At 71.9% G+C, this 91,113-nt stretch carries 87 protein-coding genes and 7 pseudogenes (1 of these 94 cut by a window edge); 47 read left to right on the top strand and 47 right to left on the bottom strand.

The window, feature by feature from the left end:
* Positions 1–313: 313 nt before the first annotated feature.
* On the bottom strand, positions 314–1,834 hold the full coding sequence (locus ACIO9K_RS08165; protein ID WP_363622226.1) for a hypothetical protein: 1,521 nt from the start codon (positions 1,832–1,834) through the stop codon (positions 314–316).
* A gap of 440 nt (positions 1,835–2,274) precedes the next feature.
* Between ACIO9K_RS08165 and ACIO9K_RS08160 the strand changes: the two genes are divergently transcribed.
* Both ACIO9K_RS08160 and ACIO9K_RS08155 read left to right on the top strand, forming a co-directional pair.
* Positions 2,275–2,526 carry a hypothetical protein gene (locus ACIO9K_RS08160; RefSeq protein WP_400327881.1) on the top strand — a complete coding sequence of 84 codons (252 nt, stop codon included), beginning with the start codon at positions 2,275–2,277 and terminating at the stop codon, positions 2,524–2,526.
* Between the two features lie 12 nt (positions 2,527–2,538).
* The gene (locus ACIO9K_RS08155; protein WP_363622222.1) at positions 2,539–2,898 is read left to right on the top strand and encodes a hypothetical protein; all 360 of its coding nucleotides are present in this window, start codon (positions 2,539–2,541) and stop codon (positions 2,896–2,898) included.
* Between the two features lie 170 nt (positions 2,899–3,068).
* Here ACIO9K_RS08155 and ACIO9K_RS08150 read toward each other — a convergent pair whose 3' ends face one another.
* From ACIO9K_RS08150 to ACIO9K_RS08135, 4 genes are all read right to left on the bottom strand, one after another.
* Positions 3,069–4,307, bottom strand: coding sequence for a serine hydrolase domain-containing protein (locus tag ACIO9K_RS08150; RefSeq protein WP_363622217.1), 1,239 nt, complete (start codon positions 4,305–4,307; stop codon positions 3,069–3,071).
* 148 nt (positions 4,308–4,455) lie between these two features.
* Entirely contained in the window at positions 4,456–4,845 is a 390-nt protein-coding gene (locus tag ACIO9K_RS08145) for a DUF1048 domain-containing protein (RefSeq protein ID WP_400327879.1), read from the bottom strand.
* A 2-nt stretch (positions 4,846–4,847) separates the two neighbouring features.
* Complete coding sequence (locus ACIO9K_RS08140) at positions 4,848–5,180, bottom strand: PadR family transcriptional regulator (RefSeq protein ID WP_363622214.1); 333 nt, start codon at positions 5,178–5,180, stop codon at positions 4,848–4,850.
* Between the two features lie 263 nt (positions 5,181–5,443).
* Positions 5,444–7,045 carry an FAD-dependent oxidoreductase gene (locus ACIO9K_RS08135; protein WP_400327877.1) on the bottom strand — a complete coding sequence of 534 codons (1,602 nt, stop codon included), beginning with the start codon at positions 7,043–7,045 and terminating at the stop codon, positions 5,444–5,446.
* Positions 7,046–7,104: 59 nt separating this feature from the next.
* Between ACIO9K_RS08135 and ACIO9K_RS08130 the strand changes: the two genes are divergently transcribed.
* Positions 7,105–7,761, top strand: a complete 657-nt coding sequence (locus tag ACIO9K_RS08130) for a TetR/AcrR family transcriptional regulator (protein ID WP_400327875.1) — start codon at positions 7,105–7,107, stop codon at positions 7,759–7,761.
* 291 nt (positions 7,762–8,052) lie between these two features.
* Here ACIO9K_RS08130 and ACIO9K_RS08125 read toward each other — a convergent pair whose 3' ends face one another.
* The 6 genes from ACIO9K_RS08125 to ACIO9K_RS08100 all read right to left on the bottom strand — a co-directional run bounded on the left by ACIO9K_RS08125 (position 8,053) and on the right by ACIO9K_RS08100 (position 14,210).
* Positions 8,053–8,400, bottom strand: a complete 348-nt coding sequence (locus ACIO9K_RS08125) for a hypothetical protein (RefSeq protein ID WP_363581001.1) — start codon at positions 8,398–8,400, stop codon at positions 8,053–8,055.
* Between the two features lie 322 nt (positions 8,401–8,722).
* Positions 8,723–9,745, bottom strand: coding sequence for an ABC transporter ATP-binding protein (locus ACIO9K_RS08120; RefSeq protein WP_400327873.1), 1,023 nt, complete (start codon positions 9,743–9,745; stop codon positions 8,723–8,725).
* The gene (locus ACIO9K_RS08115) at positions 9,742–10,830 is read right to left on the bottom strand and encodes an ABC transporter ATP-binding protein (protein ID WP_400327871.1); all 1,089 of its coding nucleotides are present in this window, start codon (positions 10,828–10,830) and stop codon (positions 9,742–9,744) included. Before ACIO9K_RS08115 ends, ACIO9K_RS08120 begins: the two co-directional genes overlap by 4 nt.
* Complete coding sequence (locus ACIO9K_RS08110) at positions 10,827–11,705, bottom strand: ABC transporter permease (protein WP_363581007.1); 879 nt, start codon at positions 11,703–11,705, stop codon at positions 10,827–10,829. The genes ACIO9K_RS08115 and ACIO9K_RS08110 overlap by 4 nt, the downstream gene beginning before the upstream one ends.
* Positions 11,692–12,660 carry an ABC transporter permease gene (locus ACIO9K_RS08105; RefSeq protein WP_363622204.1) on the bottom strand — a complete coding sequence of 323 codons (969 nt, stop codon included), beginning with the start codon at positions 12,658–12,660 and terminating at the stop codon, positions 11,692–11,694. Before ACIO9K_RS08105 ends, ACIO9K_RS08110 begins: the two co-directional genes overlap by 14 nt.
* The gene (locus ACIO9K_RS08100; protein WP_400327866.1) at positions 12,657–14,210 is read right to left on the bottom strand and encodes an ABC transporter substrate-binding protein; all 1,554 of its coding nucleotides are present in this window, start codon (positions 14,208–14,210) and stop codon (positions 12,657–12,659) included. Before ACIO9K_RS08100 ends, ACIO9K_RS08105 begins: the two co-directional genes overlap by 4 nt.
* 234 nt (positions 14,211–14,444) lie before the next feature.
* Here ACIO9K_RS08100 and ACIO9K_RS08095 point away from each other — a divergent pair, with 234 nt between their 5' ends.
* The 7 genes and pseudogenes from ACIO9K_RS08095 (at position 14,445) to ACIO9K_RS08065 (ending at position 25,133) form a co-directional block, all read left to right on the top strand.
* Positions 14,445–15,047: a TetR family transcriptional regulator gene (locus tag ACIO9K_RS08095; protein ID WP_363622200.1), complete on the top strand. Its 603-nt coding sequence runs from the start codon at positions 14,445–14,447 to the stop codon at positions 15,045–15,047.
* A gap of 180 nt (positions 15,048–15,227) precedes the next feature.
* Positions 15,228–16,043 (top strand): tyrosine-protein phosphatase, encoded by an 816-nt coding sequence (locus ACIO9K_RS08090; RefSeq protein WP_400327864.1) that lies wholly within the window; start codon positions 15,228–15,230, stop codon positions 16,041–16,043.
* Positions 16,037–17,830 carry a glycoside hydrolase family 3 protein gene (locus tag ACIO9K_RS08085; protein ID WP_400327863.1) on the top strand — a complete coding sequence of 598 codons (1,794 nt, stop codon included), beginning with the start codon at positions 16,037–16,039 and terminating at the stop codon, positions 17,828–17,830. Before ACIO9K_RS08090 ends, ACIO9K_RS08085 begins: the two co-directional genes overlap by 7 nt.
* 201 nt (positions 17,831–18,031) lie before the next feature.
* On the top strand, positions 18,032–19,237 hold the full coding sequence (locus tag ACIO9K_RS08080) for a cytochrome P450 (protein ID WP_363581019.1): 1,206 nt from the start codon (positions 18,032–18,034) through the stop codon (positions 19,235–19,237).
* 295 nt (positions 19,238–19,532) lie between these two features.
* Positions 19,533–20,597, top strand: a pseudogene (locus ACIO9K_RS08075) (type III polyketide synthase); the annotation flags it as partial.
* 466 nt (positions 20,598–21,063) lie between these two features.
* Positions 21,064–22,533 (top strand): multicopper oxidase family protein, encoded by a 1,470-nt coding sequence (locus ACIO9K_RS08070; protein ID WP_400327861.1) that lies wholly within the window; start codon positions 21,064–21,066, stop codon positions 22,531–22,533.
* Positions 22,534–22,718: 185 nt separating this feature from the next.
* Positions 22,719–25,133 carry a LuxR C-terminal-related transcriptional regulator gene (locus tag ACIO9K_RS08065; RefSeq protein ID WP_400327859.1) on the top strand — a complete coding sequence of 805 codons (2,415 nt, stop codon included), beginning with the start codon at positions 22,719–22,721 and terminating at the stop codon, positions 25,131–25,133.
* Here ACIO9K_RS08065 and ACIO9K_RS08060 read toward each other — a convergent pair.
* A complete protein-coding gene (locus tag ACIO9K_RS08060; RefSeq protein WP_350876060.1) occupies positions 25,123–25,290 on the bottom strand; it encodes a hypothetical protein in 168 nt (55 codons plus the stop codon). The genes ACIO9K_RS08065 and ACIO9K_RS08060 overlap by 11 nt on opposite strands.
* Positions 25,291–25,335: 45 nt before the next feature.
* Entirely contained in the window at positions 25,336–25,512 is a 177-nt protein-coding gene (locus ACIO9K_RS08055; protein ID WP_350876063.1) for a hypothetical protein, read from the bottom strand.
* A gap of 219 nt (positions 25,513–25,731) precedes the next feature.
* On the opposite strand from ACIO9K_RS08055, the gene lxmK reads away from it, so the two are divergent.
* The 6 genes from lxmK (at position 25,732) to ACIO9K_RS08025 (ending at position 32,986) form a co-directional block, all read left to right on the top strand.
* On the top strand, positions 25,732–26,928 hold the full coding sequence (gene lxmK, locus ACIO9K_RS08050; RefSeq protein ID WP_400327856.1) for a class V lanthionine synthetase subunit LxmK: 1,197 nt from the start codon (positions 25,732–25,734) through the stop codon (positions 26,926–26,928).
* Positions 26,925–27,962, top strand: a complete 1,038-nt coding sequence (locus ACIO9K_RS08045) for a T3SS effector HopA1 family protein (protein WP_400327854.1) — start codon at positions 26,925–26,927, stop codon at positions 27,960–27,962. The genes lxmK and ACIO9K_RS08045 overlap by 4 nt, the downstream gene beginning before the upstream one ends.
* Before the next feature lie 5 nt (positions 27,963–27,967).
* Positions 27,968–28,981, top strand: a complete 1,014-nt coding sequence (locus tag ACIO9K_RS08040) for an LLM class flavin-dependent oxidoreductase (RefSeq protein WP_400327852.1) — start codon at positions 27,968–27,970, stop codon at positions 28,979–28,981.
* Positions 28,982–29,305: 324 nt separating this feature from the next.
* Complete coding sequence (locus ACIO9K_RS08035) at positions 29,306–30,001, top strand: alpha/beta hydrolase (protein ID WP_400327850.1); 696 nt, start codon at positions 29,306–29,308, stop codon at positions 29,999–30,001.
* A 205-nt stretch (positions 30,002–30,206) separates the two neighbouring features.
* Positions 30,207–31,601, top strand: coding sequence for an alpha/beta fold hydrolase (locus ACIO9K_RS08030; protein WP_400327848.1), 1,395 nt, complete (start codon positions 30,207–30,209; stop codon positions 31,599–31,601).
* Between the two features lie 194 nt (positions 31,602–31,795).
* Entirely contained in the window at positions 31,796–32,986 is a 1,191-nt protein-coding gene (locus ACIO9K_RS08025) for an alpha/beta hydrolase family protein (protein WP_400327846.1), read from the top strand.
* Here the strand turns inward: ACIO9K_RS08025 and ACIO9K_RS08020 are convergent.
* The 3 genes and pseudogenes from ACIO9K_RS08020 to ACIO9K_RS08010 all read right to left on the bottom strand — a co-directional run.
* Positions 32,874–33,467: pseudogene (locus ACIO9K_RS08020) on the bottom strand (hypothetical protein); the annotation flags it as partial. The gene ACIO9K_RS08025 and the pseudogene ACIO9K_RS08020 overlap by 113 nt on opposite strands.
* Positions 33,468–33,713: 246 nt before the next feature.
* Positions 33,714–34,541 carry a lipase family protein gene (locus tag ACIO9K_RS08015; RefSeq protein ID WP_400327844.1) on the bottom strand — a complete coding sequence of 276 codons (828 nt, stop codon included), beginning with the start codon at positions 34,539–34,541 and terminating at the stop codon, positions 33,714–33,716.
* 194 nt (positions 34,542–34,735) lie between these two features.
* Entirely contained in the window at positions 34,736–35,614 is an 879-nt protein-coding gene (locus ACIO9K_RS08010; RefSeq protein ID WP_363622177.1) for an oxidoreductase, read from the bottom strand.
* Between the two features lie 378 nt (positions 35,615–35,992).
* On the opposite strand from ACIO9K_RS08010, the gene ACIO9K_RS08005 reads away from it, so the two are divergent.
* Positions 35,993–36,748, top strand: a complete 756-nt coding sequence (locus tag ACIO9K_RS08005; RefSeq protein ID WP_363581045.1) for an SDR family oxidoreductase — start codon at positions 35,993–35,995, stop codon at positions 36,746–36,748.
* A 190-nt stretch (positions 36,749–36,938) separates the two neighbouring features.
* Here the strand turns inward: ACIO9K_RS08005 and ACIO9K_RS08000 are convergent, their stop codons facing one another.
* From ACIO9K_RS08000 to ACIO9K_RS07990, 3 genes are all read right to left on the bottom strand, one after another.
* Positions 36,939–37,793 carry a PIG-L family deacetylase gene (locus ACIO9K_RS08000; protein WP_400327841.1) on the bottom strand — a complete coding sequence of 285 codons (855 nt, stop codon included), beginning with the start codon at positions 37,791–37,793 and terminating at the stop codon, positions 36,939–36,941.
* Positions 37,794–37,970: 177 nt separating this feature from the next.
* Positions 37,971–38,831, bottom strand: a complete 861-nt coding sequence (locus ACIO9K_RS07995; protein WP_400327839.1) for a hypothetical protein — start codon at positions 38,829–38,831, stop codon at positions 37,971–37,973.
* A gap of 261 nt (positions 38,832–39,092) precedes the next feature.
* On the bottom strand, positions 39,093–40,169 hold the full coding sequence (locus ACIO9K_RS07990; protein ID WP_400327837.1) for an Lrp/AsnC family transcriptional regulator: 1,077 nt from the start codon (positions 40,167–40,169) through the stop codon (positions 39,093–39,095).
* A 150-nt stretch (positions 40,170–40,319) separates the two neighbouring features.
* Here ACIO9K_RS07990 and ACIO9K_RS07985 point away from each other — a divergent pair, with 150 nt between their 5' ends.
* Together ACIO9K_RS07985 and ACIO9K_RS07980 are read left to right on the top strand one after the other, a co-directional pair.
* Positions 40,320–41,504: a M20 family metallopeptidase gene (locus tag ACIO9K_RS07985; protein ID WP_400327835.1), complete on the top strand. Its 1,185-nt coding sequence runs from the start codon at positions 40,320–40,322 to the stop codon at positions 41,502–41,504.
* 56 nt (positions 41,505–41,560) lie between these two features.
* On the top strand, positions 41,561–41,887 hold the full coding sequence (locus ACIO9K_RS07980) for a nuclear transport factor 2 family protein (RefSeq protein ID WP_363622167.1): 327 nt from the start codon (positions 41,561–41,563) through the stop codon (positions 41,885–41,887).
* A gap of 73 nt (positions 41,888–41,960) precedes the next feature.
* Here ACIO9K_RS07980 and ACIO9K_RS07975 read toward each other — a convergent pair whose 3' ends face one another.
* Both ACIO9K_RS07975 and ACIO9K_RS07970 read right to left on the bottom strand, forming a co-directional pair.
* On the bottom strand, positions 41,961–42,632 hold the full coding sequence (locus ACIO9K_RS07975) for a hypothetical protein (protein WP_400327833.1): 672 nt from the start codon (positions 42,630–42,632) through the stop codon (positions 41,961–41,963).
* A 481-nt stretch (positions 42,633–43,113) separates the two neighbouring features.
* Positions 43,114–43,880, bottom strand: a pseudogene (locus tag ACIO9K_RS07970) (IS6 family transposase).
* Positions 43,881–44,110: 230 nt separating this feature from the next.
* Here ACIO9K_RS07970 and ACIO9K_RS07965 point away from each other — a divergent pair.
* The 3 genes and pseudogenes from ACIO9K_RS07965 to ACIO9K_RS07955 form a co-directional block, all read left to right on the top strand.
* Entirely contained in the window at positions 44,111–45,235 is a 1,125-nt protein-coding gene (locus tag ACIO9K_RS07965; protein WP_400327831.1) for a WD40/YVTN/BNR-like repeat-containing protein, read from the top strand.
* A 162-nt stretch (positions 45,236–45,397) separates the two neighbouring features.
* Positions 45,398–45,934, top strand: coding sequence for a recombinase family protein (locus ACIO9K_RS07960; RefSeq protein WP_400328059.1), 537 nt, complete (start codon positions 45,398–45,400; stop codon positions 45,932–45,934).
* Between the two features lies 1 nt (position 45,935).
* Positions 45,936–46,669: pseudogene (locus ACIO9K_RS07955) on the top strand (IS6 family transposase); the annotation flags it as partial.
* Here ACIO9K_RS07955 and ACIO9K_RS07950 read toward each other — a convergent pair.
* From ACIO9K_RS07950 to ACIO9K_RS07935, 4 genes and pseudogenes are all read right to left on the bottom strand, one after another.
* Positions 46,580–47,173 carry a transposase gene (locus ACIO9K_RS07950; RefSeq protein WP_400328057.1) on the bottom strand — a complete coding sequence of 198 codons (594 nt, stop codon included), beginning with the start codon at positions 47,171–47,173 and terminating at the stop codon, positions 46,580–46,582. The pseudogene ACIO9K_RS07955 and the gene ACIO9K_RS07950 overlap by 90 nt on opposite strands.
* Positions 47,174–47,428: 255 nt before the next feature.
* Positions 47,429–47,611: pseudogene (locus ACIO9K_RS07945) on the bottom strand (ISL3 family transposase); the annotation flags it as partial.
* 165 nt (positions 47,612–47,776) lie between these two features.
* Entirely contained in the window at positions 47,777–48,415 is a 639-nt protein-coding gene (locus ACIO9K_RS07940) for a DUF6461 domain-containing protein (RefSeq protein ID WP_400327829.1), read from the bottom strand.
* 112 nt (positions 48,416–48,527) lie between these two features.
* Complete coding sequence (locus ACIO9K_RS07935; protein ID WP_363622119.1) at positions 48,528–49,442, bottom strand: hypothetical protein; 915 nt, start codon at positions 49,440–49,442, stop codon at positions 48,528–48,530.
* On the opposite strand from ACIO9K_RS07935, the gene ACIO9K_RS07930 reads away from it, so the two are divergent.
* From ACIO9K_RS07930 to ACIO9K_RS07900, 7 genes and pseudogenes are all read left to right on the top strand, one after another.
* On the top strand, positions 49,441–49,641 hold the full coding sequence (locus ACIO9K_RS07930; protein WP_363622118.1) for a hypothetical protein: 201 nt from the start codon (positions 49,441–49,443) through the stop codon (positions 49,639–49,641). The two genes, ACIO9K_RS07935 and ACIO9K_RS07930, sit on opposite strands and share 2 nt — an antisense overlap.
* Positions 49,642–49,835: 194 nt before the next feature.
* Positions 49,836–50,069 carry a hypothetical protein gene (locus ACIO9K_RS07925; RefSeq protein WP_400327826.1) on the top strand — a complete coding sequence of 78 codons (234 nt, stop codon included), beginning with the start codon at positions 49,836–49,838 and terminating at the stop codon, positions 50,067–50,069.
* A gap of 49 nt (positions 50,070–50,118) precedes the next feature.
* Positions 50,119–50,805: a type III effector protein gene (locus tag ACIO9K_RS07920; RefSeq protein ID WP_363622114.1), complete on the top strand. Its 687-nt coding sequence runs from the start codon at positions 50,119–50,121 to the stop codon at positions 50,803–50,805.
* 189 nt (positions 50,806–50,994) lie between these two features.
* The gene (locus ACIO9K_RS07915; RefSeq protein WP_400327824.1) at positions 50,995–51,447 is read left to right on the top strand and encodes a hypothetical protein; all 453 of its coding nucleotides are present in this window, start codon (positions 50,995–50,997) and stop codon (positions 51,445–51,447) included.
* 79 nt (positions 51,448–51,526) lie between these two features.
* The gene (gene htpG, locus ACIO9K_RS07910) at positions 51,527–53,467 is read left to right on the top strand and encodes a molecular chaperone HtpG (RefSeq protein ID WP_400327822.1); all 1,941 of its coding nucleotides are present in this window, start codon (positions 51,527–51,529) and stop codon (positions 53,465–53,467) included.
* 289 nt (positions 53,468–53,756) lie between these two features.
* Positions 53,757–54,014, top strand: a complete 258-nt coding sequence (locus ACIO9K_RS07905) for a hypothetical protein (RefSeq protein ID WP_400327820.1) — start codon at positions 53,757–53,759, stop codon at positions 54,012–54,014.
* Positions 54,011–54,382 (top strand): annotated as a pseudogene (locus ACIO9K_RS07900) (carbonic anhydrase); the annotation flags it as partial. The gene ACIO9K_RS07905 and the pseudogene ACIO9K_RS07900, both read left to right, overlap by 4 nt.
* A 66-nt stretch (positions 54,383–54,448) precedes the next feature.
* On the opposite strand, the gene ACIO9K_RS07895 reads toward ACIO9K_RS07900, so the two are convergent.
* Together ACIO9K_RS07895 and ACIO9K_RS07890 are read right to left on the bottom strand one after the other, a co-directional pair.
* Positions 54,449–55,093, bottom strand: a complete 645-nt coding sequence (locus ACIO9K_RS07895; RefSeq protein WP_400327818.1) for an L-threonylcarbamoyladenylate synthase — start codon at positions 55,091–55,093, stop codon at positions 54,449–54,451.
* Between the two features lie 1,093 nt (positions 55,094–56,186).
* Positions 56,187–56,411: a hypothetical protein gene (locus tag ACIO9K_RS07890; RefSeq protein ID WP_400327816.1), complete on the bottom strand. Its 225-nt coding sequence runs from the start codon at positions 56,409–56,411 to the stop codon at positions 56,187–56,189.
* 110 nt (positions 56,412–56,521) lie between these two features.
* Here ACIO9K_RS07890 and ACIO9K_RS07885 point away from each other — a divergent pair, with 110 nt between their 5' ends.
* Both ACIO9K_RS07885 and ACIO9K_RS07880 read left to right on the top strand, forming a co-directional pair.
* Positions 56,522–56,956 (top strand): Hsp20/alpha crystallin family protein, encoded by a 435-nt coding sequence (locus tag ACIO9K_RS07885; protein ID WP_363622105.1) that lies wholly within the window; start codon positions 56,522–56,524, stop codon positions 56,954–56,956.
* A 481-nt stretch (positions 56,957–57,437) separates the two neighbouring features.
* Positions 57,438–57,842 (top strand): DUF2267 domain-containing protein, encoded by a 405-nt coding sequence (locus ACIO9K_RS07880; protein WP_363622103.1) that lies wholly within the window; start codon positions 57,438–57,440, stop codon positions 57,840–57,842.
* Between the two features lie 216 nt (positions 57,843–58,058).
* Here the strand turns inward: ACIO9K_RS07880 and ACIO9K_RS07875 are convergent, their stop codons facing one another.
* Positions 58,059–58,430: a hypothetical protein gene (locus ACIO9K_RS07875; RefSeq protein ID WP_400327814.1), complete on the bottom strand. Its 372-nt coding sequence runs from the start codon at positions 58,428–58,430 to the stop codon at positions 58,059–58,061.
* Between the two features lie 130 nt (positions 58,431–58,560).
* Positions 58,561–58,902 (bottom strand): hypothetical protein, encoded by a 342-nt coding sequence (locus ACIO9K_RS07870; protein WP_400327812.1) that lies wholly within the window; start codon positions 58,900–58,902, stop codon positions 58,561–58,563.
* A 684-nt stretch (positions 58,903–59,586) separates the two neighbouring features.
* On the opposite strand from ACIO9K_RS07870, the gene ACIO9K_RS07865 reads away from it, so the two are divergent.
* Complete coding sequence (locus tag ACIO9K_RS07865; protein ID WP_031068443.1) at positions 59,587–59,790, top strand: cold-shock protein; 204 nt, start codon at positions 59,587–59,589, stop codon at positions 59,788–59,790.
* Between the two features lie 837 nt (positions 59,791–60,627).
* On the top strand, positions 60,628–61,428 hold the full coding sequence (locus tag ACIO9K_RS07860; RefSeq protein WP_363622101.1) for a hypothetical protein: 801 nt from the start codon (positions 60,628–60,630) through the stop codon (positions 61,426–61,428).
* A gap of 628 nt (positions 61,429–62,056) precedes the next feature.
* Here ACIO9K_RS07860 and ACIO9K_RS07855 read toward each other — a convergent pair.
* From ACIO9K_RS07855 to ACIO9K_RS07845, 3 genes are all read right to left on the bottom strand, one after another.
* The gene (locus ACIO9K_RS07855; RefSeq protein ID WP_363622099.1) at positions 62,057–62,419 is read right to left on the bottom strand and encodes a hypothetical protein; all 363 of its coding nucleotides are present in this window, start codon (positions 62,417–62,419) and stop codon (positions 62,057–62,059) included.
* A gap of 92 nt (positions 62,420–62,511) precedes the next feature.
* The gene (locus ACIO9K_RS07850) at positions 62,512–62,916 is read right to left on the bottom strand and encodes a hypothetical protein (RefSeq protein WP_400327809.1); all 405 of its coding nucleotides are present in this window, start codon (positions 62,914–62,916) and stop codon (positions 62,512–62,514) included.
* 218 nt (positions 62,917–63,134) lie between these two features.
* Entirely contained in the window at positions 63,135–63,362 is a 228-nt protein-coding gene (locus tag ACIO9K_RS07845; protein WP_400328055.1) for a hypothetical protein, read from the bottom strand.
* A 508-nt stretch (positions 63,363–63,870) separates the two neighbouring features.
* On the opposite strand from ACIO9K_RS07845, the gene ACIO9K_RS07840 reads away from it, so the two are divergent.
* From ACIO9K_RS07840 to ACIO9K_RS07815, 6 genes and pseudogenes are all read left to right on the top strand, one after another.
* Positions 63,871–64,074 (top strand): cold-shock protein, encoded by a 204-nt coding sequence (locus tag ACIO9K_RS07840; protein WP_099897249.1) that lies wholly within the window; start codon positions 63,871–63,873, stop codon positions 64,072–64,074.
* Positions 64,075–64,443: 369 nt separating this feature from the next.
* Positions 64,444–66,009 carry a DEAD/DEAH box helicase gene (locus tag ACIO9K_RS07835; RefSeq protein WP_400327807.1) on the top strand — a complete coding sequence of 522 codons (1,566 nt, stop codon included), beginning with the start codon at positions 64,444–64,446 and terminating at the stop codon, positions 66,007–66,009.
* A 130-nt stretch (positions 66,010–66,139) separates the two neighbouring features.
* Positions 66,140–66,517: a CBS domain-containing protein gene (locus ACIO9K_RS07830; protein ID WP_400327805.1), complete on the top strand. Its 378-nt coding sequence runs from the start codon at positions 66,140–66,142 to the stop codon at positions 66,515–66,517.
* Between the two features lie 369 nt (positions 66,518–66,886).
* Positions 66,887–67,827, top strand: a pseudogene (locus ACIO9K_RS07825) (transposase).
* Between the two features lie 143 nt (positions 67,828–67,970).
* Positions 67,971–68,504 (top strand): DUF5994 family protein, encoded by a 534-nt coding sequence (locus ACIO9K_RS07820; protein ID WP_363622091.1) that lies wholly within the window; start codon positions 67,971–67,973, stop codon positions 68,502–68,504.
* Positions 68,505–68,606: 102 nt separating this feature from the next.
* Entirely contained in the window at positions 68,607–68,900 is a 294-nt protein-coding gene (locus ACIO9K_RS07815; protein ID WP_400327803.1) for a hypothetical protein, read from the top strand.
* Positions 68,901–68,939: 39 nt separating this feature from the next.
* On the opposite strand, the gene ACIO9K_RS07810 is transcribed toward ACIO9K_RS07815, so the two are convergent.
* Complete coding sequence (locus ACIO9K_RS07810) at positions 68,940–69,284, bottom strand: hypothetical protein (protein ID WP_400327801.1); 345 nt, start codon at positions 69,282–69,284, stop codon at positions 68,940–68,942.
* Between the two features lie 181 nt (positions 69,285–69,465).
* Complete coding sequence (locus tag ACIO9K_RS07805; protein WP_400327799.1) at positions 69,466–70,374, bottom strand: LysR family transcriptional regulator; 909 nt, start codon at positions 70,372–70,374, stop codon at positions 69,466–69,468.
* A 70-nt stretch (positions 70,375–70,444) separates the two neighbouring features.
* Between ACIO9K_RS07805 and ACIO9K_RS07800 the strand changes: the two genes are divergently transcribed.
* A complete protein-coding gene (locus ACIO9K_RS07800) occupies positions 70,445–71,383 on the top strand; it encodes an NAD-dependent epimerase/dehydratase family protein (protein ID WP_400327797.1) in 939 nt (312 codons plus the stop codon).
* 14 nt (positions 71,384–71,397) lie between these two features.
* Positions 71,398–72,282 (top strand): aldo/keto reductase, encoded by an 885-nt coding sequence (locus tag ACIO9K_RS07795; protein WP_400327795.1) that lies wholly within the window; start codon positions 71,398–71,400, stop codon positions 72,280–72,282.
* 178 nt (positions 72,283–72,460) lie between these two features.
* On the opposite strand, the gene ACIO9K_RS07790 is transcribed toward ACIO9K_RS07795, so the two are convergent.
* The 3 genes from ACIO9K_RS07790 to ACIO9K_RS07780 form a co-directional block, all read right to left on the bottom strand.
* Complete coding sequence (locus tag ACIO9K_RS07790; RefSeq protein ID WP_400327793.1) at positions 72,461–72,886, bottom strand: hypothetical protein; 426 nt, start codon at positions 72,884–72,886, stop codon at positions 72,461–72,463.
* 51 nt (positions 72,887–72,937) lie between these two features.
* Complete coding sequence (locus ACIO9K_RS07785; RefSeq protein ID WP_400327791.1) at positions 72,938–73,555, bottom strand: IS1634 family transposase; 618 nt, start codon at positions 73,553–73,555, stop codon at positions 72,938–72,940.
* A 508-nt stretch (positions 73,556–74,063) separates the two neighbouring features.
* Positions 74,064–74,411: a helix-turn-helix domain-containing protein gene (locus ACIO9K_RS07780; RefSeq protein WP_363622076.1), complete on the bottom strand. Its 348-nt coding sequence runs from the start codon at positions 74,409–74,411 to the stop codon at positions 74,064–74,066.
* A gap of 970 nt (positions 74,412–75,381) precedes the next feature.
* On the opposite strand from ACIO9K_RS07780, the gene ACIO9K_RS07775 reads away from it, so the two are divergent.
* Positions 75,382–75,543, top strand: coding sequence for a hypothetical protein (locus ACIO9K_RS07775; protein WP_400327789.1), 162 nt, complete (start codon positions 75,382–75,384; stop codon positions 75,541–75,543).
* Positions 75,544–75,846: 303 nt separating this feature from the next.
* Here the strand turns inward: ACIO9K_RS07775 and ACIO9K_RS07770 are convergent, their stop codons facing one another.
* From ACIO9K_RS07770 to ACIO9K_RS07760, 3 genes are all read right to left on the bottom strand, one after another.
* Positions 75,847–76,179: an ATP-binding protein gene (locus tag ACIO9K_RS07770; RefSeq protein ID WP_400327787.1), complete on the bottom strand. Its 333-nt coding sequence runs from the start codon at positions 76,177–76,179 to the stop codon at positions 75,847–75,849.
* A 950-nt stretch (positions 76,180–77,129) separates the two neighbouring features.
* Positions 77,130–78,530: a HAMP domain-containing sensor histidine kinase gene (locus ACIO9K_RS07765; RefSeq protein WP_363622068.1), complete on the bottom strand. Its 1,401-nt coding sequence runs from the start codon at positions 78,528–78,530 to the stop codon at positions 77,130–77,132.
* On the bottom strand, positions 78,527–79,213 hold the full coding sequence (locus tag ACIO9K_RS07760) for a response regulator transcription factor (protein ID WP_063352055.1): 687 nt from the start codon (positions 79,211–79,213) through the stop codon (positions 78,527–78,529). The genes ACIO9K_RS07765 and ACIO9K_RS07760 overlap by 4 nt, the downstream gene beginning before the upstream one ends.
* A 181-nt stretch (positions 79,214–79,394) precedes the next feature.
* Between ACIO9K_RS07760 and ACIO9K_RS07755 the strand changes: the two genes are divergently transcribed.
* From ACIO9K_RS07755 to ACIO9K_RS07745, 3 genes are all read left to right on the top strand, one after another.
* Positions 79,395–80,612 (top strand): UDP-N-acetylglucosamine--N-acetylmuramyl-(pentapeptide) pyrophosphoryl-undecaprenol N-acetylglucosamine transferase, encoded by a 1,218-nt coding sequence (locus ACIO9K_RS07755; protein ID WP_400327785.1) that lies wholly within the window; start codon positions 79,395–79,397, stop codon positions 80,610–80,612.
* Between the two features lie 59 nt (positions 80,613–80,671).
* Positions 80,672–81,700 (top strand): SDR family NAD(P)-dependent oxidoreductase, encoded by a 1,029-nt coding sequence (locus ACIO9K_RS07750; RefSeq protein ID WP_363622064.1) that lies wholly within the window; start codon positions 80,672–80,674, stop codon positions 81,698–81,700.
* Between the two features lie 247 nt (positions 81,701–81,947).
* Positions 81,948–82,718 (top strand): hypothetical protein, encoded by a 771-nt coding sequence (locus ACIO9K_RS07745; RefSeq protein WP_363622062.1) that lies wholly within the window; start codon positions 81,948–81,950, stop codon positions 82,716–82,718.
* A gap of 251 nt (positions 82,719–82,969) precedes the next feature.
* Here the strand turns inward: ACIO9K_RS07745 and ACIO9K_RS07740 are convergent, their stop codons facing one another.
* From ACIO9K_RS07740 to ACIO9K_RS07730, 3 genes are all read right to left on the bottom strand, one after another.
* The gene (locus ACIO9K_RS07740; RefSeq protein WP_400327782.1) at positions 82,970–83,524 is read right to left on the bottom strand and encodes a hypothetical protein; all 555 of its coding nucleotides are present in this window, start codon (positions 83,522–83,524) and stop codon (positions 82,970–82,972) included.
* A 66-nt stretch (positions 83,525–83,590) separates the two neighbouring features.
* Positions 83,591–83,971, bottom strand: coding sequence for a VOC family protein (locus ACIO9K_RS07735; RefSeq protein ID WP_363581071.1), 381 nt, complete (start codon positions 83,969–83,971; stop codon positions 83,591–83,593).
* Positions 83,972–84,162: 191 nt separating this feature from the next.
* Positions 84,163–85,296 (bottom strand): DUF4185 domain-containing protein, encoded by a 1,134-nt coding sequence (locus ACIO9K_RS07730; RefSeq protein WP_400327780.1) that lies wholly within the window; start codon positions 85,294–85,296, stop codon positions 84,163–84,165.
* A 394-nt stretch (positions 85,297–85,690) separates the two neighbouring features.
* Here ACIO9K_RS07730 and ACIO9K_RS07725 point away from each other — a divergent pair, with 394 nt between their 5' ends.
* Positions 85,691–86,323 carry a peptidase inhibitor family I36 protein gene (locus tag ACIO9K_RS07725; RefSeq protein ID WP_363622059.1) on the top strand — a complete coding sequence of 211 codons (633 nt, stop codon included), beginning with the start codon at positions 85,691–85,693 and terminating at the stop codon, positions 86,321–86,323.
* 46 nt (positions 86,324–86,369) lie between these two features.
* Here ACIO9K_RS07725 and ACIO9K_RS07720 read toward each other — a convergent pair whose 3' ends face one another.
* From ACIO9K_RS07720 to ACIO9K_RS07705, 4 genes are all read right to left on the bottom strand, one after another.
* Positions 86,370–87,032, bottom strand: coding sequence for a PIG-L deacetylase family protein (locus tag ACIO9K_RS07720; RefSeq protein ID WP_400328053.1), 663 nt, complete (start codon positions 87,030–87,032; stop codon positions 86,370–86,372).
* A gap of 246 nt (positions 87,033–87,278) precedes the next feature.
* Positions 87,279–87,461 (bottom strand): hypothetical protein, encoded by a 183-nt coding sequence (locus ACIO9K_RS07715; RefSeq protein ID WP_363581077.1) that lies wholly within the window; start codon positions 87,459–87,461, stop codon positions 87,279–87,281.
* A 157-nt stretch (positions 87,462–87,618) separates the two neighbouring features.
* On the bottom strand, positions 87,619–88,917 hold the full coding sequence (locus ACIO9K_RS07710; protein ID WP_400327777.1) for a glycosyltransferase 87 family protein: 1,299 nt from the start codon (positions 88,915–88,917) through the stop codon (positions 87,619–87,621).
* 430 nt (positions 88,918–89,347) lie between these two features.
* Positions 89,348–90,661 (bottom strand): UDP-glucose dehydrogenase family protein, encoded by a 1,314-nt coding sequence (locus tag ACIO9K_RS07705; RefSeq protein ID WP_400327775.1) that lies wholly within the window; start codon positions 90,659–90,661, stop codon positions 89,348–89,350.
* 334 nt (positions 90,662–90,995) lie between these two features.
* Between ACIO9K_RS07705 and ACIO9K_RS07700 the strand changes: the two genes are divergently transcribed.
* Positions 90,996–91,113: the beginning of a sporulation protein gene (locus ACIO9K_RS07700; RefSeq protein ID WP_400327773.1), read on the top strand. Its footprint extends 1,274 nt past the window's final position; only the first 118 of its 1,392 coding nucleotides appear in the window; it begins with the start codon at positions 90,996–90,998; the stop codon falls past the right edge of the window.

Genomic DNA, 91,113 nt, shown 5'->3' with positions numbered 1-91,113 from the left:
TGGGGGTAACCCCCCCCCCCCCACGCCGAACCGCGGCCCCGGCGGCCGCGGGGGGGATTGTTCCCCCGGGGCATTTTTAACCTGCGCCGGGGGGGGGGGGGGGGCCCCCCCGCCCCCCCCCCCCGCCCCCAGTGGTAGAGGACTGCGTCGGCGGCCCGAATCCACCGCGCGTTGGCGCAGAGCGCCGGGTGCGAATGGCGGCCCGCACGGGCGTGACCGGCAGGTCGGGCTGCGGGTAGCTGTGCCGGATCCGCCTCGCGGGCGGATGCACTGCCGCGAGGCGGATCCGGTCCGGGTGCTGCTTCTGTGGGGGTCAGGGGTTCTCGACCTCGACGGCGTAGAGGCCGCGGAGGCGGCCGTCGCCGGCGTCGGACTGGGAGGGGTAGAGGATCTGGACGTCGACGGGCAGCGGGGTGCCGGGGTCGATGGTGTGGGAGCCGTCGTTGGGGGACCCAAGGACGACCGTTCCCTCCAGGCCGTCCTTGATGACCCGGTACCACTGGGTCTGCTGGGGGTTGACGCGGGTGCGCGCGGGGACGTCGAAGGCGATCTCCCAGGCTGTCACGCGGTGTTCGTTGGCGGCCAGGGTGAGGTTGTAGCTGACGAGCCAACCCTTGGCGTCCTCGGGCCAGGTCTGGTCCCACTGCCCGGCGATCTTCTGGTCGACGGTGATCAGCGGCAGTTCGGCGGTGGTGGTGACCTGGCCGGACTGCTGGGCCGCGGTATTGGCGCGGGTGGCGGAGGTGATCCGGCTCGTGGTGGTGAAGTCGCCTTCGTAGTGAGGGTCGACGGTGCCCCTCAAGGTGATCACCGCCTTGCTGCCCTTGGGCAGGTTGAGCGGCTGGTGGAGTTCGCCGTCGGTAGCGGTTCCCGGGCCGCACACCGCGCCGTTCTCCCCGCGGCATGTCACCTCCACGTCGAGCAACTGGACGGGGACGTCGCCGCGCACGACGGCGTCGGGGGCGTCGTTGGGCCCGTGGTTCTGGACGCCGATGGTGTAGGAGATCCGATGGCCGGCCTTGGCGGTCAGCGGGCCGCTCATCTCCAGCGGCATGGCGACGGGCAGGGCGACGGTGAGGTTGCGGAGGCGGTGGGCGGCGGTGGCCCCGCCGGTGCCGGCGCCGAACCCGAGCTTGAACGTCGCGGGCATCTGCACCTGGCCCGGGCCGGCGGCCAGGTCGAGATTGTCGATCAGCACCGAGCCGTTGGGGTCCGAGGTGCTGGAGCGCCGCACCGTCAGGCGCCCGCCGATGACGGTCACCTGCAGATGGGCCCCCACCCCCCAGCCGCCCCGGAACCCACCCGGCACCTCGACACCGGCCAGCCAGGCGAAGCCCGTGAGCAGGTCCCCGGAGCCGCGCACACCCACGGTGTCGGGGCTGCGGCCGGGACCGCCGGGGCCGCATGAGGGGGCGGCGAAGTTCCCGAAGTTGTCGAAGCCGACGCCCACATAGCCGGCAGTGACGCCGGGAAGGTTGACCGAGCCGTCCTTGATGTAGGAGTAGCCCAGCGCCCCGCCGCGGGCCCCGGGCTGCGTGGTACGGCTCCCGTCGATCAGGTAGAGGCTGAACCCGTCCCCGAGACCCTGGGCCCCGCCGCCCTCACAGGAGTAGTCGAAGTCGATGCTCACCCCGAGCGAGGAGGAGAACGGCTGGTCCAGGAACGCCGTACCCGCCTTCGAGGGGGTGTTCGGCGTCAGCTCCAGGGCGCCCTCGTTCAGCCGCGCGCTACCCAGCAACTGCCAGTGCTCATTCTCCGGGGCTGTGCCGGTGAACGACTCGGTGATGGGGAACTGCACCTGCTGCTGCGCGGTGTCGGGCGTCTGACCCGTCATGGAAGCTCCTCTTCGCTGGACCGGCACCTTCTCGCGGCCCGCAGTGGACGCGAACCGCAGGGACCGTGACGGCCCCGGCGCTGACCATGCCCCGATCCCCGACATCGTACGCCTGGAAACCTACACAAAGTGACGATAGATCACCTGTGAGTGTCGCCGCGGATGTGCGGGGGCCGGGGAGAGGTGGGAGCGCCGCGTCTGCGGTGCGGCCGTGTGGGCAGTGGGGTGCGGTGGTGTCCGCCGTTGGTGTGCCGGAGGCCGCTGGGCACGGTGCGACCGGCCTGGCGGCGCTCGGGGTGGGCGGGGCGGTAGTGGTCACGTGCGGGTGATGGTGAAGGGGATGTGCTTGCGGAGGTCCTGGACGAAGACCTTGCCGGTGACCTCGGTGACCTGGCTGCCGGTCGCGCAGATCACGCGACTCCACCGACTACCCGCTCGGCGTGCTCCACACGACCGCCGCCTACGCCGCCGCCGACACCGACGAACTCGCGCAGACCATCCACCGCATCCGGCCCGGCCGCGCGGCCTTCACGCTGCACCGGATCGCGCTGATCGAGGTCTACTGGCAGCGCACCCCGGTCGACGGCGCGGACACCCCGGGCTGGCGAATCCGCCGGGACACCCTTGCCACCATCCCGCTCGACGAGTGGCCACCGGGTGGGTGGTGTGCGCTTGGATGCGGCGAGCGATGAGAAAATTCAGCCGTGGACACGATCGAGCGGATGACCGAACAAGAGCTGCGGATCATCGAGCAGTGCCTTGACGCGGCCGTGAACGGGCCGTTCTTCGAGGACTGGGAGTTCCACACCCTCATGGGCGTCACCCGGGACGAGATCGCCGCAGTCGCAGCATCCTGGCCGTCGCCGCCGACCGCCCCCGACGGGGAGGACGACGTCGTACACAGCGTGCTGAACAACCTGCTCGGCTACCCGCACGGCGTCGAAGCCCGCTGGCACGAGTACCTGACCCCGACTCGCGAGCAGGTCGCCCGGGTACGGGACCGCTGGCACATCGAGTGCTCCGTCGACCGGGCTCCCGAAGGCACCCCCGGCTGGTACCGGTAGCGACCCCCTGCCGGGCCCCACGCCCATGGGGATTCACAGTCCTGAGAGCCCGCGAACTGTCCCCCGAAAGTGTCTTGCAGAATGCCGGAGTTTTGAGAGGTCTTCTGCGAACGAGGACCTGGATGAGCCGGACATGCTTCGGGGGTCTCGCAGAACTCTCGCAGCTGTTGTCAGTCGTCGACCGCCTGGTAGAGGGTGGTCCAGAAGTCCTGCATGGCCCGCGCCGAGTCCGGGGTGGACATCCCGGTCTGGGTGAGCAGGATGCCGACGAGTTGGTTGTCCGGGTCGGCGTAGGTCGTGGTGCCGGCTCCGCCGTCCCATCCGAACTGGCCGATGGGCGCATAGTCGCCCCGGTAGGTGCGCACCGTCATCCCGAAGCCCCAGCCGCCGGTCTGCCCCTGACCGTGTGACAGATGGGCGATGCTGCGCGCCCAGGCCTGTAGGGCGGCGGTCTGCTCGGGCGTGAGGCGGTTGGTGGTCATCAGCTCGACGGCGGGCCGGGACAGGATCCGCTCGGTGCCGTGCATCCCGTGGTTGAGCAGCATCCGGAAGTAGGCGTGGTAGTCGTCGACGGTGGAGTCGAGTCCGCCGCCGCCTGACTGGAACGCCGGAGGCTTGCTGTGGTGTCCCCCCTCGGCCGGGTCCTCCACGGTGAACTCTCCGGTCCGCGGATCGGGGGCGTACAGGGGCGGCAGCCGGTCGATCCTGTCGGCGGGCACGTGGAAACCGGTGTCCTTCATCCCCAGCGGATCGAGGACGCGCTCGCGCAGGAACGCCTCGAACGACTGGCCGGTGACCCTGGCCGCCAGCACCCCGAGTACGTCGTCGCTCACGTTGTACAGCCACCGTTCTCCGGGCTGGTACATCAGCGGAAGCGTGCCCAGGCGGCGCATCCATTCATCCGGCTCCACCGCCGGCAGCATCCATCCGTTCTCGCCGTAGACCCTCTGCTCGAAGTACGCGCTCATCATCGGGGAGCCCGTCGCCGTCATGTCCAGCCCGAGCCCGCAGGTGGAGGTGAGCAGGTCCCGCACGGTGATCGGACGCCGCGCCGGCACGGTGTCGTCCAGCGGGCTGTCGGGCCGCTTGAGCACCCGCCGGTCGGCCAGTTCCGGCAGCCACTGATCTATCGGTTCGTCAAGTCGCAGTCGGCACTCGTCCAGCAGGACCATGGTCGCGGCGACCGCGACCGGCTTGGTCGTCGAGGCCATCCGGAAGATGGTGTCCCGGCGCATCGGCGGGCCGCCGTCATGGCGCATCGTCCCGATCGCCTCGACATGGGTCTCCTCGCCCCGGCCGACCAGGGCGACGAGTCCGGGGATCTTCTTGGACTCGACATGCGCTTCCAGTACCTCGCGTAGTCGGCGCAGCCCTGCTCCGGACAAGCCGTTGTCGCCGTTTCCCCTCATGATTCTCCTTGCACGCATCGGTCGGTCTCGACGGTGCCGCGGGCATGCGGCGCGAGGCGGCCGGCGGGGTATGGCCCCGGGGCCGCGTGGTGCAGAAAGGCGATGAAAGTGCTGCTCGGCCCCTGGGGGCCGATGTGCTGAGGCACGCTCAGGCCGTCTGGTCCTCTGTTCCGGTCTCGTTGCCGGCGGCGCGCTCGACGTCGTCGCTCAGCTGCTTCCGAGCCCGGGCGGGGACGTAGCCGCCCTCGGTGTAGTTCCGGGCGAACGCCTCGGCGAACTCCACCGGGTCCTGCCCGGCGACCTCGCGGATCGGAGTTCCGTCCGCCGCGGCCTGCTCGAACAGGTCGGCGAGGTCTTCGAACATCGACGCACTGCTGTCCTCGTCGGCCGGCACGAAGTACATCAGGTAGCGCTCGATCGCCTTGACCGCCGTGCGGTGGTCCTCGGGAAGCTCCTTGACGCGCGCCTTGTAGGCCCTCCAGCGCTTCTTGGGCCCGATCACCTTCAAGATGAAGCCGGTCGTTTCGACATCGGACATGGTTACTTGCCCTCCCCTTCGCGGAGCTGTTCCAGTCGTTCCGTGAGGAAGTTCCACGTCCTCCAGAACTCTTCGAGGTACTCCCGTCCTTGGGCGTTGAGGGAGTGCACCTTGCGTGGCGGCCCCTTCTCGGAGGGGACCTTCTCCACGTCGACGAGACCGCGCTTCTCCATCCTGAGGAGCAGCGCGTAGACGGTCCCTTCGGCGATGTCGGAGAATCCCTGCCCCCGCAGTCGTGCCGTGATCTCGTAGCCGTAGGCGGGCCGGCCGGACAGGGACGCGAGGATGATGCCCTCCAGCGTGCCCTTGAGCATCTCCGTCTCCAGCTTGGTCATGGCATACCTCCTCCCTGCGCTAGTCAGCGCTATTGAGTACTGGTACACGGTAACGCTGACTAGTGGTACTTAGCAAGAAGGAGTAGTGGAGGTGCGGGCCGACGGCGCGATGCCGGGCGGGATCGGCTACCTGCGGATCGACGCCTTCCAGGACTGCGTCACCGACGGCAGCCACCAGCAGCAGGCCGCCGAACTCGACCGGGCGATCGACACCCTGACCCGGCGCTCGCCCTGGCAGCCGCCGTCCTGCGCCGGCCCTGAGCTCAGTCCTGAGCTGCGCCGAGCCACCTGTCGAGCGCCTCGCCGAGCCCGTCCGGGGCCTCACCGCTGTCACCCGCCCAGGCGACGAAGCCGTCCGGGCGGACCAGCAGGGCGGCCGGCGTGGGCTGTTCGGGGCAGGGGGAAGTCACGATCCGCAGCCGGTCGCGGTGGCCGTCGGCGCGGGCGCGCAGCTCGGGGTCGTCGGTGAGGTCCAGCAGCAGCGCGCGGCCGTCGTGCAGGTGGTCGGCCAGTTTGCTGCCGTCGGCGAGTGCGAGGTCCGGTGCGCTGCGGCCCACCAGCGGGTGCTGGCCGGGCAGGTCGTAGCGCTGCCACACGCCGGAGAGCTGCTTGACGAAGTAGGTCGTCCCGGCCGCGGTGTCGGCCAGCTGGGCGACGACGTTGCGCAGCGCGCCGCTGCCCGGCTCGGGCCGCATCAGCGCGACCTGCGCCCTCGTCCAGTCCAGGACCCAGGCGCCGATCGGGTGCCGCTCGGCGGTGTAGCTGTCCAGCAGGCCCTCCGGTGCCCAGCCCTGTACGGTGGCGGCGAGCTTCCAGCCGAGGTTGATCGCGTCGCCGATGCCGAGGTTGAGCCCCTGGCCGCCGAACGGGGAGTGCACGTGCGCCGCGTCGCCGGCCAGCAGCACCCGGCCCGCGCGGTAGGTGCTCGCCTGGCGGGCGTTGTCCGTGAAGCGGGTCGCGCTGTGCACCTTGGTGATCGTCACGTCCACGCCGCTGACGTTGCGCAGGCTGGCCTGCAACTCCTCGGTGGTGACCGGCGACTGGCGGTCCGCGGGCGGACCGTCGAACTCCACGGTGAGGATCCGGCCCGGCACCGGCCCGTGCACGTACGTCCCGACCGAGGTCCGGTTCCAGCCGGCGCCCAGGGCCTCGGAGCCGGTCATCTCCACTATCGCCTGGTGGCCGGTGATCTCCGGGGCCGTGCCGGGGAAGTCGAACCCGGCGAGCCGGCGCACCGTGCTGCGGCCGCCGTCGCACCCGACCAGCCAGCCGGTTCGGATCGGCGCACCGCCGTCGGTGTGCACGGTCACCCCGTGCTCGTCGGTGTCGAAGCCGGTCAACTCCACGCCCCGGCGCAGCTCGACGCCCAGCTCGGCCGCGCGCTCGCCGAGCACGTGCTCCAGGGCGGCCTGCGGGACGAGGGCGGCCTTGTCGACGGGGCCGCGGTCGGCGAAGTCGGGGTCGTCGGCGGGGTCGAAGCGGTCGAAGCTCAGCATGATTCCGGCGAAGTGCCCGGCGATCCGCTGCGGCGCCCGCGTGGGCACTGCGCTGTCGGCGGGCACCTCGCCGTTGGTGGGCGGCCCGCCCGGGCGGCGCTGCCGGGTGAACTGGGCGAACTTCTCCATCGCCTGCGCGTGGATCTCTTCGAGCGCCGGGAGCAGCCCGCGCCGGTAGAAGGCCTCCACGCTGGGCGTGTTGATGGCGCCCGCCTTGACCGTCTGGTCCACCTCGGTGAGCCGTTCGATGACCAGCACCGAGGTTCCGGCGAGCCGGAGCTCGCAGGCCAGCATCAGCCCGACCGGCCCGCCGCCCGCCACCACCACGTCGTAGTCCGCGCCTGCGTCTGTGCCTGCGTCTGTGCGCATGTCCGTGTTCATGACTTCACTGTAGTCACTAAAAATCTGTGATGGGTATAATTTAGGTCATGGATGTAGCCAGGACCCCAGACGCCGACGACGAACCGCAGTCCCGGAACCTCACGATGCGTCAGCGCAAGAAGGTGCAGACCCGGCAGCGGATCTCCGGCGTGGCCACCACCCTGTTCCTGGCGCGCGGGTTCGACCAGGTCACCGTCGCCGAGGTGGCCGAGGCGGCGGAGGTCTCGACCATGACGGTCTTCAACTACTTCCCGCGCAAGGAGGACCTCTTCCTGGACCGGATCCCGGAGGCCGTCGAGCTGTTCACGAGCGCGGTGCGCGACCGCCCGGCCGCCGAGTCCCCACTCGCCGCGCTGCATCGCCTGATTCTCGAACTCGTCGACGAGGGCTACCCGTTGGCGGCTCTGCGGGATCGCTTCACGGCCTTCTGGCAGGTCGTGGTGGACTCCCCGTCGCTTCGGGCGCGGGCCCGCGAAGGCGTCGAGGAGCTGGAGGGCGCGCTGGCCGAGGTGATCGCGCAGACCTCGCCGGACCCGCAGCCCCGGCTGACCGCCGCGCTCGCCGTCGCCGCCTATCGCACCGGCTGCCTCACCTCTGCGGGCCGGATGCTGGCGGGGGAGAGTGCGGCGGCGGTCGACCCCGATCATCGCGCCCTGCTGGACGCGGCCTTCGGTGCGCTCAGGCGGGCGCTGCCGCTGTCGTAGCGCCATCGCGGTCGTAGCGCCGCCGTGGGCGCGAACGCGAACGCGAACGCGAACGGAATGCGAACGGGAACGCGGACGTGAACGCGGACGGCGGCCGGCGGGCGGCCGACAGGCCGAAGTGGCCTGCGGTCGCCCGCCGTTCAAAATCCCTGCGACTACTCGACGACGAGCGAGACCGGGATGGCCCCGGGTGGGTTTCGCAGGCGCCTTGGCCGGGCCCCCAATAGCCGCTGGCCGGGTCGCCCGTCCTTCGGCCACCTGGGATCGGTGTGGCCGCGTTCGGGTCTGCGGTCAGCTCTCGACCATGAAGGAGCGCGGGTGCGAGTTGAACCTGACCGAACGGCCGGCCGACACGCTGAACAGCGACCCGCCGGTGCAGTCCTCGCCCCAGTAGAAGCGGACCGTGCTGTCCGTCGCGTTGTTCACGCCTGACAGGGGCCCCTGTGCCTCCCTCGGTACGTCGTAGCAACCGGGGGCCGGGTCGAGGTACGGCACGCCCGGGCCGCTGCCCGACCCGCCGGGGAAGATCACGTTGTAGAACGTCAGGGTGCCCGTGGCGGCCTGGGCGGACGTGGGGACGGCCACGGCCAGCGTCCCTGCGGCGATGAGGGTACCGATCGTCGTGACGAGGCGTCGCATGATGGGACCTCCGGTACGCCGGGTCGCCAGGTGCGACCCGTGATCGCAACCAACGGTAAGGCTGCGTACGCGAATCGTCACCGGCGTGAAGGGGTGAGAACGGCGCGCGAAGGCCGTGCCCCTGCCAGGTGAAAGCCCGACGGGGGCGCCGTCCCGTCGGGCCTCCGTGGTGCCGATGACCTGCGAGTGCTCCGAATCGGGCATTGCGCTTGAACCCTTCCCGTCGCCGCCGTGGCGCCGGCCCGTCCGCGGCCGGAACGGGAAGGGCCCCTGGGGCGGGAGTGGGGCTCCCGGCCCGGGGGCCCGTGGTGCGTCCGGCTGGTCAGGACGCTGTGGCAGCGCCGATCAGTGGTCGGTGGCAGGCCACCGCGCGGCCTGGTGCCACCTCCCGCAGCTGCGGTTCCTCGGTGGCGCAGCGGGTGTCGGCCAGGGGGCAGCGGGTGCGGAAGCGGCAGCCGCTGGGCGGGGCGAGGGGGGAGGGCGGGTCGGTGGGGAGGAGGCCGGTGTCGCGCAGCGGGCGGCCGGGTTCGGGGACGGCGGCGAGCAGGGCGGCGGTGTAGGGGTGGGCCGGGGCGGCGAGGACGGCCTCGGTGGGGCCGCGTTCGCAGATGCGGCCGAGTTGGAGCACGGCCACCTCGTCGCTCACCGCGCGGACCACGCCGAGGTCGTGGGAGATGAAGAGGCCGGCCAGTCCGCGTTCCTCGGTGAGCCCGCGCAGCAGGTTGAGCACGGTGGCCTGGGCCGAGACGTCGAGGGCGGAGACCGCCTCGTCGGCGATCAGGACGCGCGGTCCGGCGGCCAGGGCCCGGGCGATGGCGACCCGTTGGGCCTGCCCGCCGGAGAGCTGGTGGGGGCGGCGGTCGCCGAACAGGGCGGGCGGCAGGCCGACGGCCGCCAGCTGCTCGGTGACGACCTGCTCGCGGTCGCGGGCCGGGTCGGGGTGGGCGTCGAGGGGTTCGGCGACCAGGTCGCGGACCCGGCGGTGCGGGTTGAGGGAGGAGAGCGGGTCCTGGAACACCAGCTGGAGGCGGGGCCGGACGGCCCGCAGGGCGCGCGGGGAGAGGGTGGCGAGGTCGGTGCCGTCGAGGGTGACGGTGCCGGTGGTGGGCGGGGGCAGCCGCAGCAGGGCCTTGGCGATGCTGCTCTTGCCGGAGCCGGACTCGCCGACCAGGGCGAGGGTGCGGCGCGGGTGGAGGGCCAGGTCGACGCCGCTGACGGCGTGCAGCGGGCCGGAGCGGGTGCGGTGGACGACGCTGAGGCCGGTGGCCTCCAGGACGGCCGTTCCGGGAGCGGCGGCGCCGGGAGCGACGGCTTCGGGGGCAGCGGCGTCGGGGGCGGTGGTCATGCCGCGGGCTCCAGTTCGTCGGGCGAGGGCGAGGGCGAGGGCGACGGCGCGTCAGGCGGCGCGGTGAGCGGGAAGTGGCAGGCGGCGGTGTGGCCGTCCGCCGCGGTGTGGGTGGGCGGCGCGGTCGTGGTGCACAGGTCCGTCGCCAGTTCGCAGCGCGGGGCGAAGGGGCAGCCGGGGGTGGGCCGGGTGAGGTCGGGCGGCGAGCCGGGGATCGCGGGCAGGGTGCGGCGCAGCGGGCCGGTGACCCGGGGTACGGAGCGCAGCAGGGCCGCGGTGTAGGGGTGCCGGGGGTGGCGGGTGACGGCCTCGGTGGGGCCGGTCTCCACGATCCGGCCGCCGTACATGACGGCGATCCGGCGGGCCCGCCCGTACAGCAGGCCGATGTCGTGGGTGATCAGCAGGGTGGCGAGGCCGCGGCTGCGCCGGTGCTGGTCGAGCAGGTCCAGGACGGTGCGCTGGACGGTGACGTCGAGGGCGGTGGTCGGTTCGTCGGCGAGCAGTAGGGCGGGTTCGCCGGCCAGGGCGGCGGCGATGCCGACGCGCTGGCGCAGGCCGCCGGAGAGCTCGTGCGGGTGGGCGCGGGCCCGCCGGGCGGGGTCGGGGACGTCGACGGCGGCGAGCAACTCGGTGGCGGTGCGCAGCCGTTCGCGCCGGGAGAGCCGGCGCCGGTTGGTGAGGGACTCGGTGACCTGGTCGGCGATCCGGACCACCGGGTTGAGCGAGGTCATCGGGTCCTGGTGGACCATGGCGATGCCGGTGCCGAGCAGTTCGGCGCGGCGGGTGCGGGAGGCGGCGAGCAGGTCCTCGCCGTTCAGCCGGATCTCGCCGGTGGCGACGGCCCTGGTGGTGCGCGACTCGACGCCGAGGACGGCGCGGGCGAGCACGGACTTGCCGGAGCCGGACTCGCCGACCACGCCGAGGCACTCGCCGGCCGCGATGGTGAGGCTGACGCCGTGCAGGACGTGCAGGGCGCGGCCGTCGGGGGTGTGCAGGACGGTGTCCAGCGAGCGGACGTCGAGCACCGGGACGTCGAGGGCGGGGACGTCCAGGTCGGGTTCGTCGAGGTCGGGGGCGGAGGTCATCCGCGCGCTCCCTTCGGGCCGGCGGGACCACCCGAACGCAGGTGCTCCCCGAGGTAGTTGAGGGCGAGGACGGTCAGGCAGAGCACGGCCGCGGGCGCCAGCGAGATCCACGGCGCGCTGCCGAGGGCCGTGCGCCCCTCGGCGATGATGCCGCCCCAGGAGGGCTCCGGCGGGCGCAGCCCGAAGCCGAGGAAGCTGAGCGAGCCCTCGGCGACGATGGCGACGGTGGTGGCGGTGAAGGCGAAGGTGAGGGCGGCCGGCGCGACGTGCGGGACGATCTCGCGGCGCAGGACGCGCAGCGGGGCGGTGCCGAGCATGCGGGCGGCCTGGACGAAGCCGCGCTCGCTGAGCGAGAGCACGACGGCGCGCACCACCCGGGTGAAGTGCGGGACGGTGAACAGCCCGATCAGCGTGCCGATCACGGTGAGGCTGGGGCCGCGCAGCGAGACCGCGATCATCACCAGGATCAGGCTGGGCACGGACATCAGCAGGTCGGTCGCGAAGCCGATCGCCTTGTCGAGCGGGCCGCGGAACCAGCCGGCGGCGAGACCGAGCGTTCCGCCGCCGAGCAGGCCGACCAGGATGGTGAGGGCGGCGACGGTGAAGGAGGCGCGGGCGCCGGCGACGGTGCGTTGCAGGACGTCCCGTCCGGCGCTGTCGGTGCCCAGCCAGTGGCCGGGGCCGGGGGCGGCGGCGGGGTGGGCGAAGTCGCCGTGCAGCGGGTCGAAGCCGGGCAGCAGGGGCAGCAGCAGGGCGGCGAGGGCGACGACGGCCAGCCAGGCCCCGGCGGCGAGCACGCCGGCGGGGGGCCGGCGGCGGGCGGTGCGCGCCGCGACCGTCTCGACGGTCACGACTGGGGTCTCAGCGGTGCTCATGGGCGATCCTCGGGTCGATCGTGCGGTACAGCAGGTCGACCGCGAAGGTGGCCGCGACCACGCCGACGGCGCTGACCACCACCACGGCCTGGACGACCGGGAAGTCCCGGCCGGAGATGGCCCCGGCGGCCAGGCTGCCGACGCCGGGCACCGCGAACAGCGACTCGACCAGCACCGAGCCGCCCAGCGAGGTGCCGATGCCGATGCCGACCAGGGTGACCAGCGGCAGGCTGGACGGTCGCAGGGCGCGGCGCAGCAGCAGCCGGGTGGTGCCCATGCCGCGGCTGCGGGCGGCGGCGATGTACGGCTGGTCGAGGGTGTCGAGCAGCTGTCCGCGCAGGGTACGGGTGAACACGGCGGCCTCGGTGAGGCCGAGGGTGAGGGCGGGCAGCACCAGATGGCGCAGGTTCTCGGCCGGGTCCTCGGTGAACGGGGTCCAGCCGGTGGCGGGCAGGATGCGCAGTTGGACGGCGGCGAGCCAGATGAGCAGCAGGCCGAGGGCGAAGCCGGGGACGGCGAGCCAGCCGAAGGTGCCGGCGGTGGCGATCCGGTCGAAGGTGCCGCCGGGCCGCCAGGCGGAGAGCAGGGCGACGGGCACGGCCAGGGCGAGTGCCACCAGCTGGGCGGCGAGGAAGAGTTCGAGGGTGACGGGGATGCGGTCGGCGAGTTCGGTGGTGACGGCGGCTCCGGTGGACAGCGAGTGGCCGAGGTCGCCGTGCAGGGCGTCGGCGATCCACTGCCAGGTGGCGGCGAACAGATTGCGGTCCAGGCCGAGCCCGGCCTCGTAGGCGGAGATCTGCTCGGGGGTGGCGGTGGGGCCGAGGGCGGCGACGGCGGGGGAGCCCGGCATCAGGTGGGGCAGGTACAGGGCGGCGACGGTGACCAGCAGCAGCACGGCCGCGGCGCGGCCGAGCCGCCCGCCGTAGCGCAGCGCGGTGCGGGTGCGGGGGGTCACCGCTTCACCCACAGGGGGGCGGGGGAGACGTTGAGGACGGTGCGCTTGGACAGGTCGGGCAGTCCGCCGACCTTGGCGCCGGCGAGGAAGCCGACGGTGTTCTCGGTGAGGAAGGCCATCGGCACCTCGCCGACGACCCGCCGGGCGGCCTGCTGGTAGGCGGCCGCACGCTTGGCGGGGTCGGTCGAGGCGCGGCCCTCGGCGATCGCCTTCGAGGTCTCCGGGTCGGACCAACTCATGAAGTTGTAGGGCGAGTTGGAAAGGTAGAGGTTGGTGAGCGCGGTGTCGGTGTCGCCGAACATGCTGGTGGGGAAGTCGATCACCTGGAACTTGCGCTGGAGCATCGCGGTGCCCAGGCCCGCGGCGTCGAGAGGCTTGATGGTCACCTTGATCCCGGCCTCACCGAGCATCTGCTGGATCACGGTGGCGCGCTGCTGGCCCTCGGGGCGGCTGTCGACGAGGTAGTCGAAGGCGAGGTCGGGGTGGCCGGACTCGGCGAGCAGGTCCCGGGCCTTGGCCGGGTCGTGGGCCGGGTACCCGGCGGCGGTGCGGTACGGGGAGCGGGAGCCGATCGGGCCGTCCGAGACGGCGCCCTGGTCGAGGGAGACGACCTTCTCCAGGGCCTCGCGGTCGATCGCGTACTGCACGGCCCGGCGGACCCGCACGTCGTCGAAGGGCGCCGACGCGGTGTTGAAGACCATGGTGGTGGTGCCGCCGGGCCCGGTGGCGCTGCGCAGCCCGTCGGCGGCGGCCTGCTTGAGCTGGCCGGGCGTCTCGGTCCAGATCAGGTCGGTGTCGCCGGAGCGCAGCGACTGGTAGCGGCTGTCGGTGTCGGTGAGCACCCGGTAGACGAGCTTGTCGGCGTGGCCCTTGGCGCCCCAGTACGCGGGGTTGCGGGTGAGGGTGACGGAGACTCCGGGCTGCACGCTCTCCACGGTGTACGGGCCGGAGCCGACGGCGGGGGAGTCGCCGGCCGGGGCCTCGGAGACGTAGCCGAGGGAGCGGGTGAATATGTTCGGGAAGGCGGCGTCGGGCGCCTTGAGGGTGAAGGTGAGGGTGGTCGGGCCGGAGACGGTGGTGGCGCCGATGGTGGCTGCGTCGATGGCGCAGGCGCACTTGCTCTCCGGCTTGGCGAGCCGGGTGACGTGGTCGGCGACGGCCTGGGCGTCCAGCGGCTTGCCGTCGCCGAACTTCACGCCCTCGTGCAGGTCGAGGGTCCAGACCGTGGCGTCCGCGTTGGGGGTGAAGGACTTGGCGAGGTAGGGCTGGACGGCGCCGTTGTCGCCGTTGACCATCAGCGGGTCGTACAGGGCGTTGGCGAGGACCATCATCGGCATCGAGGTCAGGGTGCCGTCGGCCGGGTCGAGCTTGGCGAACGGCCGGTCCAGGCCGATCTTGAGCGTGCCGCCGTCCACGGCAGGCCCGTCGTTCGCCGCGCCGGTGTTCCCGGCGCCGGCGCCGGAGACCGCGTCGTCGGAGGCGGAGCAGGCGGTGAGGGTGAGCGCGGCCGTGCAGGCCGCCGCTACCAGGAGGTGGGTGTGCCGCTTCATGGTTCCTCGGTTCGGGGGAGTGGGGGCGGCCTGGGGGAGTGCGGCCGCCGACGCCCCACACCATTCCGGAAGTGGCAGTACTGCCAAAAGGCAGTTGTGCAAATTTCAGATGACGGGACCCGGAAGAGTCGGCACTCGCCTTGAGCGAGCACGGTCGGACGTGATTCGGTACTGACAGCCGCCCCCTCGGCGGCCCCATCCACACTCAACTCACCGAGAGGAAACGGAAGAACCATGCAGGGGACGGACACCGCGGCGGAGCAGGGCATGCGCGACCGCAAGAAGGCGCGCACCCGCGACAGCATCCGCACCGCGGCGCTCGACCTCTTCGAGGAGCAGGGGTTCGAGCGCACCACCGTGGACCAGATCTGCCGCCGCGCCGACATCGCCCACCGCACGTTCTTCCGCTACTACCCGGCCAAGGAGGCTCTGCTGTTCGGCTGGGACTTTGGCCAGGCCATCCTCGACGCCTTCGCCGCCGCCCCCGCCGAACTCCCGCTCTGGGCCGCGCTCGACCACGCGCTGACCGCCACCGGCGGCCGGCTGGAAGAGCCCGTCGAGCACACCGAGCGCCGCCGCCGGCTGCGCCGGAGCCTGATCGAGGTGCAGGGTTCCGTGCACAACTACGCCGTGGTCGTGATCGACAGCTTCACCGAACGCACCGTCACCATCGCGGCCGAGAGGCTCGGCGTGGACCCGGCCACCGACCTGCGTCCGACCGCGCTCGGCGCGCAGTTCGGCGGCATGGTGCGCCACCACGTCCTGATCGCGTCCGAGACCGGCACGGTGGCCGACTGGCACAAGGCCTACCGGGACGTGCTCGACACCACCGGCTGACCCGAGCCGACACCCCTACACCCCGACACCCCTACACCCCTACACCACTGGGCGATGCCGCCGGCCGTCCGGACGGCACCGCGCGCCCTCTCGCCGCCGGCCCTGCCCTTTCTCTCCCCCCTCGCGCGGCCCGCCGCGTACCTTCACCACCTGCTTCGCACTTCCTGAAAGGCCCCCCGCATGTCCCTGGTCAACTTCCGTGACCCCGCAGCGCTCGCCGACCCCGCGAGCCGGTGGATCCGCCCCGGCACCCTGTTCCGCTCCGCCCAGCCCTTCCCCGCCGCCGACGAGGCCGTCGTCGCCCAGCTGCGCGAGCACGGCATCACCACCATCGTCGACCTCCGGGGCGAGTCCGAGAGCCGCCCCGAGGACTGGGCCGCCGCCGAGGCCGCCGGCATCGCCGTCGTCCTCGCCCGGATCGAGCCGACCAACGACGAACTGGCGCAGGCCATGCGGGCCATGACCACCGCCGAGGACCTCGGCGCCTTCTACCTGCTGATGGCCGAGTCCGCGCCGCAGGGGCTGGCCGCCGCCGCCGAGGCCACCGTCCGCCCGGGCGGCGTGCTGGTGCACTGCGCGGCCGGCAAGGACCGTACCGGGCTGCTCACCGCGCTGCTGCTGGAGCTGCTCGGGGTGCCCGCCGAGGAGATCGTCGCCGACTACGCCCGCACCAACGAGGCGATCGAGCAGATCTGGGCCGGCCTCGCCGACCGCAACCGCGCCGCCCTCAACGAGGTCGAGGCCGGCCGGCTGGTCGTCCCCGCCCCGCTGCTGGAGGCGCCCGCCGGGGCGATGAGCACCTTCCTCGACCTGGTCCGCGCCAAGCACGGCGGCGCCGAGGGCTTCCTGACCGCCTGCGGGGTCACCGCCGAGACCCTGGACGCCTTCCGCGCCAAGGCCGCCGCCCGCGCCGCCGCCAGCACCGAGGCCGGTACCGAGGCCCGTACCGCCGCCCGTACCGCCGCGTCGAACACCGCCGAGGTGACGGCATGCTGACCCTGCTGCGGCACACCGACGGCACGCCCTTCCGCGACCTCAACCACAACGGCACCATGGAGCCCTACGAGGACCCGCGGCTGCCCGTCGAGGAGCGGGTCGAGGACCTCCTCACCCGGATGACCTTGCAGGAGAAGGCCGCGCTGATGCTGCACGGCCGGATGCTCCCCGGCGACCAGGGCCCGTTCCCCTCCGGCGCCCGCCTGATCACCGAGCGCGGCCTCACCCACTTCGCCATGATGGCCGTCCCCGACCCGCGCGCGATGGCCGAGTGGAACAACCACGTCCAGGACCTCGCCGCGGCCGGCCGGCTGGGCATCCCCGTCACCCTCTCCTCCGACCCCCGGCACGGCTTCACCGCCAACCCGGCCACCGCCCACACCGGCGGCGGCTTCAGCACCGGCCCCGAGCCGATCGGCCTCGCCGCCACCGACGACCCCGACCTGGTGCGCCGCTACGCCGACCTGATCCGCCGCGAGCTGTGCGCCGTCGGCATCCGGGTCGCCATCCACCCGATGGCCGACCTCGCCACCGAGCCCCGCTGGGCCCGGATCAGCGGCACCTTCGGGGAGGACCCGGAGCGCGCCTCGCGGATGATCACCGCCTACATCGAGGGTCTCCAGGGCGGGCCGATCGGCCCGGACAGCGTCGCCTGCATGACCAAGCACTTCCCCGGCGGCGGCCCGCAGGCCGCCGGCGAGGACTCCCACTTCGCCGCCGGACGCCGACTGGTCTACCCCGGAGGCGAGTTCGAGACCCACCTGCGCCCCTTCGAGGCCGCCTTCGCCGCGGGCACCGCGCAGATCATGCCCGCCTACGCGATCCCCTCCGGCAGTGGCCTCGCCGAGGTCGGCGCCAACTTCAACCGGGACGTCATCACCGGCCTGCTGCGCGGGCGCTACGGCTTCGACGGCGTGGTCTGCACCGACTTCAACGCCATCACCGGCATGGACGTCCCCGGAGTGGTCACGCTGCCCCCGCGGCACTGGGGCGTCGAGGAGCTGTCCGTCGCCGAACAGGTCGTGCTCACCCTGGACGCGGGCGCCGACCAGCTCGGCGGCGAGACGGACCCGGAGCTGATCCTGGCCGCCGTCCGTTCCGGTGCCGTCACCGAGGCCCGGCTCGACGAGTCGGTCCGCCGCATCCTGCGCGACAAGTTCCGCCTCGGCCTCTTCGCCGACCCGTACGTCGACCCGGAGGCCGCCGCCGACCTGGTCGGCGCCCCGGAGGGCCGGGCGCTCGGCCGCGAGGTCCAGCGCCGCTCGGTGGTCCACCTGGCCGGCGAGCCGCGCACCGCCACCCGGCTGTACGTCGAGGGCATCGACCCCGCCGTCGCCGCCGGGTACGGCACCCTCGTCGAGGAGCCGGAGCGGGCCGAGCTGGCCGTGATCCGCCTCGCCACCCCGTACGAGCGGCGCGAAGGGCTGCTGGAGCAGCACTTCCACAGCGGCTCGCTGGAGTTCGAGCCGGCCGAGGTCGACCGCCTCACCGCGCTGGCCGCCACCGTGCCCACGGTGTTCGCCGCCCAGCTGGAGCGGCCCGCCGTGCTCACCCCGCTCGCCCCGCACGCGGCGCTGCTGATCGGCGAGTTCGGCGCCGCGGACGAGGTCGTGCTGGACGCCGCGCTCGGCCGGGCCCCGATGACCGCGACGCTCCCGTTCGACCTCCCTCGCTCGGACGCCGCCGTCGCCGCCTCCCGCGAGGACGTGCCCTTCGACACCCGCGCCCCGCTCTTCCGGCACGGGCATCGGGCCACCGGGGAGAACCGGGCGGCCGGGGAGGGCTGAGGCACCCGGGGCCGGGGCCTGCCACGGACCAGCGGACCGGTGGCAGGCCCCGGCGCGGGTGGAGCCGAGCCGCTGATCAGACCGGATGAATTACCGGCGCTCTCGCCCGTCCGCCGGTGTGTGCGGCCGACCGATCGGGTACCGGTGCATTCCGTCCGCCTCCCCCCATCCGGCCCGCGCGGCCCAGACCTGGAGGTCCGCATGTCCACCGACTCCAGCGCACGGAACTGCCCGTTCGACTTCGCCGAGACCCTAGAGTTCGACCCGACGCTCCGGCAGCTCATGAACGACGCACCGGTCAGCCGCATCCGCCTCCCCTACGGCGAGGGGGAGGCCTGGCTCGTCACGGGGTACGACGACGTGCGCACGGTCACCACCGACCGGCGGTTCAGCCGCCACGCCATCGTCGGCCGGGACTTCCCGCGGATGACCCCCGAGCCGATCGTCCAGGCCGAGGCGATCAACGTCATGGACCCTCCCGCCAGCGCCCGCCTGCGCAGCCTGGTGTCCAAGGGCTTCACCCCCGACCACATCGAGCGGATGAGGGACCGCACCCAGCACGTGGTGAACGGGCTGCTGGACCGCATGCGGGACCAGGGGCCCCCGGCCGACCTCATGGAGCACCTGGCCCACCCGCTCCCGCTGATCACGATCTGCGAGGTCCTGGAGATCCCCGAGGCCGACAGCGCCCGGCTGCGCGCCAACGCCCGGACGATGATGGACGTGAGCCTGGCCAACAAGCCGAACGCGGTACGGGCCAAGGCCGACCTGCGGGCGTACTTCGCCGAGCTGACCGCCGAACGGCGCAGGAACCCCGGCGACGACCTGATCAGCGTGCTGGCCACGGCCCGCGACGGCGACGAGGTCCTCGACGAGAAGGAACTCACCGTGATGGCCATGGTCCTGCTGATCACGGGCCAGGACACCACGACGTACGAGCTCGGCAACCTCTCGTACACCATCCTCAGCCGCCCCGACGTGCTCGCCGCACTGCGCGAGCGGCCCGAGACGCTCTCCCGGACGCTCCAGGAGCTGCTGCGCTTCATCCCCTTCCGCAAGGGCGTCGGCATCCCCCGGGTGGCCCTTGAGGACGTGGAGCTGAGCGGGGTGACGATCCCGGCGGGGGACATCGTGCACGTCTCCTACCTGACGGCCAACCGGGACGGCCGCCGGTTCGACCGGCCCGACGAGCTGGACCTGGAGCGGACCAGCCCCTCCCACATGACCTTCGGCTGGGGCGCGCACCACTGCCTCGGCGCGCCGCTGGCCATCACCGAACTCGAAGTCGCCCTCGGGACCCTGCTGGAGCGCTTCCCCAGGATCGCGCTGGCGAAGCCGGCCGCGGAGCTGGCGTGGAACACCACGTCCATCTGGCGCTATCCGCTGGCGCTGCCGGTCACCTGGTGACTGCCGGAAACACCGCGCACTTCGGCCCGCACACCCCGGGGTGTGCGGGCCGACGTGCGGGACGGGCCCGCCTTCCGTAAATTGGGCTAGGTGGCCTGAACCAACTCGCGGCCAGCACGACCGCCCGTACCGCGATCATCCGATCCTCGCCCGGTCGGCTCGTCGGCCGCTGAGTTGGGTCCCGCCCGGTGCGTCCCGCCGCCCGCGCCCCCCGCGCGTCCGGCTCGCAGCGGCTGCCGTCGAGTGGTGAAATCCCGCCCCGCCAGGGTCGCACCGGGAACACCGCTCGTCTGGAGGAAGTGCCGTGGCAGTTCTGTGCAAACCGGCGATAGACGTACCCGAGCACGTCATCACCAACGAGGAGACCATCGAGCTGGCGCGCAGGCTCCACCCCGACCACCCACAGCTCGAACTGGCGCTGCGTCTCATCAAGAACACCGGAGTGCGCAAGCGGCACCTGATCCAACCCATCGAGGTGGTGCTGAAGCACCCGGGGTGGGACGAACGGAGCGCCGTCTTCGCGACGGAGTCGAAGGCCCGCGTCCCGGCGGTGGTGCTCAGGGCCCTCGAACAGGCCCAAGTGGAGCCGTCCCAGATCGACTTGATCGTCTATGTGTCGTGCACCGGTTTCATGATGCCGTCGCTCACGGCGTGGCTGATCAACAGGCTGGGCTTCCGGCCGGAGACCCGGCAGCTGCCGATCGCCCAACTGGGGTGTGCGGCCGGCGGCGCGGCGGTGAACCGAGCCCATGACTTCTGTTCGGCCTACCCGGGCGCCAACGTGCTGATCGTGGCCTGCGAGTTCTGCTCGCTGTGCTACCAGCCCACGGACCTGGGCGTGGGCTCGCTGCTGTCCAACGGCCTGTTCGGCGACGGGATCGCCGCCGCCGTGGTCCGGGGCGAGGGCGGGACCGGAATGCGGCTGGAACGCAACGGCTCGTACCTCATCCCGGACACCGAGGAGTGGATCTCCTACGCGGTCCGCCCCACCGGATTCCACTTCCAGCTGGACAAGAGGGTGCCGGGGACGATGGAGCCGCTCAGCCCGGCCCTGCGCGCGGTGGCGGAGCAGCACCAGTGGGACGTGGGCACGCTGGACTTCTACATCGTCCACGCCGGCGGCCCACGGATCCTGGACGACCTCAGCCGCTTCCTGGAGGTGCCGCCCGAGGCGTTCCGCTTCAGCCGGGCCACCCTCACCCAGTACGGCAACATCGCCAGTGCGGTCGTGCTCGACGCCCTGGCCCGGATGTTCGACGAGAAGTCGGCCCTCGACGGCCACCAGGGGCTGCTGGCCGGGTTCGGCCCGGGGATCACCGCCGAGATGTCCCTGGGCACCTGGGCGTCGCCCGAATCCTGAACGGCGGCCGGGGCGGGCACCAGGTGCCCGCCCCGGCGTCCGTCGTTCCGGTAGCGGGGCCCGGGCAGGTGCGGTCGCGCTGCGGAGCGCGCGAAGCTCGCCGATACTGAGCCAACGGGCAGTGACGGAACGTCGCGTCGGCGCTACGGTCCGACACGCCCGGCCCGCGCCGTCGTGGCGCGGCGGCCACCGAGCAGGGCCGCCGGAAGCCACGACCGGCGACCACTGGCCCGGCGGCGTACCGACCGCCCGGCCCTGGACGGAAAGACCGGGAATGCTGAACCGACGAGACCTTTTGAAAGCCGCCGCGATAGGCGGCCCGGCGGTCCTCTTCCCCTGGGACCGCGCACCGGGCGGGGCCCGGGTCTCGTCCCTGGCGTTGTCGGCCGCTCCGGCCGCGCAAGCCGCGCCGCCCAGGTCGGAGGCGAAGCGGTCAGCCGCCCGGATCACCCCCTTCGAGCACGCCATGCCGGTGCCCCCCGTGCTGAGCCCGGTGTCGCGGACGGACTCCTCGGACCTGTACCGGCTGCGGATGGCCGAGACCCAGGCGGAGATCGTCAAGGGGCTGCTGACCACCGTCCGGACCTTCGGCGGCTGCTTCCCCGGTCCGACCATCCGGGCGGTCAGGGGCCGGGAGGTGGTGGTCCAGCAGACCAACGACCTGCGCGTGCACACCTCCGTCCACCTGCACGGCGGCCATGTGCACTCGCGCTACGACGGCCTGCCGATGGACCTCGTCAAGCCCGGCGAGACCCGCGAGTACCGCTACCCCAACTCGCAGGTGGCCGCCTCGCTCTGGTACCACGACCACGCGCACGAGCTGGAGGCCGAGAACGTCTACCGCGGCCTGGCAGGCGCCTACCTGCTCAGCGACCCGCACGAGAGCGGCCTGCCGCTGCCGAACGGCGAGTTCGACATCCCGCTGCTGATCCGGGACGCCCGGATCGAGACCGACGGCAGGCTGGTCTACACCGACCCGTACGCGTGCCCGCACATGCTGGTCAACGGCAAGGAGCGGCCCTACTTCCAGGTGGCCGCGCGCAAGTACCGGCTGCGGGTCTTCAACGTCTCGCCCAACCGCCATGTGTCGCTGCGCCTCGCCGACGGCCAGCCGTTCACCCAGATCGCCTCGGACGGCGGACTGCTCGCCGCGCCGGTGACGGTGCACGAGCTGACCCTGACCGGCGCGGAGCGCGCCGAGATCGTGGTCGACTTCGCCCGCTACCCGGTCGGCGGATCGGTGGTGCTGGAGAACACGGCCGCGCTGGAGAGCGAGCGGGCCGAGGTGCTGCGCTTCGACATCACCCGGACGGCCGAGGACCGGAGCCGGATTCCGGACGTCCTGGCCACCCTGCCGCCGATCCCGAAGGCGACGGTGCACCGGGAGTTCGCGCTGACGACCTTCCCGGACGCCAGGATCAACGGGCGCAAGTACGACCCGAAGCGGACCGACGTGCGGACCACCGTCGGCAGCAGCGAGATCTGGACGATCCGCAACCGCCTCACCCGCCCGCCGGCCGGGGTCTTCCACGCCCCCCACTCCTTCCACACCCACCTGGTGCAGTTCCGCGTGCTGGACCGTGACGGGGTGCCGGTCGGCCCGGCCGAGGCCGGGCTGAAGGACACCATCACGGTCCACCCGGGGGAGAGCGTCCGGATCGCCATGACCTGGGGCGAATATCCGGGCGAGTACGTCTACCACTGCCACCACATGGTGCACTCCTCGCACGGCCAGATGGGCCGGATCGACGTGCTGCCCGCAGGATCGGAAGGCTCCGGCCGGGAGTCGGACGACGCCTTTGCCGACTCGGCCCGGTCCACCGGAGCCTCGGCGGCCGGAGCCTCGGCGGCGGGAGCCGGTCGACGGCGGTGGCGACGGCGCAACCGGCACCACCACCACGCGGGCCACCACCGCCGGCACCGGGGACTGCGGTGAGTCCGGAACCGAACGGCAGGCCGGTCCGGACGAGGGGTTGAGCCTGGCCGCGCGTCGATGCTGAACCGGCGGCGTCCCAGAAGTCTGGGATACCGCCGGTCGGCGCCGCCGTCCAGGATCGTACGGACGATCCCGCCGGCGCGCCCGCGCTGTGTAGGCGGGCGGAGCCAGTTCTGGAGCCGTCCATGACCATCTTGTTCGAGTCCGGCGTCCCCCGGCAGGAATCCGCGGACCACCGGGCCTTCACGGGTGAACTGTTCGGGCGAGCACGTGAGACGGCCGAGCTGCTGCGGCTGCTCGCCGACCCCGCCGTACCCGGCGTGTTGCTGCACGGCCTTCCGGGCAGCGGCAAGACCCGGCTGGCGTTCGCGGTCGCCGAGCAGTACCGGGCGGCGGGTGGAGCGGCCGGAACCCCGGGACCAGCCGAGCTTCTGACGGCTGATCGGATCGAGCCGGACGACTACCCGACGCTGCTGGCCCGTTGTGCCCCGCGTGGGGCGAAGGTGCTCGCCACCGGTCGGCTGTCACCCGCCGGCGCCGGCGTGGCGTACCGGGTGGACCCACTGGCCGTTCCGGTGGACTGGTCGCCGACCGACCTGGACGCCTTCTGCCGCACCCCCGCGGTGCAGGCCTTCACGGCTGCCCGGCGGGCCTGGAGCCCGGGCTTCACGGTGACCTCCCGGAACCAGCAGACCGTGGGGCGGATCTGCGTGGAACTCCGGGGCCTGCCGGGTGCGTTGGTGCTCGCGGCCCGGGTGGCGGCGCTGGAGGGCGTCGGCACCGTGCTGGCCGCACTCGGCGGGGCAGGGGGAGGCCGCCTGGTGGCCGCCTATGCCGAGCCGCCCGGTCCACCGGCGGACCGGGCGCCGGGGCGGTCGCCGGACCGGTTGCCGGGACGGGAGGTAGGACGGGAGGCGGGGCGAGAGGTAAAACGCGAGGTAGGGCAACCATCAGGACGGTGCGGCCCGCTCGGCGCCGACGCGGCGCGGCTGATGTCCTGCACACCCCTGTTCGCCGGCGGGTTCGGGCCCGAGGCGCTCCGGGTGGTGTCCGGGATCGCGCCGAGCGCCTTCCCGGCGGCGCTGGAAGCCCTGCTCGATCGGCAGTCGCTGACGCTGGAGGACCGGCCGTCCGGCCGACTGGACGGTGCGGCCGAGACGCGACTGTACGTGCCGTTCGGCGACTTTCCCGAGGTCCGGCCCGCCGGCGGCCCGCTCGCCGTCCTCACGCTCCGCCATGCGCGCTACTACGCCCGGCTCGCCGCCGGGGCCGCCCGGCGGCTGGCCGCCGGCGACCAGCCGACATCCCTGCTCGCCCTGCGCGTCGAGGAGGCCAACCTCCGGCTGGCGGTCGACACGCTGACCCGGCACGGGTTCACTGTCGAAGCCCTCGACCTGATGGAGCAGTTGCTCGCCCACGCCCGACTCGTCGGCCTCGGCCCGGACTGGGCCGACCGCTCCGCCGTGCCGCTCGGCGCCACCAGCCCCACCGATCCCGCCGATCCCGCCGATCCCGCCGATCCCACTGGCATCACTGGTGGGCGAGCGCGGGTCCGGCTCGCGCTGATCCGCGCCGAGGCCCGGCTGCTCGACGGCGAACACGAGTTGGCGAGTGCCCTGCTGGACGAAGCCGAGGCGGCCTCATCCGTGCCCGAGCGATCCCGGACCACGCCCGACGAACCCTCCACGGCGGCCCGACTCCTGCGACTGCGGGGCCTGACCGGATGCGACCGGGACCCCGACCGAACCCTCGCCGCACTCACCGGGGCAGCAGCGCTCCTCCGTGCGGCCGACGACGAACCGGCGGCCCTGCGCGTCGAGTTGGAGGCCGCCCTGGCCGAGCTCCGGCTCGGCCGGACCGGACCCGGCGCCGCACTGGCGGGCCGGGTGCTGACCGCGGCCCGGCGCCGGGGGGACGTGCTGCTGGTCGGCACGGCCCTGCTGCACCTGGGCCTGCTCGCTGCCGCCGGGGGCGATCCGTCCGCGTCCCGCGCCCACTACGTCGAGGGGCTGGCCCACCTGCGCCCGCTCGGTGCGGTCGCCACGCTCGGTGCGCTGGTCGGCCTGGTCGCGAGTCCGCTGCGCCCCGCACCGGCGCGGGCGACCGACGCCGCCCGGCTGCTGGGCAGCTTTCATCCGGGGCGAGCCGGCATTCCCGGCGACCCCGCGGATCCCGACCTGGCCACCGCTCGGCTGCTGCCCGGCATCCGCCGCCGGCTCGCCGAGGACGAGTTCGCCCACGCGCTGGCAACCGGCGCGGCCACCGCGCTCCTGGACCTGCTCTGCTCCCTCTCCCTCGCCCTCCCCCTCGCCGAGCCGGACTCCGCCGAGGCGCCGCCGGGGCGGCAACTGACCAGCCGCCAACTGGAGGTATCGCTCCTGGTGGCCGACGGGCTGAGTAACCATCAGATCGCGCGCCGCTTGGGCATCTCGGAGTGGACGGTGGTCAACCACCTCCGCGAGACGATGCGGCGGTTGCAGTGCTCCTCGCGGGTCGGCGTCGCCGGCTGGGTGCACCGCTCCGGCCGCCGGCCGGGCCCCGCCCGCAGCGTGCCGCGGGGCCCGGACGACGTGACGCTCGACGAGTCCGTCAGCCGATGATGGTGATCGTGACGAGCGAGAGGACGACGAGCGAGACGGTCGGGGTGACCTCCAGCTCCGCCGGGACGCCGGCGACGCCGGTGCTGGCGAGCTCCGCGATCGCGGCGTTCGGCGTGGTGTAGGCGGCGTAGCCGCCCATCAGGTCAGCAGTACTCATGTCGAACTCCCTTGAGATGGAAGGGAAATCAGGTCTGCGAGCGGATCACAGCTGGGTGGCGATGGAGACCACCACCAGGGAGATCGCCTCGGTCCACGGGGTGACCGTGAGGACCGGGGTGAACTCCAACTCGGCCGTGATGCCGGTGCTGGCGAGCTCCTCGATCGCCGCGTTCGGGGTGGTGTAGGCGGCGTAGCCGCCCATCAGGTCAGCAGAGCTCATGGTCATCCTCTCGACTCGTCGGATTCGAGCTCGGATCGGGCCCGGATTCGGCTTCGGATTTAGGGCGAGGAGCGGGTTCCTCGACCGCCCCCAGCAGACCAGGCGTTCGATGCCGGTGCCCAGTAGCAGGAAAGTGGGGGCATCCTGCCCCTTGCCCGCCCTGGCATGACAGGATCCTGCCCGTGGTGACCGCCGGTCGGGATCCCTAGCGTGGCCGCCATGGCAGCGACAGTCTCGACCCCACCGGCCACGCCGGCAGCCGACCGGGCCGGCCCCGGCCGCACCCCGGGCCTCTTCGAGTACGCGCCCGAAGTGCCGCTGGCACTGGCCGCGTTGGGCTTCGCCCCGTTGGACCCGGACAGCCTGGTGAGCCATCTCGGCCGCAATGACTCGTGGGCGGGACGCACCACGGACGGCACCGGCGTCTTCATCAAACGGCTCGACGGCCACGCTCCCGACGGAACCGACCGCTACGACCGCTCCTGCGCCTTCGAGTCGGCCCGGACCGGGGCCGGCGCGCTCTCCTGGGAGTCGCCGGCGCTGCTCGGCGGCGATCGGAAGCGGTTGGTGCTGGTCTTCGACCTGCTGGCGGACGCCGTCACCGGGAACACCCTCGCCGACGAGCACGGCTTCGACACCGGACTCGCCCGGCGGGCCGGCCGGGCGCTCGCCGAGTTGCACGGCTTCCCGACGGCCGGCGTCCGACCCAAGCCCCGCCCCGGCACGCGCACCGGCCACCGGCTGGCCGCGCTGACCGTGGCCGAGTACACCGCGAGCAGCGGCGCCGAACTGGCGCTCTGGGGCCTGCTCCAGCAGGACCGCCGGCTGCACGGCGCCCTGCGCGCGCTGGACGCCCGCTCGGCCGCCGCCGACCACCGTCCGGTCCACGGCGACCTGCGGCTGGACCAGTTCCTGCTCTGCGACGGCACGCTCCAGCTGACCGACTGGGAGGAGTTCCAGCTCGCCGACCCGGCGATCGACCTCGGCGGCTTCGTCGGGCAGTGGCTGTACCGGGCGGCGAGCCGGATGTTCACCGGCGTCGACACCGACGAGGTCGAGACCGACCCCGAGGTCGACGCGACCGACCGTGACCCCGGCCCCGACCTCACGGACGGCGGCCGACCCGCCGACGCCCACGGCACCCTCATGCGCAGCGGAGAGCGCGAACTGGCCGCCGTCCTCCCGGTGATCGGCGCCTTCTGGCAGGGCTACCGGCAGCACGCCGACCGGCTCGATCCCGAACTCGCCGAGCGGGTGGTCGGGTACGCCGGCTGGCACCTCTTCGACCGCACCATGGCCACCGCCGGCGTCCGGCCCACCCTGAGCGCGGTTCAGCGCGGCATCGCCGGTGTGGGACGCGGGGCACTGCTCGCCCCGGACCGGTTCATCGAGGCGATCGGGCTGGTGGCGTCATGACGTACGTGTCCGAGCAGCTCGCGGCCGCACTCACCGGCATCGATCTCACCGAGTACCCGCAGGCCGTCACGGTGGACGGCCGCCGCATCAGCGCCGACTCGCCGCGCGGCCTGCGGATCGCCCTGGGCACGGCGCTCTACGAGCAGTGGCACGCCGGCCTCGACCGGTCGCGCCTCGACCGATCCAGCACCGCCACCCGACTGCCCCGCCGTGACGTGGAGTTCGAGCGGCAGCTGATCTCGGCGACACCGCACGCGGACACGCTCGCCCCCGCCCGCCTGCGCGCCGCCGTCCCGACCGGGGCCGAGGCCGCAGCCGCAGCCGGGGCCGGGGCCGGGGCTGCGCCCGGGGCCGGAACCGGGGGCGCCGCCGCGGAGTTCACGGTCGAGCTGGGCGGCGTGACGGTCCGCGTCCCGGCCGCCGCCGTCCGGAGCGACGGCCCGCGACGGGCGGACACGTCCGTGACCGTCGAGCTGCCTGCCGTCCGCCCCGCGCTGTCGCCCGGCTTCCTGCTGGTGGACGGGCCGCACGGCGGGCCGCACGAGGGCGAGTCGCTGCGGCGGCTCTACCTGCACGTCGAGGACCCCACCGCCGCGCCCGCACTCTGGGCGGCGCTGCTCCGGGAGCTGGCCGCCCGCTCGCTGCGCTACCGGGCCAAGGTGCTGTCCCGGCCCTGGTCGTACCCGCGTCGCGACGCGGTCGTGCTCTACCTCCCCCGCTCCCACGCCGACGAGTTGACGGCCTTGGCGGCGGCGCTGCGCGGCCTGCCCGGCCTCGGCACGCAGACCTCGGTCTTCGCCCGCCCCCTGGGGCCGGGCATCGCCACCGCCGACGAGCCCGGCGACACCAGGGCCGGGTGGCGCGGCCGGAGCTTCGGCCAGCACCGGGCGGCGGCGGTGGCCGAAGGAGTACTGCGACACGCGGCCGCCCCGGACGACCCGGCCGGATCAGGCGGACCGTTGCTCGCCGCCTCCGTCGCCCGATCGCTGCGCGACGCGGCCACCGACCCCACCGACCCCTCGCGGAACGGCTGAGCGGCATGCGGATCTCCGTCCTCTTCCCGCACGCCCTCCGCGACCGGGCCGACCTCACCGCGCTGACGGCGCTGGCCTCGCTGGTGGGCACCGGCGCGGCCGACCGGCTCTGGCTCGGGCAGTCCCTGGCGGTGGAGAGCCACCAGGCGCTGGCCTGGCTGGCCGGTACGGGGCAGCGGATCCCGGTCGGGCTCTCGGTCACGCTGACTGCTCTGCGACACCCCTTCGAGGCGGCCGCCCAGGCCCAGTCCCTGGCCGTGCTCACCGGACACCGGCCGGTGATCGGCTACGGCGCGGGCGAACCCTCGCTCGTCGGCGGCCTGCTGGGCGCCCCCTACGCCCGGCCGGCCGAGGCCGTGGCGGACTACGTCGGCGCCGTCCGCGCGCTGCTGGACGACCGGTCGGCCGGGCCGCCCGCACCGGCCCTCGGGTCCGCCGCGCCCGGGCTCCGACTCCCGCACGGGGAGCACCCGCCGGCGGTCGAGCTGGGCGCGGGCGTCCTGCGACCCGCCATGGCCCGTGCGGCCGGGCGGGTCGCGGACGTCGCGATCACCTGGATGACCCCGCCCCGGTACGTGGCCGAGGTCCTCGTCCCCGCCCTGACCGAAGGCGCAGCGACGACGGGCCGGATGGCGGCCCCGCCGAGACCAGCGACCCCGCCGAGAGTGGTGACCGTGGTGCACGCCGCCGTCGCCCGGCCGGGCCGCCACCCGATGGTGCTGGCCCAGCACGGCGCCGGCCGGCACCTGGGCGCGCCGCACTACGCCGACATGCTCCGCCGCGCGGGCCTGCACCTGGACACCCGCGACCCGGTGGCCGGCGCCCGCGAACTCGTCGAGTCCGGTGTCTTCCTCTACGGCACACCCGACCAGCTGGCGACCGAGCTCGCCGCCTACGGGACGGCCGGAGTCGACGAGGTGGTCCTGAACCCCGCCGGCGTGGTGCTGGCCCACAGCTGGGACGCCGCGCTCGCGGACCTCACCGAACTCCTCACCCACCTGGCAGCACGGGCCGGCTGAGCTCGACTCTGCTGGCGATCCGGGACGATCGGGCCCGAGTACCAATGGTGTGCCAGGACTTCGGCCGGTGGATGTCGGTCCGATCCAGAGAGGTCCGGAAGGCGGTCGGTGATCTCGGCGAACGGGCTTTCTCGGTGACCGACCGGCCGCTGAAGCGTTCGACGTCCATGGCGATGGCCGTGAGGACGTGTCGCGGGTGAGGTCCGCGTCGTGTTCGGGATCACCGAAGTGGAAGTCGGCTCAGGTGATGGCGCGGACGCGTCTACCGTTGATCGAAAGGCAGCCCGGACGGCCCGGACAGCCCAGGCGGACGCGGAGGCAACGATGAGGGTGGTGTTCGTGCACGGGGCGTGTGTGCGGGACGGGTCGTGGTGGTGGCACCGCACCGCCGGGCTGCTGCAGGAGCACGGGGTGCTGAGCGTGGCCCCGGCGCTACCGAGCTGCGGTGAGGCGGGCCCGCCCGGCGGCGTCGGCGGTCCGGGGCTGCCCGAGGACGTTGCCGCGGTGCGCCAGGTGCTGCAGGCCGGCGACGAGCGGACCGTCGTGGTCGCCCACAGCTACGGCGGTATCGTCACCGCGGAAGCCGCCGCGGGAATCGGTTCGGTGCACCACCTGCTACTGGTCTCCAGCTACCTGCCCGAGGTCGGGCAGAGCCTGTCGGACTTCGGGGACGGCGGCCCCGCCCCGTTCCTCGACGTCGACCCCGACGCCGGCACGTTCGGGGTCCGCCCCGAACTGCTCGTGGACACGTTCCTCCAGGACTGCGACCCCGAGGTCCAGGCACAGGCGGCGGACCACCTCGCCCGTCAGAGCGTGCGGGTGACCGGGCAGCCGGTCGGGGCGGCCGCATGGCAGCAGTCGCCGTCGACGTACCTCGTCTGCGCTCAGGACCGGGGCACCCCGCCGCGACTGCAGCGCGAGTTCGCCCGCCGGGCCGGCGGCGTCGTCGAGCTCGACGCCGGCCACCACCCGTTCCTGTCCCAGCCCGCAGCGATCCGGGACCTGCTGCTGAGCCTGTGACGGCCGTGACATTCACGGAATCGCGGCCAACCGCCTTCAGGGAGCGTCGTCACCGTGGGTTCCGGCTGCCTTTCAGGGCCATTCGGGTCCTGGCGGTCCGTTCCGGGTCGAATCCGGCCCGAACGCTCGCCATCGAAGTGCCGCGGGGCGCAGGCTACTTCCGTGACCGCGTCGGCCCGGGCGCGGCGCGAGCGGAAGGACGAACATGACGAGCAAGCGCGGCCGTATCGCCGCTCTGCTGGGCGCCGCCGCGGTGGCCGCCGGGACCACCCTGGCCACCCCCGCAGTCGGCTTCGCCGCCACGGCCGCGCCGGCCCGCGCCGGCGGGATCACCGGCCAGGCGCCCTGCCCGGACGCACCCGAGTTCACCTGCGGGACCCTCACCGTCCCGTTCGACCACAGCGGCGCCACCCCCGGCACCCTCGACCTCCAGGTGGCCGTCACCGGCAACACCACGGCCCCCAAGGGCGACCTGCTCTTCCTCACCGGCGGCCCCGGCCAGCCCGGCGTCCCGGCGATCAAGCGGATCGCGGGCAAGCTGGAACCCGTCCTCAAGGACTACCGCCTGGTGATGTACGACCAGCGCGGCACCGGCCGGGGCGCGCTCCAGTGCCCGGGCCTCCAGGAGGACATGGGCTCCTCCGACCTCGCCGCGCCGCGCAAGCAGTCGATCACCGACTGCGCCGCCGCCCTGGGCCCCGACGCCCGCCACTACAGCACCGCGGACACCGTCGCCGACATCGACCTGCTGCGCCGCGCGCTCGGCGACCGGCGCCTCACCCTGGACGGCGTCTCGTACGGCACCATCGTCGCCGAGCGGTACGCGCTCGCCCACCCGGCGCGCGTGGCCCGGCTGGTGCTCGACTCGGTGGCGCCGCAACAGGGTTTCGACCCCCTCGACCTGGCCGCGATGCCCGCGACCGCCCGGATCCTGCGGGCCGCCTGCCGGGCCACCGGCTGCACCACCGACCCGGCCGCCGACCTCGCCGCCACGGTTCGGCGGTACGGCAACGGGGCGCAGGTCCTGAGTGCGCTCACCGGCTACGAGTTCATCGACCCGGACTACGGCGGTGTCCCGGAGATCCTGCACGAGGCCGCCGCCGGGCAGCCCGCGAAGCTCCAGGACTTCTTCGACTTGGTCCACCAGCAGGTCGACGCCGCCCCGGCCGAGGAGCTCAGCCAGGGGCTGCACTCCGCCGCCCTGTGCGCCGACTCGCGCTTCCCGTGGGGCACCACCGACACGCCCGTCACGGGCCGCGCGGCGGCGCTGGAGCGCACCCGGCAGCGGTTGACGGCCGAGCAGACCTGGCCGTACGACCCGGCGACCGCGACCGGGCTCGGCAGCCTCCTGGTCTGCCTCGACTGGCCGCGCGAGCGGGTGCCGCCGGCACCGTCGGAGCACCGCAAGCTGCCGGACGTGCCGGTGCTGCTGCTCGGCGGCGACCGGGACCTGGCCACGCCGTACGAAGTGCTGTACCAGCAGGCGAAGTTGGCGCACGACCCGCAGATCGTGATCGTGCCCGGGGCGGCGCACTCGGTGCAGAACCGGGCGGCGAACCCGGCCGGACGGCAGGCGGTGTACGACTTCCTGCTGAAGTAGCGGGAGCCGTCGGCGGGCCGTTCCGCGCGGGGGACGGAACGGCCCGCCGCCTCGCCCCGTCCGGCCTGCTGCGCCGGCCCGTCCGCCTCCTCCGCTGGAATGCCCGGCCCTCCTCCGCTGGGATGCCCCATCCCCTTCCCCGTACTCCTCTGAGGGGATGTCAACTGCTGTGCCCGCGAACTAGCGTTGCCGGCATGACCAGAATCCGTCGGGCTGCCCTGGCCGCCGTGCTCACGCTCGTCCTGCCGCTGCCGATCATCGGGGCGGGTGCGGCGTTCGCCGCGCCCGGGCCCTCCGTCGCAGCCCCCTCCGCGGCCTCGGACAGGTACGGCGTCCACCTGGAGCTGCCCCGCCCGACGGGCCCGCACGCGATCGGACGCAGCACCCTGCACCTCGTCGACCAGCACCGCCGGGATCCCTGGGTGCCGGCCGCGGGTGCCCGGGAACTGATGGTGTCGACGTACTACCCGGCGCGGCCCGGGACCGGCGGACCGGCCCCCTACATGACCACCGAGGAGGCCCGGCTGCTGCTGCAGCAGACGGCTCCGGGCGGCGCCGTCCCGGCCGAGACGCTCGGCGGCACCCGCACCTACGCGCACGCCGACGCCCGGCCGGAGCGCGGCAGGTTCCCCCTGCTGGTGCTCTCGCCCGGCCTCACGCTGCCGCGCGCCACCCTCACCGGCCTCGCCGAGGACCTGGCCAGTCGCGGGTACGTCGTCGCGCTGGTCGACCACACCTACGAGTCCACCGGTGTGACCTTCCCCGACGGACGGACCCGCACCTGCGTCGTCTGCGACCAGACCCCCACCCTCGACGGCCTGGAGGCGATAGCCCGGAGCCGGGCCGAGGATCTCTCCTTCGTCGTCGATCAGTTGACCGACCGTCGCTCGCCGTGGCGGTACGCCGGCGTGGTCGACCCGCAACGGATCGGCATGGCCGGGCACTCCATCGGCGGTGACGCCGCCGCCGCGACCATGGCCGGCGACGACCGGGTACGAGCCGGGGTGAACATGGACGGCACCTTCTTCGCGCCGGTTCCCGCCACCGGCCTCCAGGGCCGCCCCTTCCTCATGTTCGGCACCCTGGCCAACCACAGCCCGGGCGGCGCGGACACCAGCTGGGACCGCGACTGGGCGCGCCTGGACGGCTGGAAGCGGTGGCTGACCATCGCCGGCTCCGACCACTCCAGCTTCACCGACCTGCCCGTCCTCTCCGCACAGTTGGGCGTGACCGGCCCCGCCGTGCCGATCCCGGCGCAGCGCGCGGAGGAGATCACCCGCGCCTACGTCGGGGCCTTCTTCGACCAGCACCTGCGCGGCATCCCGCAGCCGCTGCTCGACGGCCCGTCACCGGCCGACCCGGAGGTCGCCTTCCAGCACCCCTGATCCCGCCGTCGACCCCGCGCGGGGTCCCGGTAGGGGGCCGGTTCAGGCGGACGGTGCGGCGCAGGTCGCCCACCCAGGCGTCGGGGTTCTCCCAGGGGATGGAGTGGCCGCCGCGGTCGTGGGCGGGGGCCCACGGGTAGCGGTTGGCGTTGGCGTAGTAACGCATCGACGTGGCGATGGAGTTGTTCACCCAGTAGATTGTGACGTGGGTGAGCAGGTCGTCCTTGGTGAAGACGGATTCGACGTCTCCGTCGTTGTCGCTCCAGGCGTTCCAGCGCTCCAGCAGCCAGGCGAGCAGTCCGGCGGGGGAGTCGCTCAGCCCGTGGGCCAGGGTGGCGCCGTCGAGCGTGTGCACGGCGAGGTGGGACGCCGAGCGGTGGTCCAGCTCGATGGTGCGGGCGCGGACGTCGGCGGGCTGGTCGTCGGTGGGGGGCCGGTTCCGGGCGAAGTCCCAGGCGCGGGGGCCGGTGAAGAAGACGAGTTGTCCATCGACCCCGAACGGCTGATCAACTGGGGCACGAGCACGGGTGGTGACCCCGGTATCCGCGTGCGCCGGGTGTGCAGTGTCGGAGGCGGAATCCAGCTCCGGCAACGTCAGCACCGCACCGACCGGTACGGCGGAGCCGTTGAGCTTCTCCTTGACGTCCCAGCGGGGTGAAGCGGCGCGAACGCTGTTGAGCCACCTGGTCGCGCCGGAGCCACCCGGCCGGCCCGGGGTGTTCTGCGATCAGGCGGTCGTGGCGAGGTTCTTCTCGAACGCGGCGAGGTAGTTGCGCAGGTGGTGGTCCTTGATGCCGTCGGTCTCGGGGGCGAACATGTCCTGGCGGTAGCCCTTCGCCCGGTCCTTCAATCCGGCGATGAGCGGCATGGCCTCGTGGAGCCCTCCGTCGGCGTCGAAGTAGCGGAGTGCGCTGACGTGGGTGAAGGTCGGCTCGGGCGGGAGCTGGGGGACGATGTCGTTGTTGTTGACGAAGCGGTAGCAGCGGTCCCGGAGAGCCGTGTTGTGGGCGGCGGCGAGAAGCCGTTCACAGGTGCGGGGCTGGCCGAAGGTGTAGACGCCGTCGGGGAGTTGGCGAGGCTCCTCGAAGTACCAGCAGGCGCCGGCCAGCATGGCGAGGGCGCCGCCGAGGCTGTGGCCGGTGAACCAGACGCTCTGCCCGTTGGTGCGCAGTCCCTGGATGGTGTCGCGGATCTCGGGGTAGACGGACCGCAGGGCCTGGTGGAAGCCGTAGTGGACGAAGCCCTTGTTCGCCGGTCCGGGAACGGGCGGGGTGCTGACGTCGGTGAGCCAGTCGTAGATCTTCAGGACCTCGGTGCCCCGGAAACCGGTGACGATCATGCGGTCGCTGGCCATCGTGTAGGCCTGGGTGTCCTCGATCAGGAACGGCATCTGGTGCGTCGACTCGAAGTGCCGCACCTCGTCGAAGCCCCAGGCGTGGGCTTTGTCCTCGATGCCGGCCCGGTCCAGCACGGCCAGTCCGGCGGCCTGCGCCATCCAGTAGGCGTGGGGGAGGGAATAGCGGGTCGTCGAGTGGTCCAGAGCGGGGATGGCCATCGGTGTCCTCCGGGTAGCGGCCAGCGGGTCGCCCAGCAACCTAGCGCCGCACGCGAACGGAGGGGAGCCGGAAGCGCGGAAGGCCACCCGGACGGGCGCAACCGCGGCGGAACCCGGATCCGGGCGGGCGGTGAGGGAACCGCCGCAGGACGCGGGCGCCCGGCAATGGTCGAGGTTGAGGACCACGGTGAGGACTACCGCGTTCTCGCCGAGCCGATGGTGTCGAGTTCGGCGACCGCGTCGGCGGGCAGCACCAGGTCGGCCGCGGCGGTGTTCTCGCGCAGGTGGGCGATGGAGGAGGTGCCGGGGATCAGGACGGTGGTGGCCGAGCGCTGCAACAGCCAGGCCAGTGCCACCTGTTGCGGGGAGGCGTCGAGGCGGGCGGCGACATCGTTGAGCACCTGGGACTGGAGCGGGCTGAAGCCGCCCAAGGGGAAGAACGAGGCGAAGGCGATGTTCTGGTCCGCGCAGCGGTCCACGAGTGTGTCGTCCTGCCGGTTGGCCAGGTTGTAGAGGTTCTGCACGGTGACGACCGGGGCGATGGCCTGCGCCTCGGTGAGCTGGGCGTCGGAGACGCCGCTGATGCCCAGGTGGCGGATCAGCCCCTGACGGCGCAGGTCGGCCAAGGCGCCGAACCGCTCGGCGATGGGCGCGTCGGAGATGTTTTCCACCGAGTCCAGGCGCAGGTTGACGACGTCCAGGGCCTCCAGGCCGAGGTGCCGGAGGTTGTCGTGGACCTGGGCCTTGAGGTCCGCGGGTTCCTGCGAGGGGATCCAGTCGCCGGTCTCGTTGCGGCGGGCGCCGACCTTGGTGACGATGTGCAGTCCGGCCGGGTAGGGGTGCAGGGCTTCCTTGATGAGTTCGTTGACGACGAACGGCCCGTAGTAGTCGCTGGTGTCGATGTGGGTGATGCCCAGCTCGACGGCTTCGCGCAGGACCGCCAAGGCCTGGTCGCGGTCCTCGGGGGGACCGAGGACGCCGGGGCCGGCCAACTGCATGGCGCCGTAGCCCATCCGGCTGAGGGTGAGGTCGGGGGCCAGGGTGAGGGTGCCGCCGGGAGCGCTGCTGGTCATGTCGTGCCTTTCGCCGGTTTCGCTGAGGCCGGGGGCGACGAATCGGATGTTCGTGGACAGCCCGGCGTGATTCCTAACTCTGGGGGAGCGGGGGTGGGCGGGGCGGCACCCCGGTGTTCCTGGGCGTGGCAGGGACACCCGCCCGTGGCGTGATGCGGGCCGGCACCATGCCGTGGGCCTTTTCCCGGTGCGCGGTGGTGAGTGCCGATCGCCACGGGCGCAAGCCGCGGGACTCGACATGCGGGCCCTGGCACGCCGCCATAGCGTGAGCGTGGTGGTGGCGGCGAGACGCCGGGCACACCCGTCCGGGCCGGCGGGCCTGCCCGGCTTCCCCTCCCCTTCCCTCCCCTTCCTCCGGCTCCCGATGAGGAGAGTTCCATGCCCGGCCATACGCTCAAGGACAAGGTCGTCGTCATCGCAGGCGCATCGAAGAACCTCGGCAGCCTCATCGCCAAGGAGTGCGCCCGGGACGGCGCCAGGATCGTTGTGCACTACAACAGCGATTCCTCCCGCGACAAGGCCGAGCAGACGGCCGCCGACGTGAAGAAGCTCGGCGGCGACGCCATCGTCCATCAGGGCGACCTGAGCGGGGTCGCCGAGGTGGAGACGCTGTTCGACACCGCGGTGCGTGCTTTCGGCAAGGTCGATTGCATGGTCAACACGGCCGGCATGGTCATCAAGAAGCCCATGACGGAGACCACGGAGGAAGAGTTCGACAGGATGTTCGCCGTCAACACCAAGGCGGCGTACTTCATGATGCGCGAGGCGGCCAAGCGTCTGGAGGACGGCGGGAAGATCGTCACGATCGTGACCTCGCTGCTGGCCGCCTACACCGGCCTGTACTCCGTCTACGCCGGTAGCAAGTCCCCCGTCGAGCACTTCACCCGCGCCCTGTCCAAGGAACTGTTCGGCCGCAACATCTCCGTCAACAACGTCGCCCCCGGTCCGATGGACACCTCGTTCTTCTACCCGGCCGAGACCGACGACTCCGTCGCCTACCACAAGTCGTCCTCCATGAACGGGGAGCTCACCAGGATCGAGGACATCGCCCCGCTCGTGAAGTTCCTGCTCACCGACGGCTGGTGGATCAACGGGCAGACCGTGTTCGCCAACGGCGGCTACACCACCCGCTGATCCGACGGCCCGCACCGGTTCGGTCACCGGCACGGGCACGGGTACCGGCAGCCAGGGCTCCGGTCCAGGTCTGGACCCTTGCCGACTGCCCCCGAGTGGAAGCGGCCACGCCCTTCCGGGCGTGGCCTGCATCGTTTCGTCCGGGGGCCCGGGCCTGCCCTGCGGCTCACCCTGCGGCTCAGCCTGCGGCTCAGCGCAGGCCGGTGAACAGGTCCTTCTCGGGCAGCGTCGCGCCGGTGGTGTCGAGGACCCGGACGAACGTCTCCACGCCCATCAGCTCGGTGAACCGCTCCCGGCCCATCTTCAGGAAGAAGATGTTCTCGCCCTGGCTGGCGTGCGCGAGCAGCGCGTCGTACTTCTGCCCGCCGAAGGCGGTGGCGTCCACCCAGGTGGTGATCTCCTCGTCGGGCAGCCCGATCGGGGGCAGCTCCACGGCCTCCCCGGTGGGCTCCGGGTTGTCCCCGTCGCCCCCGTCGTTCCCGTCGGCGCCGAACTCGCGCATGAGCTCGCCGAAGCGCTGCATCATCGAGTGCGGCGCCGTGGTCCAGTACACCTTGGGCGTCAGGGCGGCCTGGGTGAGGGCGGCCATGGTGATGCGGTTGGCCTGGATGTGGTCGGGGTGGCCGTAGAAGCCGTTCTCGTCGTAGGTCACGACGACGTCGGGCCGGTAGTGGAGCATCAGGTCGGCGAGCCGGGCGGCGCCGTCGGCGACGGGGGTGCTCCAGAACGATCCCGGGGCGTCGTTGGCTGGCCAGCCCATCATCCCGGAGTCGCCGTAGCCGAGCAGTTCGAGGTGGTCGACCCCGAGGACCCGGCAGCTGGCTTCGAGTTCCTGGCGGCGCAGTTCGGCGACGGCGGCGGGGTCGTGGCCCTCCTCGCCCGGCTTGGCACCGCCGGGGCCGTCGCCGCAGGCACCGTCGGTACAGGTGACGAGGACGGTGCGGATGCCCTCGGCGGCGTAGCGGGCGAGGACGCCGCCGGTCGAGGTGGCCTCGTCGTCGGGGTGGGCGTGCACTGCCATCAGCGTCAGGGGCCGGTCGGCCATGGGTGTCGTCCTCCGGTCGGTCGGGTGTGGTCCGCCTCCCAGTCTGCGCCAGCGCCTCGGGCGGCTCGGGCCCGGGGGTGGTCGAGGCCGCCGGGCAGGTCGGCGGGGTAATGCCGCCGGGCGGTGCGCTCGGCCTCCCGGCCGCCACGCGGGGCTTCCGGGGTGTGGCCGGCGAGGTCAGCCGGTGGTGCAGTTGCCGGGTCGGCAGTCGCGCCAGGGGCCCCAGGCGCCGCCCGGGGCCTGCTCGGAGATCTGGGCGAACCACGAGGAGGCGTTCCACATGTGCGCGACCACCGTCAACGTCCCGTCGGCCGACTCGGTGACGGAGGAGGGGGTGGCGACCCCGGACGGCAGCGGACCGGATCCCAGGGCGGTCCAGGAGCCCCAGACACCGGGGGCGCTCTGCTGGTTGACGTACAACTGCGGGCTGCTTGAGCCCTGGTAGACCTCGAAGAAGGCCAGCGTGCCGTCCGCCCGCTGGAAGGCCACCGGCGCCCCGAAGAACCTCGGCACGCCCGCCCCGGCGGGGCCGAAGGGCTCGGGTGCCGACCACGGCCCGTCCGGGCCGGCCTGGTGCATCCGGACCAGGACCGACGACTGGTACCCGATGGTGAACACCTCCAGGGCGCCGTCGGCGTCCGCGGCGGCGGTGAGCACCTGGTTCTGGAAGTTGAGGTTCATGCCGTTGACCTGGCTCCAAGCGCCGAACAGGCCGCCGGGGGCGGACTGCGTCTGGTACCAGATGGTCTGTCCGGTGGCGTAGTCGGTCGAGAAGACCGCGAACCGTGCCTGGGTGCCGTCGGGACGGGTGACCGTGGTGGACTGCCTCTCGGTGCCCGGGGGCGTGGTGGTGTCCCGGGGCCGGTCCGCCGTCGACGACGCGGTCGCCGGTGCCTGTACCGGGGCCGGTGCCTGGGTCCGTGCCTGGGTCCGTGCCTGGGCCTGGGCCTGGGCGGATGGTGCGAGGAGGCCGACTGCGCCGATGAGTGCGGCGCAGACGGTCGCCGCCGCCGTGCGTCGCCGTGCGCTCCTGGGCATGGTTGGTCCCTGCCTTCTGATCGGTCTGCGGGGCCCGGCGCCGGGCAGTGGCGCGGGCCGTCGGCCATCCTGCCCACCAGGGCGACCGGTACGGGCGCCTACACCCGGAAATGGCCGGAACACGCGGGCGGGCCGCCGGGCCTGCGCGAGGCGGCCCGCGGCCTGCGGCTCCTGGCGACGGCACGTTGCGGCGCCGACCGGTCCGAACGACTGAACGGCTGAACGGCTGAACGGCTGAACGGCTGAACGGCTGAACGGCCGTCAGGAGACCGGGACCGGGTCCCGCCAGATGTCCAGCGGAACGGCGCGGACCGCGCGTCCGTCCGCGTCGAGGATCCGGCCCATCCGCTTCACGGTGCGCAGCGACACGCGGCGCTCGGCCACCCGCAGGTCGGGGAACCTGCGGGCGAGAGCGGTTTCCAGCCGCTGGACGTCGGCGAGGGAGCGCTGCCAGACGGAGAGCAGGAGGTTGTGCGGGCCGGTGACGGACACGCACAGCCGGACCTCGGGGAGTCTGGCGAGCTGGGGTCCGACCTCGTCGAGCCGGTCCGGGGGGAGGTCGGCCCGGAAGGTCGCCAGGACCGGCCGGCCGGCGTCGCGGGCGGCGATCTCGCAGCGGAAGCGGATCGCGTCGGAGGCGGCCAGCCGGTCGAGGCGCCGGCGCAGCGTGGACGGGCTGAGCCCGGTGGCGGCGGCCAGCTCGGCTTGGCCGAGGCGGCCGTCGACGCCCAGTCTGATGAGCAACTCCCGGTCTTCTTGCCGGACTTCAGCTCGTGCGCCGGACGAATTCCCGTAGCCCGCCGGGTGATCGTCGTGCAGTTCCACGCGCTGGGCGGGGTCCAGCGAGTCCAGTCGCCAGCGGATCCCCTCGGCGTAGAAGCCGGTCGCCAGGTGGACGCGGACGGCGTTGACCCCGGGGAGCGGGCCGAGCCGTTCGGCGGTGTACCGGGAGACCATCGCCAGGTCGGTGAAGGCCACGGTGACGACGAGGTCGCAGCCCTGGGCGAGGTGCTCGATGCTCATCACGTGCGGGTCCTCGGCCAGTTCGTCGGCGATCTGCCGGAGCCGGTCGGGAGCGCAGTCGAGGTCGAGGTAGGCGACGCACCCGCGGTCCTCGGGGTGCGGCAGGCCGTAGGCGGTCACCCAGGCGATCCCGGCCTGGGAGAGCCGGTGCCAGCGGCGGGCGGCGGTGACCGGGCTGATCCCGAGCGTCTGGCCGAGCAGTGACCAGGGTGCGCGGGGCCGCAGTTGCAGTGCGTTCACCAGGGCGAGGTCCAGCTCGTCCACCGTCACCTCGGCGCCGGTGACCTCGGTGCCGGTGACCTCGGTGCCGGTCACTGCCGGCTGCCGGTGGATTCGTTCATCGAAGGGCCTCCTGGTGGCGTGATCCTGCGAAATCGCGGGCAAATCCCGCCGAGAGATCCAGAATCACGGAACAAGATCGCTCTGCACAAGTTCCCGCCACGCGCGGGATCGACGGAGGTGCCCGTGTCCCTGCACGACGACGCTCTCGCTCTGGCCCCGGACCTGGTCCGGCTGCGCCACGACCTGCACCGGTTCCCGGAGCTGGGACTGACCCTGCCGCGCACCCAGGAGCGGGTGCTGCGGGCCCTGGACGGACTGCCGCTGGAGGTGAGCCAGGGCTCCGCGCTGAGCTCGGTCACCGCGGTGCTGCGCGGCGGCCGACCGGGGCCGGCGGTGCTGCTGCGCGGCGACATGGACGGCCTGCCGGTCGCCGAGAAGGTCCCGCTGCCGTTCGCCGCGGACAACGGAGCCATGCACGCCTGCGGACACGATCTGCACACCACCATGCTCGCGGGTGCCGCACACCTGCTGGCCGCACGGCGGGAACAGCTCCACGGGGACGTGGTCTTCATGTTCCAGCCGGGCGAGGAGGGGTGGGACGGAGCCGGAGCCATGCTGGCCGAGGGCGTCCTCGACGCGGCAGGCAGGCGCCCGGTCGCCGCCTACGCCCTGCACGTGTCGTCGGCCATGCGGCACGGGGAGTTCGGCTCCCGGCGCGGGCCGATCCTGGCCGCTTCCACTGCGCTGAACGTCACCGTCCACGGTGCGGGCGGCCACGGCTCGGTACCGCACCGGGCCAAGGACCCCATCCCGGCGGCCTGCGAGATGGTCACCGCCCTGCAGACCATGGTGACCCGCCGCTTCGACGTGTTCGATCCGGTGGTGGTCACCGTTGGGCTGATCCAGGCCGGCACCCAGCGCAACATCATCCCCGAGACCGCCTACTTCGAGGCGACCGTGCGCACCTTCTCCGCCGAGGCGCAGTCCAAGGCCGCCGACACCACGGTGGAGCTGGTCAAGGCCATCGCGGCCGCCCACGGCCTGCGGGCCGAGGTCGAGTACCTTCCCCAGTACCCGGTGACCGTGACCGACGGGGCCGAGACCGACTTCCTGGCGGACACCGTCCGGGAGGTCTTCGGCGAGGAGCGCTTCCAGTCGATGCCGAACCCGATGACCGGGTCGGAGGACTTCTCCCGGGTCCTGGACGCCGTGCCGGGATCGTTCGTGTGGCTCGGCGCCGCCCCGAAGGGGACCGACCCCGAGGACCTGCCGGTCAACCACTCGCCCTACGCGGAGTTCGACGACGCGGTGCTCCCCGACGGGGCCGCGCTCTACGCCGAACTCGCCACCCGCCGTCTCGCAGCCTGAGCCCGGCTGAACCCGTAATACGTAATTCGTACACCGAGGAAGGAACGATCAATCACATGACGGAACCGCGCGAGGTGGTCGAGCAGCAGCTCGCCGCCTACAACAGCCACGACATCGACGCCTTCGTCGCCACCTATGCCGAGGACGTCACGATCCACCGGGCCGACGGCACCCGACTTCAGGGCCGGCAGGCTCTGCGCGACAGGTACGCCGGACAGTTCGCCAAGGGCCGCTGCCGGGCGGAGATCGTGGGGCGGCTCAGCGAAGGCGACTGGGTGGTCGACCACGAAGTCGCCCACGGCCTGGCCGACGAGCCGGTCCGCGTCCTGGTGGCCTACCGGGTGCGCGAAGGCCTCATCGACCGCGTCGACTTCCTGGGCTGAACAGCGCAACAGCGCAGGCCCGTACGGTGGTCGCCGTCGTACGGCCGGTCCGCGCCCCGTCGGTGAACGGCCGTCAGAGGCCGGGGACGGCGTCCTTCGCGACGGTGTGCCAGTTGGTGACGATCGGCTTGTCGACCGGCGTGTCCCCGACGGGGATGCTGACCGGGTTGGGGTCGGCGTTGCCGATGCCCACGATGACGTCGGTGAACTGGACCGGCTGGTTGTCCTTGGTGGTCTTCGTCATGATGCCCGCGTACGCGACCTTGGCGCCGCTCAGGGTGATCGGTTCGCCGGTGGCCTGCTCGGCGTTGGCGGCCTCGATGCCGCGCGAGCCGAACGCGATGGTGGGGTGGGTGCCGGGGAGCGTGCAGGTGATGCCCGGCTTGGCCTTGGCCGTGATCAGGAGGTAGCCGCCGGCCTGGGACTCGGCCTTCGCGCCGAGGACCAGGTCGTTGGCGCCGCAGGCCTGGCCGTAGCCGCTCTTGTCGGCGGCGGGGGAGGAGGCCGCGGCGGGCGACTTCGGCGTGGAGGACGACTTCGGCGTGGAGGGCGACGTGGGCGCGGCGGCGGCCTTCGTCGGCGAGGCCCCGGTGGACGCGGGTGCGGCCCCGGTGGGCGCGGCGGCGGTGGCCGCGGGGCTGGCGGCGGTGGAGCCCGTGTCGCTGTTGTCCGGCCCGCAGGCCGTCGCGGTGGCGGCGAGCGCCGCGACGGCGGCGGCGGTGAGGGCGAGGCGGCGCGTGCGCATGAGGTCTCCCGATGTCGTTCGACCGGTGAGGTTCACCGGGTGTGATCACCGTAGGCGGGGGTCGTTCACAGGCAGGTGCGGGAAGTATCCCGATCCTGTCCCAGAAGCCGATGGGCCTTGTCCGCCGGACAGTTGACGGCTCACCCGCGCAGGGCGCCCGCGCCATGCCGTCGCCCCGGCGGGTGCCCTCACCCCCGGCGGGCCGAACCGCGTCCCCGACGCCGTGGTCGTCCGGTAGCCGCACCGCCCGGGCAGGCAGGGCCCCGCCTGCCCGGGAGGCAGTCTCAGACGCCGTCCTTGTGGCCGTTCGCGACGAGCAGCCGCTCCGTGCTCTTGTGGGCGGGGGCGGCCTCGGTGTTGCCGTCGTCGTGGAACATCCTGAGGTACTGGACGAGGGCGCTCACGCGGCGTTGTCACGTTGGTGGGGGCGTGGTCGCCTGCGGCTGGGTCAGGGCGTGCTGGGCCCGGTTCCGGGTCTGGTTCAGGCCGTGGCGGGCGGGGCGGCGGCGTGGGTGATCTGGTCCCAGATGGCGAACCGGATGATCATTTCGGTGCGGTGGCGGCCGGCTGTGAGGAGGTGGCGGCGGGGTCGGAAGTGGGGTGAGATGCCGCTGAACGCGGACAGGAACCGTTGGGCGGCGCCGGGTGAGCGGAAGTACTTCATGGCGCGTTCGCGTTGCCTGGTGGGTTGGTGGGAGTTCTCAGCCCGGTTGTTCAGGCCCTTGTGCGCGCGGTGTTCGACCGAGGCCATGAGCTCGCGGTGGGCGACGCCGTAGGAGCGGAGCTTGTCGGTGACCAGTACCCTCGGTACCCGACGCTGTTTCTTCATCAACTTGGACATGAAGCGCTTGGCGGCCTTCGCGTCCCGCCGGGACTGGACCAGGATGTCCAGGACGCTCCCGCGCTGGTCGACGGTGCGCCACAGATAGTGCCGCACCCCGTTGATCTTCATGAAGACCTCGTCGAGATGCCACTTGCCACCGGCCCGCGGCCGGCGCCCACGCAGCCCGTCGGCGTACGTCTGGCCGAACTTCAGGCACCAGCGGCGGATCGTCTCGTAGGAAACGATGACACGACGATGACACCGCGCTGGAGCATCAGCTCCTCGACCTCGCGGAAGCTCAGCGGGAAGCGGAAATACAGCCACACCGCATGGGAGATGATCTCCACCGGGTACCGGTGACCCCTGTACGACGGCGACCCGCTCTCCACGACAGACCACTCCCCGGCCAGACCAACGAAGATCATCTCACTCATCGGTCAACGTGACAGCACCGTGTCGAACGATCGGGTGGTCAGCCTGGGTGGCCGATGACCGGATTCTCACCACCCTCCGGCCGAATCCGGACGGGTGGGACACTTCGGCCAGCATGTTGACTGATTGTCATGTGTTCCCACATGGAACGTCGCGATACAAAGTGATCACCGGTGATCACCGATTGCACACCTGCACCCCACAAGGGATAGGGAACCCGATCATGAACTGGAACCGCTCCGCCGCCGTCGCCCTCGCCGCGGCCGCCTGCGTCACCCTCGCCCAGCCCGTCGCCGCCACGGCCGCCACCGGCACCCCGTCCGGCCCGTGGACCGCCCCGAACTGCACCCGGGTGACCGGCGACGGCGCCGTCACCTTCACCACCGACGGTGGCGCCACTCTTACGCCCACCAGCGGCACGCTCAAGCCGATCAGCTACACCCACGGCCTGATCGCACTGGACACTCCCAACACCCTACTCGCCACACACAACAACGAACTGCAGCGCTCCACCGACGCGGGCTGCAGCTGGACCAAGGCCGCCAACCTGGGCAGCGGCGCCGTCCGGCTGGTCGCCGGGGTCGGCAACCGGGCCTTCGGCTGGCAGCAGAACGCCTCCTACCTCGTGCGCGTCGACGGCACCGCCGTGACCACCCTCGCCTCGCCCACCGCGACGGTCGTCGGCGTCGGCACCGACCGCACCGACCCCGCGCACGTACGGGTGGCCGGGTCCGACGGCCGCCTCTACGACTCCCGCGACGGCGGCGCCAGCTGGACCGCCGCCGCCGGCCTGCCGTTCGGCGAGGACGCGCTCGTCTACTCCGTCGGTTTCGACCCCGCCGACCCCGGCCACGCCACAGCCGGCGCGATGGCCCGGGGCGGGGCGACCACCCGAGACGGCGGCGCCACCTGGACGCCCGTCACCGGCCTGTCCGCCACCGGCGGCGCGGCCAACCTCTTCCGGGCCGCCTACTCGCCCGCCGACCCCAACACGGTCTACGCCCTGGGCATCGACCTCGGGGAGACCACCCGCGAGGGCCGCCACCTCTTCCGCTCCACCGACGGCGGGCTGAGCTTCTCCCGCATCGTCGACAACACCGCCGACACCCAGCTCACCAACGGCACGCTGCTCGCGCCCAGCCCGACCGACGCCAATGTGCTCCACTTCGAGTACGGCACCTACTTCCAGGGCTACGGCACCGACCTGTTCCGCTACGACGCCGCCACCGGCCTGGTCAGCAAGACCCACAACACCCACGACGGCGTGTCCGCCATCGCCTTTAACCCCGCCCAGCCCGGCGTGATGTACCTGGGCCTGAAGGAGATCGAGGTCGACCCGCTCTCCTGATCCGGGAGACGTGACGCGGGCGGCGTAACCCCGAGCCCGTCCCGTCCGGCCACCGGACGGGACGGGCGCCCCGGGCCCGGACAGCGCCCGCGCCCAGGAGAAGGATGTCCGCAAGTGGGCCCGGCCAACGGGTAACCGCATCGTCAAGGCGCCGACGGAGCGATCAGCGGGAAGGCCGGCGACGATGAGCGGCCCGGCCTGACCGAGGCGCTCCAGTGGATCGCCGACGGCCAGGCGGACGGGATCCTGGCCCCGAACCTCGACAGGATCGCCCGCCAGCTCACAAACCAGGAGGCGATCCTGGCGGTGGTGTGGGCGCGAGGCGGACGGGTGTTCACCGCCGACTGCGGGGAGCATCTGCCCGATGGCGACGACGACCCGATGCGGACCTTCGTCCGGCAGGTGATGGGTGCGGCGGCACAGCTGGAGCGCGGCCTGATCGTGAAGCGACTGCGGGGCGGCCGGCGGGCGAAGGCGGAGGCGGGCGGATATGCGCACGGGGCGCCGGCGTACGGGCAACAGGCGGTGAAGAAGGAGTTGGTGGGCGCCGGGGTGCGGAAGATTGCCCGCCGGTTGAACGACGAGGGGGTGCCGTCGCAGCGCGGACGTCGGTGGCATCCGACGACGGTGGCCCGGCTGCTGGACGACGGGGCGCGGGAGGCTGCCCGCGAGGGTGCTGTCACGTTGACCGATGAGTGAGATGATCTTCGTTGGTCTGGCCGGGGAGTGGTCTGTCGTGGAGAGCGGGTCGCCGTCGTACAGGGGTCACCGGTACCCGGTGGAGATCATCTCCCATGCGGTGTGGCTGTATTTCCGCTTCCCGCTGAGCTTCCGCGAGGTCGAGGAGCTGATGCTCCAGCGCGGTGTCATCGTCGTGTCATCGTTTCCTACGAGACGATCCGCCGCTGGTGCCTGAAGTTCGGCCAGACGTACGCCGACGGGCTGCGTGGGCGCCGGCCGCGGGCCGGTGGCAAGTGGCATCTCGACGAGGTCTTCATGAAGATCAACGGGGTGCGGCACTACCTGTGGCGCGCCGTCGACCAGCGCGGGAGCGTCCTGGACATCCTGGTCCAGTCCCGGCGGGACGCGAAGGCCGCCAAGCGCTTCATGTCCAAGTTGATGAAGAAACAGCGTCGGGTACCGAGGGTACTGGTCACCGACAAGCTCCGCTCCTACGGCGTCGCCCACCGCGAGCTCATGGCCTCGGTCGAACACCGCGCGCACAAGGGCCTGAACAACCGGGCTGAGAACTCCCACCAACCCACCAGGCAACGCGAACGCGCCATGAAGTACTTCCGCTCACCCGGCGCCGCCCAACGGTTCCTGTCCGCGTTCAGCGGCATCTCACCCCACTTCCGACCCCGACACCACCTCCTCACAGCCGGCCGCCACCGCACCGAAATGATCATCCGGTTCGCCATCTGGGACCAGATCACCCACGCCGCCGCCCCGCCCGCCACGGCCTGAACCAGACCCGGAACCGGGCCCAGCACGCCCTGACCCAGCCGCAGGCGACCACGCCCCCACCAACGTGACAACGCCCTCCAGACGGTTCAAGTCCCTTACTGCGGCCAGGACATGCGTGGAGTCGGTGCGCTGTCGACCACCTGGGGCGACCAGTCCCAGCTCCATCAGTCGCTGCAGTAGCAGGTCCAGGACCTTCTCCTCCAGCCCGTGCGCCAGGATCCGGTCGCGGAACCCGGTCAGCACGGTGAAGTCGAACCCGGGGTCCGACAGCTCGACGCTGAGGAGATACTTCCAGTCGATCCTTGCGCGTGTGGCGTGAGCGGCCTGGCGGTCGGTCAGGTTCTCAGCGAACTGCAGGACGCAGACCAACGCCAACTGTCCCGGCGAGACCCCAGGACGGCCTCGGACACCGAAGGCGGACCTGAACACCTCGTCTTCGAATAGCGGGCCGAGCGCGTCCCGGACCCTCATCGCCAGACAGCCTTTGGGGAAGGCAGCGAGGGCCACCTGCCGTGTCACCTGCGGGACCTCTACCCCTGATCTCGACCCCATCGACACCACTCCACCCCGTTCCGCAGCCGAACGACGCACCCTGGACCAGACCGCTGAACAGCAATCCTTCCGTCCAGGACACACCCAGGTGCGAGATCGCGAAGGGTTCACCCAATTGGGCAACAGGGTCATCGAGGGGGGGTGAAATCCTCACCCCTCGTGTTGGAAGATCCGAAGCCGTCGAGTTTCCGGCGCGACATCCGCGACCACCCGGCCGTGGAACCCGTGAACCCGCCCCGTCGGCCGCCCACACACCGGGCACGGCACCGGATCATCCCGCGTCCGCGCCGACACCCGGATGACCTCGCCCTCGTCCGCCACCCCCTCGATGACGAGGGCCGACAGCCCCGAAAACACCACGCTCACAAGCTCGTTGACATCACGCACATCATGCCAACGACCGACGTCACCCTTCGTCACCACCGATTACGGGACAGAGCCTTTGGCTGTACAGACCCCATTCTGGCGGGGTGGAGGTCGAGGCCGGTGGCGTCCCGAGCGGTGGCGTCCTGCGCCGGCGGGTTAGGGGTGCGGGGGAAGCCCTGGGAGGAGGCGGCCGAGCCCCTGTGAGGACGCGTCCTCCGGGGCTGCGGGGGCGCGGGAGGAGAGTGGCGCCCGTCGCTCCGGAGGCAGGTACGCGGTGGGCAGGGGGCCTTCCAGGACGTCGCCGTCGAGGCGGACGCCCAGGTACGCCTGGACGCCCTCGGCCGCCTGCGTGGCCGTGGAGCGGTCCGGGAGCACCTGGACCGCGTCCCACAGCGGGTGGTCCGGGCCGCTGCGCAGCGTCGACGGGAAGCCCGCCTCGAAGGACTCGATCCGTACGCCGTCCCGGTAGCGTTCGAGGGTGGTCATGCCGTTGACGCTGTACAGCTGGACGGCCTCGGTGCCTGCCGACAGGCGTGAGAGCACGGCCTCCTTGAAGCCCTCGGGCTCGCCGCTCTCGTGGCAGAACGCCCACTCCCCGTCCCCGAGGACACCGGTGCGCAGGACGACGCCTCCCTCCGCGATCGGGAGGGTGGTGCGGGCCTGCTGCAGCGTCAGCTCCCGGACCGGTTCGGCGGCTGCCCCGTAGGCGTCGAGGACGTGTGCGGGGCCGCGGTGGCGGGCGAAGGTCAGGCACACGATGATGTCGTGCGCCCACCAGGGGTCCTGCGTGGTCATCGTCGCGATCCTCTTTCTGCTGGGCCGTTCGTTGTCGGGGCTCCGTGGCCGCGCCCGGGGGCCTGTCCCCCGGGCGCGGCCACGGTGTCGTTCGGGCCGGGACCCGTGGACGTCAGGTCGTCCAGGAGACGGTGAACGCCTCGGTGTCGATCAGGCGCTGCGTCTGGACGAAGCTGCCGTACTTCCCGCCGGCCGCCTTGTTGACCGGGAGCGGGACGTGGCCCCGCACGCACGACTCCTTGTACGTGACCGGGTGTCCGGTCGTCTCACGGAACGTCCAGTTGCCGTTGGTGAGTTGGGGGACGATCTCGGCGCACAGCCCGCCGTTCGTGCCGCCCTGGTACGTCCCGGCGAAGGGGAACTCGTCGCAGCTGTCCTCCGGGAACGCGACCGGGTCCAGCTGGGCGAACGGCACCGTGCTCTGCGCGCCGCAGGTGCGCTTGCGGTTCGGCTCGCTGTCGCCCTTCAGCCGCGTGAACTGCTTGGGCATGTTGGGCAGGTAGTTCAGTGCGAAGGCGTAGGTCGCGGCCGCCGCACCGTAGTCCGTCAGGGAGTAGGACAGGTCGGGCCGGACGTCGGCGTAGACGCATCCGGGCGAGCCCTTGCCCGGCTCGTGGACGGCGTTGTCGCAGCGGACCTTGCGCGGATTGGTCCAGTTGACGTTCGGCTGCAGGGGGATGGTGTTGTCCTGCGTGACGTACATGTGGTACTCGTTCGCCAGGGAGTCGACAGCCCCGACGGCGGGCGAGTCCGAGTACAGGACCGTACCCTGCGCCGACGTCCCGGGCGTCAGCGTACGGGCGCCCGCCCAGGGCTTGGCCGCGCCCATCTGGCAGGGCGCCGTACAGCTGGCGTCGAACGCGATGTTGAGGCTCGGCACGTTGCTGGTCGAGGACACCATGGTGACCGTCACCAGTTCGGTCCACATCGAGCTCGTGGCGCTCAGCGACATGCTCAGGTTGATCTTGAGCTGGGCCGAACCGATGGCGGTGTCCTTGTCGTCGCGCAGCGTGTAGGTCGTGGTCATGTCCTTCAGGCACGACCCGAACCGCTCGTACGACCAGTACCCCGCGCTGCCGATCGAGCACGCCCCGGCACCGTCCTGCGTGCTGCTGACGGCCTCGGAAACACTCCTACGACCCGCCGGGCCGTCGGCGACCTGCACGCACTCGGCCGCCGCACCCGCCTTCCCGGGCGCCGACCCCACGGCCACCTCCGTGCACTGAACCCCACCCGGCTCGGCCTTCACCGACAGGTCCTGCCGGTCCGCGGCGCTCACCGCCGTTCCCGGCCCCCCGATCCCCGGCAGACCCGCTGCCCCGGTGCCCGACTCGCCCGCGCCGTCGACCAGGGCGGGGTGTTCAGTGGTGTTCGGGCAGTTCGCCGACGCTCAGCGGCCGGCGGGGCGGACGGCCCCGCCATGGCCGAGGAGTTGGAGCGGGTCACGACCACTCCCGGGGCGGGCGGGATGGCGCTGGTCCCGTACCGCGAGGAAGGCATGGATACCGGCGTGCTGCCCGCCGACTACCTGGCGATCCTCAAGACCGTCACGGGGATCGAAGGAGCGGTCAAGGCCGGGGACGTGGCGCCAGCGCTCGGCAAGGGAGTGCAGTCGGCGCAGGTGGTCCGCACCGGTGCGGCGCGAAGCGTGTAACATGTCATCCATACGATGACAGGCACCCAGTCAGCGAAAGAGTGACGACATGGATACCCAGGACACCGGCGCGGCCGGGGTGGGGCCGGCCTCGTTCCTGGCCGCCGCCGCCGCGCTGGGCATGATGGACGCCGCCGCCCGCACCGCCCGCCACGCACCCCCGGACGACGCAGGACAAAGCGATCCGCAGCAGGCCCTTTCCGCACTCCTGCTGCTGCGCCACCTGCGCGAGGAGCTCGCCGACTGGGAGACCGGCCTGATCGAGACCGCCCGCGACGCCGGCGCCACCTGGGCCGACCTCGCCGAACCGCTGGGCGTCCAGAGCCGCCAGGCCGCCGAACGCCGCTACCTGCGCCTGCGTCCCAACGCTGATGCCGGCACCGAGGCGGGCAGCACCGGCGAGCAGCGCGTCCAGGCCACGCGCGACCAGCGCGCCGCCGACCGCGCGGTGACCACCTGGGCCCGCGACAACGCCGCCGACCTGCGCCGCCTCGCCGGACAGATCGGCGCCCTGGACGGCCTGAGCCCCCAAGCGGCCCCCGCCATAGATCGCCTCCTGGATGCACTCGGCCACCACGACCCCGCCCGTCTGCTTGCCCCGCTCGCCGAGACCCGGCCCCTCCTGGAGGCGAACCACCCGAAGATCACCGACCGCCTCGATCAGCTCACCGCCCGAGCCGACCAACTGCGCGCCGACAGCGACCGGCAGCGCCGCACACCGCCAGCCGACCCGTGACCGCCCCGGGGCACGCCGCTGTCGGTCCGCGACCCGCACGCTGTGGACCGGCTTACCGCCGTAAGCCTGCACGCGGCATCTGCCCCGGCACGCGGGGCGCGAGTTGACGCCCTGACGGCTACCGGCGTGCAGACCGCCCGAATCTTCCGGACCGTGACGGTCGCTCCGTCCCGACCCCAGCCGACTCCCATGACTCCAGCCGACCTGCAGCAGCTGCTCATCGAGCATGCTCTGGGCATACCGGGCATTACCGGTGCCGGCAAGCGTGACGACGACAGCCCCTACGGACTGACTGTGACCCTGGAGGGCGGCGGACAGGTGTGGTGGACCATCACCGGCGCCAGCGGCTCCGCGCCCACCATCACCACCGGCGACGGCGCCGAGAGCGTGGATGTGCCGGACCTCACGGGCTCGTCGGTTCCGGTGGACCTCGTCGAGCAGGCCCTGGTCGCCTCTGCCATCGCGGCTGGCGGCATCGTGCGCGTCGACCGGTACAGCACGCGCCCGGACCCGCCCGCGGTCCGCTACGGCGCGACGCTGGAGTGCCGCGACGGCTGGAAGCTCTTCCTGTCCTGTTACGGCACCGCCCGACCCGGCCACACTCGCCCCGAGCAGCCCTACCAGCCCCTCAGCCACATCTGAACACCCCCGGGGCCGGCCACGCAGAACGCTCGCCTGCCCCGGCTTGACCCGATCCGAACCCTCGAAGGAGACGCCTCCCGTGGCCAGTTCGACCCAGACGCTGGAGTTCCAGGCGGAGACCCGCCAGTTGCTGCAGCTGGTGATCCACTCGATCTACTCGAACAAGGACATCTTCCTGCGCGAGCTGATCTCCAACGCCTCCGACGCCCTCGACAAGCTCCGTCTGGAATCCCTCACCGACACCACCCTTGAGGCCCCCGACCCGCACATCATCCTGGAGGTCGACAAGGACGCCCGCACCCTGACGGTGCGGGACACTGGCATCGGCATGACCCGAGACGACGTCGTCGACCTGATCGGCACCATCGCCAAGTCCGGCACCGCCGGCCTGCTTGCGAAGATCAAGGAGGCGAAGGACGCGGACGCCGCGCAGCACCTGATCGGGCAGTTCGGCGTCGGCTTCTACTCCGCGTTCATGGTCGCCGACAAGGTCACCCTCCACACGCGTCGCGCCGGCACCGAGCAGGGCACCGTGTGGGAGTCCGACGGCGAGGGCACCTACACCATCGCGCCGGCCGACGGCCTGCCGGTGGGCACCTCGGTCATCCTGCACCTCAAGGCCGAGGACAGCGAGGACGGGCTGGGCGACTACCTGGCCCAGTGGAAGATCCGGCAGATCGTCAAGCAGTACTCGGACTTCATCCGCTGGCCCATCCGGATGGCCACCGAGCCCGTCAGTACCACTACCGACGACAGCGCCGACGCCGACGGTGGGGCTGCGGGCGAGCTGGAGACGCTGAACTCGATGAAGGCCCTGTGGGCCCGCCCGCGCAGCGAGGTGACCGAGGCCGAGTACAACGAGTTCTACCAGCAGATCAGCCATGACTGGCAGGCCCCGGCCGAGACCATCCACATGCGCGCCGAGGGCACCTTCGAGTACGAGGCGCTGCTTTTCATCCCTGCCCACGCCCCGTTCGACCTGTTCTCCCGCGACACCAGGCGGGGCGTGCAGCTTTACGTCAAGCGGGTGTTCATCATGGACGACTGCGACGCGCTGATGCCGAACTACCTGCGGTTCGTCAAGGGCGTGGTGGACGCCCACGACCTGTCGTTGAACGTCTCCCGCGAGATCCTGCAGCACGACCGCCAGATCACCGCCGTGCGCCGGCGCCTCGTCAAGAAGGTCCTCGGCGCTCTCAAGGACATGCAGACCAAGAACGGCGAGACCTACGCGAAGCTGTGGGAGCAGTTCGGCCGGGTCCTCAAGGAGGGCCTGATCGAGGACCGCGACAACACCGACGCGCTGTTGGAACTGGTCAGTGCCGCCTCGACAAATGATGCGGAGAAGCCGACCACGCTGCGCGAGTACGTTGCGCGGATGAAGGACGGCCAGGACACCATCTACTACCTGACCGGCGAGAACCGGGCGATGGTGGAGAACTCCCCGCACATGGAGGCCTTCACCGCCAAGGGCTATGAGGTCCTGATCCTCACCGACCCCGTCGACGAGGTCTGGACCGACCAGATTCCCGCCTTCGACGGCCACCGCTTCCAGTCCATCGCCAAGGGCCGGGTCGACCTCGACAACGACGCCGACGGGGAAGGCAGTGACGAGGCGAAGGCGGAGAAGGCCCAGCGCGAACAGGACTTCGCCCCCCTCCTCGCCTGGCTCCAGACCACCCTGGCCGAGCACGTCAAGCAGGTCCGACTCTCCACCCGCCTGACCACCTCCGCGGCGTGCCTGGTCGGCGACGCCCACGACTTGACCCCCACCCTGGAGAAGATGTACCGGGCCATGGGCCAGGAACTCCCCCAGGTCAAGCGCATCCTCGAACTCAACCCCACCCACCCCCTCATCACCGCCCTGCACCAGGCCCACCAGGCAGGAGCCGACAACCCGGCGCTCGCCGAAACCGCCGAACTCGTCCACGGCAGCGCCCTGCTCGCCGAAGGCGGCGACCTGCCCGACCCGGCCCGCTTCACACGCCTGCTGACCGACCGCCTCACCCGCGCCCTGTAACCCCCGCCGGGGTGCGGCCCGCCGTACAACCGACCAGCCCGGCCGGCCGCACCCCGCACCGCGCTCGGCCATTCCCGCCCGGCACACGCCGCAGGGAAGGGCCTGGGGCGCCGCACCCGAGCCGCATCGAACCGAGCGTCCCGCCGGAGTCGACCCTGGCCCCGGTGGGACGCGTGCGCAGCGCCCGGTTCGGCATCCACGCCCCTGCGGCACCGCCGCCATCACCCGCTTCGGCAGCCGGAAACGAACGCCGGCCACCCGGCGGTCGCCCGACCAAGGCGACAGAAGCGTGTACCAGTACACCGACCGCAAGAACCGCACCCTGGCCGATCGCGTCAACGAAGCCGCCGATCGCCGCCTCGACCAGGGCACCGAGCAGGACAAAGGTGCCGCGACCGCCCTGCTGGCCGACATGCTCCACGCCGCCTCCCAGCACGGCGTCACCCTCGACACCTTCGACTGGGTCACCGACCTGCCCGGAAACTGCTACGCCGCCGTCGTCTCCCCTCTGCACGCGCGAACCACCCAAGGGGCCACGGCCAGCTGAACGCGACGAGCCGGGTTACGCCTCACCGACCCCTTTCACCGACGCTGCTGGCCGGCAACCGGCGGTTCGTCGCCGGAGCTTCGGAGCACCCGAACCAGGACGGCGCCCGCCGCACCGAGACCGCACCCGCCCAGAGTCCGTTCGCGGTGCTGTTCGGCTGCTCGGACTCCCGGCTGGCCGCCGAGATCATCTTCGACCGGGGGCTGGGCGACCCGTTCGTGGTCCGCACCGCCGGGCACGTCCTGGGGCCGGAGGTTCTGGGCAGCATCGAGTACGGGGTGAGCGTGCTCGGCTCGCCGCTGGTCGTGGTGCTCGGCCACGACGCGTGCGGCGCGGTAGCGGCCACCCGCGCCGCCATCGCCGACGGCACCGCCCACCTGGTCACCGCCCGCGGCCTCGACCTGCCCGCCGACTCGGTGGCCCGACCCGGTTGATCAGCGTTCCTCCAGGTCCGGCACGACCTTGCGCAGCTGTTCGGCGCTGACCGCGCCCGCGCGCAGGAGTACGGGGGACTGGCCGGTGATGTCCACGATCGAGGACGGCACGGCCGCCGGCGTCGGGCCCCCGTCCAGGTAGACGGCCACCGCCTCACCGAGCATGCCGCGTGCGGCGTCGCAGTCCTGCGGCGACGGCTTGCCGGTCAGGTTGGCGCTGGAGACGGCCAGCGGCCCGGTCTCCACCAGCAGGTCGATGGCGACCGCGTGTGCGGGCATCCGTACCGCCACGGTCCCGTGCGTCTCGCCGAGATCCCAAACGAGCGACGGCTTGTGGCGGGCGACCAGGGTCAGCCCACCCGGCCAGAACACCTCCATGAGCTCTCGCGCGCGCTGAGGCAGGTCGTCGACCAGGAGATCCAGATCGCCCGGCGAGCCGACCAGCACGGGGGAGGGCATGTTCCGGCCTCGGCCCTTGGTACCGAGGAGCCGGGCGACGGCCTCAGGGCTGAAGGCATCGGCACCCACCCCGTAGACGGTGTCGGTGGGCAGCACCACGATCTCACCCCGCCGCACCGCCGAGACGGCCTCGCGCAAGCCCGTGGCACGCTCGAAGGCATCCGAGCAGTCGAAGCGACCGGACATCGCAGTTCTCCCATCGAACGGGCTCGCCCCGCACCCTTCGTCCGCGCCGATGAGCCGACACGGCTAACGCCGGTCACAGTACCCGGCGCAACCGGCCCCTGGCGCGAAGGCTCTGCCCCTGCGCCAGCCGACACGGCCCACGGCACCGCCTTTCCTAACCACGGGTGCCCTGAGGCCATCCAAGTGCCCGGCGATACTGCCATCGCCCCGCCTGGGACCAGCTGAAATCCCTTGCGCTGAGAACCACCGCGTCAAGCGACTCCCGGAACGCCTGGCCACACCCGTTCAGCCCGGGCCACTGCCCGGGCTGAACCTCGGCGCTACCGCCGGCCTCCACCGGTCGCGCCCGCCGCTACTGCACCGACTGGTGTGGCCACAGGGCACCGAGACTGCCGGCGGGGGTGGCTGCCCAAGCCGGCGATTGCCGCGTCACCTGCCCGTGTCCCACGCCGCGACAGCGTGGAACACGCACGCAGAGCACTCCGCCTCATCCCGGCCGCCTCGCCAACGCCAGGAGTGGGGTGGGGGTGTCCAGCCAGGCAGGACAAGGGTGAAGTCGGCGGCTCCGCTCGGTCGTGGCATCAGATCGCGGCGTATCGCCGGGAGTCTCGGGAGCGGTGGTTCTCCCTGTCGTACACGGGTACCCGGACCGCTTCCTGGCGGCCTCCGGGGCGTGTCGCGGTGCGTTCGGGACGGTAGGTGCGTGCCGGTGGCCAACCGGGTCGGAGGGGTTCTGCGTGGGCGCTCGCGCTGGTTGCTTCGGTGGGATGGTCGGAGCCTCTGGGGGCGTGGGGAAGGCATGCGGGGGCCAGGGCCCGTGGGCCAGGTCGTGGTGGAGGGTGTCGAGTCTGGCCAGGCAGGCGTCGATGGTGGCGATGGCGTCGCCGCTCTGTTCCTGGATCCGGCGCTCGATGGCGGCCAGCCGGTCTTCGATGTGCTGCCAGCGGTCTTCGGCAGCGGCGAGGGGGTCAGGTGCGTCGTCGGTCGCTGTCATGGCGGAGGCGGTCCTTGCGGTCGGTGAGGTCGTCGAGGCGGGCGGCGAGGTCGGGATGGGCGGCGGTGAGGTAGGGACGCATGCCGGCGAGGAGCGCTATCAGGTCGGCCGGATCCGTGGCGCCGAGGGCGCTGGTGAGCGCGGCCAGGGCGGGACGGGCCCCTCGTCCGATGCGTCGGCGCCGGGCCGGGTGTCCGGGGCGGTGTTCCGCGCGGTGCGGACGGCGTCGTCGATGGCGGCGAGCGCGGCGGCGGCAGCGAGGAAGGACGCCGGTCCCGTGGATGGGCCGCCGCCGGTGGCGGGTACGTCGGGCCGCTTTCCCATGGATGTCATTCCTTCGGCGACTTCGCTGTTTGTCATTGGATGGATGACATGCTAGAACAGACTCAGGTGAAACGCACTGGCACCCATTCGATCAGTGGAGGTGTTTCGTGATGCTGATGCGCACCGACCCGTTCCGCGAACTGGACCGCCTGACCCAGCAGTTCCTCAGCACGACCGGCACGTGGTCGCGGCCGGCCCCGATGCCGCTGGACGCCTGCCGCGTGGGCGACGAGTACGTGATCTGCTTCGACTTGCCCGGGGTGGACCCGGAGGCGATCGACGTCGACGTCGAGCGGAACATGCTGACCGTCAGGGCCGAACGCCGCCCCCGCCACCAAGGCGACGACGTGAAGTGGGAGCTGTCCGAGCGCCCGCTCGGCGTGTTCTCCCGCCAGGTCATGCTCTCCGACACCCTCGACCCCACGGGGATCAGCGCCGACTACGACGCCGGCGTGCTGACGCTGAAGATCCCGGTCGCGGAGAAGGCCAAGCCCCGCAAGGTCGAGATCAGCCACAGCGGCAGCCGCAAACAGATCCAGGCCTGACCGGATCCCCGGACCGCCGTCCCGCACCGCCGACCCCCGGGCCCTGCGGGACGGCCCCCCGCCGGCTCCACCACCCGGCCCGGCCGCCCCGGCACACCACGCCGTGCGGGCCGGGCCGACGGAGGGAGACCGCCACGCGACGACCAGGGTCACGAACCCTTAGCGCTGCGGGCGTGCGGCGGGATCGGCCTTGACACCGCCCCGCGCTGCGCCGTGCCGTGACCGCCGCGCTCGGGGCACATCGGGAGGTGGTGCTCGATCCGCCGGAGGTGACGTTCATGGACTGCGCGGGCCCGGGGCGCTCCTGTCCATGCCCGCAACCAGGCCGACTGGTGCGGCAGCCAGCTGGTCCTGCGAGGGGCCGGCCGCCGCGTGGTCCGGCTGGGCAAGCTCATCGGTCTGCACCGGCGCCTGGTCGCCGAGCCCTGACCGGGCGTCGACGGCGTTCACGCCGACGCCCCGGAACGGAGGGAGAGGAACCGTGGCTCTTCGATGGGAGGCGTTCCTGGAAGAGGTCTGGGAACGCGGTGAGTACGACACACCCCGGGAGGCCGAGCGGGCGGCGCGCGTCGTCCTGGCCCTGCTCGGCGCCCACCTGGTCGGCAACGTGCGCGCCGAACTGGCAGCCCGCCTGCCCGAGACCTTCGCCCTGATCCTGCTCAACCCGCTGCAGGCCGCCGAGCCGCTCAACCCCGAGCGGTTCGCACGCGCGACCGCGGCCTGGATCGAGGGCGCCACCGAGACCACCGCCCTGTGGGACATCGGCGCCGTTCTGTCCACCGTGGCCGACGCGGCCGGCGACGATCTCACCGAGCGCGTCCTGCTCCAACTGCCGCCCGGCTACGACCTCCTGTTCGGCCGCCCCCGGCCCGGCCAGCGCCCCTGAACACCAGCCTCACCGCCGCCCGCTGGGACGTCTCCTCCGTCCTGGCCGCTCTCGCCGACCTCGCCGGCGGCCACTGACCGCCTCCTCGCCGGCCTTCCCCGCGGCTACGCGCTGCTGTGCGGCCACGCCGACCTCACGATCGCTGTTTGACCCGGGCGGCACTACCAGCGCCGGCCGCCCGCCATCCAGCGTGGCAGGGCGGTCGGCGCCGGGCCGTCAATCCGGCCGGCGGCGGCCACAGGAGCACAGGCCGACGACGCAGGACCGCCACCGCCGGGTGCCGGTTCGAATCCGGCGCGACGCCGGTGCACTCGCGACATCGACCTCGGCCGGGCGTGCAAGGACGATCAGGACGATGCCGCCGGTCCGTGAGAGGGGGAAGATGCCGGCGTGCAGCCAGCCGCGCATCCTCGGTTTCGGTGCTGCCTCCGCGCACTGCGCGCCGTCGGCCGGGTCGGTGGCTGCCTGCCGGCCCGTCGTGCCGGCGGGCGGATCAACCGCGGCGGTGTGGAGGGTGCCGGACGTGGCGCCGGGGCCGAGCCGGGACTTTCCTCCATGTCCCGGCGGCTGGGTGTCTTCGGCGATCATGCGTTTATTTCAGGAAAGACGGATGATGTGCGGCCGACGCCCACACCTCATTCCGACAACGGCTACCGACCACGGCGAGGGCGTCGACGATGGTCGGCACCGGTCGGGTGGAGGAGCCGAGTCCCGGTTCTCAGCGATGCTGCCACAGGCGGTGAAGTTCAGCGATGGCGGCTTCGAGGTGGTCGGCGAGGGCGAGGTCGTCGCCGGGCAGGGTTCGTTCCAGCCTTTGCGCGACGGCGCGGTGCAGCTGCAGTGACTCGCTGTGCGCGTCGGTGAGGAGGACCGACAGGAGCGGCTCCCCAGCGGCTGTCAGCTGGTCCACCAGGGCGAGCACCTGGATCTTCTGCGCCTGGCTGAGCGCGGGGAGCAGCTTGTGCCCGGTTCTCTCGTGCAGAGCGTTCCACGAGATGGTCTTCTGCTCGCGGGCGGTCTTTCTCAGTGCGCCGCGGACGGCGTTCGCGACGCCTGCCATGGGGCTGTTCTTCGCGGCGTTCCACCATGCCTGCGGGGTGGGATCGGGTGCCAGGGGCGCCGGCACCCGCTGGCCCGCCGGGGAGGCCTCGGGTGGCCCGATCGGTCGACGGGGTTCTTCGCCGGGGGGGGGGGCGGGGGAGCGGCTGGGAGGGGTTTCCCTGCGCGTGCCTGCATGTTGCTCTCGTATGCGGGCCGAGAGGCCTTCAGCTTCGCGGGGTCGACACCTGTGGGTGTGTCATCGGCGCCCGCCCTGCCGGGAGTGACAGGCTGGGTACCACGTTTCTCCATCCTTGACCTCTTCATGCTCCAGACGGTGACTTGTGATCATTGTGCACACTGGCCGCCGGGCCGTCTCTCCCACCCTCAGCTCGCAGGTGCACCGCGATCGCCTGACGGCGCACGAGCGTCAAGACTTCTGCCGTGCCGTCACCCGCGAGCAGCAGCTCCGAGGGCGATGTGCCACACGCCCCGCTTCCGCCCCGCCGTCGGGACGCGGAGCCTGGTAGAGTCTGGCGAGTTGCAGTTGTGGTCCCATGAACTCTGGTATGCGCCTGCTGGTTTGTGACGGCTGGGCGCATTTTCGTTTTCCCGGGTCTTCCCCTGGGCGGGCCGTCATCACCGCGACTCGGATCTGCGCACGCTGCCGGATCCGGATCAGTCCCTTGAAGGAGACAGTTTCTTTATGGCTAATGGCACCGTGAAGTGGTTCAACGCGGAAAAGGGCTTCGGCTTCATCGAGCAGGACGGCGGCGGCCCGGACGTCTTCGCCCACTACTCGAACATCAACGCCAACGGCTTCCGTGAGCTGCTCGAGGGCCAGAAGGTCGAGTTCGACGTCACGCAGGGCCAGAAGGGCCCGCAGGCCGAGAACATCCGTCCGCTGTAGTTTCGCCGGGCACCCGCCTGGCAGCGAGTGGCCCGCACCGCGTACACGCCCGGTGCGGGCCACTCGCCCTTGCCATGGCACCTTCCCGGCCGCTCAGGCCCGGGCTCCGACCCGGTACGCGCCGAGCGCACGTCTCCCAGACACCGTCCGCACCCGGACCCGGCACGGTGGGCGCTGCGCTCCGAGCCACTGCACTCACGCCGGACGCCGACTCCCGCTCCGCGCGAGTCCTTCCCACCGACCCACATGTCACATTCCTGGCCCGTCACCTGCGATCTCCCGCGCCCCGCGCCGCGGAGATTCCCCAAGACGTGTCGTCCGAGAAGGGTTCTTCGCATTCCCATTACCGACCGCTACCCGCACCAAGTCGCTGCCTCGAGGCCGCTGCCCGCAAGCACTCCCAGGCGATCCCCCGCCGGCCGCACCCCCGCGACGCACCTGCAGCCGATGCCGCCTCAATCATCCTCCGCGCCAGACGGGTTCGCCCAGCGCGCCTCGCACGCGCTCACCCGCCGCGCCTATGCCTTCCGGCTTCGGCTCGCCCTGGTGGTGGGCGGCATGTCGATCGACCGCCGGGCACCGAGCCGCAGAAGCGCCGCATCGTTGACGCCGCCGCCGGACATGGTGCTCCTGCCGCTCTGAGGCAGGCAAGGACCCGCGCCTCTCCCTGTCTCGCCGGGGAGCCGCGCACGGCAGGGCACCGGCCCGCACAGGCCGGCCGCCCGAGCCTGCCGGCCAATACCCGCCCGGCATGGCCGGCCAAGCGACCTCGGCCGTTCACGCTCCCGGAGCCCGACCCGCCCGACCCGCCCGACCCGCCCGACCAAGGGACGTTCAATGCCGTTCGAGATCACGCACGCGACCGCCCCGACGCCCGGCGGCGTCAGCGAGGCCGCCGTCGTCACCGGGCCGGCGTTCGCCTTCGTCCTGGACGGCGCCACCGCCACCGGAGCCACGACGGGCTGCGCCCACGATGTCACCTGGTACGTCGAGCAGTTGGCGGGTCTCCTCTGCGCGCAACTGCTCACGCAGGGCCCGGCCGGCCTGCGGGAGATCCTGCGCACCGCCCTGACCGCGCTGGTCGGGAAGCACAGCCAGACCTGTGACATGACGAACGCGGACAGTCCCTCCTCGACCGTCGCGGTGGTCCGTGAGCGCAGCGGCAGCCTGGACGTCCTGGTGCTCGGCCACTCGCCCGTGGCGCTGCACCGGACCAACGGAGCGGTCGAGGTGATCGTCGACGACCGGGCGGCGTATCTGGACTCGTATACGGAGGAAGCCGTACGCGGCTACCGCAACAGCGCTGCCGCCGGTGGGTTCTGGGTGGCCGGTGCGAAACCCGAGGCCGCCGACCAGGCGCTGACGGCCAGTATCCCGTTGTCGCAGATCCACCAGCTCGCCGTCCTGTCCGAGGGCGCTGCCCGCCTTCCGGAGCGGTACGGCTGGAGTTGGCCGCGCTTCATGGCCGAGCTGTCCGATTCCGGACCCGGCCAGATCATCGCCGTGACACGCGAAGCCGAGACCGGCACTGCGGCCGGGGCATTCCGAGGCAGGACCCACGACACCGCCGCCATCGTTCTGTGCCGACCGGCCCAGACGGCGCACGCGACACAGACGAGCGTCGAGACCAGATCCTGAGCAGTTGCCGCAACCCCGGCGATGGACACCGACAGACATGAGTGCGCGTTCCTAGGTGGGGTTCCCCGAGGTACGGAAGGTTGCCGGAGATGGCCTGATGGGCCATGAGAAGGGAATGATCTTGCTCCGCTTGGACGGACACCATCGTTGTGGTGGCCGGGCTGAGGGGACGGTCACGCACTCAGCGCGACTGCGGTCGTTGAGGCTGCTGTGCAGCCTTCGTACGTCGTACCAGCTCTCGATCCACTCGAAGATCGCAGTCCGGCCGCTGCCCGGCTGAGCCGATCCGGTCGCTGGCCAACTCCCTTTCGAAGGCGGTGAAGAAGGACTTGGCAAGGGCATGGTCCGATGCAGCCGACCTGGAACCGAGATGACCGGGTGGCCCTTCGGGCACCGCTGGTGGGAGGCGGTGGGCAGGGCGTCGGCGACGAGCTCGGTCCGCAGGTGGTCGCCGGTGGCCCATCCGACGACCAAGCGGCAGGGATGTCGATGACGGGGCCGGATGACAGGAGTGTCCGTCAAAGCGGATCAGGCGCACGCCACGTCACGCCCCGCTCAACGCTCAACGACTCCCTGGTGCGGGGACGTAGGATGCCACGCCGGACGGCTATGTGGCCTGCCGTCGCGATCAGGTGTCGGAGTAGCTGAGGTCGCCGATGGTCCAGCTGCTGATGTCTTCGATGGCGATGCGGTACATGCCGCCGGTGTGGGGCAGTCCGAAGTCGCCCTGAAGGATCTTCGCCCGGTGGAGATGCAGGTGGGTCGGCCGTGCGGGCGGGCCGTCGGCGGGCGGGGCGAAGAGGGCGGCGAACGGCTTCAGGTGCTCCGAGGCCTGGAGGACCTCCGCCACCCGCTCCCACCACAGGGTCACCGGCGCGAGCCTGCCGGTGATCACCGCTCCGGGGACCACGACGGTCAGGGACATCTGGTTGCTGTGCTCGGACTCGACCATCGCGGCGATGTCGACGAGCAGCCCGTCAGGGTTCGACATGCCCCCAAGAATAGGACATGGCATCCATGGCCCAAGGGCCTGGGCGGCGGCCGTGGCGGCCACGGGCCTCGCGTCGGCTGCGCGGCCGGGGGCTACGCGGCGGCGCTCTGACGTGCCGGTCGGCTGCGCCGTGGTGCGGGGCAGATGGGAGCAGCCGTGGGGGCCGGGGCATCGCCTGGATCGTGTGGGCCGGTGGTGACGAGGAGGTCGGTTCCGAGGGTGGTGACGGTGAAGCCCGAGGCGCCGAGGACTTCCGGCAGGGCGAGTACGAGTGCGTTGCGGATGCCGCGGAACTCGGTGCGCCCGGCGGCATCGGCGGGATGCGGACAGGCCTGGAGGGTGGGTCCGATCAGGTCCTGGCCGGGACTCCATGCCAGCACCAGGCCGGTGCCTGGACGCTGCTGGGCGGAGAGCCCGGTGGCCTGGGGCGGTGCCGGCTCGAACCCTCGGAGGGAGAGCACTGCGCGGACGGACTCGAACAGGTGTTTGTCATCCACGCGCGGGGTTTATCGCCCGCCCGGCCCGCTGCCGGCGCCAAAGGCGGCTCGTCGCGTGTCTTTCCGGCCATTGCAGGTGAGGCTCCGGGCCGGACCGGTGGGCGCCGTTCGGCCCGGCCGGGGTGTGTGTCTCCCTGGGAGGCGTGTCGGCGCGCGCTGTCCGGGGACGCACCCTGTGCGCTGCGGTGTTCCCGGCTGGGAGCCGCGGGCGTCCTGGGTCAGAGTTTGAACATCGCGGTGTAGGGCTGGGTGATGCGTTCCAGTCGCGATCCGAAGTCGACGAGGACCGCGATGTCGCTGTCGCCTTCGACCCCGATGGCCCGGCCGAGGCCGTAGGTGTCGTGGGTGACGCGGTCGCCGACGGCGAAGTGCTTGCGCGGCGCTTCGATCCGGGCTTTGAAGGGACTGGTGGGCAGGATGCGGCGAACTGCTACGGATTTCGTCATCCCCTGCAGTATGCGCTGAAAATCGCGGGAGCGGGCCTTTTTCGGCGTATTCGATTTCGGAGCTGCGGCAAGAATTTCGTGCACGCTGCCCGCAATGATCACCGGTGGCGCCGGTGGGCACGGTGCGGGGCCGGTGTGGCAGGGCGGGCGGCTCGGGGACTGCGCGACCCGCCCGTCCGGGGAAGCCGGGCAGCGGGCTCCGAAGGCCCTGCAGCTGGTGCCCGACCAGGCTGCCAATCAGGCGTGTTGACGGTCCTGCGGTCTCGTGGTCGGCGGCGCCCGGCGCGAGGCGCCGCAGAACCGGGGGTGGAATGTTCGCCCGTGGCGGGCCCGGGCCTGCTAGAGTTTCCTTAGTTGCAGTAGTGGTTCCCATGAACTTTGTGTGCGCCTGCTGATGTTTCGCAGGCGCCTTTTTGTTTCCCGACTCTTCCCCGGGCGGGTGCTCATCGCGGCGACTCGAAGCGCGCACTGTGCGTGCTTCGGACGGTCCCTTGAAGGAGATTTCTTTATGGCTAATGGCACTGTGAAGTGGTTCAACGCGGAAAAGGGCTTCGGCTTCATCGAGCAGGACGGTGGCGGCGCTGACGTCTTCGCCCACTACTCGAACATCAACGCCAATGGCTTCCGTGAGCTGCTCGAGGGCCAGAAGGTCGAGTTCGACGTCACGCAGGGTCAGAAGGGCCCGCAGGCCGAGAACATTCGTCCGCTGTAGTTTTTCTGCCACGGCACCCGCCTGGTAGCGAGGGGCCCGCACCGCGTACATGATGCCCGGTGCGGGCCCCTCGGCATTGCGCCACGACGCACATTCCCGGCCGTTTCCGGCCCCCTGGCTCCGCCACCGGCGGCCATCCCCACGCGAGACGCCCAGCGCCGCGTCCGGATCGCCGCCCTGCCGTGACAGCTCACGGTTCGAGGTCGTTCGCTCCCGCCCCGCGCGGTGAGCGCCGACCTGAGGTGACGTGCCGCACGGTTTCACCGTCCACGCCCCGCACCACACTTTCGGCCCGTCCCCTCGCGATCTCCTGCCGGCGCCCCGCGCTGCGGAGCTGCCTCGCGACGTGCCGCCCCAGGAAGGTTTCGCATGAACCGCTCCAGCCGCTCCTCGTACCAGAACGCCAACTCCCGCACCTCGACCTCCTCCCGCTCCGGCGCCGCCTACGGATCCCGCTCCGGCGGCAGCTCCTTCTACGGCGACCGGCCCTCCGGCGGCGGCCGACACTCGTCCGGCCGGACGAGTCGTCAGGGAGGCTCCGTTCAGGGCGAGTTCGCGATGCCGGTGAGCACCACTCCGGCACTGCCGGCCGTCGAGGCGTTCGACGAACTGGACATGCCTAAGGCGCTGCTGTCGGTGCTGACCCGCCAGGGCGTCACCACGCCGTTCCCGATCCAGGCCGCGACGCTGCCGAACTCGCTCGCCGGCCGCGACGTCCTCGGACGTGGCCGCACCGGTTCGGGCAAGACCATCGCGTTCGGCCTCGCGGTGCTGGGCCGCACCGCCGGGCGGCGCGCCGAGGCGCGCCGCCCGCTGGCGCTGGTCCTGGTCCCCACCCGTGAGCTGGCGCAGCAGGTGACCGACGCGCTGACGCCGTTCGCCCACGCGGTGCGCCTGCGCATGGCGACCGTGGTCGGCGGGATGTCGATCGGCCGCCAGGCCCACGCCCTGAACCAGGGGGCCGAGGTCGTGGTCGCCACCCCCGGGCGGCTCAAGGACCTGATCCAGCGCGGCGACTGCCAACTGGACGGGGTCGGCATCACGGTGCTCGACGAGGCCGACCAGATGGCCGACATGGGCTTCCTGCCGCAGGTCACCGAACTGCTCGACCAGGTCGCCGAAGGCGGGCAGACGATGCTGTTCTCGGCCACCCTGGACCGCAACGTCGACCGCCTGGTGCGGCGCTTCCTCAAGGACCCGGTCACCCACTCGGTCGACCCGTCCGCCGGGGCGGTCAGCACGATGGAGCACCACGTGCTCCACGTTCAGAACTTCGACAAGGACGCCACGATCGCGCACATCGCCTCGCGCGACGGCGGGGTGATCATGTTCATCGACACCAAGCACGGCGCCGACGCGCTGGTCGAGGACCTGCTCGCCAACGGGGTGAAGGCGGCGGCCCTGCACGGCGGCAAGTCCCAGCCTCAGCGCACCCGCACCCTCGAGCAGTTCCGCACCGGCCAGGTCACCGCGCTGATCGCCACCAACGTCGCCGCCCGGGGCATCCACGTCGACGGGCTCGACCTGGTCGTCAACCTCGACCCGCCGAACGACCACAAGGACTACCTGCACCGCGGTGGCCGCACGGCCCGGGCGGGCGAGTCCGGCACCGTCGTCACCCTCGTGCTGCCGAACCAGCGCCGCGAGATGGCCCGCATGATGACCACCGCCGCCATCACCCCCGTCACCACCAGGGTCCTCGCCGGCGACGAGGACCTGGCCCGCATCACCGGCGCCCGCGTGCCCACCGGCATCCCCACCGTGATCGCGGCCCCCGTCGTCGAGCGCCCGCGCCGCAGCACCTCCACGAGCCGCAACCGCCGCAGGCGCCCCGCCCTCACCGTCGGCGCCACCGGCGCGGCCGCCGTGGGCCGGGTCGGCCAGGGTTCCTCCGGCCGCCGCCGGGCACCTCGCCGCGTCGCCCTCGCCGCCTAGCAAGCAGACGTGGGTCCGGACCGCCGCCGCGGTCCGGGCCCGCCCCCGGCGGACCTCCGTCGGCCGTCCCACCGTCGTCAGCGCCCACTACCGCCGGCCCCGGCGGAAGCGACCCCAAAGGAGTCCGCCCATGACCCTCACCCTCGAACGCACCGCCGCCACCACGGTCCGCGACCTCATGACCCACCCCGAACTCCAGATCAGCGACGACGTCATGCTCGACGTGGCGATCCACATCCTGCACGGCTCCGGCGCCGACCACCTCCTGGTCCGCGACGACGACGGCCGCTGCGCGGGCCTCCTGACCCGGCGCCACCTCGCCCCGTTCCAGGCCAGCTCCCGGACCACCGCACGGACCCCTGTACGCGACATCGTCCTCGACCGCGCCCCGTACGCCACCCCCGACATGCCCGCCGCCACCGCGGCAGCCGCCATGCGTGCCCGCGGCCTGGCCGTGTGGCCGGTCGTCGACCACGACGGCCACGCCATCGGCCTGCTCAGCCTCTGAACCCGCCTGCCGGCACGCGCCCGCGCTCATCGGCCCAACGACGGCGTCGTTCATGCCCACGACGCCACCCAACCCGGCACCCACCGGTTGACCGCCGCGCCCCCTTCCCACCGGCTCGGTCCTGTGCTGCCTACCCCAGGACCCTGCGCTGTGCTGCACGAGCCGGGTATCCCCGCCGCTGCGAGGCTCACACCACCCGGATGTGGCTGACGGTGTCTTGCCAGTCGTGGCTCCTCAGGAGTGGCCGTCCGGTTCTCCTGGCGCCCTGACCGCTGATTGAGATCTGCCTCCTGATCGCTGTTCACGGAGCTGACGGCGGGGTGTTCCTCGGGCCGGGGAGAGTGCTGGTTTCGGCGTGGGGAGCGTGGGATGGCAGAGCGGCGGGCCCGGGTGTGGGTGGGGATCGACGCTGGCAAGGGCCACCACTGGGCGGCGGCCGTGGGCGAGTCGGGGTTCCAGGTCTGGTCGAGGAAGATCGACAACGACGAGGCGAAGACCGACGCCCGCGACGCCTTCGTGATCGCCGAGACCTCGCGCCTGCGCAGGGACTTCGCGGCCGTGGACGTGCCGGCCCAGCTGGTCGCCGACCTCGCTCTGCTGGTCGCGCACCGCACCGACCTGGTCGCCGACCGGGTGCGGGTGGTAAACCGGCTCCGCGACATGCTGACCGGGATCTTCCCTGCCCTGGAGCGAGCCTTCGACTGGTCCAACAACAAGGGCGCGCTGACCCTGCTGACCCACCGGCAGACCCCTGCCGGAATACGCCGGCTCGGCCGCACCCGCACGGAGTCGTGGCTGCGCAAGCGCGGCGTGCGCTCGGCGGACAAGGTCGCCGACCTCGCAGTGGAGGCCGCTGGGGCTCAGCACACCGTGCTGCCCGGCGAAACCATCGCCGCCTCGATCATCGTTGACCTGGCCGCCCAGCTGCTGGTGCTGGACGACCGGATCCGCGGCCTGGACAAGCGAATCAGGGAGACCTTCCACGCCCACCCGCAGGCGCACATCATCGAGTCGATGCCGGGCATCGGCCCGGTCCCGGTGCCACGCGACTCCGGAGGACGTACCGGCAATCTGCACCGCCCGAAGCGGTACAGCCGTCGCCTGCGCAGGGTGTTCCACAGGTCCGCGCAGACCAGCATGATCAAGGACGGCCCCAACCGGACCTCTACCTCAAGAAGCGCGCCGAGGGCTGCGGCCACGTCCAGGCCCTGATCGCCCTCGCAGGGCGCCGGGTGAACGTCTTGTGGGCTCTCCTGCGCGACGGGCGAGAGTTCACCCCCGTTCAGCCGGTCGCGGAGACGGCGGCTTGACCCGGTCATTGAAACTCCTCGCGGCGCCTGTTCCGGGGCGCAGTTTGACCGTAAAGTGGCGGGTCTGACGCCGTGTCGCAGTAGGATGACGTTACCGAAGGCACTTCGCGAACTGGCCCCGATGCCGGTTTCGTCTCCGGCGAATGACAATCCTGGGCCCACGTGAGTGGCCCCGGAGACGGGTCCACGGCATGACCGTCCCGCTCGACCACGTGCAACCCGTACCCGCCCCGGCCACGCCTGGACCGGTCCTGCGGCTCTTGCTCACTCCCGATGGCAGCGCCCCAGGTCGGCTCGATGGCGCCTGGTGGCCGCGCTCACGCGATCTCGTCGCCGAAATTCCTGCACTGGCGGTAGAACTGGACGAGCGGTGGGGGCGCGTCACGCGCGTTGTGCTGAACCCCACACACTGGCCGGTGATCCCGCGCCGGATCCCGGTGGCAGGCCGTATGGTGCACGCCGGCTGGTTCCTCCAGGAGCAGGACGAGAACGAGATCATGGTGCGCTCCTACGCGCCGCGGCGCCTGGACCTGCTGGTGGTCCCGCCACAGAGCGGCGAGGCGGAGGCGGCCAAGCTGATGAACGCCGCGGCCGACCCCGCCAACACGCGCACAGCGAGCGAACTGATCGCGCAGTGGACGGCGCTCACCGCTGCTTCGCACCAGGCCCCGCAGTAGAGGCCGGGGATCAGTTCGAGCAGGTGTGCTTGGACCCCTCGGTTGATGAGGACGGCGGGTGGGGCTGGTCGCGGTGCCGGGCCGGATCGTCAGGCTGGCCAGGTGGAAGAAGATCATGCGGCCGGTGGGGCGGACGGCTCGGTTGTCCGGATAGAGGCCGCGCATGGTCTGTTCCGGCCCGAGAGCCTGGCGTACTTGGCGTTCGATCAGGCAGAAGATCAGCAGGGCCAGGCAGATCACGGTGATCAGGGCGGCGATGCGCCGGTTGTGTTGCAGGAAGACCGGCGCGTTCGCGAGGGGGCTCTTGAAGTCGTGGTAGCGGCGTTCGACCACGGCTTGGCCCTTGTCACGCAACAAGGCCCCGGTCTCCTATCTGTGACCCACGGTGCAAAGTAGCGGGGTGATCACGTACTCGCCTCCGGCGTGGCCTGTTCGTCATGGTCGCGGAGCATGCGGATGACGGTGGCAGGCGAGGGGGGGCCGGCCGTTCTTCTTGCCGGTGGTGATGACGAGCTTCGCGGCCATGTCCCGCAGGCTCAGACCTTGATCCCGGTAGTGCAGGGCCATGGCGAGCATGTCCAGGTCCGCGACGGTGGCGCCGCCGATGGTCTTGCCGCGCTTGCGGGCGGGACTCGTGGCCTTCCAGGGTGCGGTCGTGGATGTACTCGCGTTCCATAGCCGGAAGCGGTCGGTGTGGTACTGCGCGGCGACCTTGCCCTTGCCGGTCCGGCACGGCGAGCCGGTCGGCGCAGGACGACATCTGGCAGGCGTGTGCTTCAACGAGCGCGTACGGGTCGGCGGTCACGCCGGAATCGCTTCATGAGGGTGTTTCATCCGTCCCGCTGTTTGCAACAACTCATGAAACATGATCGCCGCAGGCCGTGCGCCGCCGGGCGGGGCCTTTCACAGGCGAACACCTATGAAACATCGACCCGTCGGCGTTCGCTGGGTCCGCAGAGGATCAAAGCCAGTTGTGCTGCATTGCCTGCTCGCGAAGGGCATGGATGAGAGTCCTGACGTGAGGCCGGGCACGGCCGCCGATCGTGGCGACGCCGATGTGCCGGATCGGGCCTGGCGGCTTGATCGGGACGGCGCTCAAGCCGGGGATCTTGGGGGTGAGGGCGACGGAGGGAATCAAGGAGATTCCCATGCCAGCGGCGACGAGGGAGCGGGCGAAGAAGTAGTCGGTGGTGGTCCCGCGGATCTCCGGATCAAAGCCGGCCTGCTCGGCGTAGCGGCGCAGGTATGCCTCGGTCTTCAGACAGCCGAGCACCCAGGGGTCTGCGGCCAGTTCGGCAAGGTCGAGCGCGTCGTGGTTGGCGAGTCGGTGCCCTGGCGGTAGGACGATGTGAAGGGGGTCTTCCAGGAGCGGCGTCCACTCCAGGCTGGGGCTGAGGGCCGGTCCGATGGGGAGCGGGCCGTCGAAGTGGTAGGCGAGGGCGAGGTCCACGGCGCCCTGCCGGACGAGGGGAAGGGTGTCCTCGGGTTCGCCCTCCCTGACATGGAGCACGGTGCGGGGATGGGCTGCCATGAGCTGGGTGAGGGCGGCGGGCAGCAGGAGCCTGCCACCGCTGGTGAACGTGGCGACGGTGAGCTGGGTGCGGCCAGTGCTGAGCTCGGCGACCTGCCTTTGCGCATGTTCGAGCTCAGCGGCGACGGATTCGGCGGCGCCGACCATGATCTGGCCGGCCTGCGTGAGGGTGACGCCTCGGGTGCTGCGCGCGACGACCTGGGCACCGAGACTGCGTTCCAGGGCAGCCACCTGCTGGGAGACGGCCGAGGGGGTGAGGCGGAGAGCCGCGGCCGCCCGGTTGAAGCTGCCGTGCTCCGCCACCGACCGCAGGACCCGGAGCCGCTGCACATCAATCAACAGTTTTCCTTAATGCGCATGCAGTAAGTCAGGACTTCTGCTGATGACGATAGGTCTCCAGCATGGAGGCATGCAAAAGATCTGCGTCATCGGCGGAAGCCGGTACTCCGGAAAGCTCCTGGTGGAGCGCCTACGGGCGGCGGGCCACCACGTCACCTTGATCAACCGCGGCTCCACTCCGCCGCCTGCCGGCGTCGATCACCTGGTCGTCGACCGCAACGACGAGGCAGCCCTGACGGCCGCGCTCGACGACCGCACCTTCGATGTCGTGGTGGACCAGATCTGCTACACCCCGGTGCAGGCCGCCATCGCCGCCCGGGCCCTTGCCGGCCGCACCCGTCGCTACGTCATGACCTCCACGATCGAGGTCTACGACCCCACGACCGCCGCCCTACCGGCCGTGCCCGCGGGGACGCCCGTGTCGGAGGAGAGCGTGGACCCGGCCACCTGGCAGGTGGCCATGGACCTGCCCTGGCACGACGACGCCTACCTGGAGGCGCACTACGCCGAGGGCAAGCGGCAGGCCGAGGCCGTCTTCGCCCACGCCGGCGGCTTCGCCTTCGCCGCTGTCCGCAGCGCCCATGTGCTCGGCGGCGGCGCGCAGGAATTCACCGGCAGGCTGGCGCACTATGCCGGGCGCATCACACGAGGCGAAGAGATCACTGTGCACGCGAACGCGCTGCCCACGGTCTTCATCCACTACGAGGAACTGGCGGACCTGCTGCTGTGGGCGGCCGCAGCCGACTTCACCGGTGCGGTCAACGCCTGCTCCGACGGCCCGCTCGACGTACATGGCCTCACTGAGATCGTCGCCACGCAGGCTGGCAGGGAGGCCGTCCACCGGACCGTCCCAGCGGGCGAGAAGGCTTCGCCGTTCTCCTTCGACCGCCACTACGCCATGAGCAACACCCGCGCGAAGGCGCTGGGCTTCTCCTTCTCCCGCACCACTGACTGGCTGCCCGGCGCCGTCGCCGAAGCCCTCGCCATATCCGCCGCTCCCACCGCGTAAGGAACAAGGCCACCATGCAGTACCGCACCCTCGCCCGCACCGCCGTCAGCGCCATCGGCCTGGGCGCCATGCCGCTGTCCATCGAGCACCGCCCGGACGAGGCGCGGGCCATCGCCACCGTCCACGCCGCCCTCGACGCCGGTGTCACCCTTGTCGACACCGCCGACAGCTACCACTGGCACGCCGGCGAGGCGGGCCACAACGAGCTGCTGATCGCCCGCGCCCTGGCCCGCTACGGCGGCGACACCTCCCATGTCCTGGTGGCCACCAAGGGCGGCCGCGGCCGCCCCGGCGACGGCAGCTGGACCGTCACCGCCACCCCCGCCCACCTCAAGCAAGCCGCCGAAGCCTCCGCCAAGCGCCTGGGCGTCGACGCGATCGGCCTCTACCAGTTGCACAAGCCGGACCCGGCCGTACCCTGGGCGGAATCCGTCGGCGCGCTGCGCGAGCTTCTCGACGCCGGCACCATTCGCGCCGCCGGCATCTCCAACGTCAGCACCGCCCAGATCCGCCAGGCACATCAGATCCTCGGCGACGGACTTGTCTCCGTGCAGAACCAGTACTCGCCCGCCGTCCGCGACAGCGAGCCCGAGCTGCGGCTGAGTGAACAACTGGGGCTGGCTTTCCTGCCCTGGAGCCCACTCGGCGGCATCACCCGCAGCTCCCTCGACGGCCCCTCCGGCCCCACCTCCATCGGCACCGCCTTCCACCGCATCGCCGCCGAACGCCGCGTCAGCCCACAACAGATCGCCCTGGCCTGGCTGCTCGCCCGCTCCCCGGCAGTGATCCCGGTACCGGGAGCCAGCCGCCCGGCCTCCATCACCGACTCCGCCAGGGCCGTGGAACTCACGCTGAACACGCAGGAACTCGTGGAACTTGAGGACGTTCTGCCGGGCTGAGGTCACGGGTCGATTGCCGACCTTGACCGCGTCCGGCTGTGCGCTGCGGCCTGCCGCTGCCCGCTCCCGGCGCATGAACGCTCCCACCCCTCCGCCGTCTCCTCATTCGGAGTAACGAAGCGGGGAACCTCAAGGAACGGGGCCCCGGTCAGGCGCCGGCGCTACTTTGCACCGTGGGTCAGAGATGGGAGACCGGGGCCAACAACACCTGTTCGCCGGTGGCCTGTGCGGGGGTGAGGTTGGTCAGCAACGCGTACCAGCCGTCGACGGCGGCCTGGGCGGCCAGGACGTCCTGGCCGAAGTGCCATTCCAGGACGGGCCGGCCGTCGGGGTCGGCGGTGGTCGTGGTCCGTAGGCAGTCCTCGACGCAGCGGGTCCTGGCGATCATGCCGATCCGGGCGGCGATCTTCTCGGCCGTGCCGTAGAAGCGTCCTCCGGCTCCGCGCTGGAGCTTGTCGAGGTCCTCGGTCGCGTGGGCCAGCCGTCTGGCGCGGGCGGCCTGCTGGCCGCGGGCGTTTCCGCTGGAGTGGACCAGGATCCTGCGCAGGCGGATCTCGGGGTCGGTCTTGCGCCGCCCGGGCAGGGTATGGGTGTCCTCCAGCACACGGTAGATCTCACGCCGGTCGGTGGGTTTGCTCGCGTCCCGGTCCGGGACTTAGGCCACGACCCGCGCATCTTCGAGGTTCAAGGCCGCATAGACCTCGTCGGGGACCTTGGCGGCCGGGGCTGGGGCGATGAAGGCGACCTTCGCGTCCAGCAGGGCGGTGACGTTGGAGTGGGACACGAGCTTGGAGTCGGCGATCAGCAGGAAGTCCCGGGGGGCGGCCATCTTGCGCAGAGCGTTCATCGCGCCGACGACCTGGGCAACCTCGCCCGCGCCGCCGTCGTAGACGCGGTGGAACAGCGGGATGCCGCCGTCGCCGCTGACCGCGAGGCCGGCCTGGATCTGCTTGAGATCGACCCGGCTGTCCTTGGGGTGGCCGTACTTGACCTGTGGGACCTGCTCGTCCTGGTTCTCGTAAGCGACGAAGAGGGACATCGAGGTCATGTCCCGGTGGATCCGGGACACGTCGATGCCGAACTCGGCGATGGCCTGCGCACCGGTGGTGTCGACCAGCTTGTCCAGGTGCGGTGCGATCGCGTCAAGTGCGCGGGCGAGCCGGTTATCGCCCAGCAGGTCCGGCTCGACGCCGAAGACCTCTTCCACGGTCCATTCCCGGGCCCAGTCGTCGACGCGGACCAGTGGCGCCGGGGCGGACAGCCGGTTGGCCACCAGTACCTCTCACCTGGCCGTGGGTGAGGTGCGCGACCTCGCGGATCGGGAACAGCCCGTCGACGATCCCGGCCACGTCCAGCCGGCGCAGAAACTCGGCAGAGGCGGGTGGAGTGCCCAGACGCCTCTCCACCACGGGCGCCAACTCCACTGTCATCCGAGGACGGTGCACCCGTGAGCGACGTGAAAGAGATATCGGCATGCCGGGATCAACGACCGGCACCCCACCAGGGCACCGGTCGCATCACCAGTTCATCCGAACCAGTCACGTGCGAAGGACGGGGCTAGTGGATGAGCACCCCGGGTGTGACCTCCAGCGGGGCGGCGAGCCGCCGTAGCAGGCGACGCCGGGGCCGGTCCGCGCCAGTGCGGCAGGGTGTCGGCCGGCCGTGCCGGTGGGGAACGGTCGGCCGCCTATCAGCGCCGCGGGGGTGCTCGGGTTCGGGGCGTCCCGCGGTGTGCGGCTGATTGCTCACCGTGGGCCGGTCTCATCGGCCTGATGGGTGGGTCAGGTGTCGGCGGCCGATTCCTGTCCGGCGTCGTGGCGGAGCTGTTCGTTGATGCGCAGGGCTTCTTCGAGTTGGTCTTCGAGGATGATGATGCGGCAGGCGGCGTCGATGGGGGTGCCCTGGTCGACGAGGTCGCGGGCGCGCATGGCGATCCGTAGTTGGTAGCGGGAGTAGCGGCGGTGGCCGCCTTCGGAGCGCAGGGGGGTGATGAGGCCCTGTTCGCCGAGGGCGCGCAGGAAGCCGGGGGTGGTGCCGGTCATCTCGGCGGCGCGGCCCATGGTGTAGGCGGGGTAGTCGTCGTCGTCGAGGGAGTCGGGGGTGTGCGGTCGGATGGTTGCCGTGGTCACTGCACCTCTTCTTGTTGTGTCGGGGACACGCTGAGGGGCCCCGGGACCGTTGCGGCTCCCGGGGCCCCGAAGGGTTTTACACCATCTGCCGGCCTGTGGCCGGGTTCCTTAGGTCCGCACGGCCCCGGGGGAGGGGGCGTACGGGGATCGCGTATGCGTGACCGGAAACCACCGTCCTTGCCTTGGGGGTCTTCGGATTCCGCCCGGGTGACTTCCTCACGGGCCGGGCGATCCTGATGGCGCGCTGTCCCTCCATTCATCCTCTGTAATGGCCGGTTACTGCGAACTGCGGGTGCGTCCAACTGCCTGGTACTGCGAACTGCCTGGTAGTGCCAACTGCCTGGTACTGCTGTGGCGGTCCCTGGCGGTCCCGCCGAATCCGGCAGCCAGCCCCGTCGCCCGTCCTGCTCACCTGCTCGGCTTGGAACCCCACTGCCGGACTCCCAGCACGCGCGCCCGCAGTCTAGGCGCCTTCACCGGGATACCGCGTACTGCGACTGCCGGTACCACTCAACTCAACTTCACCTACGGGTACTGCACCTGCTCAACTGCGGTACCGCTGGTTGGCGGCCCCTGATACCTGCGGGCCACCCGGCCCGGCCGCCGGCCCTGTCGCCTTTACTGCACCATCCCTGGCTTCAGGACCCTGCAACCGTGCCGACCTGCGCACTCCCGTACTGCTGCCCGCCAGTTCGTGTCTGGCGGGTACCGCTTGACTGCTGTCTACGAGAGAAACACTAACCACGGTGCGCTGCAATGTCTACTCCGGCGGGCACAGATTTTTCGATGCCGGTCGAGGAGGTAGTCTGCGCCCCGCACGCGGTGGAGCGGCCGGTCGCCGCAGCCGCACCAGGACAAAGGGCGCCGCGTCCGGCGTCCGGGAATCACGAGCGGAGGGAGGCGGGCGGTGGAAGGGCCGCAGGCCGCAGGGCGGGGGCGTAGCCCCGGTTCCCATACTCAGGCGGCGCTGGTGGCGGCCATCGCCGAGGCGGTGCGAGACCGGGACGAGCGGGTCCTGCGCCGGCTGCTGGCACGTTTCGCCGAGCAGGCCGCCCTCACGGACCTGCCCGCCCTGCGCGATGCCCTCGATGCCACCGGCCAGCACGGCGACCGCCCCCCGGATACCCGGTAGGCCCGGCCGCAGTACGGCCGAGTCGGAAGGCGCCGGTGGTGGCATCGCAGGTCAGGCCGATATTCCAGCAGCACCACGATGCCCACAGGTCAACCGTGCGCGCCCACCGCCGCGAACGCGACCGCACGCCCGGACGATCTCCTGGCGGCGGGCATGGTGCTCGGCGACGAGTTGGGCAGCCCGGGCGCGGGCGGCCCCCGGGGTGGACCACTCGATGCCGGTCCGCAGCCCGCGGCGGCCGAGGATTCCATCGGGGCTGGTCAGATCGGTCATCAGGTCTCGTCCCTTCGAAGTGGTGACGGTTCAGGCGGTGGTGCGGGGACGGGTGCTGCTGGGCGCGAACGGCGGCTGTATCGGGGACCGCCCGGGGCGCGGCAGCATGCGCAGGGCGGCTCGCACCGTGCGGCGCGGGGCGGCCATGAGCTGGCGCCGGGTCACCGCCTGCTCGGGCAGGGCCAGTTCCGCCCAGACCCGCTTGCCCCTTTTGGTTCGCTCGGTCCCATGGGCCAGAGCCAGGCGCTGGACCAGCAGCAGCCCACCACCCGTCTCCGCGTCCGTGCCGGCCTGGCGGCGCCGGGGCAGCGCGGTCGAGCCGTCGTAGACCTCGACCGGAGCCCGCCGCAGAGAGACGCTCACGTAGACGCGACGGTCAGCATCGGCCGGTCGGAATGCTGCACGGCGTTGGTCACCAGCTCGGTGCTGACCGTGTCCAGCGCGAGCCGGGAGTCCGCGTCGAGCCGGACGCCCCAGCTGACGAGCGGGCCTTCACCCTGCGGCGGGCGACGGGCACGGAGGCCGGAGCTCTGGTCAGGAAGAAGACACGGGAGTGCGCGACCACGGTGAGGAACTCTTCGGCGCTGGCCCGGAGAGCGGCACCGGCCGCCCGGGAATGGACGAGCGGGTGGGCGGTGCTGCCGATCGTGAAGCCGAGGCGGTCCGCCGTTCTCGGGACTCTCGCTCGGCCTGACATCGAGTCAACAGGCGCGCGCTGGGCGTGAACACGGTAGGGACACTCCGGAGGCTTGAAACCCTTGAAACCCTTGAAACCTGGCCCGGGGGCGGCGATGGCAGCACGCGAACGGACACCCAACGGCAAGCTCGCCGCACTGGACGCCGACCTTGAGGTCCGCCCTCGCGCCGAGCGGCAGCGTGCCCGCGAGGTCGTGCAGGCGTGCGGGCGGAAGGTCAAGCTTTCGGATCTGGCCGGCAGCAAGGGGCGCTTTTCTCGGCAGGCAGGTGTTGTGGGGCGGCTGTCACGGTGGGCTGCTGTCGACGAGATGGGTAGATCGCCCGCCAGGCTCGGGGGGGGGCGTGCCGGGGGTGGATCTCCAGTCCTGGGGACGCTGAGGGGACCGATGACATGGAAGGCCATGGAACGAGGTGGGTCTCAGATGGCTGCCATATTCGGGCATGGGCTATGAAAGTGGACCTAGGTGGGGCCACGTAGATGACAGTAGAACGAGTTTTCGAAACCGGGGCCAAGAGGTGCCCCGGGTCAGGCGGTCGGCGGCGCGGACCAGCCGCCGACGGGGCCGCGCCGCCGCTCCTCCTCCGGGCCGCCGTGCCGCCGAACCGCCGCGGCCCGCTCAGCCCGGCAGCCGCAGGCGGAACAGCGCCCCGCCGCCGGGGGCGGCCTCGGCGGTGAGGGTGGCGCCGTGCGCGTGGGCGATCTGCCGCGCCATGGCGAGCCCGAGCCCGGAGCCGGGCAGGGCGCGGGCGGCGGAGGCCCGGTAGAAGCGGTCGAAGACGTACGGCAGGTCCTCGGGCGCGATGCCGGGGCCGTGGTCGCGGACGGTCAGTTCCAGCCCGGCGGTGAGCCGGACCTCGACCGTGGCGCCCGGCGGGCTGAACTTGGCCGCGTTGTCGAGGAGGTTGGAGACCAGCCGGGCCAGCCGGGCCGGCACGCCGGGGACGGTGCGCTCGGCGGCGCCGTGGCCCGCGGCACCCTCCGCGTCGTCGTCGAGGGCGAAGGCGATCGCCGGCCAGTGGCCGCGCGCGGTGTCGACGCAGTGCCCGACGAGCCGGCCGACCGCGACCTGTTCGAGCAGCGGCTGCGGCTCCTCGTCGCGGGCCAGCTCGATGAGGTCGTTCACCATCCCGGTCACCTCGCGCAGCTGGCGGTGCAGCGCGGCCGCCGCCCGCTCCCGCTGTCCCTCGGTCAACCGGTCGGCGCGGGCCAGCAGTTCGGCGTTGGTGCGCAGCGCCGTCAGCGGGGTGCGCAGCTCGTGCGAGGCGTCGGCGACGAGCCTGCGCTGGGCGGCCACGGACTGCTCCAGTTCGCCCAGCATGGTGTTGAAGCTGCCCGCCAGCCTGGTCAGTTCGTCCTCGCGGCGCCCGGGCGGCAGCTCGATCCGCAGCCCCGCGTCCCGGGTGTCGGCGATCCGTTCGGCGGTGCGGGTCAGCCGGGCGACCGGGGCGAGGGCGGTGCGGGCCACGGTGCGCCCGAGTACGGCGGCCAGCAGCAGGCCCGCCGCCGCGACGGCCGCCATCAGCGCGCCGGCCTGCCGCACTCCCTCCTGGACGCTGTCGGCGCGCAGCGCGACCTGGACGGCCTGCCGGGCGCCGGGCGGCGCCGCGATCATCGGGGTGGTGAGCATCCGGGCCGGGTGGCCGCCGATGGTGAGGTCGGTGAAGTAGCCGGCCCGCTGCCGGTCGGCGACCTGGCGGGTGGTCGGCGTGACGGGCAGCAGGTACGGCTCGTTCGGCGCCTTGCCGGGGTCGGCGGAGACGATCTGGGCGCAGGCCGGGGCGGCCAGGAAGTTGCACTCGCCGTAGACGACCTGCGGCCCCTGGTCGCGGTGCTGCTGCTGCACCAGGGTGGCCTGCTGGGTGAGGTGCTGGTCGAGCTGGTGGTTGAGCTCGTAGCGGACGATGCTGAACGCGGCCGCGCTGATCCCGAGCGCCACCACGGCGACCGCTGCCGTGCAGGCGAGGGCCAGCCGGGTGCGCAGCGGGCGCCGGCGCCGCCAGCGCGCGTGCGCCCTCAAGCCCGGTCCAGCCGGTAGCCGACCCCGTGCACCGTGTGCACCAGCCGGGGTTCGCCGCCGGCCTCCAGCTTGCGGCGCAGGTAGCCGACGTAGACGGCGAGGGAGTTGGAGTCGGGGCCGAAGTCGGCGCCCCACACCCGCTCCATGATCACCTCGCGCGGGAGCACCTGGCCGGGGTGGCGCAGCAGCACCTCCAGCAGTGCGAACTCGGTGCGCGAGAACTCCACCGGCCGTCCGGCCCTGCTCCCGGTCCGGGTGGCCGGGTCGACCTCCAGGTCGGCGAAGCGGTAGCCGGGCTCCTCGGCGGCCGGGGCGCTGCGCCGCAGCAGGGCGCGCAGCCGGGCGGTCAGCTCGTCCAGGGCGAACGGCTTGACCAGGTAGTCGTCGGCTCCCGCGTCGAGGCCGTCGACGCGGTCGCTCACCGAGTCGCGCGCGGTCAGCACCAGGATCGGGAGCCGGTCGCCCAGGGCCCGCAGCCGGCGGCAGACGGCCAGCCCGTCGAGGACGGGCATCATCAGGTCGAGGACCATCGCGTCGGGCTGCCAGCCGGACACCTCGTTCAGCGCCGCCAGCCCGTCGGCGGCGCCGCGCACCTGGTAGCCCTCGACGGCCAGCCCGTCCTCGACGGCGGCCCGCACCTCCGGATCGTCGTCGACGACCAGCACTCTCTGCCCGTTGCTCATGCGGACAACCCTCTCAGAACGAATCTGAGAAGCCTCTTAGCTCGTCCTCGCGGCGGCCACGGGGCCCTCTGCCGGGCGTTGCCACCTCTGTGCCGCCGGTCGCGCCTGGGCGCGTCCGTCGCCCTCGCCCCGCAGAACGACTCTGAGAAGTCTCTTAGGCGGCCTCAGCAAGCTCGACGGCATGCGGACAGAACACGGCAACTACGGCAACCATGCCAACCACGATCCGGCCCGCCCCCTGTCGGTGGTGATCGGCGCCGGCGGCACCGGCGGACACATCTACCCGGGCCTCGCGCTGGCCGAGGCGCTGCGCAGAGCCGACCCGCGGGCCGTGATCTCCTTCGTCGGCACCGAACGCGGACTGGAGACCACCCTCATCCCGCAGGCCGGCTACCGGCTGCACACCGTCGACATGATCCCCTTCGACGCCTCCCTCGGCGCGCGCCGCTACCTGCTGCCCGCGGCGCTGCTGCGCTCCGGCCGGGACTGCCGGGAGATCCTGCGGGCCCAGGGCGCGCAGGTCGCGGTCGGCATGGGCGGCTACCCGAGCGCGCCGGTGATCGTCGGCGCCAGGATGGCCGGGCTGCCGAGCGTGGTGCACGAGTCGAACGCGGTGCCCGGGCGGGCCAACCGCTTCGCCGCCCGGCTCACCCCGCACATCGCGCTCGCCTTCGACCGCACCCGCGAGCACCTGCCCGCCGGCCGCTCGGCGCAGACCGTCGGGATGCCGCTGGTCGGCGCCGTCGCCCAGCTCGACCGGGCGGCGCTGCGCGCCGAGGCCCGTCGGCACTTCGCCGTCCCGGAGGGCGTCCGGCTGCTGGTCTTCAACGGCGGCAGCCTCGGCGCCGCCCGCCTGACCGCGGCCGCCGTCGAGCTGGCCGGACGCTGGCGCCACCGCACCGACCGGCGGCTGCTGATCAAGACCGGCCCGGCCGTGCTGGCGCAGGTCCGGGCCGCGCTGGACGGCAACCCGGTGGCGCACGCCGTCGCCTACCTGGACCGGATGGACCTCGCCTACGCGGCCGCCGACCTCATGGTGTGCCGGGCCGGCGCGGCCACCGTCGCCGAACTCTCCAGCCTCCGGATGCCCGCCGTGCTGGTGCCCTACCCGCACGCGCCGCACGACCACCAGACCCACAACGCGCGCGTCCTCTCCGACGCCGGCGCCGGCCTGCTGCTGCCGGACGGCGAGTGCACCGGCGAACGGCTGGCCGCCCTGGTGGAACCGCTGCTCGCCGACCCGGCCCGGCTCGCCGCGATGGCGCAGGCCGCCGACCCGGGCGACCACGCGCGCGCCGCCGACCTGCTGGCCGCCAAGGTGCTGCGCGTCATCGGCCGGACCCCGGCGCCCGCGCCGTCCGCTGTCCCGGCCCCCCTCCCCGGCCCGTACGACCGCTGACCGCCGACCACCTGACTGCTGACCGCCGACCACCCGCCCCGAACCACCGGAGGACCACCATGAACCGCCCCGCCCACCCGAACACCCCCGCCGCCCACCAGGACTGGACCGGCCGGACCGTCCTGGTCACCGGCGCCGAAGGCTTCATCGGCAGCACCCTCGTCGACCTGCTGGTCGCCCGCGGCGCCCGCGTCCGGGCCCTGGTCCACTACAAGCCGTACGCCGAGCGCGGATACCTCGCCCACTACCTGGCCGACCCCGACAGCCCCGTCGAGATGCTCGCCGGAGACGTCCGCGACGCCGGCCGGGTCCTGGACGCCGTCGCCGGCTGCGACACCGTCTTCCACCTCGCCGCGCTCATCGGCATCCCCTACAGCTACCAGGCCCCCGAGGCCTACGTGCAGACCAACGTCGTGGGCACCCAGAACGTCGCCGCCGCCTGCCTGCGGCACGGCGCCCGCCTGGTGCACACGTCCACCAGCGAGGTGTACGGGACCGCGATCACCGCACCCATCGACGAGCACCACCCGCTCCAGCCGCAGTCCCCGTACTCCGCCTCGAAGATCGGCGCGGACATGATGGCACTCTCCTACTGGCACGCCTTCGAACTGCCGGTCGCCGTCGTCCGCCCGTTCAACACCTACGGCCCGCGCCAGTCCGCCCGCGCCGTCATCCCCACCATCCTGGCCCAACTCCACTCCGGCGCACGGGAGATCAGGCTCGGCTCGACCACCCCCACCCGGGACTTCACCTACGCCACCGACACCGCGGAGGGCTTCCTGGCCATCGCCCGCGCCGACCGCACGCTCGGCGAGACCGTCAACCTCGGCACCGGCAGCGAGGTGTCCATCGGCGACCTGGCCAAGGCCCTGATCGTCGCCTCCGGCCGGGACGCCGACATCGTCGTCGACCCGACCCGGCTGCGCCCCGGCGGCAGCGAGGTCGAACGGCTGCTCTCCGACAACCGCAAGGCGCGCGACCTGGCCGGCTGGCAGCCCCGGGTCGGCCTGGACGAGGGCCTGCGCCACACCTCCGACTGGGTCGCCGAACACCTGCACCTCCTCGCCCCGGACCGCTACCAGGTCTGACGCCGCGCTTTGCGGCCAACTTCCCCCTGGGGAAGGGGGCTTGGTGCCGGAGCCCACCCGCCGGCTCCGGCACCAAGCCCCACCACCGGCGCCGACACAACGACCCCGGAAACCGGCACCTCAAGAACCGCCGCGCGTTCGATGAACGTGCCGCCTTCCCTCAGGTGTTGGCTGCCGACAGTGATCGTGCGGTGAAAGGGTGTCCTACACTGCGAGCGCCGGCACGGACCGCGATGGGAGCAGGTGAGTGGACATCGACGTCCATGGATTGATGTCGTTGTCGGCCCAGCAACGCTACCGGCTGCTCGCCGACCGACTGAACGCCTACCGGCTATGGGCGTACGAAGACCTCTTCCCCGCAGCGTTCGCCGACGCCGTCGACATCATCCACGCACGTGGCGAGCAGCACCTCGATGCCCAGCGGTTCGTCGACCACACGTTCATCAACCTGATCACCAGACCCGGCGACCTGGTGGCCTTGTGCCGGCGAATCCCTGCCGCGCACCTGCGTCTGGCGGCTGTCGAGGCCTACGTCCGTCATCCTCTGGTCCCGCCCGACGTACTGGCCGCCATGGGTGCCTCGGGTGAGGTGTATCGGGAGCTTCCGCCCGGGGGCTGGGCCGAGGTGCCGATGCTCCTGCACGCGTCCGCCAGACTCAGTGCCGAGCCGAGCCGCCGTTTCGAGCTCCATGAGCTGGTTCCGTTCGGTACCGTCCACGATCGGTCGTGTGCCCGGTCGGTTCTTCACTCGGCTCTGGAGGCGGACCAGCTCACCGACCGGGCGCGCGCAGCCGTGCTGAGTCCGGGCGGTGTGGAGATACCCGCGCCCGCCTTCCACGACGGCCAACGAGCGCAGGTGGTGCTCGATGACCGTAACCGCACCCCCCACTGCGGCACCGTCCGGGACAAGGTCTGGCACCACAGGGATCAGCAGTGGTACTTCTTCCTGCGCGACGACTCCGGGCGCAGGATCAGCAAGCGCTACTCCGCCGCGGACCTGCAAGCCCGCTGCGCCTGACAGCCGGCCCACGGCTCGGGTGGCTCGGCCACACTCACCGTGTCCGTTCGGGGTGGCGAGCGGGGCGTTGGAGTGCTGTCGCAGGACACGGGGGACGGGTGTCGGCTCCGCCGCCCGACGGCTCCGGAGGATCGGCCGTTCCCTCCCGCGCTCGTCACCGGACGCGCGTGGATCGTCTGCCGCCGGGGCACCCGCCCCTCGAAGCCCTCGCATCCGATGGCCTGCGAGCAGCGAACCACCGGGCGGCGGAATCAGCTGGTTCGTTCCTTCGGGTTCACCGTGCAGAAATACACGCGGTTGGTCTGCTTGTCGAAGTAGAAGCTCCCCGTGTACTGGGTCTGTGTGACCGACTTGTCGAAGGCCTCACTGTGGAGCCACACCGTCGTGTCCCCGACCTCGGGTGCGATCTCCTGCGGGACACCGCACCCGATGGAGCCCTCCCGCCACGTCCCGCTGCCCGTGATCGCCGTCAGCATCGCCGGATCGACCTGCGCCACCCCGTCCAGGCTCACGTCGGTCGGACCGGGAATCTCCGGCACCGAGTTCTTCGCCAGCACCCGGCCGACCCACTTCGTCGCGGACAGCTCGCCCAGCTGCGGGAAGCGACGCTTCAACGGCTCGACGTCCGTCCGCACCTGCGCCGGGGTCGTCGCGGCGGCGGTCAGGCGGCGGTCCTCACCTTGCCCGGCGGAGTTCGTCTCCGGTGCCGACGTGCAGCCAGAAGCGAGTAGCGCCGCGGCGGGGATCACCAGCAGGTTCCGAGCGCTGCCCGTTCGCGGCTTCACCTTCACCGGCGTACGTTTCACGGGTTCGTCCCTGACCTTCTCGGTTGAACGTCTCTGCACAGTCCTTTTGCCACGTCAGAATGGGCATCAGAGCGGGTCGATGCGTGCCTTGAGCAGGCAGAACTCATTGCCTTCGGGGTCGGTCAGGACATGCCACTGCTCCTGCCCGGTCTGGCCGATGTCGGCCGGGCGCGCGCCGAGCGCCAGAAGGCGTTCGAGCTCGGCGTCCTGATCGCGGTCGGTGGGATTCACGTCGATGTGCAGGCGGGACTTGCCCTTCTCGGGCTCGTCCCGACGGCTGAGGAAGATCGTCGGTTGCGCACCGCCGAACCCTTCGCGCGGCCCGATCTCCATCGAGCCGTCGTCCTCGCGACCGAGTACGACGAAGTCCAGGACCTCGCACCAGAACCGCGCCAGCACCTCGGGGTCGCGGCAACCGAGCACCAGCTCACCGATACGACACGCCATGACGAATACCTGCTCTCAGCCGGGGAACCGCCGGGGAGACCGCATGCGAACCGCACGGGCTCCCGGCAGCGAAAACAACCCCGCGACCGTACCGGACGAGGCGAGCGCGGTCGACATGATTTCCGGGCCGACGCCGGGCCGACGCCGGGCCGACGCGGGGCCAGCGGCATCGGCCCGAAGCCGGAGCGGGCTCAGGACAGCATGTTGATCCGGTACTGCATGATCCGGTAGTTCGTCGGGTCGTACCACTGGCTGACGACGATGTGGAAGTTGCCGAACGTCGAGCCGGGGATGACGAAACCGCCGTACGGGCTGGCGACGAGGTTGGCGACCTCCTGGCCCGGGGCGCAGGGGAGGATCATGGCTTGCTCCAGCGTCGTGGTCAGGTCCGAGGTCGGAAGGGCGAAGACCATCGCCCTGATCGACAGCTGGTCCATGTTCAGCCACGTGAGGACGTACTTGCCGTCCATCGCGCGGAAGCACATCTCGCCCCACTTGCGGGTGCCGAAGACGGTCGTCGGGGCGGGCGCGTTCCACCGCCAGCCGCCGTCGGCGTAGCCCCACGGCTCGTAGGCGTCCGGATTGCCGAGGCTCTCCTTCCGTACCCGGTGCAGCAGCATTCCCGATTCCACGTCGCGGTTGAAGACCGTGGACAGGACGTAGCAGTAGCCGTCGTCGGCCACGGCGTACGTCTTCTGCTGGAACTGGCCGCCGTACAGGTCGCCCGGCCACTGGCACAGGTACTGCCAGGTCTCACCGTTGTCGGTGGAGCGCCAGAAGTCGGTGTGGTGGGTGTCGTAGATGACGCCGCGCATGAGGTGCATGTACATCACGCCGTCGACGACGAACACGTCGGACGGGATCGCCGTCGTGGCCTTGTCGCCGACCGGGTTGTGCGGCTCGTCGACCAGGCTGTTGGCGTGGCTGCCGCCGACGCTGCCGTCGATGCGCAGGTTGTTCGGGTCGGCGCTGCTGGAGCGCAGACCGACCGGGGCGCGCCAGTCGGCGGCGCCCACCTGGGCGCCGTCGAAGGTGTCGCCGCAGACGAAGAGCATGGTGCCGTCCGGACACAGCACCGGGATGCCGAGGTCGGTCCACGGCGAGGCGAACGGCCCGGTCTCGACCGGTCCGCTGAGGTTCTTCACCTTGGTCGCGACCGTCGGGCTCGGAGGGTCGTTCGGACCGCCGGCGACCGCCGCTGGGGCACCCGAACCGATGGCCCCAGCCCCCACGGCGACGCCGATGCCGATCTTGAGGAGCTTCCGGCGGGAGGGCCCGCCGGCCGTCGCGTCGTTCCCGCCCGATGAGCCCGATGAGAGTGTCATTTCTGTCGATGGCCTTTCCGAGTCGACGAATTCCCGTGGCTCCGAACGGATCGCGCACCTCGGCGGCGACGGGTCGCCACCGAGGCTACGGCGCCCCGTCGCCCTCCCGCCGACCGGTGGGCAAACCTTCACCCAAATTGGCTATGCCACACGGAAGTTCCGCATCCGGACGTGGACCAGCCGACGGGAGGTGGGGTCGAACGTCCACAGCCGGACGGCCCGCCGACCACCGGCCGCTCCGTGACCCGATCCCGGACGATCCCGGACGGGCGCGGTGAGCGGCAAGTGCTCTCCCGGGCGCAGGTTTCGATCGATCAGCGCGTGCGTGCCGTTTCACGCCCCCTGATCGAGACGCGAGCATCACATATCGTATGCGTATCGCTACCGTTGGAATATGACGCACTCTCAAGTCCGCAGTCTCCTCGTTCGTGGGGTCGTGGCCTTCGTGCTCCTGGCTGCGCCCCTCGGGGCGCGGGCCGCAGCCGCGCCCAGTACGGGTGAGGACGCGCGGCCCGCCATCAGAAACCTGGCCCGCGGTGACCGCGACCTGCTGCAGCAGGCGGTGGACGCCCAACTCGCCGCGAGCAAGGACGGTAAGCAGACCGCCGCCAACGAGATCACGTACCCGGACGGGGCGGTGGTGGTCCTGCCGCTGCCGGGCGAGGCGCAGGCTCCGCCGTGGAGCGGGGACCACCACCGTCGGTCCGCCAGGGGCGCGGACTGGAAGAAGTGCCCGGCCCCGACCAGCGAACCCTCCTACTACTGCTTCTACGCCGACAAGAACTGGGGCGGTAGGAGGCTGCAGTTCAACCTCTTCCACGAGGACAGGCCGGTGTACTTCGCCGACTACGGGTTCCGCGACCAGACCAGCAGCTGGGTCAACACCGCCCGCGGCCTGGAGGTGATCGTGGACAACGACCCGGGCGACGGCCAGTGGCAGATGCTCTGGAAGGAGCCGCCGGAGTCCCTGTCCGCGTCGGTCGGCTTCGACAACATGGCCGACCGTTTCTGGGCCGTTCGTCAGTAGCCCTACCGCGCGCCGGCTGAGCTCGTGGCCCCGACCGGCTACTCGGCTACGCCACCGGCCCCGGCTTGTAGTCCGAGGGGAGCGTGCGGACGAACTCCCGCGGGTCGGAGTGCGACTGTTCCATCCAGACGGGCACGCTGCGGTAGCCGAGGGCGTAGAGGTTCCGCTTGGGGTCCCATGTGTTGGAGGCGAGGATCGAGGCACGCTTCTTCGCCATGTGGGCGTCCGGGATGTCGAGGACGTAGGAGGAGGCGGCGTCGCTGCATGCCTTGTGCGTGGGGTTCCCGTCGAGTCGGCCCGCGGCGAACTTGTGCGAGGCGCCCGGGTACTGCTTGGCGAGCGAGCGGACCTTGGCGATGACCTTCTGCACGAAGCCGTCGAAGTCGCCGTTCGCCTCGTCGGAGAGGTCGAAGTTGATGACCTTGGCGACGCCCAGGGCCTTGGCGGAGAGCTTGAACTCGGCCGTACGGCCGACGACGACCTCAGGGGTCGGCCAGGTCTCGGCCCAGCCGAGTGCGTGGTAGTGCCCGGGGGCGGAGCAGTTGTTGCCCAGGCTCTGGCATGTGCCCTGATTCATGTACTGGGCGAGCCCGCCGATCTCGCCCCGGGTCACCAACACGAGATAGACCGGTCGCCCGGAGGCCTTGTGCTCCAGGATCGAACCGGCGAGCCCGATCGCCTCGTCGTCCTGGTGCGGCGAGTCGAAGATCGCGGGAGCCGTCGCCGCGTGGGCGCCAGGCGCGGCCAGTGCTGGCCGGTTCCTTCCGCATCACGGCAGTCGGCGGCCCCGCCGCGGATCGCGCACCGGCAGCGGCGCTTCGATCACCGCCCACTGGGCGTCCGCCCGCGACGAGTCATAGGAAGGCCTGCACGAAGGGACACACATGGCGGTGATCTTCGCGGACACCCCGCCGCGAAGATCGCCGCCAGCGCATCACGCCACGATGTTGATCGGTTACCGAACACTTTCCGAGGCGGGAGGGGAGATCGTGCCCGCGGTGACCGGCTCCGGCGTGACCGTGATGTAGGTCGGGGCCGGAGCGGTCTCCCGGGCGCGGGCCGTGTACCAGCCGGCGCCGAACGCGAGGATTCCGATCAGGAGGCCTGCGAGGACCATGGTGACGTACTGCTGCTTCATAGCCCCAAGGGTAGAGCGCCCGTGGTCAACTCCCGTGCCGCCACGGCATGATGGCCACCTCTCGTGTCAAGCGTGGTTGACGCGAGAGGTGGCCATCATGCCGTGGGAGGGAGGAAGGTCGCTGCCCGAATCCGCGTGACCGGGCGATCCGGCGAGCCTACGCGGTCAGCGCCGCCGCCCCTGCGGCCGGTTCGAGGTCGCCCGGAGTCCACGAGCGCCGGAACTCCCCGATGGTGGCCCGGAGCACGGCTATCAGCGCCAGCAGCATCAGCGCGCCGTGGGCCGGCATCGACAGGTACGGCGACACGCTGGGGGCGATGAACTTGAGGTAACTGCCGAAGGACGACAGCTGGACCAGGACCGGCACGTACCAGAGCCGCCGGGGCAGCTGGAAGGCGATGATCACGCTGATCACGTCCGCGACGTAGAAGTAGCGCTCGTGCATGGACGGCAGCAGGAACGGCACCGCGATCGCGAAGACGGCGGCCAGCAGCAGGATCCCCGTGTCCGTGAGCTCGGGCCGCCCCTCCCGTACCGCCGGTGCCTCCCGCCCGTCCCCGGCCTTCAGCGCCGCCGCCCCGCCGGCGCGGTGGATGGCCCAGACCGCCAGCCCGATCAGCACCAGCACCAGCGCGCCCGCGACCAGCACACCTGCGTGCCGTACGGCGTCCTGCTCCTCGAACGGCACCGAGACGAACTGGTAGACCGACGGCGCGTTGAGCGTGAGGTCCTTGTACGTGTCCGGCTGCCGGGCGTACACCGTCAGCAGCTGCCAGGGGTCGGAGCCGAGCAGGACGGCGGGGATGTCGAGCGCCACGTACACCGCGGGAAGGGCCAGCAGGCTTCGCCACGGGATCCGTCGCGCCAGCACCAGGACGAGCAGGAGCGGGAACAGGAAGACCGCCTGGAGCTTGAACGCCAGCGCGATCCCGAAGAACGAGCAGGCCCACCACGGCCGGTCGCGCAGGATGTGGTAGACGCCGCCGACCAGGAAGGTCGTGAAGATCGCGTCGGCCTGGCCCCACCAGCCGCTGTTGGTCACGACCGTGGGGAGGAAGAGGACGATCACCGCCGCGCCGAGGGCCCGCCAGGGCTGCTGCGGGGACCGCAGGGAGACGATGCGGAACGTGTAGTACGCCAGTGCCAGGTCGAACAGGATCGAGACGCACTTGATACCCGTCAGCGCGGCCACCGGAAGGTAGGTGAGCGCGGCCATCAGGTACAGGTAGGGGACGTTGTAGTCCGAGAAGCCGGTGCCGCTGAGAGCGTGGAACCCGCCGTTGTTCGCGATGTACTGGTACCAGGGCCCGAGGAAGTAGTAGAAGTCCGTCGACTCGTTGTCCAGCATCAGGATGCGGACCGAGAGTGCGGCCATCACCGCCGCCATCGCGGCCAGAATCAGGACCGTCGGGTCGGCCGTGCTCTGACGCGGCTCCTCGGCGGTTATCTCGGACATCGGTCTCCATTCGGGTCGGCGGTGCGGTGGGCCGGCCGGGGTGCGTGTCGTGGGTCGGACGGCGAGGCCGGTACCGCGGCCCTCCGCGGGGGAGCCCCGTCCGCAGGGCGGCGGCCGGACCCGAAAGCCCTCCGTGCCCCACCCCTTGGTCCGCCCCCGTGGCCCGTTCCCGTGATCCGTTCCCGTGGGCCGGCCCCGACGGTGGCATCCGGCGGGTGGTGCGCGAACGGGCGGATCCGCCCCCGGCCGATCATAGGCGCCCGTGTCCACGGGCACTCTGCTGGCCCCGGATCGTCAGGGCACGGAGAAGAGCCGACCCGGGCGGCACGGACGACACCGGCCCCGGGGGCAACCACAGGGGTGGAGGCGGACGTGGAGCCTGACGGGATCGACGCGGCTGCCGGGGCTCCGTGCGGGTCGCCCGCGCTGGTCAGGGGCGGCCGAGGGCGCGGAAGGTCCAGCCGGCCGCGCGCCAGCGAGCGGCGTCGAGGGTGCCGCGGGCGTCGATGACCCGGGGGACGGCGATGTGCCGGGCGAGGTCGGCCGGGTCGGCGTCGGAGTACTGGGGCCAGTCGGTCAGGTGCAGCAGCAGTTCGGCGCCGGTGACGGCCTGGGTGGGGTCGTCGGCGTAGTCGAGCCGGGGGTAGGCCCTGCGGGCGTTGTCCATGGCGGCGGGGTCGTGGACGGTGACCTCGGCGCCGGCCCGCTGGAGGGCGTCGGCGACGGCCAGGGCCGGGGAGTCGCGGATGTCGTCGGTGTGGGCCTTGAACGCGGCGCCCCAGACCGCGATCCGCTGGCCGGTCACGGCGTTGCCGAGGACTTCGCGGGCGAGTTCGACGGTGTGCTCGCGCCGGCGCCGGTTGATCGCCGCGACCTGGCGGAGCAGGCCGGTGTCGGCGCCGAGCTCTTCGGCGCGGTTGGTGAACCCTGCCAGGTCCTTGGGCAGGCAGCCGCCGCCGAACCCGAGGCCGGGCCGCATGCCCTCGGCGCCGATCCGGTGGTCGTAGCCCAGGGCGAGGACGATCTGCCGGACGTCGGCGCCGGCCAGCTCGCAGAGCTCGGCCATCGCGTTGATGAAGGAGATCTTGGTGGCGAGGAAGGCGTTCGCGGCGCCCTTGATCAGCTCGGCCGTCGCGATGCCGGTGACGATCAGCGGGGAGCCGGCGGCCAGGATGTCGGCGTAGACCTGCCGGAAGGCGGCCTCGCTGCCGGTGTCACCGTCCTCGACGCCGAGCACGATCCGGTTCGGCTCCAGGGTGTCCAGGAGGGCGAACGACTCGCGCAGGAACTCCGGCGACCAGGCCAGGCCGACGCTCACCCCGGCGCGGAGGTGCTCGTCCAGGGTCTGCCGCAGCTCTGCGACCGTGCCGACCGGGACGGTCGATTTGCCGATGATGACCGCGCCGTCGCCGAGCCCGGGGGCCAGGCGCCGGACGGCGGTGTGGAGGTGGGTGAGGTCGTAGGCGCCGCTGCCGTCCCGCTGCGGGGTGCCGACGCCCAGGAAGTGGACGTCGGCGAAGTCGGCGGCCTCCGCGTAGGAGGCGGTGAAACGGAGCCGTCCGGTGGCGGTGTGCTCGGCGAGCAGGTCGTCCAGGCCGCGCTCGACGAACGGGGCCTGGCCCTTGTTCAGCGCGTCGACCTTGTCGGCGTCGGTGTCCATGCCGAGGACCTGGTGGCCGAGCTCGGCCATCGCGGCGGCGTGGGTCGCGCCGAGGTAGCCGCAGCCGATCACGGTGAGTTTCACGAACGTGTCCTTCCGAAGGGGCGGGCGGTGTCCGCGCCAGCCGGTCCTGCGATTCCGCGCATCCGGTTGTCACCCCTGAGCGTGAATCGGTGGTGGCCCCGACGGGAGGAGGTTTCCGCAGGTCCCGGCGGAGGCCCGGAGCACCAGGCAACCGCCTGGCAGCCCGTGCGGGGAGGGCTCGCAAGGGGGCTCACACATCGTGCATCCGATTCACCATGAGCGACGGATGCCCTACCCTCGGTGATTCGTCCTCGGGTGCCGGACACGCGACTTCTCGTGGCCGGCCGTGTACGACTTCCCCGTGCCCGCGCGGGGACCGACTGAGGGGGACGCCGTGGCGCCGACCACCCGCCGGACCAAGCCGCCGAACGACGCACTGGCCCGGATGATCGACAAGTGCGAGGGCGCCAGCCACAAGTCGCTGGCCCACCGCGTGAACCAGCTCGCCCACG

The sequence above is a fragment of the Kitasatospora sp. NPDC087271 genome, assembly GCF_044744605.1.
Classification (GTDB): Bacteria; Actinomycetota; Actinomycetes; order Streptomycetales; family Streptomycetaceae; genus Kitasatospora.
Note: the sequence above shows the minus strand (reverse complement) of the source record. Positions and strands in the feature narration are given on the sequence as shown.

What these genes read in the sequence shown, in the direction of transcription:
- ACIO9K_RS08055 (WP_350876063.1), bottom strand. Translation starts at nt 25,512, where the DNA reads ATGAGCTCTGCTGACCTGATGGGCGGCTACGCCGCCTACACCACCCCG.
- ACIO9K_RS07830 (WP_400327805.1), top strand. Translation starts at nt 66,140, where the DNA reads ATGACCCTCACCCTCGAACGCACCGCCGCCACCACGGTCCGCGACCTC.
- ACIO9K_RS07965 (WP_400327831.1), top strand. Translation starts at nt 44,111, where the DNA reads ATGAACTGGAACCGCTCCGCCGCCGTCGCCCTCGCCGCGGCCGCCTGC.
- lxmK (WP_400327856.1), top strand. Translation starts at nt 25,732, where the DNA reads ATGGCAGCGACAGTCTCGACCCCACCGGCCACGCCGGCAGCCGACCGG.
- ACIO9K_RS08110 (WP_363581007.1), bottom strand. Translation starts at nt 11,705, where the DNA reads ATGAGCACCGCTGAGACCCCAGTCGTGACCGTCGAGACGGTCGCGGCG.
- ACIO9K_RS07800 (WP_400327797.1), top strand. Translation starts at nt 70,445, where the DNA reads ATGCAAAAGATCTGCGTCATCGGCGGAAGCCGGTACTCCGGAAAGCTC.
- ACIO9K_RS08015 (WP_400327844.1), bottom strand. Translation starts at nt 34,541, where the DNA reads ATGGCCATCCCCGCTCTGGACCACTCGACGACCCGCTATTCCCTCCCC.
- ACIO9K_RS08030 (WP_400327848.1), top strand. Translation starts at nt 30,207, where the DNA reads ATGACGAGCAAGCGCGGCCGTATCGCCGCTCTGCTGGGCGCCGCCGCG.
- ACIO9K_RS08035 (WP_400327850.1), top strand. Translation starts at nt 29,306, where the DNA reads ATGAGGGTGGTGTTCGTGCACGGGGCGTGTGTGCGGGACGGGTCGTGG.
- ACIO9K_RS08095 (WP_363622200.1), top strand. Translation starts at nt 14,445, where the DNA reads ATGCAGGGGACGGACACCGCGGCGGAGCAGGGCATGCGCGACCGCAAG.
- ACIO9K_RS07890 (WP_400327816.1), bottom strand. Translation starts at nt 56,411, where the DNA reads ATGGGAAAGCGGCCCGACGTACCCGCCACCGGCGGCGGCCCATCCACG.
- ACIO9K_RS07865 (WP_031068443.1), top strand. Translation starts at nt 59,587, where the DNA reads ATGGCTAATGGCACCGTGAAGTGGTTCAACGCGGAAAAGGGCTTCGGC.
- ACIO9K_RS08090 (WP_400327864.1), top strand. Translation starts at nt 15,228, where the DNA reads ATGTCCCTGGTCAACTTCCGTGACCCCGCAGCGCTCGCCGACCCCGCG.
- ACIO9K_RS07930 (WP_363622118.1), top strand. Translation starts at nt 49,441, where the DNA reads ATGTCCTTCAGGCACGACCCGAACCGCTCGTACGACCAGTACCCCGCG.
- ACIO9K_RS07995 (WP_400327839.1), bottom strand. Translation starts at nt 38,831, where the DNA reads ATGCCCAGGAGCGCACGGCGACGCACGGCGGCGGCGACCGTCTGCGCC.
- ACIO9K_RS08040 (WP_400327852.1), top strand. Translation starts at nt 27,968, where the DNA reads ATGCGGATCTCCGTCCTCTTCCCGCACGCCCTCCGCGACCGGGCCGAC.
- ACIO9K_RS07935 (WP_363622119.1), bottom strand. Translation starts at nt 49,442, where the DNA reads ATGACCACGACCTACACGCTGCGCGACGACAAGGACACCGCCATCGGT.
- ACIO9K_RS07875 (WP_400327814.1), bottom strand. Translation starts at nt 58,430, where the DNA reads ATGATCGCCGAAGACACCCAGCCGCCGGGACATGGAGGAAAGTCCCGG.
- ACIO9K_RS07845 (WP_400328055.1), bottom strand. Translation starts at nt 63,362, where the DNA reads ATGACGAAATCCGTAGCAGTTCGCCGCATCCTGCCCACCAGTCCCTTC.
- ACIO9K_RS07920 (WP_363622114.1), top strand. Translation starts at nt 50,119, where the DNA reads ATGGATACCCAGGACACCGGCGCGGCCGGGGTGGGGCCGGCCTCGTTC.
- ACIO9K_RS08130 (WP_400327875.1), top strand. Translation starts at nt 7,105, where the DNA reads ATGGATGTAGCCAGGACCCCAGACGCCGACGACGAACCGCAGTCCCGG.
- ACIO9K_RS08085 (WP_400327863.1), top strand. Translation starts at nt 16,037, where the DNA reads ATGCTGACCCTGCTGCGGCACACCGACGGCACGCCCTTCCGCGACCTC.
- ACIO9K_RS08010 (WP_363622177.1), bottom strand. Translation starts at nt 35,614, where the DNA reads ATGACCAGCAGCGCTCCCGGCGGCACCCTCACCCTGGCCCCCGACCTC.
- ACIO9K_RS08125 (WP_363581001.1), bottom strand. Translation starts at nt 8,400, where the DNA reads ATGCGACGCCTCGTCACGACGATCGGTACCCTCATCGCCGCAGGGACG.
- ACIO9K_RS07725 (WP_363622059.1), top strand. Translation starts at nt 85,691, where the DNA reads ATGACGCACTCTCAAGTCCGCAGTCTCCTCGTTCGTGGGGTCGTGGCC.
- ACIO9K_RS07980 (WP_363622167.1), top strand. Translation starts at nt 41,561, where the DNA reads ATGACGGAACCGCGCGAGGTGGTCGAGCAGCAGCTCGCCGCCTACAAC.
- ACIO9K_RS07840 (WP_099897249.1), top strand. Translation starts at nt 63,871, where the DNA reads ATGGCTAATGGCACTGTGAAGTGGTTCAACGCGGAAAAGGGCTTCGGC.
- ACIO9K_RS07860 (WP_363622101.1), top strand. Translation starts at nt 60,628, where the DNA reads ATGCCGTTCGAGATCACGCACGCGACCGCCCCGACGCCCGGCGGCGTC.
- ACIO9K_RS08025 (WP_400327846.1), top strand. Translation starts at nt 31,796, where the DNA reads ATGACCAGAATCCGTCGGGCTGCCCTGGCCGCCGTGCTCACGCTCGTC.
- ACIO9K_RS08120 (WP_400327873.1), bottom strand. Translation starts at nt 9,745, where the DNA reads ATGACCACCGCCCCCGACGCCGCTGCCCCCGAAGCCGTCGCTCCCGGC.
- ACIO9K_RS07835 (WP_400327807.1), top strand. Translation starts at nt 64,444, where the DNA reads ATGAACCGCTCCAGCCGCTCCTCGTACCAGAACGCCAACTCCCGCACC.
- ACIO9K_RS07870 (WP_400327812.1), bottom strand. Translation starts at nt 58,902, where the DNA reads ATGGCAGGCGTCGCGAACGCCGTCCGCGGCGCACTGAGAAAGACCGCC.
- ACIO9K_RS07950 (WP_400328057.1), bottom strand. Translation starts at nt 47,173, where the DNA reads ATGAGGGTCCGGGACGCGCTCGGCCCGCTATTCGAAGACGAGGTGTTC.
- ACIO9K_RS07940 (WP_400327829.1), bottom strand. Translation starts at nt 48,415, where the DNA reads ATGACCACGCAGGACCCCTGGTGGGCGCACGACATCATCGTGTGCCTG.
- ACIO9K_RS08065 (WP_400327859.1), top strand. Translation starts at nt 22,719, where the DNA reads ATGACCATCTTGTTCGAGTCCGGCGTCCCCCGGCAGGAATCCGCGGAC.
- ACIO9K_RS08145 (WP_400327879.1), bottom strand. Translation starts at nt 4,845, where the DNA reads ATGTCCGATGTCGAAACGACCGGCTTCATCTTGAAGGTGATCGGGCCC.
- ACIO9K_RS07750 (WP_363622064.1), top strand. Translation starts at nt 80,672, where the DNA reads ATGAACCGCCCCGCCCACCCGAACACCCCCGCCGCCCACCAGGACTGG.
- ACIO9K_RS08045 (WP_400327854.1), top strand. Translation starts at nt 26,925, where the DNA reads ATGACGTACGTGTCCGAGCAGCTCGCGGCCGCACTCACCGGCATCGAT.
- ACIO9K_RS08135 (WP_400327877.1), bottom strand. Translation starts at nt 7,045, where the DNA reads ATGCGCACAGACGCAGGCACAGACGCAGGCGCGGACTACGACGTGGTG.
- ACIO9K_RS07760 (WP_063352055.1), bottom strand. Translation starts at nt 79,213, where the DNA reads ATGAGCAACGGGCAGAGAGTGCTGGTCGTCGACGACGATCCGGAGGTG.
- ACIO9K_RS07855 (WP_363622099.1), bottom strand. Translation starts at nt 62,419, where the DNA reads ATGTCGAACCCTGACGGGCTGCTCGTCGACATCGCCGCGATGGTCGAG.
- ACIO9K_RS07755 (WP_400327785.1), top strand. Translation starts at nt 79,395, where the DNA reads ATGCGGACAGAACACGGCAACTACGGCAACCATGCCAACCACGATCCG.
- ACIO9K_RS08140 (WP_363622214.1), bottom strand. Translation starts at nt 5,180, where the DNA reads ATGACCAAGCTGGAGACGGAGATGCTCAAGGGCACGCTGGAGGGCATC.
- ACIO9K_RS07925 (WP_400327826.1), top strand. Translation starts at nt 49,836, where the DNA reads ATGGCCGAGGAGTTGGAGCGGGTCACGACCACTCCCGGGGCGGGCGGG.
- ACIO9K_RS07710 (WP_400327777.1), bottom strand. Translation starts at nt 88,917, where the DNA reads ATGTCCGAGATAACCGCCGAGGAGCCGCGTCAGAGCACGGCCGACCCG.
- ACIO9K_RS08115 (WP_400327871.1), bottom strand. Translation starts at nt 10,830, where the DNA reads ATGACCTCCGCCCCCGACCTCGACGAACCCGACCTGGACGTCCCCGCC.
- ACIO9K_RS07820 (WP_363622091.1), top strand. Translation starts at nt 67,971, where the DNA reads ATGACAATCCTGGGCCCACGTGAGTGGCCCCGGAGACGGGTCCACGGC.
- ACIO9K_RS07715 (WP_363581077.1), bottom strand. Translation starts at nt 87,461, where the DNA reads ATGAAGCAGCAGTACGTCACCATGGTCCTCGCAGGCCTCCTGATCGGA.
- ACIO9K_RS08165 (WP_363622226.1), bottom strand. Translation starts at nt 1,834, where the DNA reads ATGACGGGTCAGACGCCCGACACCGCGCAGCAGCAGGTGCAGTTCCCC.
- ACIO9K_RS08005 (WP_363581045.1), top strand. Translation starts at nt 35,993, where the DNA reads ATGCCCGGCCATACGCTCAAGGACAAGGTCGTCGTCATCGCAGGCGCA.
- ACIO9K_RS08100 (WP_400327866.1), bottom strand. Translation starts at nt 14,210, where the DNA reads ATGAAGCGGCACACCCACCTCCTGGTAGCGGCGGCCTGCACGGCCGCG.
- ACIO9K_RS08070 (WP_400327861.1), top strand. Translation starts at nt 21,064, where the DNA reads ATGCCGGTGCCCCCCGTGCTGAGCCCGGTGTCGCGGACGGACTCCTCG.
- ACIO9K_RS07885 (WP_363622105.1), top strand. Translation starts at nt 56,522, where the DNA reads ATGCTGATGCGCACCGACCCGTTCCGCGAACTGGACCGCCTGACCCAG.
- ACIO9K_RS07795 (WP_400327795.1), top strand. Translation starts at nt 71,398, where the DNA reads ATGCAGTACCGCACCCTCGCCCGCACCGCCGTCAGCGCCATCGGCCTG.
- ACIO9K_RS07730 (WP_400327780.1), bottom strand. Translation starts at nt 85,296, where the DNA reads ATGACACTCTCATCGGGCTCATCGGGCGGGAACGACGCGACGGCCGGC.
- ACIO9K_RS08150 (WP_363622217.1), bottom strand. Translation starts at nt 4,307, where the DNA reads ATGAGGGGAAACGGCGACAACGGCTTGTCCGGAGCAGGGCTGCGCCGA.
- ACIO9K_RS07975 (WP_400327833.1), bottom strand. Translation starts at nt 42,632, where the DNA reads ATGCGCACGCGCCGCCTCGCCCTCACCGCCGCCGCCGTCGCGGCGCTC.
- ACIO9K_RS08080 (WP_363581019.1), top strand. Translation starts at nt 18,032, where the DNA reads ATGTCCACCGACTCCAGCGCACGGAACTGCCCGTTCGACTTCGCCGAG.
- ACIO9K_RS08000 (WP_400327841.1), bottom strand. Translation starts at nt 37,793, where the DNA reads ATGGCCGACCGGCCCCTGACGCTGATGGCAGTGCACGCCCACCCCGAC.
- ACIO9K_RS07735 (WP_363581071.1), bottom strand. Translation starts at nt 83,971, where the DNA reads ATGGCGTGTCGTATCGGTGAGCTGGTGCTCGGTTGCCGCGACCCCGAG.
- ACIO9K_RS07895 (WP_400327818.1), bottom strand. Translation starts at nt 55,093, where the DNA reads ATGTCCGGTCGCTTCGACTGCTCGGATGCCTTCGAGCGTGCCACGGGC.
- ACIO9K_RS08060 (WP_350876060.1), bottom strand. Translation starts at nt 25,290, where the DNA reads ATGAGTACTGCTGACCTGATGGGCGGCTACGCCGCCTACACCACGCCG.
- ACIO9K_RS07915 (WP_400327824.1), top strand. Translation starts at nt 50,995, where the DNA reads ATGACTCCAGCCGACCTGCAGCAGCTGCTCATCGAGCATGCTCTGGGC.